Origin of the sequence: Bacillus mojavensis, assembly GCF_012648005.1 — a bacterium.
GTDB lineage: Bacteria > Bacillota > Bacilli > Bacillales > Bacillaceae > Bacillus > Bacillus mojavensis.
Genome location: NZ_CP051464.1, coordinates 2373722 through 2489064 on the forward strand (window position 1 = coordinate 2373722; position 115343 = coordinate 2489064).

Below are 115343 nucleotides of genomic sequence, written 5' to 3' on the forward strand. Positions count from 1 at the left end.
TCGGACTGTCAATGTGTGAGAGTTTTGGATATTCATGTCGAATACGTCCCTAAAAAAAGGAATCCCACTTCGAATGTTATAAGGAAATGAGTGTTGGTCCATAGGCTTCTCACAATCTCCTTTCCTTCCATTGGCTCGGTGATCCTATTAAACCATTACACATAAAGGAAGAAAAGAAAGATTTCTCGACAAAAACTCGTTTTTTTCGCGAATTCCTTTAGAATCCACTTGTTTTATGGTATAAAAAAGAAGGATAAAAAAAGAATAGAAGGTGATGAAACGTGGAAATTGCTATTATTGCGTTGTTTATCGTCAGTATAGCGCTAATTGCATTCTCATATTCTCAACGAGATCCGATGAAAGATGTCGAGCAGGAGCTTGAAACATTGCAGCTTTCTGCTATGCAGGAAATTTATAAGCTCAAAAAGAAAATGACGGTGCTTGAGGAAGAATTACTTGAAACAAACCTTGTGATCCGCAAAGCAAAGAACAGCGGCATCAATCAAAAGATCGCCAAGCAAATACTTTCTAAATATAATAATGGCATGTCAGCTGAAGCAATTGCTAAAGCTGAGCATGTATCAGTAGAAGACGTGAATACGATTATAAAAGATAATGAGAAGGTGCTCGTATGACAAAACGAGGCATTCAGGCATTTGCCGGCGGTATCATATTAGCGACAGCCGTTCTCGCAAGTGTTTTTTATCTGACAGATGAAGATCAAGCAGCTGCTGTAAAAGAACAAAAAACAGTAACCGAGCAAGACGTAAACAATTATCTCGATTCTAAAAAAATGGTTTCTGTTAACCGTGATGAATATCAAAAGCTTCTCGACTCAAAAGAGAAATCTCTGAGCGATGACAGCAGCTCAGACTCGAAAACAGGCAAAGTAAAAACGTACAAGCTTATCATTAAAGACGGCATGAGCACCGCAGATGTATCAGCTATTCTTGAAAAAGAAGGCATTATTGCTTCAGCTGAAGACTTTAATGACTACGTGATAGACGCGGGGTATCACAAGGAGATCCGTGCCGGTGAATTTAAAGTAAAATCAGATATGAGCTTCAAAAAAATCGTTAAAACATTAACACGATAAAAAAACAGGCTATGTTAACAGCCTGTTTTTTTTATCCGAATTTCCCTGTAATATAATCGAGTGTTCTTTGATCTCTCGGCTGAGAGAACATTTTATTTGTATTGTCGCATTCAACAAGCTCACCCATGTAGAAAAATGCAGTTTGATCAGAAACCCTCGCTGCCTGCTGCATGTTGTGCGTCACGATAACGATGGTGTATTTATTTTTCAGCTGAAGAATGAGCTCTTCAATTTTTCTCGTCGAAATTGGATCTAACGCAGATGTCGGCTCATCCATCAGCAAAATATCAGGGTTTGTCGCAAGAGCCCTGGCGATACAGAGACGCTGCTGCTGACCGCCTGATAATGAGAGTGCAGATGAATGCAAACGATCCTTCACCTCACCCCACAGCGCCACGTCTTTTAATGACTTTTCTACAATGTCTTGCAGCTTCTTTTTATTTTTGACGCCGTGGACTCTCGGTCCGTAAGCGACATTATCAAAAATTGATTGCGGAAACGGGTTTCCTTTCTGAAATACCATGCCGATGTTTTTTCTCAAATCTACGATATCGACTTTATCTTTTAAAATGTTGCTGCCATTATAATTCAGCTCACCTGCAAGCTTTACATTCGGCGTCATTTGAATCATTAAATTCAATGTTTTAATAAATGTTGATTTGCCGCATCCTGACGGCCCGATAATCGCCGTAACTTCGTTTTGATTAATGCTCAAATTGATATTTTTTAAGGCATGGTTTTCTCCATACCATAAATTCATTCCGTTGACTTGATAAACTTCCTGTTTCTTTACAGCTTCGGTAGCAATACTCATTGCCGCCCTCCTATCCGAATTTCCCGTTAATGTAATCCTCTGTTTTTTGCTTCTTCGGACTTGTAAAAATTTGTTCGGTCTGTCCGTATTCAACGATTTCGCCGTTTAAAAAGAAAGCCGTCCGGTCAGACACCCGCAGAGCCTGCTGCATATTATGAGTGACAATGATAATTGAGTATTCGCTTTTCAATTCCGTAATCAATTCTTCTATTTTCGCATTTGAAATTGGATCAAGCGCTGAAGCAGGTTCATCAAGAAGAAGAACGGCCGGCTTCATTGCAAGCGTTCTGGCAATACATAAACGCTGCTGCTGACCGCCTGATAACGAAAGCGCGGATGAATGCAAACGGTCCTTTACTTCATCCCAGAGCGCCGCTTTTGTTAAGCTTTCTTCCACGATGTCGTCTAGCACTGCTTTGTTCCGCTCACCGGCATATTTTAATGCATGCGTGATATTATGGTAGATCGATTTCGGAAATGGATTCGGCTTTTGGAAGACCATGCCGATTTCTCTTCTTAAGCTGACAACGTTTATATTGCTTCCCAGTATATTTAATCCTTCATACAAAATTTCACCATCGCTTCTTGCAGAAGGAATTAAGTCATTCATTCGGTTAATATTTCTTAAAAAAGTAGATTTGCCGCATCCTGACGGCCCGATCAAAGCGGTTACCGCATTTTTTTCAATCTCCATATTCACATCACGAACAGCCTGTTTGTTTCCGTAGAAAATAGACAGATCCTTCACCTCGAGCACATTTTGCTGCTGAGGTATCATTCCCACTCTCTCAGGCTTTTCTTTTACCATTTGTTCAGACATTGTTTTCGCCTCTTTCCGGTCTAATTTGCCGTAAGCTTTTTATAGATTATTGTTCCAAGCCATCTCGCTGCGAGATTGAAGACAAGAACTGAAATCACCAGCACTGCAGAACCGCCGTTGGCAATCGCTTCAGCATCCGGAATCATCCCTTGCGTATTTACGTTCCAAATGTGGACCGCAAGTGTTTCAGCGGGTCTGAAAATATTAAGCGGCGATGTTTCAGAAAACGGATTCCACTCTGCAAAATTGAGGCGCGGCGTTGTAAGTCCTGCTGTAAATAATAAAGCCGCTGCTTCTCCGAACACCCTCCCTGACGCTAAAATGGCACCTGTGATGATGGAAGGGATTGCGCTTGGTATTAATACGGTTTTTACGGTATGCCAGCGAGAAACACCTAGAGCGAGCGATGCTTCCTTCAAATCTGTAGGGACTGAACGGACCGCGTCTTCTGTCACACGTACCATAACTGGAAGGTTAAATACTGTTAATGCCAGCGCCCCGCCTATGATCGTATATCCCCAGCCTGTCAGGTTAACAAACATCAGTAATCCGAACATTCCAATGACAATGGACGGAAGAGATGAAAGGACCTCAATACATGTTCTGATAAAATCTGTCACTTTGTTGTTAGGCGCGTATTCCGCCATGAACACGCCGCCGCCCACTCCGAGCGGGATGGTAATCAGCATCGTGATAAACAAAATATAGAAGGAGTTAAACAGCTGGTCTCGTATTCCGCCTCCTGCGGCGATGGCGCTGGATTTTGTCGTAATAAAGTCTAAGCTGAGCTGAGAAACACCGTTAATAATAATATAGGAAAACAAACCGACTAGAATCGCGGCGATAATGGCTGCGCATAAACCGAACATTCCAGTCGCCAGTTTATTAGTTAATTTGCGGTTCATTACACTTTCCTCCTAGATGACAAGTAGCGAATAAGCAGGATGAACAAGAATGACATCACCAGCAACACAAGTCCCATTGACCACAGCGTATTATTTTCAACGCTTCCGTATGTGGTATGGCCCATATTCAGCGTAATAATGGTTGTCAATGTTCCTGCGGTGTCAAGCAGACTTTCAGGCAAAACTCTTGTATTTCCAATCACCATTTGAACAGCCAGAGCTTCACCAAACGCACGCGCCATACCTAGGACAACGGCAGTCATTAATGTCGGAAAAGCTGCAGGGATGAGTACTTTTCTAATGGTCTGCCATCTTGTCGCACCGAGAGCGTAAGAACCTTCTCTTAAGCTTTTCGGAAGTGATGCCATCGCATCAGCTGAGATAGATGTGATCGTCGGCAGAATCATAATGGAAAGCACAATCGTTCCCGCCAATAAACTGTGTCCTGTTCCGCTCGTTTTGAACTGAGCAATAAAAGGCACCAATACTGTAAGACCTATGAATCCATAAACAACAGATGGGATGCCGACCAATAATTCGATCACCGGCTGCAGCACTTTCTTTCCCCAATTCGGCGCAATTTCCGTCATAAAGATCGCACCTGCTATACCGAGTGGGGCAGCAATGAGAGCGGAGAGAATCGTTACTGCAAATGAGCCAAAGATAAATGGCAGCACTCCGTATTTCGGATCAGAATCTGTAGGGTTCCAATTCAGACTGGTTAAGAATTCAATTGGGCTTACACCATTTACTAGAAAAGATTGCAGCCCCTTAATACCGAGGAAAATGGTGATTGCCACAGATGCCGCTATCATTATAAGCGCGCAGGCTGTCACGATCATTCTTCCCCGAATTTCATCCAATTGCCGGTTTTGCCTTGAGCTGATTAAACGTTCGCTCACAGACATATTTTCTCTATTGTTTATCATCGTTTTACACTCCTATGAATGTGTTAAGAGGAGAAACGGAAGTCTCCGCACTCCTCTTTTTATTTAGATCAGCTTTGCTTCCCTTTGGCATCGCGAGTCACTTTCATGTCAGTAACCGGAATGTACCCTTGGTCAGTTACAATACTTTTTTGAATGTCTTCACTTTTTAGATAATCAAGAAATTCTTTCGCTAGATCTTTCGCTTCGCCTTTTGTATAAGAATGCTGATAAGCCCAGATCGGATACTCGCCAGTTGTAACGTTTTTCGCTTCTGGCTTCACTCCGTCAATGGATAAAGCTGTTACTTTGTCATCTGTTAAATATGAGAATGCAAGATATCCAATCGCTCCCGGAGTGTCAGCAATGATTTTTTTCACAGTGTTGGAAGAATCCTCAGTAATGCCTTCTGCCGGTTCTTCTCCGTCAAGCGCGTATTTTACAAATGTCGCACGTGTACCTGAAGAATCAGGACGGTTTACAAGCGTAATTTTTTGGTCCTTGCCGCCAAGCTCTTTCCAGTTTTTGATTTTGCCAGTGAAGATTTTTTTCAATTCATCTTTTGAGATATCTTTTACACCTGTATCAGGGTTTACAGCCGCTGCCATACCGACTACTGCAACTTGATGATCGACAAGCGCTTTTGCGTCGATGCCTTCTTTTTCTTCAGCAAAAACATCTGAATTTCCGATTTGCACAGCCCCTTCAGAGACCTGAGAAAGCCCTGTTCCAGAACCCCCTGCTTGTACCTGTATATCAGCATCAGGGTTTTCTTCCATAAATTTTTCTGCAGCTGCAAGTACTAATGGCTGCATGGCCGATGAACCAGAAATGGTTAAAGAACCTGATGCCTTTTCTTCTCCTTTTGCAGAGCCGCTATTTGATTTTTCACTATCTCCTGCGTTTCCGCATGCAGCTGCAACCATCATAAAAGCAGCCATTAGAAGCATAAGCACCAATTTGTTTTTTTTCATTTCCTGAATTCCCCCTGCGTATAATGTGTAATTTGTCCTACACGTTTAGAGTAAAGGTTCTATGTAAAATAGGTTTAAATCGAATGTTAAGGTTTTGTAAATCCGTGCATTTTTTTGTATAAAAAAACGCCCACATGATGTGGACGTTTCTGTTTAGTTAGCAGAAGACGAGGTGTTTTCTGCTTTTTCTTCAATTTTGTCTTTATTCTTTTGCTGAGTATCTTCTTTGTCCTGCTTCGATTTCAGCTCAAAATATTTATCCAATACTTCTCTGCCGATTTCGTTGGTAATGGTATATTTAGCGCTGTAATCTACATAAGCCCAAGGAACTACAACAGAGATGGCAACCTCAGGGTTATCAGCAGGCGCATAAGCAACAAGTGTCGTATTATAAGTACCTTCACCTGTTTTTGATTTATTTGGTCCGTCATAGAACGATTGCGCTGTTCCTGTTTTAGCAGCAGGCTTATAAGATGCTGAAGCAAATTGACTTGCCGCCGTTCCTTTAGTGGCGACTCGTCTAAACCCGGCTTGAACTTCTTTAATGTACTCGCCTTTCATATCAACTTTATTCAGCACTTCAGGCTGAACAGATTGTACAACTGCCCCGATTCCTTTTTCAGCGTCAGGTTCCCTTACTTCTTTTACAAGCTGAGGTTTCAAGCGGTATCCACCATTTGCGATTGTTGATACATATTGTGCCAGTTCGAGCGGTGTATACGTATCATATTGGCCGATAGCGTAATCTAGCAAGAATCCCGTCAATCTGCTTGTTCCTTTATAGCCTGTCATTTCATTTGGAAGGTCAATCCCAGTTTTGACACCAAGTCCAAATTGACTGAAATAATTCCGGAATGTATCAAAAGCCGTCGTATCAATTGGTAAAGCTTGATGCGGTTTATATTCACCTTTTCCAAGTGCGATTGCAGTTTTAAACATGAATACGTTTGAAGACTGCTCTAAGGCTCTTTGAATATTAACAGGTCCTAAAGTAGTCCACGATTTTTTGCCGTTTTTATCCTGACCAATATATAATGGTTCATCCTGAAAGACTGTATTCAGATTGATGGCACCAGTTTGAAGACCTGTCAGTACAGTTGCGCCTTTGACAGCTGACCCCATAGCATAAGATGACGTCATATTTCCCAGTGCGTAATCGTCAATTTTATATTTTCCATTTTCTGTTTTAATCTGCTTACCCGCCATCGTCAGCACTTCACCGTTTCTCGGGTCCATCATGACGACAAATGCCCGGTCTAACAATTCAGTACTTGGTCTTGCTTTAGCAGATTTGAGATTTTTTTCGATAATTTTTTCAACTGATTTTTGCAGGTCAATGTCAATCGTAAGCACGAGATCTTTACCGGCTTTCCCTTCAGAAACGGTCTTCGTTCCCGTTACATTGCCGTTTGAATCTGTGATATTTTCCACCTTAGCTTTTTGGCCCTGCAAAAGGCTTTCGTATTGATATTCCAGATAACTTTTTCCAACCCTGTCGTTTCTACTGTAGCCAAGCGATAAATAATGGTCGAGCAGATTTGACGGTAATCCTTCATCAGAGCTGGAAACACTTCCGAGCACTGAGCGAAGAAGATTTTTGTACGGATATTCACGTTCCCAGTCTGACGTGACATCAACACCCGGCAGTTCATCTAAATGTTCACTCACAACTGCCATTTCTTTCGCTGATACATCTTCATTTTTGATGTATTGCGGTGTTAACGCATATCCGGAGTCCATCTGTCTTTTAATGGCGAGAATCTGCATGTCTTTATCAGTCAATTCATTCAGCTGCTTATCGGTAATCCGTTTCAGCTGGAGCTGATATAAATCATCATCTGATAATTTTTTATTTTCTACCTGCTGTCTTTCCTTAGAAGTAATCAGCTTTTTCGCTTCTTTTGGTCTTGTCAAAATCCAATAATCTTTTTTATCCCGTTCTGTTACTTTTTTTGTATCGACTTTAATCATATCCGCCAGCTTCTTTGCGATTTTCAAACGCTGTTCTTGCGTTGTAGATTTAGATCTCGTGTATGTAATCGCATTTAAAGCCTTATTTGTCACAATGGCATTGAAATTTCGATCATAGATTTTCCCGCGCGGCACCGCCGAGCTGACTTCACTTTGTTCCTGCTGATTGGCTTGATTTTTGTAATCATCGCCTTGAACGATCTGCTTAATGCCAAGCTCCACAATAATCCAGGTGAAAATGACAAAAGCGGCCAAAAATAAAATATTCAGCCGGATCGGAAGCGACTTCTTTTTCTCTTTATGATTTTGCTTTTTTTGTTTATTTCTCCTCATAACATCACCTTTTCTATTTACAGAAAGAAAAGACACTCAAGTAAGAGTGCCATTTTTCATTTTAAAGGTTTTTTCGACTTTTTTCTACAGATAACCCCTTTTTGCCAAAAAATTATCTTTGGCCCTTTAAAAGGTTCGGTTCAGTCACCCGGCCCTGGCCGTCTTCTTCCATAGTTTCATTTTCCTCATCTTTCTCTTTAAAACGAATATCCTTGACAAAGTAATAAATCAGCGGATGTCCGATGCCCAAGATGGCAAGCGACAATGGTATACCTATATCTTCTTTTAAAAGGGCCACGATAAGGAGAAAGCATAAAATCGAAACAATTCTGCCGGCGTTTAGAAAAAGTTCTCTCAGCACGATATATTCAATTCTCGCTTTTCTGGCATGCCTGGCCCGGCCTATGACATCATATGTAAGCGATACATAAGGCACGAGCAAAAGAGGATAGCCGATCGCTATAAACACACCGTACGTCAATAATGTCGTAAAACTCATATGAAAGAGTATTAAAAACAGCGCACCATACAGAATAAGGCCGCCAAGCAAAATTGATTTTTTACGGGCCTTTTTCTTGATCAGCCTTGATGCAAAATAATAGGCAAAAAAGGAAACAGCTGAGTTGACGAGACCAAAGGTTCCGAGAGCCAGTTCGCTGTTTGTCTCAATAAACACAAAAACACTGATTAGAAAGACGAAAATCCCTTCTCTCAAGCCCTGAAAAAAATGCGCATTTGTAATCCGCCGCCAATTCATATTCGTGTGGCGTTCTCCAAATACCTTACTCAGCATAAAATGGCCCTTTGATTCTCTCCGTTTTAGGAAGAAGCTCATCACGACAGCCAGTGCAAATAAACTGAGGGAGAGACTGAAAATGACAGTGTAACCCGTATTATTTTCAAGTCTTGAGATGACAAATCCTGCAACAATCGGACCAATCATTCCTGCGGATGAGGACAGGATGCCCATAAAGCCGTTGAAAAAATCCCGCGTATCAGGCTCTGTTATTTCAAAGGTGAGCACATTAAACGCGAGCCAGTAAAATCCATAGCCTACTCCGAGCACCGCTCCGATGAGAACAAGACGTGATGCAGCCGTTTCCCCAGCCAGCAGCACACTTAAATAAAATGCTGCTAAAAAAATCACTCCGAATCTGAGAATGAAAACCCTGTCTATTTTTTTGGCTAACCGGCCAGCTAAATAAAATGTTATCGGCTGCATCGTCACAATCGATAAGTTGTATATCGCCAAGTCAATAAATTTTCCTGACTGCTTCCAGAGATACACATTCACAAATGTATTGGACAGCGCAATTCCTAACGAGTAAAGACCGCCAACGGTCAGCAGAAGGAGTAATCCTTTATTTACATCTACATCGCCAATTACCTTTTTTAGTTTGCTCATTACTGACTCCCCTTTACTACCCCTTAGTCTGTCTCACTGAAACGGAGATATGTAAAGAGAAGACATAAAAAAACAAGGCCCTTTTATGAGGACCTTGTTTTGCGTTATTATTTTGCTTCGCTGTAAAGACGAGCAACTTCGTCCCAGTTTACCACATTCCAGAAAGCTGAAATGTAATCAGGACGGCGGTTTTGGTAGTTCAGGTAGTAAGCATGCTCCCAAACATCAAGACCTAGGATAGGCGTTTTGCCTTCAGAAAGCGGAGAATCTTGGTTTGGCGTGCTTGTGATTTCAAGTTTGCCGTTGTTTACAACAAGCCATGCCCAGCCTGAACCGAAACGTCCAGCTGCTGCTGCAGCGAATTGTTCTTTGAATTTGTCAAAGCTTCCAAATACACTGTTGATCTCTTCAGCAAGCTCGCCAGTTGGCTCGCCACCGCCGTTTGGAGATAAAAGTGTCCAGAATAATTTGTGGTTCGCATGTCCGCCGCCATTGTTGCGGACTGCTGTGCGGATGTTTTCAGGAACAGAATCTAAATCTGCAACAAGCTCTTCAACTGATTTGTTTGCAAGAGCAGTGTTTCCTTCAACCGCTTTGTTTAAATTTGTAACGTATGTGTTATGGTGCTTCGTATGGTGAATATTCATAGTTTCCTTGTCGATATGCGGTTCTAAAGCATCGTACGCATAAGGTAGTTCTGGAAGTTCGTAAGCCATGATAATTCCTCCTTAATATATATGTACTGAAATGCCGCTTTACAGCGAGCCTTTCTTCATTCAATGTAACAAAAGAACGCCATGTAATCAATGAAAAAGCTCACAATTTGGCTATTTCAGCAGACATATTTCACTTTAACCGTTACTTTGTCACCTTAAACCTCCTGAATGGCATCTTTAAAGAACAGTCCATAAAAAATATCCGATCATTAGAAGCTGAATAATTCCCTTTGCAATGACACCCGTTAAAAAGCCGATCAATGAGCCTAGCCCAATTTTAAACGCTGATTTTACATCTTTTTGATGTACGATAAGCTCTGCACAAACAGCCCCGATAAACGGCCCTAGTATGATTCCTGCAACCGGAATCACAAATGGTCCGATTAACAAACCGATCGTACTTCCCCAAATAGCAGCTTTGCTTCCGCCGAACCTTTTTACACCAAGCAGGTTGGAAACATAATCTGCAGCGAATAATACTGCGGCGAATACAGCTTCAACCAGCCAGAACATATAGGAATACGGACTGAAAGAAAACAAAAATCCGTATAATACAAAACCGGCTACAATAAATACAACACTTGGAATAACAGGGTACACAAGCCCGATAAAAGCAATGATAAATAGTGCCGCGATCAACAGCCAATACAAAATATCCATAGTATCCATCCTCCTCAATATGCTTACATCTCTGATCTTACACTTCTGCCAATGCAGGTCTTCCTTGTATTCAAACGCAGGCAGCGATACAATAAGCAACATATATTGTATAGCTAGGAAGTGAAGACAGTGAATGTATTTCAGCTTTTCATCAAAAGTACATACTCTCCACGGGATATTGCAAAAACAAGATTTCAAGGAATCGGAAAAGCGATTCTTTATGTATTTTTGCTCTCTGTCCTTTTTGCGATCCCCACTGCTTATTATGTAAGCTCAGGGACCGTCCAATCTATGAACGGCTTTAAATCCGTTTTAAACAAAGATTTCCCTGATTTCACAATTTCAAACGGCAAACTTCAAACAGATGAAAAAAAAGCCACAGAATCAAAGGCAAACGGCTTTGTCATCGTGTTTGATCCGACGGATGCATATGGCACAGAACAAATCGAAGCAAAGCAAAACGCAATAGGTATACTTCAGGATAAGTTTGTTTTGGCCATTGACGGACAGGCCCAAGAGATGGCTTACTCAATGATGCCGTCAGATTTAACAAAAAAAGATATCACTGCAGGGTTAAACCAAAATAAAGCGATGATTGTGACTGTTCTTTCAGTACTCATTTTTCTCGTGACAGCGGCGGGAAAATTTATTGAGGTATCTTTCTTGGCGCTTATCGGGCTAATCATAAAGAACGCTCAGCAAAAGCAGCTGTCCTACCAGCAGCTATGGAAGCTTTCTGCTTACTCCATCACCCTTTCAACGATATTTTTTACGATTATGCGTGCGTTAGAAACAACGGTGCCAAGTGAATTTTTAGTCAACTGGTTTGTTAACTTTGTCATCCTGTTTCTCGTTTTAAAAGAGCTCCCGTCCAAAAAAGCTGCTGCTTAATTCGGAGACTGCCTTTGCAGTCTCTTTTCTTTTGTCATGAATGATAACGGACAAGCATACAATGTTATCAAAATGTTGTATGCGGGAGGCAAAGTCAATGAAACGTCTCACTTTTGTATTCGGCATTCTCTTTATCCTTTTTATCCTTTTTTATGATCTTAAAATTGGAACGATCCCTGTTCAAAACCTCCCTGTTTATAAAGCATCGGCAAAAACAACTATGCAGGAAACAGCATATAAAACGGTAACGGTAAAACCGGGTGACACGGTCATGTCAATTGTCGGGTCTGCAAGTTCCCCTGACGATATTGTAAAGGATTTTGAAACGCTTAATCCAAATGTAAAAGCCAATACGATTCAAGCAGGAACAGCATACAAATTCCCGGTCTACCCATAATTAACGTTAATTTCTTGTCAGTTCGGCGAATACACTGTTACAATATAATTTGTAAAATACATTGACATACACCATACTAGGTTTATTCTAGAAGCGGCAACTACAATTAAGGAGCGATTGACAAGTGAGTGAAATCACCCATCGTACAAAAACGCGTCCCGTTAAAGTGGGACCTTTAACAATAGGCGGTAACAATGAAGTCGTTATCCAAAGCATGACAACAACCAAAACACATGATGTAGAAGCAACGGTTGCGGAAATTAACCGGCTGGCTGAAGCCGGATGCCAAATCGTGCGGGTGGCTTGTCCGGATGAACGGGCGGCAAACGCCATTGCGGATATTAAAAAACGGATTTCCATTCCGCTCGTCGTTGACATTCATTTTGATTATAAACTTGCGTTAAAAGCCATTGAAGGCGGCGCAGATAAAATACGAATCAACCCAGGCAACATCGGGCGCCGTGAAAAAGTCGAAGCGGTCGTTAAAGCGGCAAAAGAAAAAGGGATTCCGATCCGAATCGGTGTAAACGCAGGTTCATTGGAAAAACGGATTTTAGAAAAATACGGATATCCGACAGCAGACGGCATGGTAGAAAGTGCTCTTCATCACATTAAGATTCTTGAAGATCTTGATTTTCACGATATTATCGTCAGCATGAAGGCTTCTGACGTAAACCTTGCCATCGAAGCTTATGAAAAAGCGTCAAAAGCATTTGATTACCCGCTTCACCTCGGCATCACCGAGTCAGGTACGCTGTTTGCCGGTACAGTAAAAAGCGCAGCAGGACTTGGCGCGATTTTAAGCAAGGGCATCGGTAACACCCTGCGTATCTCATTAAGTGCAGACCCAGTAGAAGAGGTTAAAGTAGCGAGAGAGCTATTGAAATCCTTTGGTTTGGCCTCTAACGCTGCAACACTCATCTCATGCCCGACTTGCGGCCGTATCGAGATTGATTTGATCAGCATCGCCAACGAGGTGGAAGAATATATTTCTAAAGTGAAAGCGCCGATTAAAGTCGCCGTTCTCGGATGTGCGGTAAACGGCCCGGGTGAAGCGAGAGAAGCTGATATCGGCATTGCTGGAGCACGCGGCGAAGGCCTTCTGTTCCGAAAAGGAAAAATTGTCCGTAAGGTTCCAGAAGAAACAATGGTTGAAGAACTGAAAAAAGAAATCGACATACTTGCTGAAGAACACTACGCAAAGCTTGAGGCTGAAAAAGCGAAATTAAATGAAGAAACACAAAAAGCTTGACGGGAACCCGTCAAGCTTTTTTGTATTAGAAAAATGGAATAATAAATATTCCAAGCACTAATGAGACAACACCAATCCCCATAGCCCATGCGCCCAGGCTTTGGGCTCCTCTTCTTCTTGCGATATAGCCGACAATAATACCGGCAGCTCCCAACAAAACAGGAAGAACAAACAATGAAATAATGGACAAGGCTAAAGCGATATACCCTATTCCCCGTCCTTCATTGACATTGCTGCCGCTGCGGTCATTCCCTTGGTCATCGCTTCGGTCAGAAGCACGGAAAGGCTCTGCAATTTCAGCAGCTGTTTCCTCAAAAAAACCATCATTGTCGCGGGTAATATTTGTTCCTTCAGAACCATGATCTACATAGTAACTGTTGTTATCACGTTTTTCGTAATCGTTTGCCACCTTCAATTCCCCCTTCTGTTTTATAAAGGAGCTTTTATAGTTTGATCCATTTTTCCCGATTCATGTTTGCTAAACTTTTCTGGTAATGCTAATTGTTTATGTTACACTTGAAAGGATGAAACTGAAGGAGTGTGGGCATGTTACGTTTAGGAATAGATATTGACGGCACAATCACGGCTCAGGATACATTCGTCCCTTATTTAAACCGCTCGTTTAATCTTTCCATTTCATTAAACGATATGACGGATTATGATTTAACAAAACTGTTACGTATTACACAGGACGAATTTTGGGATTGGATGAATCAAAATGAAGCGACGATATATAAAGAAGCACTTCTTGCGCAGCATGCAAAACAGTCCCTTGACCTCCTCAAAGAGGAGCACCGGCTGATTTATATTACGGCGAGAAGGACTCATTTAAGCGATATTACGTACGAATGGTTTGACAGACAAAACATCCATTATGACCACATAGAGCTTGTGGGCGGGCATCATAAAGTCGAAGCGGTCAAAAAACATGACATCGACTTGTTTTTTGAGGATCATCATGGAAACGCAATGATGATTGCAAAAGAAGCTGGTATACCGGTGATTTTATTCAATTCGCCTTATAACCAGCTTCCGATTGATTCAAACATCATTAGAGTTAACAACTGGCTCGAAGCGGTTCAATGGATAAATGAAAATAAACATTCTTTCATACGTGTGAAAAATTAAAAAAGGAGCCTGATTAGGCTCCTTTTTCTCTATCCTTTCACTCTCATGCAGAGGGTTGATCTTGCTTTTCCTGTTCACAGCTTGGGCATGTCCCGTAAATCTCAAATTTATGCCCGCTGATTTGATAGCCATCTAAGTCATCATAGAGCTTATCCATCGGACAAGACTCAATCTCCTTTGTTTTGCCGCAAGCCAGGCAAATAAAATGATGGTGATGATGAGTAAATGAGCATTTAAATCGGAACAGCTTTTCACCGGAAAGTTCAGTCGTTTCCAAAATACCTAGCTCTTCATACAAAGATAGGTTTCTGTAAATCGTATCAAAGCTTAACCCGGGATAATCATCATTTAGTGCAGAAAGTACATTTTTAGCGGTCAGATACCTGTCCGAATCAGCAAAAAGCTGAAGCATATCTTCCCGTTTGCTTGTATATTTATATCCGTTTTCTTTCAGTAAGTTCAGCGCTTCTTGTACGTTCATGAAGGGCCCCCCTTTTCGCTTTGCTTAAGAACGAACGTATCTTAAATATCAAAAAGAAAATGGCAGCTGTCTGACCAGCAAGCCATTTTCTTAACTACTGATAAAATTATACCCATAAAATGAATAAAAGTAAATGAAAGCCTAGTGGATTGCGGTTTTGAATTTGCCGCCCCTTGTTTCATGAGTATTCATAATTGTAATAAAGGCATTATCATCGACTTCAAACACAATGGATTTGAGCTTAGTCACTTCCAGCCTTGTGACAACTGCATAAATCACATCTTTTTCCTCGTCTGTATAGCCGCCTTTTCCCTTCAGCTTCGTTGTTCCGCGTCCGAGACGGTGTAATATTGCGTCGGAAATCTCATCATACTGGTCCGAGACAATAATCACAGCTTTTGTTTCATCAAGCCCTTGGATGACCGCATCAATGGTTTTCATGGCAATGTAGTAAGTCATGAAAGAATACATAGCTTGCTCAGGACCGAACACAAAACCGGCCCAAATAAAGATAAATACATTGATAAGCATCACAAATTCACCAACTGAAAACGGCAATTTTTTCGTTAACAGTATACCGAGAATTTCTGTGCCGTCCATTGAACCTCCGTTACGAATCACCAGACCCACGCCAAAGCCGAGCAATAGACCTCCGAATACTGTAGCCAGAATAGGCTGTGTCGTAATGGCTTCTACGTGGTGAAGCGAGGATTCGATTAAGGCAAGGCCGACGATCCCGATAACAGTAGAAACGAGGAAGGTCTTACCGATATATTTATATCCGAAGATCATAAAAGGAATGTTTAAGATGACAACAAAAACAGCGAAATTCAGAAAGGGGTTTGACATAAAGAGGTGGTCTAAAATAAGTGATACACCGATAATGCCGCCATCAATAAAATCATTGGGGACTAAAAATAATTCAATACTCACCGCCGCAGACGCAGCTCCGATCAGAATCATGATGACCCTGAATATAAAGTGGATAAATGATTCTCTTTTGTGTTGTTTTGTTGGGGTCATAAAATCTCCTTTCCTGCAATAACTATTTTAAATAGACTATGACTCTATTTTACCATGAAATGCTGACACATTTTATTGATTTGCCCATACATTATGTCTGAGAGGTGGAATGTTCGATGATATTATTTCAAAGAATTATTTTGCAGAGGCTCAATCAAGCCACTGCTGAAGATTTATTGAAGTACTCCAAGCAATACGGAATCAGTTTGACAAAACCGCAAGCAATTGAAGTAGCAAACCTGTTATACGGGAAAAATGTGAATATTTTTAATGAGCAGGAACGTACACGGCTGCTGAAACAAGTAGAATCCATTACTTCAAAAGAAACAGCCCAAACCGTTCATGAACTTTTCAAGCAATTCTCAAGCTGAAAAAAAGCGGGGGATTCAATCCCCCGCTTTTTTATTGCTGTAAAATCTTTTCGAGTAATGTGTTGTCAAATTGCTTTTCTTTCAGCATTTGAATCTCAAAACGGTACGGCGGTTTTTTGTTCTTTTTATCTTCACCGACATACGGCGTTTCAAGGATTTTCGGAATGTCTTTTAACTGCTCATGATGAACGACATATTGCAATGCGTCAAATCCGATTTCCCCGAAGCCAATATTTTCATGACGGTCTTTTCTCGCGCCTTTAATATTTTTGCTGTCATTGATATGGAGCACTTTGATTCTGTCAATACCAACAATTTTATCGAACTCATTCAGCACTCCGTCAAAATCTTCGACAATATTGTAGCCGGCATCATGTGTATGGCATGTGTCAAAGCATACAGACAAATGCTCATTGTGTGTAACGCCATCAATAATTTGCGCAAGCTCTTCAAAACTTCTGCCGCATTCAGACCCTTTGCCTGCCATTGTTTCTAATGCAATCTGCACATTTTGATTCGGATCAATGACTTCATTTAAGCCTTCAATAATTTTCTTAATGCCTTCTTCGGCTCCCGCGCCAACATGAGCACCCGGGTGAAGGACGATTTGCTTTGCGCCGATAGCAGCTGTCCGCTCAATTTCAGAGCGGAGAAAATCAACACCAAGCTCAAAAGTAGCCGGATTGACCGTATTGCCAATATTAATAATATAAGGCGCGTGTACGATAATCTCGTCGATGCCGTTTTCCTGCATGTGAGCGCGGCCGGCTTCTATATTTAAGTCTTCAATTTTTTTTCGGCGCGTATTTTGCGGCGCGCCTGTATAAATCATAAACGTGTTCGCCCCGTAAGAGACTGCTTCCTGACTCGCAGCCAGAAGCATATGTTTTCCGCTCATAGAGACGTGTGAACCTATTCTCAACAACCGGTTCCCCTACTTTCTTTTTTTAGATTGATTTCTTCGCTGTTTTTTCTTAATTTTCTCCATCTCGTAGCTCATTTTCTTTTTATATCCGGGCTTAACCTTCTTCGGCTTTTTCACGAGACGATGGGCGATTTCATCTGCTTCGTTCGGCGTCTTTTTACGCTTTTGGCGGCGCTGGCGGTCATCGCCTTTTTTCCATTCGCCTTTTTCAATCTCCAGGTAATCAAACTCAATGCCCATTTTCTCAAGCTTCACCAATGCATCCTCATCAGAAAGCTCATAAATTGTCATGGCCTGTCCTGAAGAACCCGCGCGCGCTGTTCTGCCCACACGGTGAACATAAAAATCAAGATCATCCGGCAGCTCATAGTTGATGACATGGCTGACACCTTTAATATCAATGCCTCTTGCGGCGAGGTCAGTTGCAATTACATAAGTGAATTCCAAATCATTAATCTGCTTCATGACTTTTTTACGCTCACGAGGCGTTAAGCCGCCGTGCAGAAGTCCGATTTTCATCCCTTTGTCCATTAAATATTTGGCGATATGGTCGGCATTGTTTTTCGTATTAGCAAACACAATGCCTAAGTAAGGGGTCAGATTAGACATGATATTGAAAAGAAGCTTGTCCTTATCACGATGCTTTGAAGGAATAAGAATATGCTCAATCTTCGCAGCAGTAACCTGTTTAGGCTCCACATGGGCGTATTTCGGGTTTTCCATATATTTTTTCAAAAACGGTTTCAGCTTTTCCGGAATCGTTGCAGAGAACACAAGCATCTGCAGATCCTCTGGCATACGTGAACCAATGTAATCAACGTCTGCAAGGAAGCCCATATCCAGCATTAAATCCGCTTCATCAATAACAAGAGACTCAGCTTTATGAACACTTAATGCCTGTTCTTTGATTAAATCTGCAATCCGTCCCGGCGTTCCGACAACTAGATGCGGCTGCGTTTTCAGTTTATCAATGGCTTTCTGCTTATCTGTGCCTCCGATAAAACATTTGGAACGGATCGAATCACCTTCAGCACCCTGAGTGATTTTCAGCGCTTCCTGATGAATCTGGTTGGCAAGCTCGCGCGTCGGAGCCGTAATAACCACCTGAACGACATCCTTAGCAGGATCAATTTTATTTAACAAAGGAAGTAAGTAAGCGTGAGTCTTTCCGGTTCCAGTCTGAGACTGCCCGATGACGCTTTCTTTTTTTAATACAGCAGGAATCAGCCTTTTTTGAATATCAGTCGGTTCATAAAAACCAAGGCGATGTACTGCATCTATAATAAACGGTTTCAATTCATACACATCAAATTTAGTTTCTTTCATTTTTCCCAGCTCCTTAAAGCGGCACATTATGTGTCCATCATCACATTATACCCGATTTCCCTTAAAAACACCACGTTTGGAAGGCGTTTGTTTTATTCAGATAAGGAAAGCAAATACCGAAACCCATGCATATTGTAATAGCAGAGAGAGCTGAAAGGAGGTACAAGTATGTTTTCACAGCAGCAGCCAATGAGAAACTATCCGCAGCCCGGTCCGCCCCGCCCTATGCAAAACCAGCGCATGATGGGAAGAACAGCGCCTGAAATGCGAAGACCTTCATTTGGTCCGCCTCAGCAAAGTTTCCAGCAATCAGGGCAGCAATTTCTTCCACAGCCAAACGCCGGAGCAAGAAATGGGGCGGGCACAGGCTTAAAAGGGATGCTGTCCAAATTTTTACCCGGCACAGGAGGCACAGGGGCGCCCGGAGCAGCCGCAGGCGGAGGAGCAGGTCTGCAGGGCATTCAAAATCTCGCCAATCCGGCATCGTTATCCAGTATGCTCGGCAATGTGCAAAAAGTGCTCGGCATGGCGCAGCAAGTCACCCCTATGATTCAGCAGTACGGACCCTTAGTCCGCAACCTGCCGGCAATGATAAAGCTTTACAGTCAATTAAGCAAAAACGATGATACAGAGGGCACTGAAGAAGAAACGAAGACAGAATCAGAAGATAATACAGAAACAGAAAAGAAAGCTGCGTCAAACGAATCTGGTGAAAAAGAAAAATCAAAAGCAAGCAGACCATCATCTGCAAAAAAAACAGCAGCACCGGACTTAAAGGAACAAAAATCAAAAACATCTGTCTCACAGAAAAAGGAAACGCCCTCTCCTTCCTCGAAAAAAACATCCGGCAGTTCTAAGCCGAGATTATATATTTAACATTCTTTGATATCTGGAGTGAGATTGGCTATAATGGAGATCAGAAGATTGCAAGATTAGAGCCGTTTGATTACGGCTTTTTATATTGCCTTTACTCACTTCTGTATTGGAGGACAACCGAAAATGGACGTAATTAAAATTTCGCCGCGCGGTTATTGCTATGGTGTTGTTGACGCTATGGTAATCGCTAAAAACGCGGCACTGGATAAAAGCTTGCCAAGACCCATTTATATACTCGGGATGATTGTTCATAATAAACACGTCACTGATGCGTTTGAGGAAGATGGCATTTATACATTGGACGGCGCTAATCGACTGGACATCCTGAAGCAGGTTGAAAAAGGAACTGTCATTTTCACAGCGCACGGCGTTTCTCCCGAGGTTAGAAGAATCGCTGAAGAAAAAGGATTAGTCGCTATAGACGCTACATGTCCGGATGTTACGAAAACCCACAACTTAATCTTAGAAATGAAAGAAAAAGGATACCACGTGATCTATGTCGGCAAAAAAGGCCATCCGGAGCCGGAAGGAGCGGTTGGCGTAGCGCCTGATATCGTTCACTTGGTTGAAACACCGGAAGATGTCAAAAATCTCGATATCCAAGCTGAAAAATTGATCGTAACAAACCAAACGACAATGTCTCAATGGGATGTTCACGATATTATGGAGCTCGTGAAGGAAAAATATCCTCACGTTGAATATCACCAAGAGATTTGCCTGGCTACTCAGGTGCGGCAGGAGGCTGTATCGGAGCAGGCGAAAAAAGCGGACCTAACGATCGTTGTCGGCGACCCAAAAAGCAATAATTCAAACCGGCTCGCCCAAGTGTCTGAGGAAATAGCCGGGACAAAAGCGTACCGAATCGGCGATCTCAGCGAATTAAAACTGGAATGGCTTAAAGGCGTAAATACCGTCGCCGTTACTGCCGGAGCTTCAACACCGACGCCGATCACCAAAGAAGTGATTCGCTTTTTAGAACAGTTCGATCATGAAGACCCATCAACTTGGACAATCGAACACAATGTTCCGCTCAAAAAAATCCTTCCAAAAGTGAAAGCAAAAAACTGAGGCCCTCACAGCCTCAGTTTTTTTATAGAAAAGTAAATGGATTTGTATCCGTTTCGGAAATAAAGATATTGACGTCTGCTTTTTTATCCTTACACATTGACGTCAGTTTTTTTACGACGCCTTCTTTCATGATTTTTTCAGCGTAATGGCCTGGATCAATAACATTCAGACCAAGCATCATCGCATCATGGGCAACATGGAAATATAGATCGCCCGTGACGTAAACATCTGCGCCTTTCCGTTTTGCCTGATGGATATACTTGTTCCCGTCTCCTCCGAGAACAGCTACTTTCTTCACCATGCTGTCAGCCTGTCCCACCATTCTGACGCCGTTCACTTGAAGCTTGTCTTTTACAAACAAAGCAAATTCCTGAAGCGTCATTTCATTTTTAAGTGTTCCGACACGGCCTAGCCCTTTTTCGGCTGGTGACTGCTCGACAGGATAAATATCATAAGCGACTTCTTCATACGGATGGCTTTTTATCATTGCGTTTATAACGGCTTTTTCTATGCTTTGAGGAAACACAGTCTCCAGTCTGACTTCATGTACGAGCTCAAGCTCTCCAACCTCTCCGATAAAAGGCTGTGCGCCGTCCAATGGCTTAAAGCTGCCAATGCCCTCAGATGAAAACGCACAATGGCTGTACTCACCGATATGGCCTGCCCCCGCATTTCCCAGAGCGCCTCTGACCTGTTCTTCATATTCTTTCGGCACGTATACGACGAGTTTTTTGAGAGGGTCAGTATAAGTAGGCACCAATACTTCAGTTCCACTCAGCTCCAAGGCCTCAGCAAGCAAATCGTTTACACCCCCGTCCGCAACATCTAGGTTAGTATGAGCCGCATACACGGCGATGTCATGCTTCAAACACTTTTCAATCAGCCTTCCGCCGGGCTGATCAGTTGAAATATGCTTTAGCGGCCGGAATATAGGAGGATGGTGTGCAATGATTAAATCAACATCCTTTTCAATCGCTTCATCGACGACGCTTTCCAATACATCCAGCGTAACCATCACATTTTTAACTGGTTTATTTAAACTGCCGATTTGCAGACCGATTTTATCACCCTCAACTGCATAGGCTTTTGGAGAAAATTGTTCAAACAGCTGAATGACTTGCTGTCCGTTTACCGTTTTAGCCATGATCGATAACCTCCTTTAATAGCTCCATTCGATCGGTTAGTTCGTTCAATTTCTTTTTGTTATCTTCAGATGTCGCAGCACGGCTGATCTGTTCATATATGTTTTGAGTATGCTGGAGCTCTTGTGTCCATTTTTTCAAAAATACAGCATTCTTTTCTTTTGCCAAAAATGGGCCTACGAGCATTCCTGCCGGCAAAGAAATTCCTGCATAAGCTGCATCTCTGTCTCCCGTTTCGGCGACAAGCACCTCATAGCACTTCCCGTCCTCCTCAAGAATCACTTCATCAATAAGTGCGTACCCTTCTTTATACAGCCATTCTCTAATATGAACGGCATGAATATTCGGCTGTAAAATAAGCCGTTCTTTACCTGTCAGTTTTTCTTTGCCTGCTTCTAAAATATGAGCGATCAGTGACCCGCCCATTCCGGCAATTGTTATGGCGTCAGCCTCACCTTTCTGAAGCACTTCAAGGCCGTCTCCTTGTCTTACCGTTATGTGTGCGCTTAAACCCGATTTGTCGACCTGCCGTTTGGCAGACAAGAATGGACCGTCTGTTATTTCTCCAGCAATAGCTTTGCTCGCTTTATGATTCAGCACCGCATAACAAGGAAGGTAAGCATGGTCAGAACCAATATCCGCTACTACCGCTCCATCCGGTATGTACTCCGCTACTGTTTGTAATCGTTTTGATAATTTTAATTCGTTCACTTGTCATCACAACTTTTCTCAATCATTTTTTCCTTTTCTATCATATAAAAAATCAGCCCGGAATCCAAGCTGAGCGAATGATTTTCAGTTTATTTCTTTGCAGGAACAAAAACAGTATGGAATAGGACAAAAATAAAAGGCTGTCGAGAACATCTCGGCGGCCTGAGAACGTATAAGGAGAAAGATACATCCTTTATTTAATTTTAGACACCCATTCTGCCATGTCATCAAGCTTATCAGCCGGAACAAGACCGGAAGGCATTCCATTACCGCCCTTTTCAATCTTTGTTTTGATTTCAGCGACATCCTTCTTATCCCCTACACCTTTTAAACTCGGACCAGAAACTCCTTCATAATTTTCCCCATGACAGGTAATACAATTTGCCTTGTAAATGTCTTCCGGTGAAGCGTTTGCATCATCTTTTTCAGCAGACTTGCTTTCTCCTCCGCTCGCAATCTCGCGAGAGTCATCAAGCCCCTTTACTGATAAAAAGAAAGTCAGACCAATACCTAAAACAGCGATCAGTAAAAATGGAATAAGCGGATTCCATTTCATTTCCCTTCCCCCTTTATGATCCTTCCCCCTATGTAAACACTTCTAATTCTAACTTATTTTTACAAAAAGTAAATGGATTGGCATACAAAAGTTTTTTATTCACACTTTATACAAAATTAAATCAAAACATGCCTATTTCTCTAACATTCCTTTTATTCTATTGTATAATGTATTGTATACGCTTACAATAGAAAATATGGATTGGTATATTGAAATTTTTCATCGCAATGTTCATTTGCAAATGACATCATTTTTCAGTAAAATAAAGACATATTATCCATATATCTTTTTAAAAAAGAAGAACGGATCTGCAAGACCCGTTCCATCTTATTCTAGAAAATCTTTCAAACGTTTACTTCTGCTAGGATGTCTTAGTTTCCGCAGCGCTTTCGCTTCGATTTGTCGAATACGCTCTCTCGTAACTCCAAATACCTTGCCGACCTCTTCCAATGTTCTTGTACGTCCGTCATCAAGACCGAATCGAAGCCGCAATACATTTTCTTCACGATCTGTTAACGTATCAAGCACGTCTTCAAGCTGCTCTTTCAATAGCTCGTATGCCGCATGATCTGAAGGTGAAGTAGCCTCTTGATCTTCGATGAAATCACCAAGATGGGAATCATCCTCTTCACCGATCGGTGTTTCAAGAGACACTGGCTCTTGTGCTATTTTTAAGATTTCACGTACTTTTTCAGGTGTTAGATCCATGTCTTCCGCAATTTCTTCAGGTGTTGGCTCTCTGCCTAAGTCTTGCAATAGCTGACGCTGTACGCGGATTAATTTATTAATGGTTTCAACCATATGAACGGGGATCCGGATCGTTCTCGCCTGATCGGCAATGGCGCGTGTAATCGCCTGTCTGATCCACCACGTAGCATACGTACTGAATTTATAACCCTTACGATAATCAAATTTCTCAACGGCTTTCATCAGACCCATGTTACCTTCTTGAATCAGATCAAGGAACAGCATTCCGCGTCCGACGTACCGTTTGGCGATGCTGACAACAAGCCGCAGGTTCGCTTCGGCCAATCTGCGTTTGGATTCTTCATCACCTTCTTCAATTTTTTGCGCATAGGCGATTTCTTCCTTTGCAGAAAGAAGGTTAACCCGGCCGATTTCCTTTAAATACATACGTACTGGGTCGTTGATTTTGACACCAGGCGGTACACTTAGGTCATTAAGGTCAAATTCTTCTTCGGCTTTGGCAAGCTGCTGAATATTAGGATCTTCTGTTTCTTCATTCTCACTAATTAATTCAACACCTTGTTCACCTAAAAATTCATAATACTCATCCATTTGGTCTGACTCAATCTCAAAGCTGGACATACGCTCAGCAATTTCTTCATATGTCAAAACGCCACGTTTTTTACCAGACTCAGTTAATTGTTCTTTCACTTGGTCGAATGTTAATTCTGTTTCGTGGGTTTGTTTATCAGCCATTATGGATCCCTCCTTCCAAAGCTTGCAACGAATTCTAAAAGCGGTATGATTCTTATTCGGTCCATTCAGGCGTTTTCTATGTGAACTGCCTTTAACAATGTGCGAATAATGAAATGACAATTCATGATGAGGTCAAGCGATCTATTTGCTCCTCCGCAAGGAATCATTGCCAATAAAAGCTCCTCATCAGTTGTCCCTGTTATTTTAAAGATCGGTTCAATGTAACGATTTCTTGAGCCAGAGATGCGGCTCTCAAAAAATCTTTTTGCCTTTCGGCTTCGGCTCTTTCCGCCTCTTTTTCTTTTATCATTGACCATTTTCTGTGATTCAACACTTTTTTCACATAATCTGATAACTCGGCCTCGCTGAGTTCTTGATTAATCTGAAGCATTAAAATATCAGACAATACCTGGCTTATATGATCATCCGTCACCCTGGCCATAAGATGCTGAGGCGTCAGCTCGGCACCCTCTTCATATAAAGCGTACAGATAGGCGGCCAAAGCGCGGTGTTCATCAATATTAAATTCAAACCCGACCCGGTCAATGACTTTTTTTATGACGCCCCTGTCACGAAGCATATGCGCCAGTAAAAGCCTTTCTGCATTTTCATACGCCGGGCGCAGCCGTTTTTGCCTTGCCTTAGTTGTCAAATGCGCTCTTCTTGTTTTCGTTTCACCGCTGCTGTCAGTAGGTTTGTTTTGCCTGCCGAATACAGTCAGCTGCTCAGTTAATGACTCCTGGGAAATCGAAAATTCGGAAGCAAGCTGTTTCACGTAGACTTCCTGTTCAAGTGATCCTGACAGCGCGCTGATTTCTTTAAGCACTTCTTTAATGTAGGCTAATCGATCGCCTTCATCGGACAGGTTCTTTCCTTTCCGGAAATATTGCATTTTAAACGCCATCACCGTAACGCTTGCATCGACAATGTCGTTTTTGAATTTTTCTCCGCCGTACTGTTTAATGTAATCGTCAGGGTCCAATCCGTCAGGGATCATAGCGACTCTGACTTTACAATCTTTTTTCTGAAGAAGCTCTGCAGCTTTCAAGGTGGCTTCATATCCGGCTTTATCAGAGTCATAGCAAAGAATGATCTCCTCCACGTTTCTTCTCAGAATCTTTACATGATCATCTGTCAGAGACGTACCCATCGTCGCTACACTCTCTTTTACGCCTGAGTTTACCGCTGATATGACATCGGCGAATCCCTCGAATAAGACAGCTCTTTCCTGCTTTCTGATATGAAGGCGGGCCTTGTGAAAATGATAAAGCAGCTTGCTTTTATGAAAAAGCGGCGTTTCCGGGCTGTTCATATATTTTGGCTGCTGGCTGCCAAGCGCTCGGCCTGAGAAAGCCACAACAGCTCCATGATGGTCATGGATCGGAAACATGATCCGGTTTCTGAAACGGTCAAAATATCCGCTTCCGTCTTCGCGTCTAATGAGCAGCCCCGCTTTTTCCATTTGAGTTTCACTGAAGCCTCTCTTGGCGAGAAATTTCGTTATGAAGTCCCAAGAATCAAGTGCATAGCCAATCTGAAATTCATCAATCAGCTCTTTCGTAAACCCTCTTGCAAGCAAATAATCCAGCGCATCCTGGCCTTCTTTTGTATTTATTAACAAATGATGGTAAAATTTCTTCAGAAGCTCATGAGCCTCCGCCATTTTTTGTTCTCCGGTGGATTCTGGCCGGACTGCGGTGTGAACCGTTATATCATCTGGAAAATCAATGTGGTATTTGTCCGCAAGGTGGGAAACCGATTCAGCAAACGAATAACCCTCCATCTGCCTCAAAAAGGAGAAGACATTGCCACCCGCTCCGCAGCCGAAGCAATGAAAAATCTGTTTGTCTGGCGATACGGAAAACGAAGGTGTGCTTTCTCCATGAAAAGGACAGAGTCCAAAGTAGTTTCGGCCTTGCTTCTTTAATTGAACATAATCACCTATGACTTCAACGATATCTGCCGACTTTTGCACCTTGTCTACAATTTCATCTGGTATCCGATTTCCCATCTTATAACACTCCGTCGTACATTATTCGATGTTTTAGTGCAAAATCCCTTCATCGTTCGACAGGATTTTTTGCAGCAGCGTAACAAATCGTTCTCGATCTTCATGATTCAATTTTTTAGGCCCTTTGGCATAAATGCCTTTTCTCCTTTGTTTGCCGGAAACATGACGGCCTTCAAGGGCAAAATCAATCGTATCTTCCTTGTAAAGACGTCCTCTCTCCGACATGACAGTGACGTTCCTGTTCAGAAGCAGGGACGCTAAACCAATATCCTGCGTCACCACGACATCTCCCGGTTTTACATGATTTGCGATATATAAATCAGCAGCTTCTTTATGAGGATCAACATACTTCCATTTTTCTTCCTGACTTCTGGAAAGCTGGTAATGTTCAAATGAAGCGACAAAAAGAACTTGAACTTCATAATCGGATGCTGTTTGTAAAATTTCGTCTTTTACTGGACAAGCATCAGCATCGACAAAAATCGTCTTTTCTTTTTCATTAAGAAGAGTAATTCTCCATCCCTCCATTAAACTCCTGCATAAAAGCAAGCAAAATCGCACACCCTGCAAAAATGCGGGTGTATTTGAATTTGTCGAAAAATTTCCGGGAGAAATTCTTGACATCTTACCCATAATAGTTTATTCGTATCACACGAACCTTAAACCTAAAATTAATCATTTTATCACAATTTTTTATTATAATACAAACTTCACAAAGATGCTATTGTTTTTCATTATTCCCTTTTGGCAAAGTCAAAAACCCAGGATAGAGCGTCCTGAGTTACATGTTTTTCGTTTTGAGATGATGGATAATATTTGCTGTTTCTTCTACTGCTTTATTTGAAACATCTACAACTTGGCAGCCGATTCGATCCACGATCTTTTCGAAATATTCCAGTTCCTCTTTAATTCTGTTGATATTTGCATAAATGGCCTTGTCATTGAGGCCAAGTGATTTTAACCGTTCTTTTCTGATATGATTCAGTTTATCCGGACTGATCTTCAGGCCGATGCATTTTTTCGGGTCAACATTAAAGAGCTCTTCCGGCGGGTCAACCTCCGGAACAATCGGGACATTGGCAACCTTCAGCCGCTTGTGGGCAAGATATTGAGATAACGGTGTTTTAGAGGTTCTCGATACACCGATCAAAACGATATCAGCTTTTAAAATGCCTCGTGGGTCACGCCCATCATCGTATTTAACAGCAAACTCAATGGCTTCGACCTTTTTGAAATAATCTTCATCAAGCTGGCGGACCCGTCCCGGTTCATACTTCGCCGTTAAACCGTAGGCTGTTTCCATTTTATCAATTAACGGGCCGATAATATCATAATATAAGACATTTGCTTTTTCCGCTTCGGCAATCAAATATTCTCTTATTTCCGGCACCACAAGTGTAAAACAGATAATGCCTCCATCTGCTTTTGCAAGCGAAATCACTTCATTGATAGTGCCAATGTCTTCAACATAAGGAATTCTTCTTACATGTGTATCGTCTGCTGATCCGTTAAATTGGCTTAATGCAGCTTTGACTACCAATTCAGCCGTTTCACCGACGGAATCCGATACGACATAGATGATGCGGTTATTCATATTATCCCCCCGTTAGTCTGCGCTCTTATAGGATTTCATTTTCTGATAAACTGACAAGTATTTTGGTCATATTCGTTTTCGTCACTCTGCCGATCACTTCATATCCTTTATCGGTATCTTTGATGACAGGCAGCGCATCGATTTGTTTTTCAATTAAGTGCTTTGCAATGTCCATCACATAATCCTCGCGTCTGCACACTGTAATATTCGGCATTCTAGTCATAATAATGTGCACAGGGACAGAAGTAAGCTCCTGCTGGCCGATGCTGGCTCGTAGTAAATCCTTTCGTGAAAGCACTCCGACTAAAACAGCATCACGGTCCACTACAAACAGAGTACCTACATCTTCTAAAAACATGGTGCAAATCGCATCATATACAGAAACGTTTTCGTGAATAACGACGGGGATAGATTGAAAGTCTTTCACCTGAAGCTTTTTCAGTTTATCTGCCAGCAGCTGCGTACCGGTTTTTCCAGTATAGAAATAACCGACTCTCGGGCGCGCCTCAAGGAAACCTGACATGGTGAGTATGGCTAAATCAGGACGCAGTGTTGCTCTCGTTAAATTCAGCTGTTCGGCAATATGCTCCCCTGTAATCGGTCCGTTTTCTTTTACAATCTGCAAAATATGTTCTTGCCGTTTATTTAGTTCGATCGTACTCACCACCTTTTCACTTCATATCTATGTAAAGAGAATAATAAACCATATTATAACGTAAATGCTCTGTAATCAAACAAAAAAACGTTCAAATGGGGAAAAGACGATTACCGATCACACAGCAACCGCCTTTTCTCTCTTTATTTTACAATAAGGGCATTCATATTAGCAAAGGACTTGATCTGATCCGCCAAGTTTACCATTTGCGCTAATCGGTTTGCCTTTAATGCCTCGTTATCAGCAATAACCATCGTATGGTCGAAATAAGCATCGATCGGTTCCTTCAAGGCTGCTAGTGAAGAAAGTGCCGCCTCATAATCTTTTTTGCTGAAACTTTCCTGCAGATTTTGTTTAGCAGTTTGATAAGCTTCGTACAGCTTCGCTTCGTATTCATTTTCGAACAATTCAGGCTGAATATCTCCGCGAACTCCTTTTTTGCTGATAGAGATCACTCGGCCTAAAGCTTCAGCTGTTTCTTTAAAGCCCGAGGCACCCAGTTTTTGTTCCAGCACTTGCGCTTTGTGGAGCGCTGAATACGGCTCAAGCTCAGAGCTTTCCAGCACGGCATCTATTACATCATGTCTGATCTGCTCCGCATTTAAGACGTATTTTAGACGCTGAGTGAAGAAATCTAACAGTTCGGTTTCTTTTTCCGTTTGTACGAAAGTCAACAGCTCTTCAAACGAAATGCCCCAGTTCCGGTCCAGCAGAATCGCAACAATACCGCTCGCTTGGCGGCGCAAGCCGTAAGGATCCTGTGAACCAGTCGGAATGACGCCAATAGAGAAGAAGGATGCGATTGTATCTAGCTTATCCGCCATTGCCACGACTGCCCCAGTGAAAGTGGAAGGTGTTTCTCCGCCTGCGGATCTAGGCATATAGTGTTCGTTGACAGCCGCAGCTACAGCATCATGTTCGCCAAGCATTCTCGCATACTTTTCACCCATAATTCCTTGAAGCTCAGGGAATTCATATATCATATGTGTCACAAGGTCGAACTTAGAAATTTCAGCAGCACGTTTCACGTGTTTTAATGTATCTTCATCAGCTTGAAGACGGACAGCAAGCTTCTCTGCGATCGCTGTTACTCTTCTTACCTTATCAGCGAGAGAGCCAAGCTCTTCATGGAACACAATGTTTTCAAGCTTCTTCACATTTTCATCAATGTTCAGCTTCTGATCTTCCTTGTAGAAGAAGGAAGCATCGGATAAACGTGCACGCAGCACTTTCTCATTGCCTCGCGCGACATTTTCAATCGCGTGGCTGTTTCCGTTACGGACTGTGATAAAGTAAGGAAGCAAATCTCCGTTCTTGTCTTTAACAGGGAAATAGCGCTGATGCTCTTTCATTGTCGTTACAAGCACTTCCTCAGGAATGGACAGGAACTCAGATTCAAATGAACCGTAAAGAGCCGTCGGATACTCTACTAAATGATTGACTTCATCAAGGAGGTCCTCGTCAACCGGAATACTCCATTTGTTTTCTTCGGCCATTGCTTCCAGCTGCGATTGAATCATGTGTTTGCGAACATTTGGATCAGCAATCACATGCTGCTCTTTCAGCTGTTCTTCATAACTTGAAGGCGATTCAATAGACACTTCATGACCCAGGAAACGGTGCCCCTGTGTCGTCCGACCTGACTCAACATTTGTGATTGCAAACGGAATGACATCCTGGCCAAATAAAGCGACAATCCATTTAATCGGACGGATATAACGCAGATCTTCATTTCCCCATCTCATGTTTTTCGGGAAATGAAGGCTTGTAATTAAGCTGTTCAGTTCAGGCAGAAGTGTTTTGGTTTCTTGGCCTGCTTGGAATTTTTGCACAAAAACATATTCTGTGCCTTTTATTTCTTTCATGTACAAGTCTTCCATGCTGGCACCTTGCCCTTTTGAAAACCCAATCGCCGCTTTTGTCCAGTTGCCGTCAGCATCAAGGGCGATTTTTTTTGCAGGCCCTTTTGCTTCTTCTTTTATATCATCCTGCTTTTCTGCTACACCCTTTACGAAAACAGCAAGGCGTCTCGGTGTATTAAAAAGCTTCACTTCACCGTGTGCGATATTTTTTTCTGCAAGCCAGCCTGTCAGCTTTTCGCCAAGCTGAACCATGCTTTCATTCAAAAAGCGCGCCGGCATTTCCTCTAATCCGATCTCTAAAAGTAAATCCTGTTTACTCATGAGAAGAACCCTCCCCTTTAAGCATTGGGAACCCTAGTTTTTCTCGTTCCTCATAATAGGTTTTTGCGACTTTCCTTGCTAAATTCCGCACTCTTCCGATATAGCCTGTCCGCTCTGTAACAGAGATTGCCCCTTTGGCATCAAGAAGGTTGAATGTGTGCGAGCATTTAAGCACGTAGTCATATGCAGGATGCACAAGACCGTTATCCATTTGCTTGATCGCTTCTTTTTCATACGTGCTGAATAATTGGAACAGCATATCAACATCAGATGTTTCAAATGTATAAACGGAATGCTCGTACTCAGCCATCATGAATAAATCTTTCACGGTAAACCCTGACGTCCACTCAAGATCAAATACATTTTCTTTATCTTGAATATAAGATGCCAGACGCTCAATTCCGTATGTAATCTCAACGGAAACAGGCTTACACTCGAGTCCTCCAACCTGCTGGAAATACGTGAATTGTGTAATTTCCATTCCGTCAAGCCATACTTCCCAGCCAAGACCCGCACAGCCTAAAGACGGATTTTCCCAGTTGTCTTCAACGAAACGGATGTCATGCTCAAGCGGATCAATTCCGAGAGCGCGCAAAGAGTCTAAATACAGCTCTTGAATGTTATCAGGTGACGGTTTAATGATGACCTGAAATTGATGATGCTGATAAAGTCTGTTCGGGTTTTCTCCATATCGGCCGTCAGCTGGGCGTCTTGACGGCTCAACGTAAGCCACTTTCCACGGCTCAGGACCGATACTGCGCAAAAATGTATACGGGCTCATCGTGCCGGCCCCTTTTTCTACATCGTATGCCTGCATGAGCACACAGCCTTCATTGGACCAATGCTTCTGCAGGGTTAGAATCATGTCTTGAATATTCATTTCAAGCACCTCCACTTTTCTTTCATAAAATTGCTGCGGCAGCAACCAAAAAACTCCCGTCTCTATGCTTGCCAGCCGCAAACATAGGGACGAGAGTTCTCCCGCGGTTCCACCCTAGTTGCTGAGAACCAAATCCCAGCCTCTTTTTTAAAATTGCTCAAGAATGCCTTTCGTTGCGTGCTCATCCTTAGCTTACACCGTCCTAAGGTCGCTTTTATGAGGTATACGCAAGTACTTCTTTCTCTCACTGCAACATATTTTATAATAAATGATCATATAAAAAGATGGGCCAGATGTCAACTTTTGTTTTCACCCATAAGATGTTTCATGCTCTCCATTTGATCTAAAAAGCGCTTCGATTTCAGATAAACTCCTGAATATTCTTCGTAGTACAAGTCAATAACTTGCTTTACTTCATCTTTCGTTTCCTGCTTTAAGGACACATTGCCAATCCTTGAAAGATCAAAGTAATAAAACAATCTCAATAGCCTTGCCGTTTGCGGTTTAATCGGCACCTTGTAAGGGTCTTTGTCAAAGCAGCGGTGGCAAATAAAACCGTTATCGCGAACAGAAAAATGGAATGTCCCATCCTGGCTTTTACAATGCACACAGTGATTAAGCTCAGGATACAGTCCCATCACAGCAAGCATCTTCATTTGAACAATGAAGGTGATAACATCCGGGTCAGTTCCTTCATCAAGCTGTTTAAAGGATTCTAAAATAAATTCAAACAAATAGGGATTTGGTTTTTTTTCTTCTGTGCCTTTGTCAACAAGCTCGGCAATAAAAGCTGCATATGCAGTTAAAAACAAATCCTCTCTGATGCCTCTCATGCTGAGAATCATTTCACCCTGCTGAAGGGTTCCGAGGCCTGTTGTTTTCTGCATTAAGAATGAACCATACAAAAAGGGCTGGCTGACTGCTGATAAACGGCTGTTCGGTTTTTTGGCTCCTCTGGCCATAACACCTATTTTTCCGTACTCTCTTGTCAGTAAAGTAACTATTTTATTCGTCTCTCCGTAATCATTGGTACGAAGAACGATTCCTTCACATTTTGTCAGCATTTCCGCACCTTCCTAAAACAGGAGCGGTCAAGAGGTCTATAAAATTGGAAAATCAAATCGGGCTAGCTCATCTTCTAGTTCTTCGGGTCTTTCCATGTTCTCTTTTTCCAGTTCTTTAAAAAGAAGATACGTATCAACATTTCCTGTTTGAGAAAATACGTTCCAGGTAAAATTCAACACAAGAAACCCACCTTTCTGTAGTTAAACTAGCTTACCTAAACTCCAAATTCTTACCTTTATCTTGACCAGATGTCCTCCATTTCATGTTAAACAAAATTTGCTAAGTTATCCCTGTTCATGTGAGATAATGACACAGCAAGAGATTAATATTCATCCTCTTTAAAGCCGAAGTCGCGAAGCTGGGACATTTTGTTACGCCAGTCTTTCTGCACTTTTACCCATAATTCAAGATAGACGCGAGAACCTAAGAGGGCCTCAATATCCGCTCTCGCTCTTTTTCCGACTTCTTTCAGCAGGCTGCCTTTTTTACCGATGACAATGCCTTTTTGAGAGTCACGTTCGACTACAATTGTTGCCGCCACGTGCACGGATCCGTTGTCCTGTCCTTTAATCGATTCGATGCTTACCGCAATGCTGTGCGGGATTTCTTCCCTTGTCAGATGCAGCACCTTTTCCCTGATCAACTCAGAAATAATAAAGCGCTCCGGATGATCGGTCACCTGATCACTTGGATAAAACTGAGGTCCTTCAGGCAAATAAGCTTCAATCTGCGCCAGCAAAGTTTCAATATTATTTCCCTCTAATGCAGAGATCGGAACAATTTCCTTAAAAGGATATCGCCCGCGGTATTCGTCAATTAACAGAAGCAATTGATCAGGATGGATTTTGTCAATTTTGTTTACGATTAAGAAAACAGGTGTCGAGGTATTCTGCAATTTCTCAATAATGAACTCGTCGCCCTTGCCGTAACCTTCCTCAGCATTGATCATAAATAAGATCAAATCGACTTCTTTCAATGTATTTTGCGCCACTTTCATCATAAAGTCCCCAAGCTTATGCTTAGGCTTATGAATTCCTGGTGTGTCAATAAAAATTGTTTGTGATGTGCCTGTCGTTAAAACCCCTTGCACCTTATTTCTCGTTGTTTGGGGTTTATCACTCATGATGGCGATTTTTTGGCCGATCACTCTGTTCAAAAAAGTAGACTTACCTACATTTGGTCTTCCGATAATGGATACAAATCCTGATTTAAAGCTTTCGTTCGTCATGTAAATCCTCCGATGAAAATGCGCCTGGCAATAATTCTTCTGCAGTCATTTCTTTTATTTGTCCTTGTAAATTGGTCAGCACGACAACAACGTCCTTTGTGCAGAGCTCAGAAATCACCTGTCTGCAGGCTCCGCACGGTGATACTGGTCCCGGGGTGTCAGCAGCTACTGCCAGCATCTGAAACTCAGTATCGCCTTCAGAAACAGCTTTAAACAAAGCGGTACGCTCAGCGCAGTTGCACATGCTGTATGCCGCATTCTCTATATTGCAGCCTCTGTACACTTTTCCATCTTTGGTAAGAAGAGCGGCTCCTACTTTAAACTTGGAATACGGTGCATATGCCATGTCACGCGCTTTTAAAGCTTCTGTTATCAATTCCTGTCTGTTCATGTGTACATGTTCCTCTCTTACCTATAATGGTACCGCTATCACTTTATATTTTACATAATAGCGCTCCTTTTTTCACGCCCATTTCTAAAAATGTAAAATAAATGTAAGAATTTTCAGCCATTACAGCTTTGGCAAAAAAATAAGTAAACCAATAATACACGAAATCACGGCAAAAACGCAAACAGCCCCGGCAGCAGCGTCCTTAGCCGCCTTCGCAAGCGGGTGATGTTTATCTGTTACTAAATCAACCGTGTGTTCAATAGCTGTATTTAAAAGCTCTAGCGAAAGCATTCCGCCGATCAAAAGAAAAATAATAGCCCACTCTGTCAAGCTGAGATTAATGAGAAAACCGCAAATGATAACGGCGCAGGCAGCCGCGGCATGAAATTGAAAATTCCGCTCCGTCCGCGCCGTTTTCCATATGCCCCGTCCTGCGTGCACGAAGCTCATTAGGAATCGCTTCAGCTCATTTCTATGATCTCTTGAGTCCATAGGCGTCCAGCAAATCCTTTTGCTTAGTAAACATCTCCTCTTCTTCCTCTTTCGTCATATGGTCATATCCTAAAAGATGCAGGAATCCATGTACCGCTAGAAAGCCAAGCTCTCTCTTGAAAGAATGGTTATATTCTTCAGCCTGCTCTCTTGTACGATCTGCACTGATGATAATGTCACCTAAAACCGGCGGCATTTCAGCACCGACAATTTCAACTTCATCTTCTCCCTCTTCTTCAAGAGCAAATGAAATGACGTCTGTCGGCGTATCCTTTCCCCGATACTCTTTATTGATCTGCTGAATGTCTTCATTGGTAACGATCGTGACAGAAACCTCAGCCTGATCCTGAACTCCTTCGCGCTCAGCGGCAAATTGAAGCAGATTTTCTACTTCTTTAAGCATCTCTTCAGAGACACTTCCGGTTTCATCTACGATATCAATCAGTAAACTCATCTATTTCACCTTCTTAGTAGCCTCCGGATATTCAATCCGGGAGTGGAAAATTCCTTTTAATGTTGCACAAAGCGTTTTTGCGATTGTATCAAGCTCTTTAAATGTCAAATCGCATTCACTAAACTGTCCGTCCTGAAGCTTATCGGATATAATGCCCCGGACAAGCTTTTCAATTCGTTCAGGATTTGGATTATGCATCGATCTGACAGCCGCTTCGACACTGTCTGCCACTGAGATAATCGCGGCTTCTTTTGACTGCGGCTTCGGCCCCGGGTAACGGAATTCTTCCTCTGTAATCTGATCGCCTTTTTCCTTCGCTTTATAATAAAAGAATTTCAAAAGAGAAGTCCCGTGGTGCTGCTCAGCAATATCCACAAGCTCCTTTGGAAATTTATAGTTCCTCAGCATATTCGCCCCGTCAGTGGTATGCGAAATAATAATATTTTTACTGAGCTGCGGAGAAAGCTTATCATGCGGATTGTCAATATTCATTTGATTTTCAATAAAATACTGCGGCCGCTTTGTTTTTCCAAGGTCGTGGTAATACGCACCCACTCTTGCAAGCAAGCCATTTGCCCCTACCGCCTCGCAGGCGGCCTCTGACAAATTAGCGACCATGACGCTGTGGTGATATGTACCTGGTGTTTCTGTCAGTATTTTTCGAAGCAGCGGATGGTTAGGGTTGGACAGCTCAATCAGCCTCATTGTGGACAAAATGCCGAAACCTGTCTCAAAAAACGGCATAAGCCCGATAATTAATACAGAGGAAGCAAAGCCCGACACAACTCCCATCAGCATGAGCGTCCCGATTTCCAGACCTGACAGCGCGGTGTTTTGAATCAATAATAGAGATAGAACCACAATCATATTGATAAACGCCACAAAAAGTCCGGTCTGCAAAATTTTTGATCTGCCATTGTGTTTTCCTAAAAACAAAACACCAGAAATACCGCTGATCAAATAATAAATACCAATGACATAATTAAATGTTCCTGTCACACCTTGATTAAACATCATACTTCCGCAAATCGCAAGAATGATACTTCCTAAAATGGCGATTCGCTCATTCATCAGTAGCTTAATTAAGATCGCGCCGGCCGCAATGGGGACAAGATAGCCAATATTGTTATATTCCATCTTTTGAAATAAACTGACAACCTCCATAATAACAAGTAAAAGCGTTGTAATAATGGAGAATAATAAGATCGACTTTTGTTTGAATTTCAGATTTTGATTCTGTTTTTCGAAATAGTAAACAAGTGTAGCTATGAAAAGCCCAATCATAATCAATAGACCGCTGATCGGCTTGAACAAATTGGAGTTATTTAATAATCCGGTCAGCTCGAGTTTTCTATATACTTCCCGATCAATGAGGTCATTTTCTTCCACGAGCACCTGCCCCTGTTTGATCTGAACCTGCTGAACATTGTCTGACGCTTCCTGGCGCTTTGCCTCTGTTGCTTTCGGATCGAAAACGTAATTCGGAATGATGGCGTAACGCCCGATTTCCGTGGCTGCTCCCAAATATTTGGACGGAATAGAATTACTCTTCAGTTCTTTTTCCACTTTATCTTTTGCTTCAGATAATTTATCCGACGGGATTTCACTGCTCATCACTGAGTTTACTGCTGTTATGACAGTATCTCTGACAAATGAAAAATCTTCATGGTCCGCCTTCAGCAAAGTCTTGATGGCTTCCTCTGATATAGAATCATTCACATCTGACGTCAGCTTATTCTTCACCGACTTAATCATTGATTTTTCTGATGGTGAACTGCTGTCTTCTTCTGCTGAGTTTTTCACTTCACTAATACTGTCAAATATCGATGACACAAGATCAATTCGATTGTCTGTATAATCCTTCTTTAAGGTATATTGATCTTCGACCGCATCCTCAGCAGCTTGCTTTTTTTCCTCTGTCGCTTTTTGATCTTCCACGGTTGCCGGGGCATAAATGGTCTTGTCGCTGACTGAAAACAGGTCTAAATCAAGCGATTCCGGCTTCACATGTACAAAAAGCAATGCGAACATAATCGCAGCCAGCAGAAGATACAGCAGTACATGCATGGAGCGTGCATTTTTAAAGCCGCGCCACTTTGTTGAGCCGCTTTTGGTCTTCCCCTTCTTTTTCAACACAAGAACCTCCTCTAGAAAATCAAGCTGATAAGCAAAAATGACCCGATAACGCGCGATCGGGTCATTCAGGATTAATTTTGCTTATCGTATGCTTCAATAATTTTCGCAACAAGCGGATGTCTGACCACGTCTGTCTGGTCCAGTTCAATCACAGAAATGCCGTCGATTTCTTTCAGCATCTCTCTCGCTACTGCAAGTCCCGATTTGACGCCTTTCGGCAGATCAATTTGGCTAACGTCACCTGTAATGATCATTTTAGAGCCAAAACCCAGTCTCGTCAAAAACATTTTCATTTGGGCAGGCGTAGTGTTCTGTGCTTCATCAAGTATAACATAGGCATCATCAAGCGTCCGGCCTCTCATATAAGCGAGCGGAGCGATTTCAATAACTCCTCTTTCCAGCAGACGTTCTGTATGATCTGTTCCAAGCACATCATGAAGAGCGTCATACAGCGGGCGCAAATAAGGATCTACTTTCTCTTTCAGGTCACCTGGTAAAAAACCGAGGCTTTCACCGGCTTCTACGGCAGGTCTTGTTAAAATGATTTTTTTAATATGTCCGTTTTTCAATGCGTGGACTGCTTTTACGACAGCAAGATACGTTTTTCCGGTTCCAGCCGGGCCAATACCGAATACAAGATCATTTCGTTTCATGGCTGCTACGTATTCCCGCTGTCCCATGGTTTTCACACGGATCGATTTGCCTTTTGCGTTTTTTGTAATTTCTTCTTCATACATGCTTTCAAAATATTCAAGCTCATTCTTTTTTGCCATCTTGATGGCGTAAATCACATCACGTTCAGAGATCTCTATCCCCTTGCGAATTAATGCGAGAAGTGATCCCAGCAGCCTGTCGGCAATCTGAAACGATTCTTCACCGCCTGAAATATAAATCGTTTCGCCTCGCGTAATGATATTTACATCCAGATCTTTCTCCATCAGTGCCAAAAAAGAATCTTGATTCCCGAACAGTGAAAGCGCCTCGTCCGGGCTTTTCAATTTTTGATTAATCGCAAGTAAATGTTCTGTCATTCTTCAGTCTCCCTGACAATAGGTGTGGTTTGAACGATATCTTCTATAACTTGGTAGAGAATAATCAACTTTACTTTACCATTCTCGACTGTCTGGTGCAAAACTTTTTCACTTTTCACCTCGCCGTCCTCGCCTATTTTATTCTCTACATCCTGTTTACCCATTTTGATTCCTTCTTGAACTGCTTCTTCTTCCGTATATTTTCGCAAAGCCTCTTCACTTTCTCTCGTTTGCTCTTTGATATAAGAAACAGGGAGCTCCAAACCGAGAAAATGAAGCGAATGCTTCTCTTGTTCTGTTTTTGGATGTTTTAATTCCTCTTTTTTAAACGTCATTCCCCAGATCGGGAAAGCCCATGAGCCAAAAGAAAGCTTGTGCTTTGTCCTTACTTTGCCCGTATAGACGTTAAATAATGTTTCAAGTGGCACTGTTACTTCAGATCTGTACCAGGTCTCACCGTAAATTTCAGCTTTAGAGGCGACTTCCTGCTGCTCATCTTCGCTTCCGATTAAGCCGGAGACAAGCATTTGTCCCTTTTCCACATGATCATGAATTGCGGCCATGGGCTGTCCTTTCTGCACAAACATTCTTGTAATGGTTGCTTTCTTTTTGGCGACAATGTGGCGCGGACTGGCATACTTTTCTTTTTCCGGCTCATTTTTCTCCACAACTTTCATACGGATGGTCGTGCCTTTCAAATCGACTCCGACCCAAGTGATATTGTCTATTCCGTTGGTTAACGATTTTTGTATTTTTTCGGGAGACTGCATTAAAAACTGCAATCGCCCTTTTTGGACGCCTATTCCCTTCAGATGCTGCATCATTTGGTGCTCCGTTTCAGGCTTTGCGCCAGTCACTTCAATTTTCCACACCATATTGGAGAGCAAAAATAAAAGGATAAAAAAAAGCGCAAAACCAATGGTAAATCCTAAATTCAGCTTGGATTTCAGCAATAAGAACGGGAATCCTTTTCGATTGATAAAACGGGCTTTACAGTCAAATTCTCTCCTAACACGCCGAAAGGCATGTACATCCTGAAGCTGTATATATAACAAGACGGCTTCTTTCTTTTTTTTCAGATGAAAGATCGGAATCCCTCTTCTTGTGCATTCATTAAGGAGCCGTTCAATGCCTCGTCCCGTCACTTCAAGCTGGACCTTACCCTCAAAAAAAGACAGCCATTTATTTTTCACAACATTTCCCCCTCGGCTTTATGACTCAACATATCGAACGACATCAATCGTACCCTCCAAAAGTATTTCTTCCGGAAGAATCGCTTTGATCACAAAGTTTTCTCCTGATATGATGCACTGGCCCTGCTTCAGCATCAGCCTCACTTCATTCTCACTGAACAGCAGAAGGCCTCTGTGGTTTTCTATGTAGATATGAAGTCTGCCGACCATTGTTATCCGCGGCAGATCCATCATAACGTCCGGGGGAATTTCCAATGCTCTTGTCAGCCAAGCTTTTAAACGATTCTTTCTATGCCCCATACAAAAAGAACCCCCTTTCATCTCATATGTATGATTTGAAAGAGGGTTCTAACACTTAATTTTTGCGGGCTGCACGCATTGTGTGATGAGGTTTTTTTGCCCTTGGCGGACCGAATACTTCGCCTAAGACAATGCCTTGCACCACAGTGTCTTTATTGACCTGTAGCAGTTTTTGCTTGGTGTACACCGCTTTATTTTTGGCGGCAGTAAGATCCCGCTCAAGCCCTTTCAGGTTTCTTTCTGTTTCCTTTCGTCTTTCTTCAGCTTCTTGTCTCATCTGTTCCAAGCGGTTTGGAATAGGAGCAGGCGTTTCTTTAGCTGATTGTTTATTTTGAACAGAAGCAGGTTTCATGGTCTGCGGCTTTTTTCTTTTTTGATTTTGATTGTTTTTTTCTTCTTCTTTTTTCACTTTGCCGAAAATTGTGGAAATAATTCCGATAATCACTGCAATAACAAGCGGATTCGTCAGTATATCTTCCATCAATATTCTCCCTTCTGCATAGAGAGATTATGATTTGCGGTCTTCATCCGATTGGTCTTTCGTTAATTTACCGAATGAATCACGCATATCTGTGTCTGCATCAATGTTTTTAATATTCATGTAGTCCATGACGCCGATATTTCCTTCGCGAAGCGCTTCGGCCATCGCAAGCGGCACTTCCGCTTCGGCTTCAACCACTTTAGCTCGCATTTCTTCTACACGTGCGCGCATTTCCTGTTCTTGAGCAACAGCCATTGCACGACGTTCTTCGGCTTTGGCCTGAGCAATATTTTTATCGGCCTCTGCCTGATCCGTCTGCAAGATCGCCCCGATGTTTTTACCAATGTCAACATCAGCAATATCAATCGAAAGAATTTCAAAGGCTGTGCCTGAATCCAGGCCTTTACCGAGAACTGTTTGAGAAATCATATCAGGGTTCTCCAGCACTTTTTTGTGGTTTTCGGATGAACCGATTGTAGAGACGATCCCTTCGCCTACACGGGCTACAATCGTTTCCTCACCAGCACCCCCGACGAGGCGGTCAATATTGGCTCTTACTGTAATTCTCGCTTTCGCCTTCACTTCAATTCCGTCCATGGCAACACCCGCAATAAATGGTGTTTCAATGACCTTCGGATTAACGCTCATTTGCACGGCTTCCAATACATCACGGCCGGCAAGGTCGATGGCAGCACAGCGTTCAAATGTAAGCTCAATATTGGCGCGCTGAGCTGCAATAAGTGCGTTAACGACTCTATCTACATTCCCTCCGGCAAGATAGTGGCTTTCAAGCTGGTTTGTTCCAACGTCGAGTCCCGCTTTATGCGCTTTAATTAACGGATTAACTACCCGGTTCGGTATGACGCGGCGAAGCCTCATCCCTACTAAAGTGAAAATGCTGATTTTAACTCCGGCTGCTAAAGCTGAAATCCAGAGCATAACTGGTACAAATGTAAAAAATACAGCTAAAACAATGATCCCTACTACAACAATAGCCAGTATCATTAATGTTGATGGGTCCATGCTACTTCTCCTCGTTTCTGTTTAAATTTCTCTCACGACAATGCGCGAGCCTTCCACTTTGATTACTTTTACTTTTTTATCTTTCGCTGTAAATGATCCTTCTGATACCACATCAAGACGTTCGTCATCAATAATGACGGTTCCCGCGGGACGCAACGGCGTAAAGGTCACGCCCTCCTTGCCGATTAAGTCCGTGCGCGTTTGATTTGATACATAACCGCTCTCTGTATTTGTAGAATCATTTAATATAAGTTTCTTAAAGAATTTCATACGCTTTCCCAACACCCTTGTCAGTAAAATGAAAGCTGTAATGGAAACAGCTGAGGCGATCAAGAGAGAAACCGCCATGACTGTGAAGCTTCCCGCGGCCAAAAATAAGCTCGCAACAATTGCTCCCAAGCCAAGTAAACCAATAATTCCTCCGGGGAGGAATATCTCCATCAGGATCAGAATCACCCCTGCTATAAAGAGGAGAACCGTTTCATATCCGGCAAGACCCGCTGCAAGATGTCCGTAAAAAAACAGGATCAAAGCAATAAATCCGGCTGTTCCAGGCAGACCGACACCTGGAGAAAAAAGCTCAACAGTAAGGCCTAAGAAGGCAATTGTCAATAAAATAGGAACAACAATCGGACTGGTCAGCCACCTCACTGCCTTCTCTGCAAAGCTTTCCTCGGTATAGCTGATATGTGCATTTTCGTATCCAAGCTTCTTCACAAGCGCGGAAAGATTGTTAACGGTTCCTTCCGAATAGCCTACGTCAACAGCTTTTTCTGCATTCAGCGTAAGCAGATCTCCCTTCGGCGCGCCCGCTTCTTTTGCATCTACATCAGGGTCTGCCATGGCACGCGCATATTTTGGATCACGGTTGTTTTTTGCTGCGGCATCTTCCAGCTCCGCAAGCCAAAATGATTCAGCTTTTTTGTCAGCAGCATTACCTTTACCGTCAATGATCGCCGCGGCTCCCATTTTTCCTCCTGGTGCCATATAAATGGCGTCAGCCTGTAACGCGATATATGCACCAGCAGACAATGCCCGTTTGTTTACATAAGCAGTTATCGGGATATCCGTTTCGTTGATCGTGTCCGCTATATCAATAGCTGATTTCACCAGTCCTCCCGGCGTGTTAATATCAAGAATAATATGGTTTGCATGCGCAGCCTCTGCATCTTGTAGCGAACGCGACAAAAAGGAGGCGAGACCCTGTTCGACATTTTTTTCAACGGGAATGACGTAGACGGTTTGTTTTTCTGCTTTTGTGTGCAGCTGAACTCCTAATAATGATAGTAGAAATATGCTCAAAAGAGCCGCTCGGAATCCTTTTGTTTGAAGCAAGGGCGATGTATCCCTCCTTCCTCGTATAGTAAGTGCCTTCTCTTCATACGTAACAAATGTATCAAAGGTTTCATTTTTTTATGTATAAAAAAAAGACATCTCTCTTAGAAAGATGTCCTTTTCTTCGCCATTTAAGACAGTTGACTGCTAACAAGTTTATTAATTAAACTTCCGTCAGCTTTACCTTTTACTTTAGGCATAATTGCCCCCATCACTTTGCCCATGTCCGCTTTTGAGCTCGCACCGACCTCAGCGATGGTTTCATTTACGATTGTACGCAGCTCTTCTTCTGATAGCTGCTGTGGTAAATAAACTTCTAAAATGTCCAGCTCTTTTTGAACTTTATCTACTAAATCTAAACGATTAGCGTTTGAAAATTCCTGGAGGGAGTCTTTACGTTGCTTAAGTTCACGAGAAAGGACAGTGAGTTCCTCATCCTCGGTCAAACTGTCTTTCTTAAGCTTAATTGCTTCATTTTGAAGTGAAGCCTTAACCATTCGAACGACAGTCAGTTTGTCTTTCTCACGGCTTTTCATATATAGCTTCATATCTTGGTTAAGTCGCTCAAGAAGACTCATAAATCCACCCTCTTTTAGAATTTGCGTTTTCTAGCAGCTTCAGACTTTTTCTTGCGCTTTACGCTAGGTTTTTCATAAAATTCACGCTTTCTTGCTTCTTGCAAAGTACCTGTCTTTGATACACTGCGTTTGAAGCGACGAAGAGCATCTTCAAGCGATTCGTTTTTTCTAACGACCGTTTTTGACATTCTCTTTCCCTCCCTCCGAATACACCAATCGACTACCTTTAAGTTACACATATAAACATGTACTTTGACATTATAATATAAGCCTTCAGTCAGGTCAACTAAGTGCGTTCACTTTTCCGTCATGAGCGGGACTGCCTGTCTATATAATGATAGAAAGGGGTTGGTGAATAAAATGTTGCTTCTGATTAGTTTTACTGCTCTTATCTTATTCTTTCTCGCAGGGATGAACATGCTTCGGAAAGGTTTAATTTCGCTGACGTATTCAAAAATTGAAGAGCAGCTGCTGATTTTTACGGATCATCCGTTAAAGGCATTTCTTATCAGTATTGTTTTTACAGGATTTCTCCAAAGCAGCTCCGCCTTTATGGTAATTGTCATCGGATTTGTGAGTGCGGGCGCCCTTTCTTTCAAACGGACAATACCGATGATTCTTGGAACAAATATCGGGTCTACATTTACAACCGAATTTCTTGCAATCAAAATGGATGTGTTGATTTGGATTCTTTTGATTGTCGGTTTGCTGTTTTTTCTGACTGGCAGGTATCCGTTCAAACAGCTGGGGACAAGCTTCCTCGGACTGGGGATTATCTTTTTTTGCATCACAGGCTTCAGCCGCCTTGCAGAACCGCTTACTCAGCTGAAAACAGGAGCAGGCATTCTTCATCATGTGAACGACTCAAACTGGTCTGCTTTGTTTATCGGCATGGTGTTAACTGCTATCATCCACTCAAGTTCTGTCTGCATCGGCATTTTGATGAGCTTTATGAATGAAGGCGTTATCGGACTGACACAGGCAATGAGCGTTGTGCTTGGGTCAAACATCGGGACATGCATTACAGCTGTCATGGCTGCTGTATCCGGCGGATATGCGGCAAAACAGACAGCGTGCGCCCATGTTTTGTTTAACATAATCGGCGTAGCAATTGTATTCCCGTTTTTGGCGGCAGCGACCGGCTTTGTTGAACAGCTCTCGGCTGACCCTGCCCAAAGAATCGCCCATTTCAGTCTGCTATTTAATATTGTATCAGCTCTCTTATTTTTGCCGCTTACCAACTTGTTTTACAGCCTTATCAAATGGCTTATCCCAGTTAAAAACTGAACATAAAAAACCGGCACATTTAAATGCACCGGTTTTTTCAGGTTAAGAAGACATACGCATTTGTTCTGTTATGTCATCCTCAACAACACGGACAAACTGTCCTTCGTTGTATGGATAGCCTGCTTTTAGTATTTTTACTTTCACGATTTTGCCGATCATGTCTTCCGTGCCCTTGAAAACAACTTTCATGTAGTTGTCTGTGTAGCCGACATACATGTTTTCTTCATCTGATTCTTTAAATGCTTCCTCAGGGATAATTTCAAGGACTTCATTTTCATAATCAGAGGCATATTCCTTCGCAAGCTGGTCAGAAAGTGCAATCAAGCGGTGTACACGTTCATTTTTGACGTTTTCATCCACCTGGTCTTCCATCCGCGCAGCTGGCGTTCCCGTACGTTTGCTGTAAGGAAACACATGAAGTTCAGAGAATCTGTTTTCTTTAATAAAGTTATAGGTTTCCATAAACTCTTCTTCTGTTTCGCCAGGGAAGCCAACAATGACATCGGAGGTTACGGCTAAGCCCGGAAGTGCTTTCTTCAGTTTATTTAAACGGTCAGCGAAAAATTCCATCGTATATTTGCGTCTCATCCGTTTAAGCACTGTGTTTGACCCGGATTGAATCGGAATGTGCAAATGGCGCACAATCTTATCTGAACGGTCTAAAACTTCAATCACTTCGTCTGTGATCTGGCTTGCCTCGATGGACGAAATTCTGATCCGTTTCACGCCTTGAACACGGGCGTCAAGTTCTCTCAAAAGCTTGGCAAAGTTGTAATCTTTCATATCTTCACCGTAGCCGCCTGTATGAATACCAGTAAGTACGATTTCTTTATAACCCGCATCAACAAGCTGCTGTGCTTGTTTAATGACTTCCTCCGGGTCACGTGAACGGAGAAGTCCGCGCGCCCACGGAATGATACAGAACGTGCAGAAGTTATTGCAGCCTTCCTGTATTTTTAATGACGCTCTTGTCCGGTCTGTGAAAGCAGGTACATCAAGCTCTTCATATACTCTAGCTTTCATAATGTTGCTGACGCCATTGATCGGCTGACGCTCTTCACGATATTGATCGATGTAGCCGAGCATTTTTTCACGATCCTGAGTTCCGACTACAATGTCAACGCCCGGGATTGCCATAATCTCCGCTGGCGAGGTTTGCGCATAACAGCCTGTGACGCAGATGACGCCGTCAGGATTTTGACGAATGGCGCGTCTGATCACTTGGCGGCTTTTTTTATCTCCCGTATTTGTTACTGTACATGTATTAATGACATATACGTCAGCTGTTTGTTCAAAGTCTCTTCTTTTATAGCCCGCATCTTTGAAAAGCTGCCAGATTGCTTCTGTTTCATAATGATTGACTTTGCAGCCAAGCGTATGGAACGCAACAGTTGCCATTATTGATCACCTCTTAATAACTCTGTATGATAAGAAATCGCGCTCAGCGCGTATAGCGGAGCGGTTTCTGTTCTTAAAATTCTCGGTCCGAGGCCGCACGGAACAGCGTTTTTCGCCGTGAGCCGCTCAACCTCCGCTTCTGTTAAACCGCCTTCGGGACCGAATACGATCAAAAGGGATGATCCTTTCGGAAGGCTGCTTACAACTGCGCTGAACGAGCTTGTTTCTCCTTGCTTCGATGACTCTTCGTATGCAACGACACATTTATCGAAATTCTGCACCTTGTCAAGAAGCTGCTGAAAGGAATGGATATCCAGCACTTGCGGCACTTCGTTTCGGTACGATTGCTCCGCCGCTTCCTTCGCAATTTTTGTCCATCTTTCCCGCTTTTTCTTCGCTTTCTTGTCATCCAGCTTGACAACAGAACGTGCGGCTTGCAGAGGAATAAAGGCATGAGCTCCCAGCTCAGTCCCCTTTTGGATAATCCATTCCAGTTTATCCCCTTTCGGGAGGCCGCTTGCAATATAAACCTTTATCGGAAGCTCTCTGTTTTCATTCGTCCATTCTATCATAAGACAGGACACTTTTTCTTTGGAAACAGATTGAAGTTCACATTTTGCTTCGAAGCCGTCCTGAGAGCAGCAGATAATTTGGTCTCCCTCGTTCATTCTCATGACATTGACAATATGATGAACATCTTCTCCGGTAATTGAAATAGCCGGCGCTTCCTCCATTTGCTGCTTCGTGAGCTCGATAAAATATCGTTGCATACGCTGTGACACCTACTAACTGTTATTTTTTCGCAATAATGCTGACCCAATCTTCCATTGAGAGGATTTCCACAATGGTAAAACCAGCCTGTTCCAATGCTTCTTTTACCTCTTGCTTTTTTTGGCCGATAATTCCTGAAGTAATAAAGTGCCCGCCGTCTTTCAGCAGATGATATGCCTGTGAAGTAAAACGAAGGATAACTTCAGCCAAAATGTTGGCAACGATCACATCATGTTCTCCTGAAATCCCGTCTAACAAATTATTTTGTTTGACTTGAGCTATATCGCTAACCTTGTTTAACTTCAAATTGAGACGTGCGCTTTCTACAGCAACTGGATCAAGATCATAGGCATGAACCGATTCAGCCTCAAGCATTGCAGCCGCAATACTTAAAATTCCGGAGCCTGTGCCTACATCAATCACCTTATCACCCTTTTGCACAAAGCGTTCAAGCGCCTGAATACAAAGTACGGTTGTCGGGTGTGTGCCTGTTCCGAAGGCCATTCCCGGGTCCATTTCAATAATCAGCTCATCCGTGTGTACCGGCGTATATTCCTCCCACGTTGGTACAATCGTAAACTTTTCAGAAATTTTCACAGGATGGTAATACTTTTTCCAGGCAGTCGCCCATTCCTCTTCGTTCACTTCGGAAATGGTGATATGGTTTCTGCCCAAATCAATATCATAAAGAAGCAGATTATTAATTGTTTCTTTAATGCCATCTACCGTTTCTCCAAGAAAGCTGTTGACCGGCAGATACGCTTTGACAATGACACCCTCGTTCGGATAATCATTGGGGTCGAGCTGGTAGATTTCCCCGTATACATTCTCACGTTCTTTAATTAAATCAAGCGGGTCCTCTATCACAACCCCACTCGCACCAGCTTCATGCAAAATATTTGAGATAGGTTCGACCGCTTCATGTGTTGTGTGAATGCTTAATTCGGACCATTTCAAAACTACCAACTCCTCATCCAATAATTAATCGCCTTTAAACGCGCGTTTTACCTTATCAAAGAAACTCATTTCCTGTTCATCAGGCAGGTTTCCGCTGACTTCGGCAAATTCACGGATAATATCTTTTTGTTTATCTGTCAAGTTTGTCGGCGTGACAACGCGGACGACGATATGCTGGTCACCCTGTCCATAGCCTCTGACATTTTGAACGCCTTTGCCTCTTAATCTGAACTTTGTTCCTGTTTGTGTACCGGCAGGAATTTTCAATTTCACTTTCCCGTGAAGCGTCGGAACTTCCACTTCATCTCCAAGAGCGGCTTGAGCAAACGTTAACGGCATTTCACAGTAAATATCATCTCCGTCGCGCTCAAAGAATTCGTGGGCGCGCACGTGGAATACGACAAATAAATCCCCTGCAGGGCCGCCGTTTACGCCTGGTTCACCCTGTCCTGAGAGACGCAGCTGCTGCCCGTCATCTACACCGGCAGGAATTGTGACGTTGATTTTTTTGCGTTTTTTGATTTTTCCTTTGCCGCCGCAATCCGCACATTTGTTTTTAATGATTTTACCCGTACCTTCGCAGTGGTGGCACACTCGTCTGTTGACAACTTTTCCAAACGGCGTGTTTTGCTCCACATTTAGCTGGCCGGAGCCTCCGCAGTGCGAGCACGTTTCCGGTTTTGTACCAGGTTTTGCCCCTGAGCCTTTACATGTATCGCACGTTTCCTCACGCGGAATTTCGATGGTCGTTTCTTTTCCGAAAACGGCGTCCTCAAATGACAGAGTCATCGTATATTGCAAATCCGCCCCTTGACGCGGTGCATTTGGATCTCTTCGTCTAGTGCCGCCGCCGAAAATACTTGAGAAAATATCATCGAAGCCAAAACCGCCGAAGTCGCCGCCGCCAAAACCGCCGCCGCCGAAGCCTTGGTTAGGATCAGTATGGCCAAATTGGTCGTAATGAGACCGTTTTTGATCATCAGACAGCGTTTCGTATGCTTCTTTGACTTCTTTAAACTTTTCATCTGATCCGGCTTCTTTGTTAATGTCAGGATGATATTTTTTCGACAGCTTTCGATAAGCCTTTTTTATTTCATCCTTTGAAGCGCTCTTACTTACACCCAGCACTTCATAGTAATCACGCTTACTCATCTACTTCACTCTCCCGAATTTCTCACATAAATTAGATTGTATCATTTTGAATTATGATTTTTCAATTCCTTTTATCCCGGGCAAGAAAAAAAGTCAAAGCCAAGAGATGCCTGACTTTGACTTTCTAACCATTGAATCAGATTATGAAATGTGTTCTTTTTGTCAGTCCCAGAAGCGGGACTGACTCTAAAAAGAACTTATTTTTTGTTTTGATCGTCGTTTACTTCTTCGTATTCAGCGTCGACAACGTTGTCATCCGCTTTGCCTTCAGCGTTTTCTCCGCCTTGAGCTTGCTGTGCCTTAGCAGCTTCTTCATAAAGCTTCATAGAAAGCTCTTGAACGATTGTTTGAAGCTCATCTTTTTTCGCTTTGATCTCTTCAAATTCGTTTTTCTCAATTGCTGCTTTTAAAGCGTCTTTGGCATCGTTGGCTTTTTTCACTTGTTCTTCGTCCACTTTGCCTTCTAGATCTTTTAATGTTTTCTCAGTTTGGAAAACAAGCTGATCTGCTTCGTTGCGGACTTCGATTTCTTCTTTTTTCTTCGCATCAGCGTCAGCATTTTCTTCCGCCTCTTTTACCATGCGTTCGATCTCATCATCAGAAAGACCTGAAGAAGATTTGATTGTGATATTTTGTTCTTTTCCTGTGCCTAAGTCTTTTGCTCTTACGTTTACGATACCGTTTTTGTCAATATCGAAGGAAACTTCGATTTGAGGCACGCCGCGCGGTGCTGGCGGGATATCAGTAAGCTGGAAGCGGCCGAGTGTTTTGTTGTCGGCAGACATTGGGCGCTCACCTTGAAGAACATGGATATCAACAGCTGTTTGGTTATCAGCAGCAGTTGAGAACACTTGTGATTTGCTTGTCGGAATTGTTGTGTTGCGGTCGATCAGTTTTGTGAATACGCCGCCCATTGTTTCAATACCGAGAGAAAGCGGTGTAACGTCAAGAAGAACTACGTCTTTTACATCACCAGTGATAACGCCGCCCTGAATTGCAGCACCAAGCGCTACAACTTCATCCGGGTTTACGCCTTTATGTGCTTCTTTTCCAGTTTCTTTTTTGATTGCTTCTTGTACGGCAGGGATACGAGTTGATCCGCCGACAAGGATGACTTTGTCGATTTCGCTTGCAGAAAGTCCTGCATCTTGAAGCGCTTGACGGACAGGGCCCATTGTACGCTCTACTAAATGAGAAGAAAGCTCTTCGAATTTAGCGCGAGTTAATGTCAGTTCAAGGTGAAGCGGTCCTGCTTCTCCAGCTGTGATAAACGGTAAAGAAATTTGCGTAGAAGATACGCCGGAAAGATCTTTTTTCGCTTTTTCAGCTGCGTCTTTCAAACGCTGTAGCGCCATTTTATCTTTAGAGAGATCAATGCCGTTTTCTTTTTTGAATTCAGATACAAGGTGATCGATGATGACTTGGTCAAAATCGTCCCCGCCTAGACGATTGTCGCCGGCAGTTGAACGAACTTCAAACACACCGTCGCCCAGCTCAAGGATGGAAACGTCGAATGTACCGCCGCCAAGGTCGTATACTAGGATTGTTTGATCTTCATCTGTTTTATCAAGTCCGTATGCAAGCGCTGCTGCAGTCGGCTCGTTGATGATACGTTCTACTTCAAGACCTGCGATTTTACCAGCGTCTTTTGTCGCTTGACGCTCAGCATCGTTAAAGTATGCAGGAACTGTGATAACTGCTTTTGATACTGTTTCGCCAAGATAGCTTTCAGCGTATGATTTAAGGTGTTGAAGGATGATAGCAGACACTTCTTGAGGAGTGTAATCTTTTCCTTCAATTTCAACTTTATAATCTGTACCCATATGGCGTTTAACAGACATAATTGTGTTAGGGTTTGTAATAGATTGGCGTTTAGCCACTTCCCCTACTTGGCGTTCGCCATTTTTGAACGCAACAACAGATGGAGTTGTGCGGTTCCCTTCAGCGTTAGCAATGACTTTAGGCTCGCCGCCTTCAAGCACTGCCACACATGAGTTTGTTGTACCTAAGTCGATTCCGATAACTTTACTCACTTGAATAACCTCCTGCTATGTAATTATTGATTCACTTTTACCATGGAAGGGCGAATGACGCGATCCTTCAGCTTGTAGCCTTTTTGCATTTCCTCAACGACAATGTTGGAGCCGTAGTTTTCATCCTCAGCCTGCATAACGGCTTGGTGAAGGTTCGGATCAAATTCCTGTCCTACAGCTTCGATTGCTTCTACACCTTCTTTTTTCAAGGCTTCAACGAGCTGGCGGTGGACCATTTCCATTCCTTGGAGCAAACTTTTCGTCTGTTCATTGTCGGCTTCAACATGAAGCGCTCTTTCAAAGCTGTCAAGAGCCGGCAGCAATTCAGTAACGATGTTTTGAGAACGGTATTTCTGGGACGCTTCCATTTCTAAACGGCTGCGTCGTTTATAGTTTTCAAAGTCTGCTTGAACACGCAAAAGTTTGTTTTCCTTTTCCTCAAGCAAACCTTGCAATTCGTTAATTTGATTTTGAAGAAGTTCGCTTTCGTTTGTTTCTTCCTGCTGTTCTTCAGCGGCAGCTTGTTCTTCGATTACTTCTTGTTCTTCTGTTTCGTTTTGTTCCGCGGTTTGTTTTTCTTCTGACATTGTGTTCACCTCCCTCAAAAGTGTAAGGAGAAGGGCGGGTGATGCCCTTCGATAAAATTTGCCAATTTTCCCTTATTCATCATACAAACTTGTTAATGCTTTTGACAAGTCTGAAGTCACATGCTGAAGCAGACTGACGACCCTTGAATAATTCATGCGGGTTGGTCCAATGATCGCAATTGAGCCTATTTGCTTCTTATCTACTGAATATGAGGCAGTAATCAGGCTGCAGTTTTCCATCTCTTCATAGTCGTTTTCTTTTCCGATCTTAATCGAAATGCCCGTATCTGAAGATTGGACAAGCTTCAACACGTCCTGCTCCTTTTCAATCAGAGAAAGCAACGACCGCACTCTCCCGATATCATGGAACTCCGGCTGGTTCAGCATATTGATTTTCCCGCCGAAAAACAATTTTTCAACGTGACTTGTCGAATGAAATGTTGAACGCAGCGCTTCAAGTATGTTGTCGTAGTTCTTAATGTGCTGCCTTAAGTACATGACAACTTCTTTAAAAATGCGTTCATTCAGTTCATCCATCGGAACACCGGTTAAACGGTCGTTCAGTATATTTACCAGCTTTTCAATATCAGACAGATCCATTTTGGTTGGAAAATTAATCGTTTTGTTTTCCACATGCCCCGTATTGGTAACGAGAATGGCTACCGCTTTATCGGGCTGAATCGGTATGATTTGAATCTGTTTAAGATAATTCTCGCTCAGGGTCGGCCCGAGCACGATAGACGTATAATTCGTAAGATCGGACAAGATTTGTGCTGATTTTTGAACTGTCTTTTCCAGCTCGAATATTTTTTCTTTGAAGATCGAGTGGATTTGGTCTAGGTCGGTTTTTGTCAGTTTGACGGGTGACAGCAAATGATCAACATAGTACCGGTACCCTTTTTCCGACGGAACACGTCCTGAGGAAGAGTGGGTTTTCTCAATGAAGCCCAGTTCTTCCAAGTCAGCCATCTCGTTTCTTATTGTTGCAGAGCTAAATGTGATTTCATCTTTTTTCGAAAGAGTTCTTGATCCGACGGGCTGCGCCGATTTAATAAAATCGTTGATTATGACCTGAAGGATCAGCAGCTGACGATTGGTTAACATCATCATCACCTCTGTTAGCACTCTCAACAAGCGAGTGCTAAATCTATAACAAAAGTATCAAACCACAAGAAAAATGTCAATTATAACTCACCCAAAAAAGCGCCAAAAACTTCATTACCCAATAATTTTCCCTGATGAGTCAAACAAACGGCAGACTCCGTATTGATAATCAGTCCCTTTTCAGAAAGCTCTTTTAAAATGCCGGGAAAAAGTTTATCAAGAGAACGGCCGTATTTCTCCGCAAAACGTTTTTTGCTGACTCCGGATGTTTTTCTTAACCCTAAAAACATCTCTTCTTCAATTTGTTCTTCCATCGTCACTTCATGTGTATCCCGATAAGGAAAACCTTTTTCAGCTATCAGATCAATGTAATGTTTAACAGGTCCGACGTTTACTGTTCGAATTCCGCCGATATACCCGTGGGCTCCTGCTCCGAAGCCGAAATATTCCTCGTTGCTCCAGTACGTCAGGTTGTGCTTAGATTCCATGCCTTGTTTCGCAAAATTGCTGATTTCATATTGGTGTATACCGGCCTTTTCCATCCGGCTCATCACCGTTTCGTACATTTCGGCTTCCTGTTCCTGCGCCGGCAGATGAAGCCGCCCTTTTTGCATCAAATTATAAAATACCGTTTTCGGTTCTACAATGAGAGAGTAAACGGAATAATGCTCTGCGTTCAGGGATAAAGCAGTTTTTAAAGAGTGGTCAAGGTGTTTAAGCGTTTGTCCAGGAAGACCGAACATCAAATCGAGACTGATATTTTCAAAACCAATTTCCCTTGCACGTTCAAAAGAGGCAAATACGTCTTTTTGTTTATGCACCCGTCCGATTTTTTCTAGAAGGTCGTCTTCAAATGTTTGCACACCGAAGCTTAAACGATTAACGCCCGCTTCCTTGAGTATTTTCAGTTTTTCTGCCGATAGGTCGTCCGGGTTCGCTTCAACAGCGAACTCTATTAAGGCGCCTGAAGGCTTCAGCACACGGCTGACCATGTCCATTAATTTTTCGAGCTGGTCTTCAGAGAGGGATGTCGGCGTGCCTCCTCCGATAAAAATCGTATGCAGATCAGGCTGCCCCGTTTTTTCTATCGTATTTATCATTTCCTTCTCGAGTGCGTTTAAATACTCGCCGACAGGCTGGCTTTGAATAAAATATTTATTGAAATCGCAGTAGTGGCAAATATGCTCACAAAATGGAATATGGATATAAGCTGATTTCAATGTATTCACCTTCTTTAAAGAAAGAAGCCGCAGTACAGGACTGCGGCGGCTTCTATTATTTTTTCGGATTGTCGTCCATTTTCAGGACCGCCATAAATGCTTCTTGCGGCACTTCAACTGAGCCGACCTGCTTCATTCGGCGTTTTCCTTCTTTTTGTTTTTCAAGAAGCTTCCGTTTCCGCGAGATGTCTCCGCCGTAACATTTAGCCAATACGTTTTTACGCATCGCTTTAATGGTAGAGCGGGCCACGATTTTCTGGCCGATCGCCGCTTGAATCGGTACTTCAAAGTGCTGGCGCGGAATGAGCTCTTTCAGTTTTTCTACAATTACTTTTCCGCGTTCGTACGCGTAATCGCGATGCACGATAAATGAAAGGGCGTCGATTTTTTCTCCGTTCAGCATAATGTCCATCTTGACAAGTTTAGACGGTTTGTAGCCGATCAGTTCGTAATCAAAGGAAGCGTAGCCTTTTGTGCTTGATTTCAGCTGATCAAAAAACTCATAGACGATTTCCGCTAACGGCATGTCATAGACAATGCTGACGCGATTTGCATCTAAATATTGCATGTCGATAAAATTGCCGCGTTTCCCTTGACAAAGCTCCATCACCGCACCGACATAATCGTTCGGCACCATCATAGTCGCTTTAACATACGGCTCCTCGATCCTTTCGATCTTTTGTGGGTCAGGCATGTTGGACGGGTTGTCGACAACAACCTTTTCCCCGTCTGTCATATACACATCATATATAACACTCGGCGCTGTAGTGATCAGGTCAATTTTAAACTCCCGCTCAATCCGCTCCTGAATGATTTCCATGTGAAGCATACCTAAAAATCCGCAGCGGAAACCGAATCCGAGCGCTTGGGATGTCTCTGCTTCATATTGAAGCGATGAGTCATTCAGCTCAAGCTTTTCAAGAGCTTCCCTTAAATCGTTGTATTTGGCCGTATCGATCGGATATAAACCGCAGTACACCATCGGGTTCAGCTTGCGATATCCAGGCAATGCTTCGGCAGCTTGATTGGCCGCGCTTGTGATCGTGTCACCGACGCGTGTGTCACCGACATTTTTGATCGCAGCAGTTAAAAAGCCTACATCGCCGACCGTCAGTTCATCTGTCGGAGTTGCTTTCGGCGTGAACACACCGACTTCTGTCACTTCAAACTCTTTGCCGGTTGCCATCATTTTGATTTTTTGCCCCGGCTTTACCGTTCCTTCAACGACTCTGATATAAGCCACGACACCGCGGTAAGCGTCATAAAGCGAGTCAAAAATCAGCGCTTTAAGCGGCGCCTCTGGATCTCCGGTCGGAGCAGGCACCTTTTCCACGATCTGCTCTAAAATCTCCTCAATCCCGATCCCGGCTTTTGCTGAAGCGAGCACGGCTTCCGATGCGTCAAGGCCGATGACGTCCTCCACCTCTTGGCGAACACGTTCCGGCTCTGCGCTTGGCAGATCAATTTTATTAATGACTGGAAGAATTTCAAGGTCATTATCAAGCGCCAGGTAAACGTTCGCAAGCGTCTGCGCTTCAATTCCTTGCGCCGCGTCCACGACAAGTATCGCTCCTTCGCAGGCAGCAAGGCTTCGGGATACTTCATATGTGAAATCGACGTGTCCCGGTGTGTCAATCAGGTGGAAAATATATTCCTCTCCGTCTTTTGCTTTGTATTTAAGCTGAACAGAGTTTAATTTAATGGTAATGCCCCGTTCGCGTTCAAGATCCATAGAATCAAGCAATTGTTCTTTCATTTCTCGTTGAGTGATTGCCGACGTTTTTTCTAAAATACGATCCGCTAAGGTCGATTTTCCGTGGTCAATATGGGCGATGATGGAGAAATTCCGAATTCTCGACTGCCTCTCTAAACGCTTTTCTTTATCTGTCACAATCTATCACTCCTACTATTAAACGCAAAATACACTAGCTTAGATTATATCAATAGGATTGTAAAGATTCAATGTAAAACAAGAAAGAGAAAAGTTCCCTCTCATACTGGGGCTGCTTTTCTCTTTCAAGCACTTATTTTCTCATATCCCGTATCCATTCATACATCGATTGAGCTGTGTTGGTCACTGTGTCAGATAGCGTTTTTCCTGCTTTAGAGAAAAGGTTAAACGTTTCCACCTGTTCAAGCTCTTTTTGTTTCTCTTCTATATCTTTCGAGGTTACTGTTTCCCCTAAAACGGTCGCTTCTTTCTCATTATTTTCTCCGTCTGTGAGCGTAAACGCGCCTTTCAGTGAAGGATCATGATAGCCTTTCATGCTCAGCATGCCGTTATTTGCCTGCTGCATGCCGAACAGGACGCCTATAAACATCATCGTCACAAGAAGCAAGCATTTGCCAAGATATGCAATCAACTCGACCACCTATTTCTTATTGTTTTTTCGTCTCGCCGCTTTCGGCGTTAACTTTTTCAGCATCCCAGTACATTTCGCTGAATACGTCAGCAGTTGCGTTAGCCGCCCGCTGTAGCTCTTCGAGATTGTTATCCACTCCGCCGAATTCAAGCAAAAGCGCTCTGTCGTTTAAGTCTTGGTTGTAAACGCCGTTATCTCCTGGTGAGCCTTTAGAAAAGACCCCTGTGCTGAGTCCCGGGTATTTTTTCTCCATCAGCTTGTGAAGCTCGCTTGCAATTTTGTAGTTTTCTTCGAAATTCTTGCTTTTTTTGCCGACCACAAATGCGACCCGGGCATAGCTTTTCCCTTTAATGGTTGCCGTCGTATTTTTCTTGCGCCTGGAGTCTCTATGGATGTCAATGATGTATTGCAGATTTTTGTTTGAAGCAAGGGCTTCTTGTACGACCGGCCTTGATTCATCGTAGGATCTGGCATAATTCAACCCTTTTTTGCTCAGTTTTGCCTGTATATCCGTTTTATTAACTGTGGCTCCGATACCTTGAGATTCAAGCGCTTTCCCGAACATGTCTCCCACGAGGGTGACGTTTGCTTTAGAATGACGCGCCATATCGGGATCGGTCTCACCTTTTAATAGCGGGAGATAAGATTCCGTATTATGCGTGTGATAGATAAAGACAACCTTCTTGTCGCCGGTTGTTTGTTTTGGCGGGTCTTTTTGCGTATTGTCTGTTTGCGTCTGCTGTTTTTCAATCTCCGCCAAATTCGCTTCTCTTTCTTCCTGCATCACCTTTGAAGGCGGCGGGGATTCCGACGGCATGTTTGTATAATCGGTGCCTTGTCCCGCTAAAAGAATTTCTGTGTCAAATTGCGCAAACCCAGGCAGCTCGCGTCCAAGAAAACTTCGCGGATCCTCGAGATTAATACTTGTCGCCAGCTTTAAAGAAAGACGTGATAGATGAAATGAGCTGTCGGTTTGAGAAAGGTCCGAAGCGAAATAATGGTTTTCCATCCGCAGCAAGTGTGCAAATACGTCACCCGGCAGTTCGTCGGCAATCCCGTAAAAAGAGTCAGACGATGGCCTGAGTTCCGGCCGGAGAGACGTCAGCACACCGGATAAAACAAAAATCACTAATAGGCTTGCGATAAATAGAAAGATCCCCTTTATCGCTTTCCCGCCATTCACCGCAACAACAATTTGTCTGTTTCTGCGTTTATTTCTCATTGAATCCCTCCAGCGCTTGTCTAGTAATTACTCTATGAACAAGCTAGAGGAAGTAGAACCGTTTAGTGATTATAGGAGCCTTTGTTTTCCTGAGACACCTTTTCATGAAGCGCTGTATTTAATCCGTTTGCCAGCACATTTGCCATATCGTCAATAAATGAATCGACTTCCTTCGGCGTGACCATCAAATTATGGCCCAGAGGTGCCAACACCTCATGAATGAGCTGCCGCTTTTCGTTGTCTTCAAGAGTCCCCACTATGCCGAGAAACGATTGACGCTGTTTTGGGTCGGGAAGGTCCTCTTCAGTAAGCACTTTCTTTTTCCCAAACGTCATCCCCGCCGGAACAAGCGATCTCGACGGACTGTTATCTCTCATTTCTCTGCCAAAATGCTTTAATATGTAATCAACCGTGTCGCTGGCAATTGTTACCGCGTCAACGACCGTCGGTACACCAATTGCAATGACAGGTACGCCTAGGGTGTCCTTGCTCAAGTCTTTACGTTTATTTCCGACGCCTGATCCCGGGTGTATTCCTGTATCTGATATTTGAATGGTTGTGTTGACCCTTTCTACCGCCCGCGCCGCAAGTGCATCAATGGCAATCACGAAATCGGGTTTCGACTGCTCGATGACCCCTTTAATAATATCGCTTGTTTCGATGCCTGTAATTCCCATGACACCAGGAGCAAATGCGCTGACAGGCCTGTAGCCCTCCTGCACATTTTCAGGCTGGAGTTTAAATAAATGTCTTGTCACTAATAGATTTTCTACAGCCATCGGACCGAGCGCATCAGGTGTCACGTTCCAGTTGCCGAGGCCGACAATTAAACAGCTCGCATCCTTTGAGATCTTAAGGCTTTCCAGAAAGGCTGAGAATTCTTCCGCAAATACAGCAGAAACTTTCTCTTGCATTTCCGAATCATTTTCTCTGATCCCCTGGGCCTCAATCGTTAAATAACGTCCTTCTCTTTTTCCGGAAAGCTCTGCGCCTTCCTTCGTGATATCAACAGTGCGGATTTTTATTCCGCCATGATCGCGTTCTTTTTCAATAAAACCTTTTATCTCTTTTGCAGGCACAGCCTGACGATTAGCCATGGCTTCCTTCGTTTCAACCGCTAAATCCGTACGTATCAAATACTGATTTACATCCAGCTCACTCTTTTTCATACAGGGCCTCCTTCGAATATTCACTATCCATATTGTTTCCATTTATAAAATGAATCATGCTTAAAAGCATTCCTTCAATGAAAAATACTTTACATTTATATTGCAATCTAAAGGTGTGTTTGATAGAATACAATTTGTTCTATTGTGAAGAAGATTTAACCTTAAGACACTGTGCTACAGGTTGTATCTTAGGAGGTGAAACACATGCCAAACATTAAATCAGCGATTAAACGTACAAAAACTAATAACGAACGCCGCGCTCATAACGCGACAATCAAATCTGCTATGCGTACTGCAATCAAACAAGTTGAAGCTTCTGTTGCAAACAACGAAGCTGACAAAGCGAAAACTGCTCTTACTGAAGCAGCTAAACGTATTGATAAAGCAGTGAAAACAGGTCTTGTACACAAAAATGCCGCAGCTCGATACAAATCAAGACTAGCGAAAAAAGTGAACGGACTTTCTGCATAAAACAAAAACGATCCTCATAATTGAGGATCGTTTTTTTCATTTCTTTTTAACAGCTGCAAGAGAAAAAGCTCTAGTAAAAGCTGCTTGTCCTTTTTCCCGGTTTTCATCTCATAGTCCATCACGGCAAGCTGTTCAATAATAGACCGGAGCTCAGCTTCTGAAAAAAGCCTCGCTTGATCCATCGCCAGCTTTACCCGGAATGGATGCACCTTTAAGTTAGAAGCAATCTGTTTTTGGCCGTACCCTTGTTCCGCGAAATATTTCGTCTGCAGGATCAGCCGGAACTGGTTCGATATGAGAGCCATAATTTTGATCGGCTCTTCATTTTGTTTGAGCAAATCATAAAAAATTTGCAGACTCTCAGTCCGTTTTCGGTTGACGATTTTATTAATCAGTTCAAAGATATTTTGTTCCAGACTTCTCGCCACAAGCGTCTTTACATCATCCAGCGTGATTTCTTCACGGTCTCCAATAAACGTGCAGAGTTTCTGAATCTCCTGAAAAAGTGATGACAGATGCCCGTTTACAAGCAAAACCAAATGCTCTGCCGCCTCGGTGCTGATTGTTTTCTGCTCGGTTCTCGCCAGATTGATCGTAAAGTCTGTCGTTTCCTTCGCGTTTAATTCCTTTGCCTCCATCATGAACGCCTGCTTTTTTAGCGCTTTGGTCAGTTTTTTCCGCTCATCCAGTTTTTCATAAGGCGCAAGCAGAACAAAGACCGTGTATGGCGCCGGTGATTGTATATACGATTCAAGCGCGCTGATGTTGTGCTCAACTTTTTCTTTCTTTTTTTCACCCGTTAAAAAATATGGATTTTTCACAATGACAAGGCGCCGCTCCCCCATAAACGGGAACGTTTCAGCGTCGGCAATCGCCTGATCCAGCGGGTCTTCCTCCAAATCAAAAACAGACAGGTTGAAATCTTTCGTCTCTTGATCAATCACCGTCTGTCTGATCCTGCTGACGGTTTCTTGGAGCAGATACGTCTCTTTTCCGTATAAACAATAAACCGGATGGACATCGCCTTTTTTCAGGCTTTTCCACACATCAAATACCATTGTTGTACGACTTCCTCTCTTTCATCATCCTCTTCTATCCTAAATTGAGTTTGCAAAATAGTAAAGAGGAAGCCTGACAGCGGCTTCCCCATTTATATTAAACGCCTGTTCGCAAGCCCCCGGGACAGCTTGTAAAAAGGCGATAATCACCAGAACAGAAAACGTTACCTTAGCTTCTAGATTTTTCAAATCGATTCCATTATACTTAAATCAGTCAGGGGGGATGAAATTGAATGATTTTGAAAAAAACGTTCAAAGCAAACGAAATGATGCTGTAGATTCAGCGGTTGGTTTTGTTGTGTCCTTCGGATTTTTCGCCTTATTGTTTGTCATGGCAACGGTTATTCACCTGGTTGGTTCATAACACGACTGCCCGGGCTGCTGATTTCTCGGCAGTCTTTTTTAATTCTCCTTTGTCATATCTGATGTATCATATGGAGGATAGACAGAAAAGGTTCCTGATCCGTTTTTGTACGTGTATTGGATCGTGCCGCTTTGATCAGTGCGCAGCACACGGATGGATCGGCTCTTTAACAATTGAAGAACTTCTTGATGCGGATGATGGTACCTATTGTTTTCTCCCGCTGAGATGATCGCCGTTTTCGGCTGAAGCTGTTTGATGAATTCTTCACCGGTAGAGCCCTTGCTTCCATGATGCCCCACCTTTAACACATCCGCTCTTATATTTGGGAAGATATTGATAATCTCCTGTTCCCCCTCTTTTTCCAGATCACCCGTCAGGAGCCAGCTGAGACTGCCTGTATTCATCCATAGAACGAGAGAAGAATTATTTTTACTTGCCGGATCAGGCGTTTCCGGTGACAGCACATGAAACTGCAAGTCCTTTATTTGCAATACATCACCCCGCTTCACCTCTTCAATTGCCACCCCCTCTTGTCTGGCAGTCCGTAGCACTTTCTCATCATGAGGTTCAGAAACAAAGCCTTTCGGAATGATGAGACGCTTTACTTTATGATGCTTCAGCAAAACCTCTGCCTCTCCGATATGATCTTGATCTGCGTGCGTCAGTATCAGCGCATCAAGCTGCTTGATGCCCTTTGCCGTTAAAAAAGGGATCAGCACCTTTTCCCCCAGTGAAAAAGGATGCTGTTTTTCCCGCCAAGGCTCTGACGAATAAGACAAAGTGCCTCCTGTATCAATTAAAACACGGCCTTTCTGATAGGGTGCACTGACAAACATACTGTCACCTTGTCCGATATCAATCATATCTACTTCTCCATCGGAACTAACATAAGGGAAAATAAAGAGCAGGGTAAGCGTTGCACAAAAAAGGCCTGTGGATACGGTCAGCCGGAGATATGAGCGTTTCTCGATACTCATAAGCAATATGATGACAGTGAGCGTGAATAAGAGAAGAAGTGCGGGTGCAGGACCTGAGATGATGATTGTGAATATTTCTATATCTGCGATTTTAGTGATCAGTCTGTTGGTCCAGGTCATCATTACATCAAACCAATAGAACAGAAATTGACCGACGGATGCTGAAAAAAATAATAGAATCACTCCTATAATAGCAGCCGGTAAAATACAGAATGTATAAAAAGGCACCAACACCATATTCATCGGAATGCTCATAATAGAAAACTGCTGAAAATGATACAGAAGAATGGGTAGTGAGCCTAGCTGGGCAATAACAGATACCATCGTCAGCTGTCCCAGACCCGTTTTGCTATGCTGAAAAATAGATGATGAGAGAATTAAAGAAAAACTGACCGCAAATGAAAGCTGAAATCCAGCTTCAAAAAGGTAGTAGGGATTAAAAAGCAAGAGGAGGATATACGAAAGACAGATTACCCCTGCAGAATTCACTCGCTGCTGAAAAAGGCTTCCCGCTAAGTAGATGCCCGACATCAGAGCGGCCCGGAGAACAGAAGGCGCTGCGCCTGTCAAAATAACATAGATCGGCAGAAACAAAAGTAGTAGGATTGACGCATTTTCTCTTGTTATACCCAGACGGATCATTGCGTAAAATAGGCCAGCTGTCAAAATTCCGACATGGAGGCCTGAGATGGCTAATAGATGGACAACACCTAGATTTTGGTAAGCGTTAAGCACATCGTCATCCAAATAAGACCTCTCACCTACAGTAAGCGCCTGTACGATTCCTGCTGAATCTGACGGAAGCTTGGTGTTCGTGAATGATACGATGTATTTTCTCAAACTGAGAAGCTTATACCGGACACCTGAAGACTCACTGCAAATTCTAATAGATGTGACAGAATAGCTCCAATGAATATGCTGCCGGTAAAGATACTGGTGATAATCAAATGTTCCCGGCACTGTTGCTTGTTTGGGCTTCTCCAACTTACCAGTCAATTCGCATGCCATACCCGGCTCTAGATGTGACAGTTTGTCTTTCTCAGCTAAAGACTGAATCCGATAAGAGGCAGCCCATTTTTCGTCATCAGGCGTCTTGATCAGCAAAGACATCCGATCTCCGTCAATTTTAGGAATACTATGAACGACCGCCTTGAAGTGATAGCTGCCCTGCTTGTACGAAGAAGTATTTTGAAAATCTGTAATCTTAAACAGGGCAAAATTGAGCACAAAAGAGAATAAACATACAAAAATGAGTGGAGCTTGTCTTGTTTTGACTGACACAATAAGAAGAAAGAGGAAGAAGAGAAAGACAGCGGAGAAATAAGAGGCGGCAGCAATTCCAGCCGTTGCTGAAGCTGCCGCCAAAGGCAATAGTAGACGCGAATGTCGCATCAATCACACATAACTCGTAAAAAGTTTATTAGCCTGTTCATGTATTTTCTTCAAATCTTCCTCTGCGAGACCGGCATCCGCTAATTTCTCTAAAAGTCCCGCTACAAATGAAAGCTTTTCTCTGTTTTTCAGATCAACGATCATCTCATCAAGTTCAACCTGTTCAACCGTAACGCCAGACTGCTCAAATAGCTCCTGGGCATACGGATGTGTTTTATAATCCTCAGCGTAATATACTGTTTTGATACCGGCTTGAATGATAGACTTACAGCACTGAATACACGGATAGTGCGTAACATATATCTCCGCTCCATCTGTCGGCACTCCAAATTTAGAGCATTGAAGAATCGCATTCATTTCCGCGTGAATCGTTCTCGCGCAATGATCGTCTATCATTAAGCATCCTTCGTCCGCGCAATGTACGCCGCCTGCGATTGATCCGTTATATCCTCCTGCAATCATACGTTTATCTCTGACAATGGTAGCGCCGACAGACAATCTCGGGCAGGTGCTGCGCAGTGCCAGTAAATGGCTTTGCGCCATAAAATATTGATTCCATGAAATTCGTTCCACGTTGTTCCCTCCAAATGTTGTGTTGCCTGTTCTTTAGTTTACCTATCATCATACATGACCGTCAATTCACTTTACTGTAATGGAAGACTTTATTTTTTCAAATGATTTTTCGCCAATTCCCGAAACCTTTGTGATATCTTCAATTGCCTGAAAACGCCCGTTCTCTTCCCGATATGCAATAATCGCTTCGGCTTTTGAAGGCCCTACTCCTGAAATGTTTTGTAAATCCTCTAATGTTGCTGTATTGATATTGACCAAGGCCTCTTTCCCCGTACTGCTTTGTACAGCGCCTCCGGCCGCTTGCTGCGGCTCCTCTTCTCCCTCACTCGGTATATACACCACTGTACCGTCCTGCAAAAGTTCCGCCAAATTCACTTGCGTTTCATCTGCTTTTTCGCCGATGCCGCCTGCTTTCTCAATAGCCTGTGACACTCTGTCCCCTGCATGCATTTCATAAACGCCGGGATGCTTAACAGCACCTTTTATGTCAATTACAATATTTTCTTCCGCTTTGTCTTTTGTCACTTCCTGCTTAACCTCAGCATTATCCTTTTCACTAGATATCACTTGTTTTACAGGCTCTTTGTTATGCCCGATGAAAAAAAAGAGACAAAGAACCGCAATGAGAACAGCAGCAAAGGCCACTGACATGATGATCATTTTATGTTGATTCAACCAATTCAACTGGCATGCGCCCCGCTTTCGTCATATTTTGTTTCTTTATCACATATGGTTTAGAGGATAATAGCTCAAAGGAGGGGAAATCATTGAAGATTGGCTTTATCGGCACTGGAAATATGGGTACGATCCTTATAGAATCATTTATTGAATCACAAGCAGCCGATCCCTCAAACATCACAATCACAAACCGCACAATTGAAAAAGCGTTGAAGATAAAAAACCGCTACAACAGCTTAAACGTAACAGAGAGCCTTGAAAAGCTTGTTGCAGAAAATGAGATGATTTTCATCTGTGTAAAGCCGCTAGATATATATCCATTATTGTCAAGGGCAGTTCCTTATCTAAGAAAGGATCACATTCTCATTTCCATTACAAGCCCGCTTCAGACTGATCAGCTGGAACAGTATGTGCCATGTCAGGTGGCACGAGTAATCCCGAGTATTACAAACCGGGCGCTTGCTGGCGTTTCTCTCGTCACCTTCGGCAAAAGCTGCGGGGAGGCGGCAAAAACAAAAATCAACGAGCTGATGAAGCACATTTCGAATCCGCTGCAAATTGAAAGTGACGTCACAAGAGTAGCGTCAGATATCGTAAGCTGCGGACCCGCTTTTATGAGCTATCTGGTTCAGCGGTTTATAGATGCAGCCGTTACGGAAACGTCAGTGTCTAAACAGGACGCTATTCACATGTGTAAAGAGATGCTTGTCGGGCTGGGAAAACTGTTAGAAACCGAATTGTATACCCTTCCTGCATTACAGGAAAAGGTTTGCGTAAAGGGCGGTGTGACAGGAGAAGGCATTAAAGCCCTCGAAAGCGGTGTACAGGATATGTTTCATCGTGTGTTTCAAAATACGCATTTGAAGTATGAAGAGGATATTTCCGCGGTGAAGAAGCAGTTTCATGTGTAAACGAATATGCCATAGTTTTTTGTTGTATGCAAAATGGTAAAAAAGCATTTTAAAAACCATCGTCTTAGTAAACGATGGTTTTTGATTTCTGTGCTTTAAAGAACAGGCGTTCAGAGTATGGTGACGGGGCTGAATCGGTAAAATCAGCGGTGACCTTATGAAGCTGAAAACCGCAGCCTGCCAGCATTTCTTCGTATTCATCCACTCGGAACGTTCTTTGCTCATGTGTCTCGTCAAAGCGGTCGTACGCCTCTCCGTTCCAAACAAAAAACGTCATATCATGAATGGCGGAAAGCTCTTCACTACCGGCAAAGCTTTGCCAAATATAGCTGATATCTTCGTCTTGATCAGCAAACGTGCTGCCAGGAAAAACCTCGGTTATTTTATACGGTGAATGAACATCAAACAGCAATATGCCGTCCGGCTTCAGCACCTGAAATACACTTTTAAAGGTATTCATCACGTCATTTTTCGTTTTTAAATAATTCAAGGAGTCACAGCAGATCGCAACCGCATCAAACTGGCCTTCAAAGCCGGTAATCTCTCTCATGTCCTGCTGAAGGAAAAGAATCGGCTGTTTAGCTGGTACTTTTTGCTGGGCGTATGAGAGCATTTCCTCACTGAGATCAATCCCAGTGACTTCAAAGCCTTTTTCGGCAAGCCGGATTGAAATTTCTCCGGTGCCGCATGCCAAATCGAGAATACGGCCTTTTTCCGGCAGAGATGCTTCAATCCACTCTGTCCATTTGTCGTAAGGTGCGTGAGACATTAACTCGTCATACACGCTTGCAAAGCCTTGGTAAATCATTGGTTCATTCCAAGTTCCAGGTCTGCGAGCGGAGCATCTCCCCACAGTTTTTCTAGGTTGTAATAGCTTCTTTCGTCCTTGTGAAACACATGGGCAATCACATCCCCAAGGTCAACTAATACCCATCTTGCCTCATCGAAGCCTTCCATCTTTTTGACTTCAATGCCGTTTTCTTCTGCCTGGTCCTTGATTTCACGCGCAATGGCCTGAACTTGTTTATCTGAATTACCGTGGCAGATCAGAAAATAATCAGCAACCAGAGAAATTCCTTCCATATCCAGTGCTAAAATATCCTCTGCCCGCTTATCGTCGCAAGCCGCAGCTGCAATATTTAAAATGGACTTTTGATTCATTCACAATTTCCTCCTGTTCATTTGCCAGACACAAGCCAGTTATAAGTTAAACATGTATCTGGAAAAACCTGTTGATTTTTTTTCATTAGAAAAATCATTGTATTTTTGATCGACTGAATCAACGCTTGATTCAAATCCGTTTCGGCTAGTTCGCGCACCTCATCAACACCGGGAAATTTACGGCCTGGTTCAATATAATCGGCAACGTAAATGACTTTTTCCAAAAGCGTCATGCCCGGACGCCCAGAGGTATGGTATCTGATCGCGTCAAGAACATCTTCGTCATGAATTCCCGCTTCCCTCTGGACTAGGTAAGCGCCGACCGGAGCATGCCACAGCTCCGGGTTGTGATCTAACAGATGCGCGGGCATGTTTTCTCTGGCAATAATTTGTTTCATTTCTTCTTTTGGACGGAATTTGGCGTAATCATGAAAGATAGCCGCCGTTTCTGCTTTTTTGGAGTCGGCGCCAAAGCGCTCCGCAAGTTCAATCGCCGTGTTCATTACGCCAATTGTATGGATATATCGATGCTCGGTCAATTGCTGCTTGACGCAGGCAAGTGCCTCCTCACGATTCATATAAACCATTCTCCTCTACATACTTCTTCACTTTATCAGGGATTAAGTAGTCAGTGGGCTTCTTGCTTTTAAACCGTTCCCTTATCATAGTCGATGATACCTCAAACTCCGGAACGTCTGCAAAGAGAAGCGGATAAGGGGTTTCAACATGAAAACCGGGGCGCTTTACTCCGATAAATTGAATAAGGTTCAGCAGCTCGTCCAGCTTATACCATTTCGGCAGGTATTCAATCATGTCAGCACCAATGATAAAGAATAGCTGATCCTTCGGATATCGCTGCTTTAGTAAAGAAACGGTATCAAAGGTATATGACGGCCCTTCTCTTTCCATTTCAGCCAGCTGCAGCTTAAAGGATGGATTAGACTGGATCGCAAGCTTCAACATTTCCACCCGATGAGTGCTGTCTGTATAGTCTTCATCCTGTTTATGCGGAGGTATTTGATTGGGCATAAACCAAATTTCGTCGAGCTCCGCCTGATACAGCACCTCATTCGCCATTAAAAGGTGACCGTTATGCGGAGGATCAAACGTGCCTCCGAAAATTCCGATTTTCTTCATTTCAACCACCTTAAGGAAGCTCGATTTGTTTATTTTCCTTTGATTCCTTAAATAAAACAATCGTATTGCCGATCGTCTGAACCAACTCTGCGTGGCTTCCTTTTACAAGAGCTTCCGCAACATCGTTTTTATCGTCTTCACAGTTTTGAAGAACGCTGATTTTAATCAGCTCTCTCGCTTCAAGCGCTTCAGAAATTTGTTTAATCATGTTGTCATTGACTCCGCCCTTTCCTACTTGAAAAATCGGGCTTAAATGGTGCGCTTTTGAACGCAAGAAACGTTTTTGTTTTCCTGTTAGCATTATTTTCCTCCTAATTTCCCTACTACAATAGATCTCATTTTTTCAACATCAGGTTCATGTCCTGTCCACAAGCGGAAAGACAATGCCGCCTGCTCAACAAACATGCCGACTCCATCCAGTGTTTTCAGACCTTTTTGCTTTGCTTCTTTTAATAGTGAAGTCTGAATCGGATTATACACGATATCGCAAACAACCGCACTGCTTTCAGCACGCTGCAGCGAAAGCGGAATATCTTCCACGTTTGGATACATGCCTACAGATGTTGTATGGATAATTACATCATACTGCTCAAGCCGTTCTTCTGCTTCTTTTATGCTTAACACTTCTACATTGCGGAACGAGGGAGCAGATTCTGTGAGCTGTTTGGCTTTTTCTATCGTTCGATTGCAAATATCAAACTTTTCCGGATTGTCGCGGACGATCGTCGTAAAAATCGCTCTCGCTGCCCCGCCCGCGCCGATCATTAAGAAAGACAGCTCGGAGATTGGTTTGTCCAAAATTCTCATTAAAGATTTCACAAAGCCTTCTCCGTCTGTATTATATCCGACAAGTTTGTCTCCTTCTCTTCTGACAGTGTTAACGGCACCAAGCACTTTTGCGCTCTCATCAATATGATCGAGATGATCCATGATGGAAACCTTGTGCGGAACAGTCACATTGATGCCTTGTAGGCCAAGAGCTCTTATTCCTTTTACCGCATCTTCAAGACTATCCTCTTCCACCTTAAATGCATGGTAGTGTCCGTCCAAGCCAAGATCCTTCAAAGCCGCGTTATGGATATCCGGCGACATGGAATGCGCAATCGGATTTCCGATAACCCCGTACAGCTTCTTCATACCCCTCTCCCCTTTTTGTTAAATTAATGAGCGCCGAACAAATACGTGAACGCCTTTTGGCGCATAAGCCGTTATCTTTTTATCCGCGTCATGCACCGTTACCCAGCCTAACCCAGAAAAAACGATATCTGTCTTTTGCTCTTTCATCGTAAACGTATGGGCAACCAGTTCTGGAAACTCATCCATATCATCTTTTCCCGGCGGTGTGAGCAATTCTCCTGCGTGCTTTTCATAAAGCGCGTCAGCATTTTCCAGTTTCGTTCTGTGAATCATTAATTCATTCGGCATATAGCAGACAAAGGCAGCTCTTTCACCTGAAACATAATCAAACCTTGCCAGTCCGCCGAAATACAGCGTTTGCTGATCGTTTAGCTGAAATGTGCGCGGCTTCAGTTCCTTTTTGGGCGAAAGTACTTTTAAATCCTTTTTGTTTACATAGTGCGCCATTTGATGGTGATTGATGATTCCAGGTGTATCATAAAGCGCTGAGCCGTCATCTAACGGAATTTCAATCGCATCAAGAGTTGTGCCCGGGAATTGCGATGTTGTGATGATGTTGTCTTCACCGGACACTTCTTTGATAATCCTGTTAATGAACGTTGATTTCCCTACATTGGTACAGCCGACAACGTAAACATCCTTGCCGTTACGGTAATGTTCAATCGCATCAATGACTTCTCTGATTCCCTGGCCGCGTCCCGCACTGACCAAAAATACGTCAATCGGTTTTAAGCCAAGCTCTTTCGCCTCGCGCTTCATCCACTGGATCAGCCGTTCTCTTTTGAGCGATTTAGGCAGAATATCCGCCTTGTTTCCGACTAACAATATAGGATTTCCTCCGACTAAGCGCTGCAATCCATTAATCCAGCTGCCGTTAAAATCGAAAATATCAACAATTTTAACGACGAGAGAATCGGTTTCTCCAATTCCATGAAGGATGTTTAAAAAGTCATCATCCGTTAAGGAAACGTCTTGTATTTCATTGTAGTTTTTCAGTCTGAAGCAGCGCTGGCAAATCACACTTTCTTTAGAAAGCGAAGCCGGCGGCGCGTATCCCAGACCGTTTTTGTCCTCGGTTTGGATTGAAACTCCGCAGCCGATACAAACAACCTTTTCCATTCTTATTCCTCCCACTGAATGTGCCCTTTTCGTTTGAGAGCACTCAGTATTCTGCGTTCGACCTGGCGGTTAAAACGCGTAATAAAGCCGTCTGAGGAAGCGACAGGCACGACTAGGATCGTATGGTAGCCGTTACGGTTCCCGCCGAGTACATCAGTCAGCAGCTGATCTCCGATGACAACACAGTCCTCTTTTTTCAGCTCCATATTGCGCACTGCTCTATTAAAGGCTTTGCCCATCGGTTTTCTTGCTTTATAGATGAATGGTATACCGAGCGGTTCCGAGAAAAGTTTTACTCTTCGCTCATTATTATTAGAGACAATCGTCACTTTAATGCCGTGCTCTTTCATTTCTTCAAACCACTCGATCAATCGCGGCGTCGCGTTTGGTCTGTCCCATTCAACAAGCGTATTGTCCAGATCAGTGATAATTCCTTTTACATTTCGTTCTTTTAATTTTTCAGGTGTAATATGAAAAATATTTTTTACAAACTCGTCAGGTAAAAAAAACTTTTTTAACAAAACCCGCACCCTTCCCTTTTCTTTCTCTTAAAATTAATGTCGAAAAAAATCGAACTTGCGCTTAAAGAAAAACTGAGCAAAAAAATTTCGACAAAAATTGGGTTTCTTCACCAGGTGTGGATAAATTTACACACACTATCCACTCTTATTACATCACTCTTTAGACAAATTATAAACATGATACTCACAAGTTATCCACTTTTTGGTGTGGATAACAGAACGATTGTTCTTATATGCAATTCATGGTAGATTAAAGATAATCTTCAGCCTTCAGATGAACGCAACCTATAAATGTATGTCACAAAGTCATGAATGATTCCAACTATGAAGGAGGTGTCTCTCCCATTAATTGGGTTCCTAGCATGAGAAAATTGTCTGATGAACTATTAATAGAATCCTATTTCAAAGCCACCGAAATGAATTTAAACCGCGACTTTATCGAGTTAATCGAAAACGAAATAAAAAGAAGATCGCTCGGACATATTATTTCCGTATCTTCTTAATAGGAATTTGTCTATATTTTCCGGGCGTATTTCCTTTTTTTACTCAGATGACTGATATTATATCACTTCAGTTACGCGCTTTACTACTGTTTTCAGCAAAAAACACCCCTAAAAAGAGGTGTTTTCAGGGCTGGATTTCATGTGAACCAATACACTCCGCCCACAATCAGGAGAACAACAATCAAAACAACGATAAAAGCGTATCCGTATGCTCTGCTTGCTCCATATGGCCAGCCGCCGAATGGATACGTGTATAAATACCCGCTGTACATGTGAAGCGCGCCTCCTTAAAAATGTTTCTATAACAGCCTATGTAGGAGAAATAAAACGGCTTAGGCCTTTGTCCAGATCAGCGCTTCAGGACCTGCCCATCTTGTATCCCTTCATAAACAACCCTTGCCCCTTTTGGTGTCATATGATTGCCTGAAGGATCTATCAAGCCGGATTGGATAAGCGCTTCATCAGTAGCTTCTCCACCGTCTGCTTCTATAAAGTGTTTCCAGTTGTCTACGAGAGGCACATTCATATGTTTCGCGACATCTCTTGTAATATCATTGTATGAGTTATGCCACTTTCTCGCCCCGCCTTTTGATTCAAAAGCAGCCGCTTTATACCTGGAATAGTAAAAGAGGTGATGCTTTCCGTTTCCTTCAATAATAGGAATACACGTCATTAAAACAGGCTTGATGCCGTGTTTTCTGCTTTCTTTTATAAAGTAAACCAGATTCTCTCTGAAACGCAGCTTTGACACTCTCGGCTTTCCTTCAGCCAGAATCGCGGCGTCATTAGTGCCAAACATAATAAAAAGATGCTTAGGTTTTTGATCGAGTACATCTGTTTGAAACCGTAAACGGGCATCTTCTGTCGTTTGTCCTCCAATTCCTGCATTGAGGATATCAAGATTCCCGCGTTCAGCCGTTTTTAATATATTGACCCACTGCTGCGCTTTTGGATAGTCACGATAATCCCAATTAGAGCCGCGTGTATTGCTGTCACCAAATGCTACCACGTCTTCGTATCCCCTTCCGCATCCTGCTGTAACGAACAGCACTAGGAAAAGGATGAACATATACTTCATCTTTACACCCCCAAAAGCTTCACCTTTATGTTATACCTCTGCTCTGTTTCATTCAACGCAGAGTTTTTTCGTTATAGCGTTCTCTCTATTGTTAACGTGTCCCTCTCGACTAAAATCATTCTGTTTCCATTAAGGGGTGATATATCTATTTCAGTTCCCGTCTTTTCCTGCGAAAAAACACTTCAGAGAGTTGATTGCAATAACCTGCTTCCGCCAGAGGAAACAGGCTACTGATTACCTCTGCATTTATTTTAATTTCGCTTTAAGCTTGGCCTTTGTTTTCGGTCCGTAGATACCATCAGCTTTTAATCCATTCATCAGCTGAAAACGTTTCACGGCATTTGCTGTTTTCGGTCCATAAATGCCGTCAATACCGTTATTCTTCGCACCTTTATCGGGGTAAAAATGAAGTGCTGCTAAAGCCTTTTGCAGCTGAAGAACTTTTGTGCCTTTTCTATAAGGCGCAGTAAGTTTTATTACTCCTGAAGGCAGAGGATAAGATTTGGGTGATTCTTTAGATGGCGTATCAGAGGAAGAAATTCCGTTTTTGAATGCACTCCATTGATTTAAGAGTTTGCGGGGACATTCTTTTCCGGACCATTTTTTGTGGGGAACAACACGATCCAGCGAAATATTGTGATCCTTCATCAATTTTTTGATCAGCCACTGCGCATTAGCTACTGCTTTGTCAAAATCGCCGTCTGCATTTTCGCAGATTTCAATCCCGATTGATTTGCGATTCCCTGTTCCATCGGTGCCGTCGCCAGCATGCCACCCGTTTTCAGTAAGAGGCAGATGCTGATAGATGTCTGAATCGTCTACTGTAAAATGCCAGCTGACAGATGTACTTGGGTTTTTTACATAATCAGCGTGCATTTTTGCATCGGCACCTTTGGCGGTATTTGCTGTATTGTGCACCGTAATGTAGGCAGGTGTCATCGCATAGCCGGGACGGTTATCGTTTGATTTTGGTATAAAATCCTTTTTTATCGCTACCATTTCTATCCCTCCCTACTATTAAAGAATGCAGCAACGAGTGAAATGGACAGCCTATTTTACTAGCTAAAAAAGAATTGTATTTCCCCCCACTCGTATGACAGTTGAACCTCCGAAATGGTACAAGTTATACTAACGTAGATGCCGGAGATTCTGCCTCCTGACATCGCCACAAGTGTTGGGAGTGGATAATTGATATGTTAAAAAAGACTTTAGGTATAATCTTGATCATCGCCGTTATTGCAGTCGGGTTTTATCAGAAAGAGGCTTGGCTTGATGCTATAAAAGCAGGCGGCTTGATCTCCGTTTTATGTAGTATGCTTCTGATTGCAGCCGACGTCTTTTTCCCGATTGTGCCGTTTGCAATTATTGCAGCTTTAAATGGCGCTGTGTTCGGAATTGCAAATGGAGTTTGGATTACACTGGCCGGTTCAATGCTCGGTACGATATTGCTATTTTTTCTCGCGAGGTACAGCTTTCGTGATTGGGCTAGGAAAAAAATAAAAGCTTACCCTGCTATAAAAGGATACGAGGCTTCCTTCGATAAAAATGCGTTTACCGCTGTTTTATTGGGAAGACTTATCCCTGTTATTCCTTCTCTTGTCATGAATGTTGTATGCGGACTAAGCAGTGTTCGGTGGCATGTTTTTTTCTTCGCCTCTTTAATAGGAAAAATCCCAAATATTTTAGTTGTTACGATTGCCGGCGCCAATTTCTCCAGCAACAAATTACTATCCTTCAGTATTTACGGGGCCTACGTTCTGATCCTGATGTTGGTTATATATAAAAAGTTTCCTCATCTCGTGAAAGTGTCAAAAAAATAAGGGCGGCCCGCTTTGCCCCCCTTACTTTTTTTCTGTTGCATGTCCTCCAAATTCATTACGGAGCGCAGCAACGACCTTTCCTGTAAACGTATCGTCTGTTAACGAACGGTATCTCATCAAGAGCGACATCGCGATCACCGGGGTGGCTGTCTGCAAATCTAGTGCCGTTTCCACTGTCCATTTCCCTTCCCCTGAGGAATGCATGACGCCTTTGATCTGTTCCAGCTTCGCGTCTTTAGAAAAAGCTCGCTCAGTCAGCCCCATAAGCCACGACCTTATGACAGATCCATGATTCCATACCCTTGCAACTTTCTCGTAGTCAAACTCAAACGGGCTTTTTTCCAGCACTTCAAATCCTTCGCCAATAGCAGCCATCATTCCGTACTCAATGCCATTATGAATCATTTTCAAAAAGTGCCCGCTGCCCGCTTCTCCAGCATATAAATATCCATTTTCAACAGCAGTATCCCGAAACAGCGGCTCCGCAATCTCCCATGCTTCCGGATCTCCCCCCACCATAAAACAGGCTCCGTGCCGTGCACCTTCCATTCCGCCCGACGTTCCCGCATCGAGATAATAGATACCCGCTTCTTTCAGTTGATTATAGCGACGAATCGATTCTTTATAATGAGAATTTCCGGCTTCGATGATAATATCACCTGTGCTTAATAAAGGTGTCACATCACGCAAAACAGTATCGACCACGCCATGGGGCACCATAACCCATAGTATTCGCGGCATGTCTAATGAAGAAATCAACTCTTTTATACTCGTTGTCCCCTCAGCCCCATAAGATATCAGTTCATCAACAGCGGCTTGGTTCACGTCATAACCGATTGCTTGATGATTGCGGTCGATCAATTGCTTTCCTATGTTGATGCCCATTTTCCCTAAGCCGATCAATCCTATTTTCATGTGAGTTCCTCCTGGTTGTCTAAACTCTAAAGCCCTTACTCTTTATGTTCCCTGTGAACTGCTTTGTGATACGTCCTGTTTTCTCAAACAAAAAAACAAAAGCGGTCCGTGATCAACCAGAGTGATTTCTTTTCCCGTGTCATATCGTTTCTGTATGATCTTTATCAGAAAGAGGGTGTGATAATCATTTGGCGCCTTCATGAATTACAGCAGAAATCGTGGAAACATCCTTGATTTCCTCTCTATTTAAGTTAAAATATGGGAAGAGAATTCAATTTATTTCTAGCTAAGAAGGTGACAACTTGCAGGATCAAACACAAACAATCATTGGAATTAAAAAAACCGCGAAATGTTTATTATACGTTACACTTGCAATGATCGGTCTTCTCATTGGTTATTTCTTTCATCAGCTTGCGAAATGGGCATTATCCCTGCCGTGGATTCCATTAGAAGGCCCTCTTCGGCTTGTTGCCTCTTTTCACGGATCACCGGTGAAGTTTATCACCGCGCTGCTTGGCCTGATTGCCGGTATATGGTTCGCTCATTCAATCATCAAAATGCTATTAACTGTACACATTACAGACGACTCCGTGAAATTAATGAAAGGCAAGCATGTTCAAACGATCAACTCGGAAGACATTGCTCTGGTATTTATTGATCATAAACGGCTTGTCCTCTTAGGAACAGACGGATATGAACTGGCACGTGAAGAAATAGATGAAAAACCTAAAATCATTGAGCAGGCCTTTAAAAAACACCATTACATATGGTCGGCAGAAGGTGACCCGTTTAAAGATAAATTTCGACGATGGGTACCTGAATCACCCGATCTCTCTCCAAGCGCTCATGCTATATTGAAAGCTCGTCAGAAAGCACTGAAAAAAGAGGAAACAGACGACATTGAAGATTTCCGTCTTGAACTTGCAAAGATCGGGATCGTTGTACGTGAAGAAGGAACACGCCAGTATTGGCGAGAAGCAGAAACGTATCCTCCTCAGGAGAATCAGCCTAGCGGCAACATAGGATCATAGCAAAAGAGGCTCAGTATTGAGCCTCTTCTTTTATTACTGAACAATAAACAACACTTTGGTGCCATCTGGATAACCGCTCATTTGATTTCCTACCCATGAACCGGCGCCGCGATTATCCGAGGGCGTTACATAGCGGACATCGGCTCCGGCGCCTCCTTCTTCACAAACTGCCATCGGCCATTCATCTCGATCAAAACCAGGCTTCGTCGGAATTCCTTTTAATGATTCCTCCCGCCTTTTGTCCGCTCCATCACGATCAATTGTACATATATCAGAATGTCCTTCGGCAATCGCATCTCTTATATGATCCCCGGTTTCCGGATAACGAGACAACGGAAAATATAAAACTTTGTCATATAAAGCAGCCCCCTTGACCTGTTGCGGAGCTGTCATATCCTTTCCCAATAAACAAAGAAAAACTGTTGCCGCCAGAAGAAGCATTGCCATCCATCTTTTCATCCTCATCCCCCCATACAGTTTCGTTCATTTAAATGTATGGGGGCAGCGTAAAGATTATTTTAAAAAACAAAACCTAAGCTCCCCATTGAGAAATTTCCCGGTACAGACACAGACAGCCTACCGATCACATACATTGACATATAGGCTTTTGCCTACATAATCATGTGGAGGTGACGATGGTGACAGGTGTTTTCGCAGCGCTCGGTTTTGTAGTTAAAGAGCTTGTCTTTTTAGTATCTTACGTGAAAAACAATGCCTTTCCACAACCGCTCTCAAGCAGCGACGAAAAAAAATACTTAGAGCTCATGGCTAAAGGGGATGAACATGCCAGAAACATGCTGATTGAGCATAATCTTCGCTTGGTCGCCCATATTGTAAAAAAGTTTGAAAATACAGGTGAAGACGCAGAGGACTTAATCTCCATCGGAACAATCGGGCTGATCAAAGGGATTGAAAGCTATTCCGCCGGAAAAGGGACAAAACTGGCGACGTATGCTGCGCGATGTATTGAAAATGAAATCCTCATGCATTTGCGAGCATTAAAAAAAACAAAAAAAGACGTGTCCCTTCATGATCCGATCGGGCAGGATAAAGAAGGGAATGAAATAAGCCTGATCGATGTTCTGAAATCAGAAAATGAAGACGTGATTGATACAATCCAGCTCAATATGGAGCTTGAAAAAGTGAAGCAATACATTGACATTTTAGATGACCGTGAAAAGGAAGTAATTGTCGGGCGGTTTGGGCTTGATTTGAAGAAGGAAAAAACGCAGCGTGAGATTGCCAAAGAACTCGGTATTTCGCGTAGCTATGTATCGCGGATTGAAAAGCGGGCGCTGATGAAGATGTTTCATGAGTTCTATCGGGCGGAGAAGGAAAAGCGGAAGAAAGCGAAGGGGAAATAATGCAGAAGAAGCCGGATCTAATATTCCGGCTTTCTCTCATTCATTGCTTCTTTTAAAACTTTCGAAACTAATGGAGACAGAATATACGATAGAGGTATGAAAATGCTTCCAGCTAACCGCTTGTCTCACTCTCTCAACTCGTCAGCACTGATAAGCTCAATGATCATTTCCGTAAAGACGATCAGGACCGTAGCAGATGACTTGACTTATAAGTCCTTCGCTTGCATCCTCTCTCAAGCGATTCAAAGCCGGACGTTCTAAAAGCTCCCCGGAAAATCCTTCATCAGCATACTTCAGCACATCCTTAGTCCCTGCTTTCTTTATGCAGGCCTCGATCTGGCTGTCGATGCTCGATCCCTTGTTCCTCGGTCGATACCCTTACATATATTGCTATCATCCTGGATCTCCTTCCTATAACGTTTTATTAAATAATGATAGTAATCGTTAATGCATTTGTCAGCTTGCGGTCCCTCGATGATGGTTACCTTCATAAAATGCATCACCCCTTGGGTAATGCTATGTAATAACTGTTTGTCCTAATGAGGTGATTTTCTATAGGTATGGTAAAAATAATGCTAGTTTGAAACTCTCGGTGTTTGCTTTTACAACAATAAACCCACTAGGCACTCAATAAAGTGGAAGCTTATCATCGATTACAAAATCCTGTTATTTCAAGCATTTGAATTCATTCATTTCACTCATTTATATCATTTTATATTCATTTTGGACACAAAATGGGCACTGTTTTTAGGCAATAAACAACCACTGAATAATTGTTGTAGTATGCACATGTCACTGGTGTCTGAAATAGTCATTTGAAAATAAATACTACCAAGTTAGTATATCGACATTCACTTGAGACATGTCGGTTAGAGTAAACCAAAATTAATACTTAATGCCCCTACATACTTTCTTCTTTGTTCCGTTTCCTTTTATTAAGGACTTTCAAAAATCAAGTTAAATTGCAAAAAGACTTGATTTGTTCCATGTATTTATTTAGTTGCTGTAGGTAAACTATACATATACTAAAAAAAGGAGTTTTACACATGAATATTCAACAAATTCGTAATGCCACACTTGTAGTCGAATATGCAGGCAAAAAGTTTTTAATAGATCCCATGTTAGCTGAGAAGGGTGCTTACCCTCCATTCCCAAATGCGCCAAGACAAGATCAAAACAACCCTTTGGTTGAATTGCCAACATCTATTGAAAATATTATTAAAGATATTGATGCTGTTATTGTTACTCATTTACATTACGACCATTGGGATGAGGCTGCTAAAGAGTTGTTGCCAAAAGATATCAAGTTGTTCTCCCAAAATGAAGAAGATGCAACAGAAATACGAAATGCCGGATTCAAAAATGTAGAGGTTTTAACAAAAGATACAGTCTTTGAAGGCATTCAATTGATTAAAACAAAAGGCGAACACGGAAGAGGAGAAATTTTAAAACTTGCAGGTCTTGTTTGCGGTGTTGTCTTCAAACACCAAAGCGAGAAAACATTATATGTAGCCGGAGATACAGTATGGTATGAAGCCGTTCAGGAAGAAATTGATACACATCAACCAGAAATTATTGTCGTAAATGGCGGAGATAATCAATTCTACGAAGGCGGTTCTCTCATCATGGGTAAAGAAGATATCTATGAAACATATAAAGCTGCTCAAAATGCAAAAATTATCGTGAGCCACATGGAAGCTGTCAACCATTGGGGATTATCAAAAGAAGAATTAAAATCCTTTATTAATGAAAAAGGAATCGCTTCTGATGTTTTAGTGCCTGAAGATGGCGAATCAAATTCATTTTAATCTAACACATGAACTGAAGTTTTAACTAAGGAAGGGCGCGTTCATTATGTCCGTTGAAAACAATAAAGAATTAGTGCGTCGTTACTTTGAAACGATTGAACAAGAAAAATACGATGACTTAAAAGACTTTTGCCATAAAGACTTTGTATTCTATCCACAATTAGATAAACCGTATCCAGGTGTAGAGGGTTTAATTGAATCAGAAAAGAAAAACTTTGATGCTTTCCCAGGTTTCAAAATGCCAATTAAAGCAATGGTAGCTGAAGGCGACCTTGTTGCAGTATATTTTATATTTGAAGGCAGGCATACAGGTATTCCATTTGCTGGAGTTTCTGCAACGGGAAAAACCGTTAAATTCTCTCTTATGATGTTGTTACGTATTGCTGACGGTAAAATTATTGAGCATAGATCTCATGTAGATGTGCATGATATTCTCCGTCAGCTAAACAGTGATGCCTAAAGCTTTAAAAGCTTGAAGTGTGTCTAGTTTTGATTTATCAATATATGTTAGAAGACCCTTCTTTTGAGGGTCTTCTTTCATCTAAAACGATCTCAATAAGTTCAAATTTCTCGGAGTTCAATAAAGCAAAGGAAAAAATCCAAAAATTACTTAAGGAAGTGTTTATTTTGAAATCAAATGTTAATATCGTTTGGAAGAGTGGTTTAAAAGGGAACGGATTTCTTGAAACAGAGTTTCTAGATACAAAGATTGCTATTCCTGCTGAATTTGGCGGAAGTGGAAATGGAGCCTCTCCAAAAGAGATTCTTGTAGCATCTGCAGCAGCTTGTTATACCTCAGTTCTTGTATCAATGATTGAATCAAGGTATCTTCCTGTTGTGGATTTGACTGTAAATTCTGAAGGAATTAATTCTGATGATGAATTTAAAATCATCCACTATCCTCATATTGTTTTATCCGGAAAAGCAACAGAAAAACAAATTCAAGCAGCCAATAGAATACTTTCACTTGCAGATAAAGGATGCACTGTAGGAAACTTATTAAAAAAAGCTGGTATCAAGATTGAGATACAAGGAAATATTTCTTCTACTAACTAGTTTGAAGTGATAACTAAAAGGCAAAAAACATTTTGATGAAAAGTAATACTATTTTTTTATTTTGTTTTTAGATCAAGCAATTGCTTGGTCTCTTTTCTATCCAGCCTGTTTTATGTATTCTCTTCTTTTCTACATATTATTATGACACCATTAATCCCTCATTCAAAATACTCACATCCTTAGCGTCTTAACATAAAAAAGAAAGGCCAACGTTTGAAACTGTCTGTTGGTCTTTCTTTTTATCTCACCCTTAAGAAAGTCAATCTATTTTCATAGAATATCTAACCAAATTTTAACGGTAGTCACTAAAATCAAAAGAGCTAAAATCCATTGCAGAAACTTAGTCTCTACCTTTTGTCCAACTATTGCACCTATATGAGATGCAATTAAACTAGCAATAATAAGAACCAGGGCTGGTACAAAAAGTACCTGACCTGTGATCACCTTTCCAACTGTTGCTCCAATAGATGAAAGAAGTGTAATCGCAAGAGATGAAGCGACGGTGATTCTTACAGGAATATTTAAAATCGATAACATAATGGGGACTAGGATAAAGGCGCCGCCAGCTCCTAAAATACCTGATACGCCACCAATGATAAAAGCTAGGGACGACGCCAACCATTTATTAAATATCACTTCTTTGCCGTCTCTATGTGCTTGTCCTTTTTTAGGTATAAACATTAGAATAACAGCTATAATAGCCAGAATTCCGTATATAAAGTTAATTCCTTTTTCAGATATGAGATGAGAAAAATAACTCCCCAAAACACTCCCTATAAGAATACTGCTTCCCATGTAGATGATTAAATTTTTATTTAAAAACCCACTCTTACGATAAGCCCAAACACCGCCAAGTGTTGCAAAGAAAACTTGAATAGCACCTATTCCTGAAACTTCATGGGCAGTTAACGACATCACACCCACTAAGGGAGGAATGTACAATAACATTGGATAATTAATAACAGATCCTCCAATACCAATCATTCCAGAAATAAAGGAACCAATAAACCCTATGATGAACAGAGTTATTATAAAGGCAATATCCATTCGGATTTCCTCCTTTTTCAAAGGAAAAGGGTATCTTTTTTATTCGATACCCTTTCACAGTGATTAGCCTTTTTTAATCCAGAATTTCAGTACATCGCCTTCTTCAACATGTTCTAGAAGTTCATGACCACCTGACTTAGACCAAGCCGCAAGGTCACTTTTGAATCCTTTATCTGTTGCATGTACTTCTAAAATTTGGCCCAATTCTAACTCATTCATAGCTTTCTTTGTTCTCACAATTGGCATTGGGCATGCTAGTCCTGTTGCATCTAATACTTTATCTGACTTCATGTTCGTCTCTCCTCTGTTTTCGTAATATCATCTTGTGTTATCGAATTGCACAACGATTTGGCCCAATCTCCATTTCACGCTGTTTTTCTTCATCTGGGTTGATTTTTCCCATATTTGTTTCTCGAATCTCTTGATATGCATTGGGTTGTGGAGGCAGACTGTCTGTCACTAGGTGTCTAAATTCTGTTTCATCCTCAATGTTCAAACCATGGTTCTCGCTAAATAATGCACTTAGTTTTTTACCCACACTACCATCCTCATTTAGCTCATCAATGATCATAAAGTGTGCCGGTAATACAATTAAATCCTTTGATAACGCTTTGTAACGGCTATAAAGAGTTTTTCTTAAATCTCCTACCCAATCTTCTGCCATACCGGCTAAGTCTGGTCTGCCGATTGAATCAATAAACAAGATATCACCTGAAAGAAGATACTGATCATCGACAATGAAAGAAGTGGAGCCAATGGTATGCCCGGGAGAATAAATCGGTTGAATTCTAATCTTTGTATTTCCAATGATAATATCATTTCCTTCTTCCAACGGCTGATAATCGAATACCACTTCTTCAGCATCTTTAGGCGGTAACCAGTAGGTTGCTTTTGTTTTTTCAGCAATGACTCTGCCGCCTGAAATATGGTCTGCGTGAAGATGTGTATCAAATACGTGAGTAATCCTCGCACCCTTCTCCTTCGCAAAATCTATAAAGATATCTACCATACGTGTCGCATCAATAATCGCTGCTTCACCATTGGAAATGACCATGTATGACAGGCAGCCTTTACCGATTCGAACAAACTGATACATCTCACCGCCATCTTTTAAATCCCCGATTTTTACCGGCTCTAAATGTTCGCTCCATGCTTTCATCCCACCCTTAAGATAGGATACAGAAAGACCTGCTTCAGAAAGCATTTCGGATACCATGACGGATGAACCTTCTTTTGCGCAAACGACTAGCACTTCTTTATCAGAAGGAATTTTCTCCAAGATATCTTCTACGCCATCTAAAAGATCAAAATACGGTACATTTAAATGGTCAAAATCATGCCCTTCAATCTTCCAATCGCTAAAATCATTTTCATTACGTACATCTAGAATAAATAGAGGTTCTTTGTTAAAGATTTTTTGTGTGACTTCTTTTGCGGTAAGTGCTTGCACGGTCATGTTTAATTCCCTCCTATATCAAAATCTTTTTAAGCAGGACTAAAATGTTAAAGATACATCCGCATCTTTTGCAAAATCTAAAAAGGTAACAGCCCCGCCTACTTCAATTCCTTCTACAAAATCATCTTTTGTTAAACCCATAACGTCCATCGTCATTTGACAACCAATAAATGTAACACCCATCTCTTGTGCCATTTCAATCAGTTCAGGAATAGACGGCACGTTTGCTTTCTTAAATCCTTCCGCAAAGTGTTCTTTTCCTTTCGGCATTTCTAATTCTTGATGTGCTTGCTTATGAATTAGATTTAATCCCTCGAATGTAAAGAAGATAGATACTTCTTGATCACTTGCTGCTGCGGCAGTCGCAATATTAAAAACTTTATAGGCATCAAATAGACCACCATTTGCCGCAATAATCGCTACTCTTGTACTCATTTGTTATCATCCTTTTCTTATTTATTCTGTTTTACCTGTCCAATCACGCATACCAGGGACAACATTAATCACCTTTTTAAAACCTTGTTTTTTCATCGTTTGGGCTGCCATTTCACTTCTTCTTCCAGAATGGCAAATGATATAAATTTCAGCATCTTTGTTTAACTCGTTAGAGCGCTTTTCCACCTCCCCAAGAGGGATATGCACAACTCCCGGGATATGAGCTTCTTCATACTCATCTAGCTCTCGGACATCTAAAATGTTAAGAGACTCCTCACTTTCAACTTTCTGTTTGAAAGCTTCTAGTGAAACCTCAGGAATAGAAGGTGTGCTTTCTGATGAATGTTCTCCTCCTTTACGAAGAAAATGATGAAGTATTTCTCCCTCTGATTCAGTACCTAGATATTCATGACCTGTGCTATTTGCCCATGCTTGCAAATCTGCCGTAGAGCCTTTATCTGTTGCTTCAATTTCTAGTATCTCACCAGCTTTTAAATCCTTCATTTTCTTCTTCGTTTTTACAATGGGCATTGGACACGTCAAACCTTTAGCGTCTAACACAATATTTGCCTTCACCATTTTTTCCTCCTTTTTAAATAGGGGTGGGGGTATATAAATATACAAAAAAATACTATCTAAGGTTTTATGACCATGTATTCATACCACCTTTAATATTTGTGATGTTTTTAAATCCTTGTTTTTTCAATACCTTGCTAGCCTTTAGACTTCTCATTCCACTTTGACAAATAATAAAAACTTCTTTATCTTTCGAAAGTTGATTGGTTTGACGAGGCAGGTTTGACAAGGGAATGTTTTTAAACCCTTGAATATGTCTTGTACGAAATTCATGAGGTGTTCGTACATCGATAAACTGTTTGCCTTTATTTTTCAGCTCTGACTTTAAATCAGCAGTTGTTATTTGTTTAACACCTTGCACTGGGAAAAAACGTCGAAATACAATCCAAAGTAAAAATAAAATAAGTAAGGTATTGATGATTACGCCACTATCCATTGTGTTTCACCTCCTTTATTTATTTAATTTACAATGGGTAACATTAGATAAATAAGTTGACACTGCCTTCTTCAGCATCTGCCAAATAAGCTGCTACACCAGCATAATCGATATCATCTAATAGTTCTTTTTCCTGTAAACCAAGAAGATCCATTGTCATCGTACAAGCTACAAGCTTTACACCCTGTTCTTGAGCCATCTCAATCAACTGAGGCAACGTAAGTGCATTATGCTTTTTCATCACATTTTTAATCATTTTCGGGCCCATACCTGCAAAGTTCATTCTAGATAAACCCATCTTATCAGCACCACGAGGCATCATGTTTCCAAACATTTTTTCAAGAAATCCTTTTTTTACTGGAATCAGTTCTTCTTTACGTAAAGCGTTTAAACCCCAAAAAGTATGGAAGATCGTCACTTCATGATCGTAGGCAGCAGCACCATTTGCAATAATATAAGCTGCCATTGCTTTGTCATAATCTCCACTAAATAAAACAATTGTTGTGTGTTTTGTTTGTTTTGTCATGTTTCTCCTCCTAACTAATTACCCCCAGGGGTATCTGGAATCCTAAAAATTTTTGAATGAAAGATATAAAATTACGCAATCAGTTAAATCTATATACCCATGGGGGTATGTTATTACACAAATAAAAATTCGTCAACCTTAAAGGATTATAGGTTGATGAATTTTTTATCGACTCTTTACCAATAAGTCGACTGCTTCTTTTACTAAATTTTGTGTATCTTCACCCTTTTTTAAATTTTCACGGACACAATGTTCAAGATTTGTGCTCACAATTAAACCCAATGCTCGGTCGATAGCATTACGTGAAGCTGCTAATTGGGTCACAACCTCTCTACAATCTTTTCCTTGCTCCATCATAGTCAATACACCTTTAATTTGTCCTTCTATCCGGCGTAAGCGATTTTTAATCTTTCGATCATACTCCATTTGGATGAAATCCTTTCTTTAATTTATTTGTACAACATGTTACCTACTCAAAACATTCAACATGAATACCTTTAAGCTTTAGGAAATGAATTAATTCAGTTCTACCCTATCATGAGCTATTATGTGTATTTTATCACGTTGTATCTTTGAATAAAAACATTTAGATACGCATATGGAAGAAATCAAGTCTTGTTGCAGTTTGACTTGATTTTTGAAAGTGTGTATCTTATATGTTTAACAGGTGTATGATATCCATTTGAATGGGAATATTATGTAATTTGAAAATACCTAGTGAATTCTTACCGCATTTAAAAGTGATTGGTATAGTATACCTAGGAAAGGATTTGATTTTATGTTGGATCACACTGATATAAAAATATTAGAAGAATTGTCCAAAAATAGTCGCATAACAATGAAAGAATTAGGAGAGAAAATTCATTTAACAGGACAAGCAGCTGCGTCGAGAGTTGCTAAATTAGAAGATACCGGGGTAATTGAAGGTTATACGATAAAAGTGAATCAAGCTAATTTAGGGTGTTCTATTCACGCCTTAATTAACATCTACACAAAAAGTACTTATCATCAGCCTTATCTTTCATTTATAAAAGAACAAGAGAAATTTGTTATCAATAACTATAAAATAAGTGGAGATGGCTGTTATCTTCTTGAATGTAGATTTCCATCTAATGAATTGTTAGATCAATTTCTGATGAGCTTAGACAACCATGTAAATTATAAATTGTCCATTGTTATTAACAAGTTGTAGCAAGTACCGTTAGCCAGTAATGCTGCCTCTAGTCTGCATTTTGTTCACTCAGGGCACAATTTCAGCAATCTTAAATGAAGAGGAATGGATTATTTCCCTTCCTCTTTATGCACCAACTCGATCTGCGGCAATTTTGAAACCACCATATGATGCCCTGTCTTCATCTACGATAATGAGCTAATCCCCAAAACCACTTAATTCTCCATCGAGAGATTTTCCATGAGAAACAAAAAGTTATTGCGGTCTCACCGGAAATTTATATTGTGGTGCCCTACTACCTTAATAAAAAACCCTCAATTAAGAGGGTTTAATCAGTTTTCATGTTTGATTTCGGTCAGAAAGTTGATGATATGCAATACCTTGCTCAACAGTAAAAGTAGTAACGAGACCTAAACTTAAAGTTACTGCAGTAAGAATAATGATTACGCCCTTTTTAAAATTCATACAGGCATTCTCCCCTCTGAATTTGTTTTTGCGTTTCAAGCATTTTTTGATGATAAACATATGATGTTTCAAATTCCTTTGATTTTGCAAAAACTTCAGCCGTATCAATTGCGATATCTTCCACATACGCCATAATTCTTATTTCTTTCTAAGTAATCAATCGTTTTTTTGATTCCCACTTGATCTACTGCATTAATATAAAGTGCTTCCAAATACTTTTGCAGGGACACAAAAAGTTTATCACCTTGGGATATCGCAGCGGATAAACCCTTTTTACTCATTTTTATTGCTTCACTTGTTTTCCCTTGCTTAAAAAGAAATTTAGCGTATGTAAACAGTGAATGTGGTAAATTGCTCAACTTAGCACTTTCTGATACCTTGGCAGCCTCATTTAAGAAATGATCTGCTTTATCATTTATTCCTAAATCTGCGTAATTCTTTCCGAGATTGTAGTAAGCCGAGCTAAGTAGCCTTTCATTGTGCTAATTGTTTGGACAACTCTAAGGCTTTTTCAAGGTGCGGCAAGCTTTTCTCGAAATGTTTAAAATCAACGTAATTTCCAGATATCACGAAATGACATTGTATTTTTTGCACTTTATAAAGTTCATATTGATTATAATGGAGAAATAACTGATGAAATATTACAGGCTGCTTTGGAGATTATAACGAAGCAATTAAAAGAAAGACGGAAATCAGATAAATAAACGCAGTTTGTTTATTATTATTTATTTCTGTTTATTATGTTTAATTCTGTTTACTAATAAGATTTAGATCCTCATTTATAAAGTGATTTTTGAATCCCTTACAAACCCTTACGTGGCAAGGGTTTTTGTTGTTTTTCTCATTTATATTTTCATTTATGTTTCTTTTACATTTTCATATATAAAAAAGAGCGTTTGTTGTGAAAAAAACTGCTAAGTATCGAATTGGAAAAAGAGGGCTTCTTGTTAAAAAACTTGCAAGGTTGTAAATGAAAAAAATACGGTTTTCTCGTCAACGCCAACGCTTTCTGCGACCTCTACAAAAGTCTTAGACATGGATTGCTCTTGGATGGATTTTAAAAGCCTTTTGGTCATCTACGTTTTTCATCAATGGATATTAAGCGTTCCCAGATTCACGACACTTGTATCGTCTGCGGTTCAATTGTAAGCCCACTCGCTTTAAACGAACGGGCAAATCAATAATTGGTTTCTTTCTTGAACTGTGTTTGTACAACTTGTCAAAACCACATTCAGGACAACGTTCAGGTGGATCGACTGCTTCAACTTTAAACATCATATCTGTGTTATTTTCTTGTGGTGATTCAATTGGTATTAGATCTGAAATACATAGTAGGCCTCTCATGTTTTTATCCTTTAAACAGAGGGTAGGAAATATCCCTGCTTCGTTACTGTATAGGAACTAATATTTCACACAAATGATTATCAATCATTTGTGAAGTATATCTTTCTATAATTGGTTGTTCTCTTATTGATAGATTATTTCTTTCTATCTCAGTAAAAATACTGCCCCAAAATTCACTGACTGCCTCTTTTATATGGTCAAGCAAGAAAACAGCGTATTTCCCACCAGAAAATTCACCAACATGAGCTGGTTTTTCCACATTAAAATCTTTATTTATAACAACGCAAACATCATAACGACATTCCTCTTTAGGAGTAATCTCTGGGTTATCTTGTGGTATGCCTAAAATTGTAGAATTATCAAATACACCATTCGATTTTGCCCACTTTTTAAAATTCTCCATTAATTCTTTGTTTTGCTTTTCACCATACTCCCCAACATTTCGGAAGTAAGCAATCCTTGATTCAGGTAATTCTTCAATAGTTACTTTCATATTTTAATCCTCCTTTCTTAGATAAGGTAATTCGATTTAAATTGTTTTTCAAGTTATTTTAAAAATATTCTGATTATTACGCAGTTTAATTAATCCATTATTCCACTTTACTATATTTTAAGCACATCTGTTAAATAAAAGTAAGCTACATAAACTTAACTCAATGATTTATACAGTCATTAGGCGTAAAAATGCGACTTACTGTCGGGAAGCTGGTACAGGAACCCAGTGACTAACCGCTACCCGTTTTTTCCCCGTATGTGTATCATAGATATGACGCTCTATTTTTCCAATATTGCCGCCGTACACATGAATTCCTACACACGGATCATTGGAGGCACACTCCACTTTGTGAAGGTCTTGGTCAGTGGAGCAACAGACGACAACCTCCCCTTGCAGAATATAACGGTCATTACATGCTATCAGTTCCTCATGCTTATTAGAAGGCGATGCATACTGTATTTCGTGTTCCGTTCCTTGAACTACTCCAATTACGCCCCACGTTCCATGATCATGGACAGGAGTGGATTGCCCAACATCCCAAACCGCAACCGCGATAGAAAAACTCTCATCGTCAGCAATATACAACGGATACAGAGCGTATTTTGGGTTCGGTTGCCGATACTGTGAAGGGAGAATATTATCGGCCTGTAACAGATGTCTCATCCTCTCCGCAATCTTGCCAGTCAAAACCTCTTCAGTCCCGCCGTCATGAACAATTCGATCCACATCCTTAATAAAAGACTCAATTTCAGGATTTTTCATTAACAAACACCACCTAAACTAAATTTTATATACCCTACCCCTGTATTGTATATGAATTTCATGCTGAGTTTCAAGGATAAATTCCCTTCCTTATCCAATTCAAGGTAATAGATATTATTCGAAAAAGTACTTTTGTTAAATGCGTATATAAGGATGTGCTTCTGGTCTTCAACAATTAAGATAGGAGATTGATTATTAAGATTCTGTTTAAACACTTTTCATTATCAATTATTGTCATTAATTACTTAGCAGCTCTTCAATAAACACCACACTTATCTTAGATGCATTTTCCTATGAAAAAAGTCTTAGTTTCCCCTATAATATTTAATAAATCCAATTTTTCGATTGTCGTCTTTAAGGAGGTTTTCATCTTGAGGTATACAAACAGTCATTTAGAGGATGGATTGAAAACTTATACAGGAAGATTGATATTACAGAGCCTGAACAAATTAATTTTGAACGGATTGCCGAGGCTTTAGATATCAGGCTTTAAACCTGTTACAAGCTTCGCGCTTAAACACAGTGGAATTTATAATACATGCTTGGACAGCCGAAAAAGCCGAGTTGAACAATGGTATGATTTCGCTCATGAATTTTGCCATATATATAGACATGAAGGCGATAAAAAAACAATGCCTGCAACTTGGACTGATTATTTAGAGTGGCAGTCCAATTATTTTACATATCACTTTTGCATTCCAACTTTCATGTTGCGTAATATTAATCTTTCGTACATACAATCACATGCAATTGAAAATGGGCTTGGCTTTTTAGTTTGAACATATATTACAGGAAGCTGACCCAACATTTATTTAATCAATCAGTGACGAAAAATCTGTGCACCCCCCTTTTGAATAAGGAAAAACTAGTTACTGATTAGCAACTAGTTTTTATCTTAAAAGATTTAAATGTTTGGTTTCACCATATCTTCTGGCTTAACCATTTCATCAAATTGTTCTTCCGTTAATAGTTCGAGTTGGACAGCAGCCTCTTTTAACGTTAAGCCTTCTTTATGAGCAAACTTAGCAATTTTTGCAGCTTTTTCATATCCGATATAAGGATTCAATGCTGTGACAAGCATCAAAGATCCGGAAAGATTTTCTTTAATGGTTTTCGTATTAGGTTCAATACCAACCGCACAATGATCATGAAAGGATTTTATTCCATCACCCAGTAACTGCACGGATTGAAGGAAGTTATAGATAATAACTGGCTTAAATACATTTAGTTCAAAGTTGCCCTGACTTGAAGCAAAACCAATAGTTGCGTCATTCCCCATAATTTGAGCCGCAATCATGGTAAGGGCTTCACATTGAGTAGGGTTAACTTTGCCGGGCATAATGGAGCTGCCAGGCTCATTTTCCGGGATTGAAATTTCCCCGATACCACAGCGAGGACCGCTTGCAAGCCATCTAACATCGTTCGCAATTTTCATTAAGTCAGCAGCTAATGCCTTCATAGCACCATGTACATACGTTATTTCATCATGACTGGTTAAGGCATGAAACTTATTCGGTGAACTTTTAAACTGTTGGCCTGTAAACTTCGAGATTTCCTCTGAGACAACTTCTCCAAACTGTGGATGTGCATTAATGCCTGTCCCTACTGCCGTACCCCCGATAGCAAGTTCACGCATTTTTTCAGTTGCTTCCAATATCATTTCTTTCGAACGATCAATCATATACACCCAACCGCTAATTTCTTGTCCAAGGGTTAAAGGTGTAGCATCTTGAAGATGTGTACGACCTATTTTTACAATGTCATTGAATTTTTTTGTTTTTTCATCTAATGTGTTCCGAAGTTGATCAAGTGCAGGAACTAATTGTTCATAGATGGCTAATACACCTGCAACATGCATCGCTGTTGGGAAAGTGTCATTCGAACTTTGACTGCGGTTGACATCATCATTTGGATGTATGGTTTGTATAGAGCCTTTTTCTTTTAATAAAGCTGTTGCAAGGTTTGCTATCACTTCGTTAACATTCATATTGCTTTGTGTACCGCTTCCCGTCTGCCAAACAACGAGTGGAAAATTGTCATCATATTTGCCTTCAAGAATCTCATCACAAACTGCTGTAATAACCTTTGTTTTTTCACTATCCAAATTACCTAGACGATTATTAGCAATAGCTGTACTGCGCTTCAATATAGCAAAAGCTTTAACAATACGGATAGGCATTTTTTCAGAACCTATCTTGAAGTTCTCTTTACTACGTTGTGTTTGCGCTCCCCAAAACTTATCAGCAGGCACCTTTATTTCTCCAAAAGTATCTTTTTCAATTCGATAGTTCATTAAAATAATCCTCCTTCTGATTACACAATTAGTTTATAATTCATATAAAAATTCATATATTTTTTCGATAAATTGATCATAACACTAATAAATTATGATGTATAATGCATAATAAATATGATTTTAATTCTTTTATGTAATGATTTATAAAAAGGTGGATGTTTTAATGGAATGGGAACAATTAGAGTACTTTCAAACTCTTGCTCGTATACAGCATGTAACTAAAGCTGCTGAAACGTTATCAATAACACAGCCAGCACTTTCTCGGTCTATTGTTAGATTAGAAAATTACTTAGGGGTTCCGCTTTTTGATAGACAAGGCCGGTCCATTACATTAAATAAATATGGGGGAAGATTCCTCAAGAGGGTCGATTCCATCATGAAAGAATTTACTGAAGGAAGGGAAGAAATTCAATCCCTTTTACAACCAGATCAAGGTGAAGTGTCTTTAGGCTTTTTACACACACTGGGTACAACCATCGTTCCAAATTTAATTGGAGCATTTAAAGATCAATACCCAAATGTTCATTTCCAACTAAACCAGTCTCACTCTAATCAGCTTTTAGATAAACTAAAATCAGGTGAACTAGATCTCTGCCTACTTGCTTCTTTTCCAGTCGAATCAAATATAATGTGGAAACCCTTATGGAAGGAGGAGCTCTTTTTATTCTTGCCCAAACATCATGTGTTAGCTACTCGTCAGGAGATTACCTTAAACGACATTGCTCATGAGCCTTTTGTTTTAATGAAAGAAGGTTTTGCTCTTCGAGTAACCATAGATCATATATTTGAACAGGTTAATATTACCCCAAACATTGTATTTGAAGGCGAAGAAGCTGCTACAATCGCAGGTTTTGTTGCAGCAGGTCTGGGCGTTTCAATTCTTCCTGATTTTAAAGGCTTAGACCAAACAAATATCGCAAAGGTTCGCATTAGTTGGCCAAGGTTCGAGCGCACAGTTGGTATTTCCTGGATTGAAGGGAAGTATCTATCACCTGTCGCTGAAAACTTCAAGCAATATATCATCAATCAGTTTCCTCAAATAGATTCGATATAGTATTAAGTTACTGTTGTTGAGGCCAAGTCATGGTGCTCCTAGATGGATTTAATAGCTCTAAAAAAAACACAAAGAAGATACCAAAATGGCTTTTTGGTATCTCTTTATTAGTTCGTTGCCCTCAATAAAGTGGAAGTATATTGTCAGTTACAGAAGCTTTCAAGCATCTGAAGTTATCCAATACATACTCATTGCATCATTTTATATCTATTTTGGGCACAAAATGGGCACGATTTTTTCCTTCCTTTAGTCCCTAACTTGATCTCCAACTATTATGAAACCAACATTTGAAGCTCTGTCTGTATCTACAAAGTGAGTAAATATTTAAGATGCTATTTAATCCATACTGCCAATGAAAAGTTCAGTCATTGCAAGTTATTTACTTATTTGTTTTCACCCACCATTAAGATTTAGCCAGACGTTCAAGCAGCATCATCCCTAGTTAATGCTATGTAATAACTGATTATCCTAATGAGGAGATTTTCCGGGAGTATGAAAAAACCGATAGTTTAAAAACCATGAATTTTATATAACCAGTAGGCCCTCAACATAGTAAATCCATATCATTAGTTATGAAAGCTTGTTTTCATTACACTCTTTATACTCATTTGCCATTAATTCTATACGTTTATATCAATTATGGTTAAAAAATGGTGAGCAAAAAACACCCTCTAGTGTTTGAACTCGCCAAATAGTCCGAGTTATAAGTAAATGTTTCAACTATTGAAAAGTGAATTCCACTAAATATTCCGAAGACCCTAATATTTAATTAAAGTCTTGCATTAACGTATCAACCACTTCTTTTACAGTTCTGATTTCTTTAATTGGCGTAATTCCAGTACCTATAGAAATATAGCCATCGTCTGTATTGCCTTCTAGCATGCCGATACGCATTCCAATTGATCCACGCATCATTTTTGCTATTTCTTCACGACTAACACCTTGTTTATCCATTTCTACTAGTTTATTCGCAAATTTAGTAGGTAAAGAACGATAGTATGCTGGTAAAGTACGGAACATTAGTAAATCTTCTGCTGTAGCATCTACAATCATTTGTTTCACGTTTTCTGCTGCTGGATTTTCTTTTGTTGGAATAAAGACACTACCAGCAAACACACCTTCAGCGCCTAAAGCAAATGCAGCACGCACTCCTCTAACATCTCCAATACCACCAGCTGCCATTACAGGGGTATTTATAGCATCTACAATCATTGGAACAATCGAAAATGTTCCAATAACTCGTTCAGGAACCGTACCACCTTCATCAAATCCAGTCGCTACATAAACATCTATTCCAAATTCTTCTGCAGCTTTTGCATTTTCAATAGTAGGAGTAAGTGGTCTATAAACAATTTTAATATCGTTTTCTTTTAATGGTTTAAAGATTCTTTCATCCAGTATATCGTTCACAAGAACCACAGGAACTTTCTCGTCAATAATCGTTTCTAAAATTGGCCATGTGTAAGCTAAATCACGATTTACGATTACAGGTACTCCAAATGGCTTATTCGTTAATGATTTTGTTTTTTGTATTTCAGTTCTCATTCTTTCCGCACTTATTTCGGGTGAACGAGTTATCTCAATCTGACCGGCATTTGGACCTAGAAATCCTAATCCACCAGCATTGCTTACCGCCGCAACAAATTCGGCATTAGTAACCCAAGACATCGGGCCCTGTATAATCGGCTTTTCTATATTTAATATTTTGCATATTCTATTATTCATTATTGAATCCTCCTGCTCAGATTATTTTCAACCTTCAGTTGGTTTAAAGAAATATTTAGTTTGCTAAATAATTTCAGTTTGGCTTACTTATTAGTACAATATTTTGGGTAGAGTATCTTCCAGGTTACTGAATATTTGTTTAGGGTGCTAAATATATATTTGAGAGAAAACTTAGGATAAGTTTTTCTCCATACGCTTTATTAAATCCCTTAATATTAAGCGTTCTTCGGCTGAAATTGACTGTAGTAATTTTTCTTGATGTTCATTCCATTTCATTCTAACAGGTTCTTCTAAATCTTTGCCTTTGTCCGTTAGATAAATTCGCATAACCCTTGCATCTTCTTTATCACGTTTACGGTATATGAAACCATTCTGCTCTAGCGATTTAACCATATTTGTTACTGTAGGCGGTTCGCATTTTAAATGTTCACATAGCTGCATTTGTGTTATTCCATCACCCAACCACAAACGCGAGAGTAAATTATCTTGGCCGACATAAAGATTGAGTTCTCTAAGGCTTTCACTATAATTCCGACGCATTTGGGAAGAAACTTTATCCAAGGACATACGAATATCACAGTCCACACTAACCTTCAAAGATGAACCTCCTCTGCCGAAAAATATTTAGCGGGCTAAATATATCATGGTTGTGTTTTAGTTGTCAACGTTTCTACATTGATTGCTCTTCATCAGCTAACCTGCTCCGTTTGTGACATAAGAACGGTATATCTTTCTTTTAGAATTAAAACAATGCGATTGTTGAACAAAAAATATAAGGAGTGAAACATATTATTCATGTATAACATGTTTCACTCCTTATTTTATATGACTTTTTACAATTTAGGTCTTGATAAACAAAGAAACGAATAATGATAAGGCAAAAATTAAAAGATTTCAATATGGTTTTGTACCTTCATTAGTACAATTGATAATGTTAAAGACCGGTTAGTTGATAAGATCATTTCTATTGTTACCAATTCAATTCACCTCAATTAAAGAGCTAAGAAAGTAAATACTTACATTAGGAGCGTTTATTGTGAAGAGAACCATTGAGTTTTTTTTAAGTTTGACAGGGAGCCTATTGGGTGTTGTAGCATCCATCCTAGCTTTAGGTATCGCTTACCTTGATTTATTTTTTCATTTGATCAGATACTTTGAAATGACAAGCGACCTCCTTGTAGGGGCATGGGGATCTTTGATCTTTTCATGCGTTGGGTTTACCGCTTCAATTGTTGTCTTATTCAAACCAAGGTTGAGCAGTGTTTTACTTTTTATCTCAGGGATTGGAGGACTTATCTGTATTGATTGGTTCTACTTAATACCAGCAGTACTTATGATCATTTCTGGAATCATGGTATTTGTAAGGAAAGAAAAAACCGCTCCTAAGTCAGTTTAAATCTGAACACAAAAGAACCGCGACTGGCGGTTCTTTTAATTCCTATTTTAAATAAACTGCTTCATTATTATTGGACAATACCAAAATCAAAATCAATATCTTTCTTGTCTAAATCCCCCTTAAAATTTTTATCATAGATCATGGTTAAATGTACACTTTTATCTATCCACCAAGTTCCATCATCAGTATTCGTATCCCAAGTAACGTCTATATCTCTGTCAAAATTCTCAAAAAACACCAAATCCCCAACAGCTACTGTTTTTCCGTTGATCTTCTATTAGAACAACTTTCTTGTCAAATATACCTGTCCCGTGCTTTACGATTGTTACACTATAAGGCTTATTAGGACATTGCTCTTCAAGTATAACTTCAGGATTTAAAAATAAAACATAACAAATGAATAGAATTGGTACAATCATTAACCTTTTTAAAAATTTTTTATTGATATTTAACCCCTTCAACATAGCCCTCCCTTTTTAACAATCCATTTCATTTGAGATATATCCCCATCATTGAACGTATTTCTATGAAAAATGATTTTGAACCTCATAGAAACCCTTACATGACAGGGTTTTTGTTGTTTTTTCATTGTTTATCAAGACCTAAATCAAAAAAAGCCATAAAAAATAAGGAGTAATACATATTATACATGACTAATATGTATCACTCCTTTAGTTCTTGTTCAATAATCGTGCCCGATTGTGGAAGAACGTTATTGAACTAAAGCCCCCGATAGTTGGATGAGAAAAAGCAAAAGAACTTGCTATTTCTCAAATACATCCACCAAATTTTCAATGTTAGTTTGTTTTTCATACATACTCATAATAAAAGTAAAACCTTATTAAAACTTTACAAGACAAACTGAATCGACTATAGTCTAATTAGACTAAAATATTGATGTAAAGAAGTGAAAAATGAGATGATAAAGTCTTTTTTAATGTTGGGGCAGTCGAATATGGCGGGCCGTGGATTTTTGAATGAAGTAGACCCTATCTATAATGAAAAAATAAAAGTGCTGCGCAATGGACAGTGGCAGATGATGACTGAGCCGATTAATTACGACCGTCCGGTTTCCGGCGTTGGCCTGGCGGCATCTTTTGCAGATGCATGGTCGAAAGCTCATCCCGATGAAGAAATTGGCTTGATCCCTTGTGCGGAAGGTGGCAGTTCATTGAATGACTGGCATCCGGAAGGCGTCCTTTTTCAGCATGCTTTGTCCGAAGCCCGCTTCGCCCTCCGGTCCAGTCAAATTTGTGGAATCCTTTGGCACCAAGGTGAGAGTGACAGTTATCGTTCGCTACATGAAACGTATTACGAGAAATTAACTCTTATCATCGAGACGCTAAGAAACGAGTTGAAACTTGATGAGGTACCGTTGATTATTGGAGGGCTTGGTGACTTTCTTGGGAAGACCGGTTTTGGGCAGCACGCGACTGAGTTTCGACAGGTTAATGAACAATCGCTGCGTTTTGCTAATGAAAAAAAGAATTGTTATTTTGTTACTGCAGCGGGTTTGACTGCGAATCCTGATGGCATTCATTTAGACGCAGCTTCACAACGCAAATTCGGTTACCGCTATTTCGAGGCTTTTTCGAAAAAGTACCATATCCTGAAACCCCTTTCGGGAGAGGAGCAATCACTGAAAGTGAATGGTGACTATTCTAAAACAGAACAGATTTACCTTCATAGTATGGATTTGGCTTCGGGTAAAATCACGTACGCGGAATTTGAGGCGCGGATGGCGGAGGTGATGAAACCATAATTCCCTTACTTATCCTTGGCTTGCTTATCCAAAATCCCGGAGCACACGGCTATGAACTTCTGGCCTTAATGGAAAAACGTCATTACAAATACATTGTTAACTTCACGAAAGGTTCATTTTATTACAATCTGCAGCAGCTTGAAGAAAAGTGTTTTATTGAACAGATTCAGCAGAAACCCTCAACCAGCGGGCGTGAAATCCGTAACTTTAAAGTCACAGAATCAGGAAGGGCAGAATTCGAGAAATTAATGATCAAATACGGCACCAAATCGGAATATGTGAACCTGCAATTTTATGGGGCGTTACTCTTTGCCGATGAATTCGACAAAAATAAATTACTGGATCTGATCCAATCACAAATCGACCAGACTAAAACTCGAATCGAGCTCCTTGATGAATACCTGTCCATCACTCAAGAAATTCCCGGCACAATCAATTACTTTCGCCGTATGAACGAAAATTCCCGTTCACATCACTTGGTTAATTTAGAGTGGTTCGAAAAATTGAAAGCAGAAATAGAGTGAACGATTGCATCATAATAAATGCATTGTTAAATATATAAGAATATTAGTTACCTAAATATAAAACCTGTGTCGTAGATACCTAGTAACATCATTGATACAGGTTTTATACTCCTTCTTCAATTAAGCCAGCTAATAGAGTTGTCAACACTTGCCCCCCAACAAGAGCAAATGAATCTGCTGCGTGTTCTTCTTTTTCAATCCTTCGTATTACTAACCACGATTTACACCTTTTTAGTATTCAAGTAAGTCAACTGATTTTTCTCCTTCTTCCGCTAAACTGCTGCTTTAGTCGAATAAGAAAAAGTGATCTCCCTTAAGGAAGAATCACTTCCTCTAATTGAACAAGCAGTGAAGGTGAACATCGTTCTCGACATAAACTAAAATGTTTTATATACCTCTGCGTAAGCAACTTTCAATTGATCCCTAAGTTGCTTGTTATTATCTTCTAATTTCTTAATCTTACGTTTCAGTGGTCCATCATCAGTATTTGTATCCCAACCAAGTAACATCTATATCTCTGTCCACAAAAATGAGAAATGCCTGAAAATTACATATCGTCCAAAAAATTAAAAACTGAGCGGCAGTTCTTCAAGTGCTCTCATCAGAAAATTCCCTTTCCATTTAATTTGTTTCTTTTCGCCTTTTATCTGTATATTTGGACAGCGGCGTAATAAAGTGGAAATAGCAATCTTTGATTCTAAGCGGGCAAGCTGTGCACCAAGACAAAAGTGGCTGCCATGGCCAAAAGCAATATGGCGGTTGTTCTTTCTTTCTATATCAAATATGTCGGCATTTGGAAATATCTTTTCATCACGGTTTGCTGATGCTAAGGAAATGATGATCACATCTTTCCGTTTAATCTCCTGCCCATGCAGTTTAAACGGTTCAGCTGTCCAGCGAATAGTCGTTAACTCAACAGGGCTGTGGAACCGCAATGCTTCTTCTATCGCTGAATTCATCAAGTCCCGCTGCTGCCGAAGCTTTTCTAGTTGATCAACGTGACACATCAGAGCATATGTCATATTGGTGATTAAGTTTACGGTTGTTTCATGACCTGCAACGATAAGCAGCATAATCATCGAGTACAGTTCTTCTGTACTTAATTGTGTGCCTTCACTTTCCACTTGAATTAAGGCACTGATTAAATCTCCTGCCGGTTCGTTCCTTTTTTTACGAACTAAATATTCCAGATATTCAACAAATTCCCCTACCCTTTGGTCATTCTCCTGAAGTTTTTTAGGGGCATCTGAAAAATCAATAATTGCTTGCGACCAAACTCTGAATTTTTGACGATCTTCTAGGGGAATGCCCAACATTTCACTTATCACGATAATCGGCAAAGGAAACGCATAATCATCTACTAGATTTATGAATTTGTTGGGCTGTACTTTATCTAATAAAGAGTCTGCTATATGTTGGATTTTGTCTTCCAACTGCAAAATCATCCGATGAGTAAATGCCTTCTGAACAAGAGTTCGCAAGCGATTGTGATCGGGGGGATCTGAATTAAGCATATGCTTTGTTAAAGGTTCTTCATTCTTCAATAGAACAGGACGTGTTTCTTCTTTTGCAGTAATTACATTCTCATAGTTTTTCTTTAATTTTTCATTCTTTAATAAATGCACTGCATCATCATATCTTGTTAGGAGCCAGCCATCCCCCAGAGTTCCTAAAGCTAATGGGTAGAGAGGGTGTGATTCTCGCAATTCTTTGTAAATATCATACGCTTCATCTTTAAATGTCCTGGAAGACAATTGACTTTCCGTCAAAATAGTTACATTCTTTTTATGTTTTGAAGACATTCATTCAACCTCCATCTTCATTAAAGGTTATGATATCTCTAAATATAAAATCAGTACGATTTGTAAAGCTTTCTATTGATCTGAATGCCTTCATTTCATGAAGGCTTCGATCAATCAATCTCATCCATAATTAAAAAAATAGAAATACTTAAAACATTATCTACCACAAAAAAGATTCCTAATTATATGTTTTAAAAAGGTTTTCTTTTAAATCCCCAATTACAAATTTCATAATCAAATCGCCTGATACGGGATTCACTAAATTCTTCAAAGCCGTTCTCTTTGTAAAATGATCTGTTTAGATCAGTATTGGTGAATTCTGTTTGCTAAAAAACAGAAATGCTTATTAAAATATGCTTTTGTTAGTACTTTATGCATTTCAAAAATAAATGACGACCTTTTTTCTCCGCGTTTTATAGCTTTGCCACTTTGCTTCATTCATCAGCTCTTGCTTGCCGATAAAGAAACATTGATACACCTCCTTTCCCAATAAACATGTTTTGACTCATGAACACATGTTCATTATAATGGGAAGAAAATTTGAGTATCAATCTGCAATTTAGCTGTATATGTTCATTAATGAACACTACATGATGAATTGTATATTAACGGAGGACGCTATGGGGGACAGACGATCAATCAAGACAAAAAGTGCTATAAAACATGCCTTTTTAAAGTTGCTTCAGGAAAAAGAAATCAACAAAATAACTGTTTCCGATTTATCTAAAAAAGCCGATATAGGCCGAGGCACCTTTTATCTTCACTACAAAGATGTGTTTGACTTGTATGAGCAGATCGAAGACGAGATATTTGAACAGCTAGGAAGCTTTTATGATTCATCATTTCCAAGTGAGGATCCACTAAGCATGCTGACCTTTATAGAAAAAACTACAGAATACATATATCAAAACGTCGAAATTTTCACATTGTTAACAAAACCAAAAATGAATGTCCTTTCAACCAACAAACTGAAAGAGTTTTTTAAAAGGAAAGTAATTGAGGAATTGAGCATGATACGACAATCAGCAAATTCAATTACGGAAACTGAGAAATTCGAAACAACATTTATCGTTTCAGGTGTAGTAGGAATTATAGAGGAATGGATTAACAATGGGATGATAAAAACACCTACTTGTATCTCTAATATCATTCATCAATTGTTATTAAAATTTGAAGATTAATATGAAAAGAAGGAGACTTCTTGTAAATCCAATAGATTTTTCACGGAGAAGCCTGTTTTATTCCACATGCATATAACCTTATGAATTTGGTCTCCTGGGGGAAGAAGAATTGTTTGCTGAAATGCTCGAGTACCTGCGGATATGCTGGTGTACCGAATGTGCATGACCTGTTTCTTTCAACTGCTGTATAACATAAAACGTCCTCCTTTTTAAACACATAAAAAACGGACACCAAACAACGTATTCTGTAAGTTAAGTATCCGCAGGCTTTCCGTCTTTGACTCTGATTAGATAGAAAATAACCTCAATGTAATATGGTTCGCAAAACTATGAATATTATACAATTCAATTAATCACTTTTTATAAAAAAGCATATCTCTCCCAAATTCCTTTATCATTTTTTTCAATCAATTGAAAATTTATGATAAAAATACTTTTTTTTCTTGTCGGTTACGTTATAATACTTGAGTAACAGATAAAAGGGAGGAAAAAACATGAAGAAAGTTTTATTGACAATACTTACTTTCAGTCTACTTATTTCTATATTTGCTATTGATGGGGGTAATGAAGTCAAAGCAAAAGGAGTAGAAAGTGCGCATCTCCAAAAATCATCAATTAACGGCTTAAATAAAATTGTTGATAAAAATGGCAAAAAGCTTATAACTGAGGAAGAGTTATTAGAATTATTCAATTCAAGCGATTTTAATCCAAATTCCACGAACCAAGTAAGTTATTTCTATACTAATATTGATAACAAAACCACTATTCTAAAGTTAAATTTAGTTGTACATAACAACAAATTAACCTCAGTTTCTTTAACAGATACAGAAGAAAAATCATCATCAATTACAACAGCAGTAACCAATCAAGAAAAGGCCTCACCTCAGTTTCAAATCCTTAAAAAGCTGCCAAAACCTAAACCGAAGCCTAAACCGAAAAAACCTAAAATCACTAAAGATGTTCCTTATAAAAAGAATGGTGGCACGATTAAAAAAGATTTTATAAATGAACATGCGTATAAAAGACACAAGTATGACGCAAGTCGAAAATCTACAAGTAATAGAACTCAATATGGAAAAGATGTAGATGTTGCTGAACTGAGAAGATTAACAATGACACAGCCTGATCAAGCTTGGTCATCTCGTGATAAAGGCGGTCCATGGCGGACTTTCTATAGAAAGCAATTTAATAAAAATATCAGCACAAAAGATACCTCTACGACTCATCATCGTGTCATTATCAATACAGCTGACAGTAGTAAAAATACACAATTTCCGTTATCCTTTAAGAACTAATACATTTTTTGCAGGGAGCTAGCCATGATTGAAAAATACACAACTGAAGTTTCTTTAGACTTTTTTAATGGTGATGAAACAGATTTAAAGGATACAATTGAGGAGATTAGACTTTTTGCAAAGACATATGAGAACGATAAAGTAACCGTGCTAAGTGTTACTGAAAACGAATCTTCAAAGGGAAAAAACTATAAAGTTCTTTTACAGCACGAAAGAGATACAGATAATCCAGGACGTAAATATGAATATGATGAAGAAAAACTATTCGGTTTTTTTGAAGATGAAGAATAGTTATTCCCCCGTTAGCGCATACAAAGAACCCACATTTTAGTGGGTTTTTTCAAATCTATCTGATGATTAATCCGCGCAAAGCTGCCCTTTACAGTTTGGTTCACTGTTCTGCCATGCTCAGGAGCTTCTAAGACATGCGCAGTACCCCGTTTGAACATATATTACAGGAAGCTGACCCAGCATTTATTTAATCAATCAGTGAGAGAAAATCTATGCTCCCCCCTTTTGTAATTAATAATGAAATCCTCATCATGCATTTACGCGAAATGAAAAAATGATTTAAGATACCGTTCCTTTTGCAACATATGAGAATAGGGATGATTAAACCAATCAGTAAAAATCTCTTTCTGTAGAATTCTACACCCTTCCTTTAAAATACTTTATTTTTATAAATACGTATCGATAGAAGCCAAGAACAAACATATAAAATCATAACCGAAAACAGAATTAAGAAATAAACATTAAGATTTTGTAATGATAATAATATTCGAACACATTCTCTGATTATATCATTCAAATTTCGGAACAAAGTATTAACTAATACCATATAAATACCAAGTAAGATAAGTGAGCCTTTGAACAAATATTGGCTGTTAAACTGATAACTAAATGGAAAGATAAATGAAGCAGATACCATCACAAGGCATACGATAAACATTAGATCTATCCATGTTGTTAGTTCTCTATGAATGATCAAGTTTCCTATGAAAATTGTAAAAACTACAATCAAAGTAAAAATAAGTACCCCAATGTACTTTGAACTAACAATTTCCCTTCGTGTATAAGGCAATGAATTCAGCAGAGTATTTATTCGGGCTTTTTCATCCATTGAAAAAGCGTTCATTATTATGACAATACTAAATAAAAAACCTGACCAGATATATGATATATTTAACGTTAAATAAACAAATAAAGCAGGCAGTAATATCATAAGAGATTTCTTTTGTAAAATGATATCTTTTCTTATTAAGTGAAACACCTTACTTAGCCCCTTTCTTTGTATAGAACATCAGCTCTTCAATCGTTGGTTTTTCGATCAATACTAAATCACCAAACACATCTTCTACCCGTGCTTTATTGGCTGTTAATGCCTCAAAACCAGCATTAGATTTCCGAATGGAGATGAACTCCTGTTCTGTATCTCGATCTAATAGCTCCATGCCTCCTTTTACAATGGCGTACTCTTCTTGAATTTGATACGATTTCTTTGTGAAAATATGCTCGCCATTATGAATAAAAGTAATATAATCTGCAATACGGTCTAAATCTGTTGTTATATGAGTAGAAAAGAAGATCGTTTTCTTTCCATCTTGCATTATATTATGTAGTATATCTAGAAACTCCCTGCGAAATATTGGGTCTAACCCCGATGTAGGTTCATCCATAATAATTAACTCTGCATGATGTGATAAGGCTATTGATAAAGAAGCTTTCATCATCATTCCTTTAGAAAATGATTTAATCTTTTTATTTAACGGCAGTTCAAATTTTTCAACATAGTAATTAAATAGGCTATCATCCCAATTCATATAGCAGGGCCTTATCATCTTCTTCATTTCTGCAAATGTTAAGTGTGAGTAGAACATATTTTCATCAAAGACAAAGCCAATCCGTCGCTTAATCTCTTTTTCATGTTTTTTATGATCTAGCCCAAATATTGATATTGACCCGCTATCTGGTTGCAATAAGTTCATCATAAGTTTAATCGTTGTAGATTTTCCAACACCATTACCACCAATAAACCCAGTTATAAATCCTTTTTTAACTGTCATTGAAATATCTTTTAGTTGAAAATCACCAAATGATTTATACACATGTTTTAATTCAATAACATTTTCCACTATTCTTCCCCCCTATATAACAGTGTAAGTATGTCCTTTAATTCTGTAAGTGAGATGCCAATTTCTTTACTGTTTTGAATTGCCGTCAACAATTGCTCTTCAATTACCTTCATTTTTCTCTCTTTCATCATCTCACTATCCTGCTCCGATACAAAAGAACCTTTCCCAACAACCGAATATATGAATCCGTTCTTCTCCAGTTCCTCATAGGCACGTTTTGTTGTAATAACACTTATATCCAAATCCTTCGCTAACTGTCGCATTGAAGGTAAGGATTGCCCTGCATGTAATTCATTGGTCAAAATATGTTTTTTAATTTGAGTATAAATTTGCTCATAAATAGGTTCTTTTGAATGATTGGAAATGATAATTTGCATATAAAACCCCGCTGTCATATTGTATATATACTTTATATACAATATACCCAAATTAATATCTGAATACAACTCTTTTTTAATCCAATCCTTCGAGTTTATCGTTTGGTTAAGTGTAGAGCTGTAATGCTTCATCAGTTGAGAAGGTTTATTTCTTCACAATTTATAATTAAATTGCTAATTATGTATACACTCCAAATCAGAAAGAAACACATATTACATAAGAATTAGGATAAAATTTTTAATAATGTACAACATTAATGTAGTTCCCATGAGCAAAAGTTTTCTTTAAGGAGTGTAACAGCCTGAGATACAAACAAAAATAAGCCCCCTACCTAGAACATAATATCCAAGTAGAGGTGCATATAAAAATGAGCAGGTATATAATTGTGTGCCGACGTATTATCTCCAGGTTATTTCAAGAGAGACTCAAATCCCGATTTCGTTTTCGTTCCATAAATGCCGTCTATATCGGTATTGTTCGCTCCTTTATCTTGGTTGCCGCCAGTACTTTTTGAATTTGTGTTACCTTCCCCTCTCTCGTTGGGCCCTTCACTTTGAAAATGCCAGACGGCAGCGTATAAGACGTTTTTTTGCTGCTTGGGCTTAATGGTCTTTTTTCTTGGCCGCACTTGTTTGGCTTGAGCCTGATTTCCCGTCCGACGCCTTCCATTCTGCTTCTATAGCAGCCTTAACTCTGGCAAGATCCGATGTGGACAATACTTGCCTAACAATGATCTCTATTTCAATTTAGACTAAAGTATCATTTTAAATTTCATTTCAACTAGCATCCCTTTCAAAGGAACTCGACCCGCATATCATGTACTATCCTTTTTTACTGGAGGTGGACATATGGGATACTCAAATGGTTGTGGTAGCTCCTTCGCATTAATCGTGGTGCTATTCATCTTACTAATCATTGTTGGAGCAGCTTTCTTCGGAGGCTATCCAGAAGGGGTTCCTATTTAACCGATATGCAGGAGTACCACCCTGTTCTGTTTGACGCCATAAGAAACTTTTATGGCGTTTAAATTTGTTTTTTAGACAAAAAATTCATTTTTTCTTATTTAGACGTAAATCTATGTCGAAAACTATCGTTTGGCATATCTTATACTATCCTCACTAAAGGAGGTGGCAATATGTCTAATGGTTACGGTAGTTCCTTCGCGTTAATCGTGGTGTTATTCATCTTGTTAATCATTGTCGGAGCAGCTTTCTTTAGATATTAAGTTAAATCTAGACTAACTCCTCCGTAGCAGCACCTCCCTGTTCGGCTAAGCGCCATAAGAAATCTTTATGGCGTTTTGTAATGTGATTAACTCCTTATCCTGATGTTTCTGTACCAGGGAAATATAAATTACAAATCTGCATCTTTCTGAAACTCTATGAGCTTTTTTAAAACGTCCACAGTTTTACCTTACATCATTCATATTGATCCAGAGCCATTTTATACGCTCAGCTGAAGTTATATAGTGTAGCAATATAAAACAAAAAAAGTTACAAAGATCAATAATTCAATAAATAATCTTGTTTACGGCTATTACAGTTTGACCGCTTCGACTAGGATCATTGCCTGCAAATATGGCCCAGATAATAAATCACTACAATTGGTAAAGCTAAAGTTAAAGCATATTCTAAGCACACACCCCCTATGAACATGACTGCAGCACTTCAAGTGAAAATCTTAGCAGTAGATTAATTTGACTCAGTTTTTCCAACTCCTCAGTTTTCGGAGAGATCTTCTCCACTATCAAAAGATAGTAATATATGACAACTTTTCCCGTTCTGGTTATGTTAAGTCGGTTGCATCTTAATTATTCGAAGGATTACTTGTTACCCTTTTCGAAATCAATTACTTGTTTTTGTTGCGATTACTGCCCACTGCCGTTGGCAGAACATCAGGTTCCAAAACAATACCTATATTCTTACATTGACAAGGGTATGCTGCCTCCTTAAAATGAAAATGATTATCAACATCAATTAGGGGGAAATACAGATGCTTAGCGGGAAGATTCGTTTGAAAATTAAATTTACTTTCGTATCGATACTCATTTTTTCTATTTTATTAGCAGGATGTACAAATGCAGGACAAACAGAGAAGAAAGCTCCTCACAATATGGTCACAATTGCTTGGCCTAGAGATATAGGAGAAATAAACCCACATGTCTATAATCCTTCCCAATTGTTTACGCAGTCAATGGTGTACGAGCCTTTGGTCTCTTATGAAGCGGGAGGAAAGCTTAAACCGCATTTGGCTGAGTCTTGGGATATATCTCATGACGGCAAAGTGTATACGTTTCATTTGCGTAAGAATGTAACATTTTCTGATGGGACAACATTTAATGCAAAAATCGTGAAAAAGAATTTTGACTCCATTTTAAAACATCCTGAGTTACATAGCTGGTTAGGATTTATTACAAAAATAGCTCAAACAAAAGTGATCGATAATCATACATTTCAATTGACCCTGAATGAATCATATTATCCAACCATTCAGGAGCTTGCAGTTGTACGGCCTGTTCGGTTTTTAGGAGAGGCTGGGTTCCCTAAGGATGGCGATACATCAAAAGGTGTAGCAAAACCGGTCGGGACGGGCCCATGGGTATTGGAAGAGCATAAAACCGATGAATATGCGATTTTTAAACGCAATGAAAATTATTGGGGTGAAAAGCCTAAAGTCGAGAAAATCAAGGTGAAAGTCATCCCAGATGCAGAAACAAGAGTACTTGCATTTGAAAAAGGTGAACTGGACTTAATTTACGGTGAAGGCGTCATCAGTTTGGATGCATATAAGCAGCTGCAATCGACAGGTCAATATGAAACAAGCCTTTCCGAACCGGTGGCGACGAGACAGCTTGTCATGAATACAAAAAAAGAACAGCTTTCTGATGAACGTGTTCGCCAAGCCTTGCACTATGGTTTTAATAAAGACGCCATGGTGGAAGGCATTACCTCCGGATTAGAAGAAAAAGCAGATTATATTTTGCCGACAACCTTACCATACACGTCTGATATTGATGTAAAGCCAGTGAAATATGATGCGGAAAAAGCGGGAGCGTTATTAGATGCAGCAGGTTGGAAGCTTCCGAATGGCAAGACGGTGCGAGAGAAAGACGGAAAGCCTCTTGAATTTAGTTTAATGTATGATTCAGCGGAATCCATTCAAAAAGCAATGGCAGAAACGCTGCAAGCAGAGTGGGCAGCGATCGGGGTGAAGTTGAATCTTGAAGGAGTAGAATTGGCGACTCAGGTTAAACGGTTCAAAGCGAATGAATTTGATATGAACTTCTTTAGCAACTATGGCGCACCTTATGACCCGCATACATTTGTAAACATTGTCGCGTCAAAAGGATTTGGATTTAATGAAGCGATTTCGGCATATCCAAACAAGGATGAGCTATTGAAGCAGATGGAAAAAGTTCCTGAAACAACTGATAAAAAAGAGCGTCAACATCTTTACTCATCTATTTTAACATCCCTTCAAGATCAGGGAGCCATCGTTCCTATCTCTTATATAAAAAAGACAGCGATCTACCAAAAGAATATTACAGACTTTACTTTCCCTGCCAACCGTGATGAACATCCATTTACAGGTATTCGCATTAAGCAGTAGGAGGCTTTTATGGGCATCTATATATTGAAACGAATCATGTCCATCATACCAGTGTTTCTTTTAGCTACACTTTTGACAACTGGAATGATTCAACTCTCACCGGTTGACCCGGCTGAAGCGTATGTAGCCGCAGCGCATATCCAGCCAACCGATGACATCCTAGAGCAAAAAAGACATGAGTTTGGCTTAGATCAACCATTCTTTATTCAATATGTAAACTCTATTTTGAAGAAATGCCAATTCGATTTCGGCATTTCTTATGTTTCGAATAAGCCGGTTTGGGACGAGGTTACACTCCGAATGCCAGCAACGATCGAACTTGCGCTTGGTAGTTTATTGATCGCGGTGGTTGTCAGTGTTCCACTCGGCTTCCTTGCGGGAATGAAAAGAAATCGCGCAATTGATCATATCAGTCGCTTCATTTCCTTTTTCGGGGCATCCATTCCGACTTTTTGGTTAGGATATATGTTGGTTTTTTTCTTTTCAGTTCAATTAGATCTTTTTCCAGTAGAAGGAATTGGGACATGGCAGCACCTCGTACTGCCGTCATTGACGCTGGCGCTTCCTTTAATTGCAATGTATACAAGACTTTTGCGCGCCAGTGTTATAGAAAACCTGCAAGAACCATATGTACAATACGCAAAAATCAGAGGCTTGAAGAATAAAAGCATTATGGCTAAGCATGTATTGAAAATGGCCATTTCTCCGATGATTACAGGCCTAGGAATGAATCTTGGCAAACTTCTCACCGGAACCATTATTGTTGAAGTGGTTTTTTCTTGGCCTGGCTTTGGCCGTTATTTTATTGAGGCCATTTTCAATCGTGACATCCCTGTCATTCAATGCTATGTGTTCATAGCCGCCACATTTTTTATATTGAGTAGCTTAATCGTTGATCTCATTCAAATGTTTATTGATCCGCGCATTTCCAGGAAAGAAGGGCAGTATCGATGATCACAAGCATACGCATGATATGTAAAAGTCAAAAAGTGATAACAGCATGTATCATCATATTATCAATTCTATTTCTCATCGCTGTATTTGCCCCTTGGATTGCGCCGAATAACCCTGTTTCTGTTCATTTGGCATATAAGCTGCACCCTCCATCCTTGGAGTTCCCTTTAGGAACTGATCATTTAGGAAGATGCAACTTATCTCGCCTTTTGTACGGAACACGAATTTCTTTGGGATTTGCAGTGCTCATATTTATTTCCTCACTTGTGATCGGTCTCATCGTCGGTACGATTTCAGGATATAAAGGCGGATGGATTGATCATCTGTTAATGAGATGTTGTGATGGTGTGATGGCCTTTCCAAACTTAATTTTAGTTCTTGGTCTAGTGGGCATATTCGGACCTGGACTTCCTCAAGTCATTCTTGCCCTCATGCTTGTGCAATGGGTCTATTATGCGAGAATCTTTAGAGGAATGGTGCTTAGTCTGAAAGAGGAGAACTTTATAAAAGCCGCACAAATCAATGGGTCATCACAATGGAAGATTCTGAAAAAACATATCATACCTAATGTGCTCCCTCCCCTCGTTGTCATGGGTACATTGGAAATGGGCTGGGCCATTATGGACATATCCGCTATGTCGTTTCTTGGATTAGGCGTCCAGCCACCGGCTGCGGAATGGGGAGCGATGATTCATGAAGGTAAATCGTATATCCGAACGAACCCTGAGTTGATGATTTATCCAGGGATGATGATCATGATTGTGGTTGTAACGTTCAATTTATTGGGCGAGAGCTTATCAGAAAGATACGGAGTCAAACGTCGATGATAAAAAGGAATGAGGAAGTTGGGAACAGAACAATCACCGGTGCTGCAAGTTAGAGATTTGCATGTACAGGCCAAAACGCACAAAGGAGTTTCTACTCTTGTGCAAGACGTCAATTTCGAACTGAAGCGCGGTCAAGTCCTTGGCCTGATTGGTGAGAGCGGATGTGGAAAAACAGTAACAGGCATGTCCATTCTTCAGATGCTTGATCAGAAAACAACCAAGGTGAAAGGAAGCATTTCACTACTAGGCCGAGAATTAAACGGATTGGCAGATAAAGAAATGCGCAAAATACGCGGCAAAGAAATTGCCTATATTATGCAAAATCCGATGAACGCTTTTACCCCCGTTTTTACGATTGGTCATCAAATGATTGAAACGATTCGCTCTCATACGTCTTTTAACAAAAAGCAGGCAAAGGAGCTTGCAATCGAAGCGTTGCATAATGTGAGCTTATCCAATCCTATTAAACTTTTAAAATCTTACCCTTTTCAATTAAGTGGCGGAATGCTTCAACGGGTGATGATTGCAACCGCTGTATGCTTACATCCAAGCATTCTCATTGCGGATGAACCCACAACCGCATTAGACGTAAATAATCAGAAGGCCGTGCTGAAACATTTAGACGCCATGCGCTCTGAATGTGGAACGGCGATTTTGCTTATATCTCATGATCTGGGCGTCATTGCTGAAATGGCGGATGAAGTCGCTGTGATGCAGAAAGGAAGAATCGCAGAAAAAGCAGATGTGTTTCAGCTGTTTGATGCACCAAAGCATGAATATACAAAGAAGCTATTAGGGGCACGTTTGACATTGCCAATTGATGAACGTGCCATTGGGTCAATTTGACGAAAGAGCGGCATTTTAATGAGGTGAACAAGTGAGTTTATTACAAGTGAAAGAAGTCTCTCATCGTTATGCGGAGCGTTCATTATTCAAATGGAAATTTCAATCTAAACAAGTCCTATCCGATGTCAGCTTTTCGATTGAGAAGGGTACATGCTTAGGCTTGATTGGGCCAAGTGGAGCCGGTAAGAGTACATTGGGAAAAGTGTTGCTTGGTTTAGAACGGCCGCAATCAGGTCAAATCCTTTTTCAAGGCCATGATATGTATAGCGTAGATAAATCGATCCGGCGAAAAATCCGCCGTGACCTTCAAGCTGTCTTTCAAGATTCATACTCGTCCGTCAACCCGCGAATGACGGCGGAGCAGATTATTGCAGAACCATTAGAAAACTATGAAACCCTCACTGCGGCGGAACAAAGACGAACCATTATCGAGTTGTTGGAAAGAGTAGGCCTAAGTGAAAATGATTTAACAAAATATCCGCACCAATTCAGCGGCGGGCAATTGCAGCGGATCAATATCGCCAGAGCAATTTCGCTCAAACCGAAACTGATCGTTTTAGACGAATCAGTCAGCAGTCTGGACATGGTTACCCAAACGCTTATACTCGATTTGTTAAAAGAGCTCAAAGACGAGTTTGGGTTATCGTATTTTTTTATTACGCATGATTTGAAAGCCGCTTATCAATTGAGTGACACATTAGGTGTTCTAGATAACGGAAAATTAGTTGAGCTATACGAGTCCAAACTTCAGTTCTTTGCATCAGACCATCCAGCAGTAAAAGAAATGAGAAGCTCCATACTTGCCGAACACCCGCGCTTTCGTTCGATAGGAAGAGGAACGACGCTACAAGAAGAAAATCGCGTGTAGATATATAGCATTCCCGGTTACATCGTTTTTTCATGATATTTGCTTTAACGAGTACGGCATGTCTCTTGTTGTTCAAAGCATGGAGTGCTGTTATCAATAGAACGGTTGCACCGTTAACTGCTTTCAACTCACGGCTACACATGCCACATTTTAATCAATGTTCCTGCTTTAAATATGACATTGAAAAAGAACCGTTGGCTTTAAACCATTGGTTCTTTTTCTCTTACTGTTTTTGCTTTCGTTATTGTGTTCGCATAACATACACTCACAGAACTTTGAAATAATACCAGAGAAAATAAAGCCACTACCAAGTGCTTCTTCATCTTTAGTCATTTCATTTTTTCCTCATACTCTCCCCTACTCTTCACCCTATCTCCAAAAAGCTTTTACCCAACCGTTAATTTATTACGTATCTTAACTTTGTTAATGAGCCGTCAATCCCGTTGCGAAGAGAAAGAAACGGATAAAAACGAAAGAGGGCAAAAAAGCTGCTGACGAGGAGTCAGCAGCTAACACAGGAGGTATTGTATTGCATTAAACCTCCCTGAAGACTAATCAAATTTTCCACAGGAAAAAATGGACCTTTTGTGCAAAAGAAATACCCTACTTCATGGCCAGGTTACTTCTCAATTAATGCGCCATCATATCATGGGCAATATCGTGTCCGTCCATTTCTGACGGGTAGTAGGTAGGCCAGTTTTTCACTTCATCAAGTAAAGCTTCACGGTCCTCACCCCAATACAGATGGTAATGGCTAGCTTTAGTCGGGTAGATACTATGATCGCTAAACTGAATATACTGAGGAAGTCCTTCAGCTTTTTTAGCTAGTTTGAATATGTATCTTACCCCTCTATTGCCCGCATCATATGTTAGAATTTCGTACCCGTCATACGTATACTTACCTGAATATTCTTTTCCATTTTTGAAGAACGATACAGTATCTTTTTGGATTACAATACGGTCAACATCTGTTTTATACCCTTTTTTATAATACTCTTTATATTCTTCAGCTGTCTTGTCACCTTCATGTTTTGATTTATATGAAAATACTTCGTCCAGAGTGCCATCTTGCAGGTATGGATATACAGATTGCCAGTCTCCTTCCCAATCAGAAAGTGAACGATCCTTTACTTGGCTGTTTTTAAAATAGCCTTCATGAATTTTTTCTGTCTCTTCATCATGTGCATGACTATGACTATGGCTATGATCGTGATCATGATCATGAAATTCTGATGTTTGCTCTTGCGTGTTAGAAGAGTTTTCTTCACCTGCTGAGGATGATGTTGCTGTTTTATTAGACTCACCTTTAGATGAACCTGAAGTCTGACATCCTGCCAATATTAGTAATAAACCAATCATAAATATCCCTAATCTCTTTGCAAATAAAATTTTCATTACAACACTCCTTTTCCCAAACCGAAATAATTACGATTTGTATTATACAATTATCTTGGTCAAAAATCAAAGGGAAAATCTCGCTTGAATGTTGCCGGGAGCAGATGGCGATTTCATTAGAATCCTACTTCGTTAATCAGATATTCTTTTAAAATACGAAAATCTATGATAGTCCATGAGGAGAGATTTGTTGTGAAGTATACCTTTTTAGGAAGAACAGGATTGCGGGTCAGCCGTTTATGTTTAGGTGGGTCGATACAGATGAAAAGACCGCGTTCTGTATTATGGATGAAGCGCTCGATAGCGGCATTTCACAAATGCAGGTGCGGAAGACATAATAATAGCAAAAACCATACCAATATTGTTGGTATGGTTTCTCTTGAAGAGACTCTATTGTACGAATTATATAGCTAGTTGCATTTGTAACCGACAGGGCCGTCTGAGCCTGTGTAGACATATGTGTCAGAAACATATCCAATGTTCACGACACCACGTGAATCTTTCCACTGGATTTGATCCCAAATATTACTCGTTCCATACTTTCCGGTAACAGTCGTCCCATAAGCGTAACAATAGTAAGGAACACGTGAACCGCTAGGAATGGAAAGCATAATAGGATAGTTTGTACCTGGACCGCTGCGCATATTTACAGGCGCACCGCTGCTTGTTGAGACTGTAAAGTACTGAACGGCAAGTGCTTGACTGGAAAAAATGAATAATGATGCGATCATAACGGTTAACATACTCAGCTTTTTCAGTTTAGTCAATGTCATCCCTCTTTCTTCAATTTCTTCATTTTAGAAACGATAGAACATATGCTACCAGCTGCATTTAGGAACTACCGGGCCGTCTGATCCTGTATACATATATGTATCAGAGACAAATCCAGGAACGATCTCCCCGCTGGCAAGCGTCCGTTCTGTGTAGTTCCAAATATTACTCGTTCCATACTTTCCAGTTACAGTTGTACCGGTTTTGTAGCAGTAGATCGGGATGCGGGTTCCGCTCGGAATAGTCGTTACAATCCCCCAACTTGTACCTGGGCCGCTGCGCATATTTACGGGAGCACCGCTGCTTGTTGAGACAGTGTAATACTGAACTGCTTGTGCATGACTAGAAAAAATGAAGAATGACGCCATCATAACGGTTAATAAACTTGCCATTTTTAACTTTCTCAACTTATACTCCTCCTCATAATAAATGTCCTGCGTCTGGTTTTCTTACATTCAGTTCAGGAATGATTCGGCAGACCATCTTCGCTCCTTTCGTTTACATATATTGATCATATTACCATCACACAGGTATATGAGAAGTGCCATTATTACTGAATTTTCCGACAGAAGAGAGGATAAAATTCGGGAATATAGGGATGACAATGCAAGCAAAAATAATGCATGAAAGATATGTCACACACCAATTAAAAGCTTGACTACTCATCAAAATTTTTGATGATCCCTCGGTCAGTTTCAATCATAAGTGGTGCATCTATACTGTATTTATCCGAGAATATCCACCTTCTTCCGACAGGACCTAATAAAATATAGACTCCTTCTTTATACTCCCCCATGAAATGTAAATGGTTTTTTGAGAAAGGTTCATCATTTCTTTGCCGGATTCCCAACTTTAAAAGGTAGTCAAAACATTCTTTAACATGATTCGTAGATAAACCAATCTCGCTTATCCCTATTACATTGTCGGGCGTGAATTCTTTTGACCTCGTTTCCGGAGAGGTTTCTAATCGAGAAATAAACTCAACAATATTACCTGCTGGATCTTCAAAATATATCGATCTTGCCTTTGCATTTGCAAAATATACTTCATCATCACCATTTTCTTCAAGTAAATTAACCTTCTTTTTCAGCCATTCTTTAGCTTCTGCGAAAATATTCGAATGGATATTAAACGCAAAATGATAGTAATAGCGATTCACTTCGTCTTGATGCAAGGTTAAAATGCTTTCTCCCACTTGAAATGTGGCTAATGTATCAGTTAACGCCAGCCTTTTAAATTGAAGGATATCTTTATAAAAGCTTACAGTTTGATTAAAATGAGAAACAAATATTTCAAGATTTTTTATTTTCATTATTCACACCCCCTCTCTTAATATATCTAAAATGAGAAACAAATTCTTTCTACATTTAGCTTATTTAATCTACATCATTAGACTGAAAAATAAAGAACTACATAAATTTGTTTTTCATTATTATTCATTAGCTTTAAGGATGGATGAAATGAATCACCTTGGTTTTTTATTTCAAAAATCTGTAACAGCTGAAGTAAGGTCATCATCAATCTATGCCTAGGCATAGGCTTCAGGATTGTCATCTGATTCCTGAACTCGTCACCCGTGTCATGTCTAAAACTGGATAGGTATACCGTTTAGTATATAAGAACAGATATACTCACCTCACTACGCAATTGTTTTCAAAGTCTATCTATTGTGTTAGTGAGACCTTGCTGCGTCTTCAATATCTTCAAACACAATTTTCAGTGGAAAGGATCATAATATTATCACCCCTATAAAGAGCCTCCTATTTTATGACTTGTATAAACATAATAAAAAAACCGCTCTTAAAAAACGGTTTTAGAGTATAGGAAGGAACTGATTCTAAGATGAAATCGAAAGAGATTTATTCACTGCTTCTCGAGCATGGATTAAGGTTGTATCAAATATTGGCACTTTGAAATCTTCAGCTTTTACTAGTAATCCAATTTCAGTACATCCGAGAATTATTCCCTCCGCTCCTCTATTCATCAAATTATTTATGATGGTGTGATAAATGTTTTTCGATGACTGTTTAATTTCACCCAAACATAGTTCTTGATAGATAATATTATTTATTAATTCTCTTTCATTATCATTAGGCACAATAATATTAATGCCATGAGTCTCAATACGAGTTTTATAAAAATTTTGCTCCATTGTATATTTGGTACCTAGTAATCCTGCTGAACGAATATCTTGTCTGTTCATTTGATCAGCAGTTGCATCGGCAATATGTAAAATA

At 40.7% G+C, this 115343-nt stretch carries 129 protein-coding genes, 10 pseudogenes and 1 other annotated feature (2 of these 140 running past the window's edge); of the genes and pseudogenes, 39 read left to right on the forward strand and 100 right to left on the reverse strand.

Translation table 11 applies throughout. The annotated features are described in order from the left end of the window. Positions 1-102, reverse strand: the beginning of a protein-coding gene (locus HC660_RS12410) for a hypothetical protein (protein WP_244956460.1). 369 nt of this gene lie to the left of the window's left edge; only the first 102 of its 471 coding nucleotides appear in the window; its start codon is at positions 100-102; its stop codon lies off the left edge, out of view. A 179-nt stretch (positions 103-281) separates the two neighbouring features. Here HC660_RS12410 and HC660_RS12415 point away from each other — a divergent pair, with 179 nt between their 5' ends. Beyond that, positions 282-635: a hypothetical protein gene (locus tag HC660_RS12415; RefSeq protein ID WP_010334943.1), complete on the forward strand. Its 354-nt coding sequence runs from the start codon at positions 282-284 to the stop codon at positions 633-635. Further along, entirely contained in the window at positions 632-1096 is a 465-nt protein-coding gene (locus HC660_RS12420; protein ID WP_010334944.1) for an MltG/YceG/YrrL family protein, read from the forward strand. Before HC660_RS12415 ends, HC660_RS12420 begins: the two co-directional genes overlap by 4 nt. A gap of 31 nt (positions 1097-1127) precedes the next feature. Here the strand turns inward: HC660_RS12420 and pstB (HC660_RS12425) are convergent, their stop codons facing one another. The 9 genes from pstB (HC660_RS12425) to HC660_RS12465 form a co-directional block, all read right to left on the reverse strand. Next, a complete protein-coding gene (gene pstB / locus HC660_RS12425) occupies positions 1128-1910 on the reverse strand; it encodes a phosphate ABC transporter ATP-binding protein PstB (RefSeq protein WP_168748247.1) in 783 nt (260 codons plus the stop codon). A gap of 10 nt (positions 1911-1920) precedes the next feature. Beyond that, a complete protein-coding gene (gene pstB / locus HC660_RS12430) occupies positions 1921-2730 on the reverse strand; it encodes a phosphate ABC transporter ATP-binding protein PstB (protein ID WP_168748248.1) in 810 nt (269 codons plus the stop codon). Between the two features lie 20 nt (positions 2731-2750). Then, positions 2751-3635, reverse strand: coding sequence for a phosphate ABC transporter permease PstA (gene pstA / locus HC660_RS12435; RefSeq protein WP_168748249.1), 885 nt, complete (start codon positions 3633-3635; stop codon positions 2751-2753). Then, positions 3635-4564 carry a phosphate ABC transporter permease subunit PstC gene (gene pstC, locus HC660_RS12440; RefSeq protein WP_010334948.1) on the reverse strand — a complete coding sequence of 310 codons (930 nt, stop codon included), beginning with the start codon at positions 4562-4564 and terminating at the stop codon, positions 3635-3637. Before pstC ends, pstA begins: the two co-directional genes overlap by 1 nt. Before the next feature lie 68 nt (positions 4565-4632). Next, a complete protein-coding gene (locus tag HC660_RS12445; RefSeq protein ID WP_010334949.1) occupies positions 4633-5535 on the reverse strand; it encodes a phosphate ABC transporter substrate-binding protein in 903 nt (300 codons plus the stop codon). Positions 5536-5688: 153 nt separating this feature from the next. Beyond that, positions 5689-7839 (reverse strand): penicillin-binding protein 2A, encoded by a 2151-nt coding sequence (gene pbpA, locus HC660_RS12450; protein ID WP_168748250.1) that lies wholly within the window; start codon positions 7837-7839, stop codon positions 5689-5691. A gap of 112 nt (positions 7840-7951) precedes the next feature. Next, positions 7952-9244 carry an MFS transporter gene (locus HC660_RS12455; RefSeq protein WP_010334951.1) on the reverse strand — a complete coding sequence of 431 codons (1293 nt, stop codon included), beginning with the start codon at positions 9242-9244 and terminating at the stop codon, positions 7952-7954. A gap of 107 nt (positions 9245-9351) precedes the next feature. Beyond that, complete coding sequence (gene sodA / locus HC660_RS12460; protein ID WP_010334952.1) at positions 9352-9960, reverse strand: superoxide dismutase SodA; 609 nt, start codon at positions 9958-9960, stop codon at positions 9352-9354. Positions 9961-10137: 177 nt separating this feature from the next. After that, positions 10138-10620 (reverse strand): DUF456 domain-containing protein, encoded by a 483-nt coding sequence (locus HC660_RS12465; RefSeq protein WP_010334953.1) that lies wholly within the window; start codon positions 10618-10620, stop codon positions 10138-10140. A 129-nt stretch (positions 10621-10749) separates the two neighbouring features. On the opposite strand from HC660_RS12465, the gene HC660_RS12470 reads away from it, so the two are divergent. The 3 genes from HC660_RS12470 to ispG all read left to right on the forward strand — a co-directional run bounded on the left by HC660_RS12470 (position 10750) and on the right by ispG (position 13160). Further along, on the forward strand, positions 10750-11511 hold the full coding sequence (locus HC660_RS12470; protein WP_168748251.1) for a DUF1189 domain-containing protein: 762 nt from the start codon (positions 10750-10752) through the stop codon (positions 11509-11511). Between the two features lie 97 nt (positions 11512-11608). Next, positions 11609-11908 (forward strand): protein YqfZ, encoded by a 300-nt coding sequence (locus tag HC660_RS12475; RefSeq protein WP_168748252.1) that lies wholly within the window; start codon positions 11609-11611, stop codon positions 11906-11908. Between the two features lie 133 nt (positions 11909-12041). Continuing rightward, the gene (gene ispG, locus HC660_RS12480; protein WP_211090775.1) at positions 12042-13160 is read left to right on the forward strand and encodes a flavodoxin-dependent (E)-4-hydroxy-3-methylbut-2-enyl-diphosphate synthase; all 1119 of its coding nucleotides are present in this window, start codon (positions 12042-12044) and stop codon (positions 13158-13160) included. A gap of 25 nt (positions 13161-13185) precedes the next feature. On the opposite strand, the gene HC660_RS12485 is transcribed toward ispG, so the two are convergent. Further along, on the reverse strand, positions 13186-13575 hold the full coding sequence (locus tag HC660_RS12485; RefSeq protein WP_081720839.1) for a DUF308 domain-containing protein: 390 nt from the start codon (positions 13573-13575) through the stop codon (positions 13186-13188). Positions 13576-13706: 131 nt separating this feature from the next. Here HC660_RS12485 and HC660_RS12490 point away from each other — a divergent pair, with 131 nt between their 5' ends. Continuing rightward, the gene (locus tag HC660_RS12490) at positions 13707-14288 is read left to right on the forward strand and encodes a nucleotidase (protein ID WP_010334963.1); all 582 of its coding nucleotides are present in this window, start codon (positions 13707-13709) and stop codon (positions 14286-14288) included. Between the two features lie 43 nt (positions 14289-14331). On the opposite strand, the gene zur is transcribed toward HC660_RS12490, so the two are convergent. Continuing rightward, positions 14332-14769, reverse strand: a complete 438-nt coding sequence (gene zur, locus HC660_RS12495) for a zinc uptake transcriptional repressor Zur (protein WP_010334964.1) — start codon at positions 14767-14769, stop codon at positions 14332-14334. Positions 14770-14910: 141 nt separating this feature from the next. After that, on the reverse strand, positions 14911-15792 hold the full coding sequence (locus HC660_RS12500) for a YitT family protein (protein ID WP_168748254.1): 882 nt from the start codon (positions 15790-15792) through the stop codon (positions 14911-14913). A gap of 116 nt (positions 15793-15908) precedes the next feature. On the opposite strand from HC660_RS12500, the gene HC660_RS12505 reads away from it, so the two are divergent. Then, on the forward strand, positions 15909-16163 hold the full coding sequence (locus HC660_RS12505; RefSeq protein WP_168748255.1) for a DUF2624 domain-containing protein: 255 nt from the start codon (positions 15909-15911) through the stop codon (positions 16161-16163). 31 nt (positions 16164-16194) lie between these two features. Here HC660_RS12505 and HC660_RS12510 read toward each other — a convergent pair whose 3' ends face one another. Both HC660_RS12510 and cshB read right to left on the reverse strand, forming a co-directional pair. Further along, on the reverse strand, positions 16195-17088 hold the full coding sequence (locus tag HC660_RS12510; RefSeq protein ID WP_024122077.1) for a deoxyribonuclease IV: 894 nt from the start codon (positions 17086-17088) through the stop codon (positions 16195-16197). Positions 17089-17097: 9 nt separating this feature from the next. After that, a complete protein-coding gene (gene cshB / locus HC660_RS12515; protein ID WP_168748256.1) occupies positions 17098-18414 on the reverse strand; it encodes a DEAD-box ATP-dependent RNA helicase CshB in 1317 nt (438 codons plus the stop codon). Between the two features lie 168 nt (positions 18415-18582). On the opposite strand from cshB, the gene vrrA reads away from it, so the two are divergent. Together vrrA and HC660_RS12525 are read left to right on the forward strand one after the other, a co-directional pair. Beyond that, entirely contained in the window at positions 18583-19290 is a 708-nt protein-coding gene (vrrA, locus tag HC660_RS12520; RefSeq protein ID WP_168748257.1) for a VrrA/YqfQ family protein, read from the forward strand. 123 nt (positions 19291-19413) lie between these two features. Then, positions 19414-20358: a 4-hydroxy-3-methylbut-2-enyl diphosphate reductase gene (locus tag HC660_RS12525; protein ID WP_010334969.1), complete on the forward strand. Its 945-nt coding sequence runs from the start codon at positions 19414-19416 to the stop codon at positions 20356-20358. 22 nt (positions 20359-20380) lie between these two features. Here the strand turns inward: HC660_RS12525 and HC660_RS12530 are convergent, their stop codons facing one another. From HC660_RS12530 to rpsU, 25 genes are all read right to left on the reverse strand, one after another. Then, positions 20381-21502, reverse strand: a complete 1122-nt coding sequence (locus tag HC660_RS12530) for a Nif3-like dinuclear metal center hexameric protein (RefSeq protein WP_168748258.1) — start codon at positions 21500-21502, stop codon at positions 20381-20383. Further along, positions 21495-22163 carry a tRNA (adenine(22)-N(1))-methyltransferase TrmK gene (trmK, locus tag HC660_RS12535; RefSeq protein ID WP_244956503.1) on the reverse strand — a complete coding sequence of 223 codons (669 nt, stop codon included), beginning with the start codon at positions 22161-22163 and terminating at the stop codon, positions 21495-21497. The genes HC660_RS12530 and trmK overlap by 8 nt, the downstream gene beginning before the upstream one ends. Before the next feature lie 241 nt (positions 22164-22404). Then, entirely contained in the window at positions 22405-22767 is a 363-nt protein-coding gene (gene cccA / locus HC660_RS12540; RefSeq protein WP_010334972.1) for a cytochrome c550, read from the reverse strand. A gap of 327 nt (positions 22768-23094) precedes the next feature. Then, positions 23095-24210, reverse strand: a complete 1116-nt coding sequence (gene rpoD, locus HC660_RS12545) for an RNA polymerase sigma factor RpoD (RefSeq protein ID WP_003226225.1) — start codon at positions 24208-24210, stop codon at positions 23095-23097. A 199-nt stretch (positions 24211-24409) separates the two neighbouring features. Next, positions 24410-26221, reverse strand: coding sequence for a DNA primase (dnaG, locus tag HC660_RS12550; protein WP_168748260.1), 1812 nt, complete (start codon positions 26219-26221; stop codon positions 24410-24412). Positions 26222-26254: 33 nt separating this feature from the next. Then, on the reverse strand, positions 26255-26749 hold the full coding sequence (locus HC660_RS12555) for a YaiI/YqxD family protein (protein WP_168748261.1): 495 nt from the start codon (positions 26747-26749) through the stop codon (positions 26255-26257). A 253-nt stretch (positions 26750-27002) separates the two neighbouring features. Further along, the gene (locus tag HC660_RS12560) at positions 27003-27815 is read right to left on the reverse strand and encodes a pyruvate, water dikinase regulatory protein (RefSeq protein ID WP_003237056.1); all 813 of its coding nucleotides are present in this window, start codon (positions 27813-27815) and stop codon (positions 27003-27005) included. A gap of 25 nt (positions 27816-27840) precedes the next feature. Next, positions 27841-28479 (reverse strand): transcriptional regulator CcpN, encoded by a 639-nt coding sequence (ccpN, locus tag HC660_RS12565; RefSeq protein WP_024122084.1) that lies wholly within the window; start codon positions 28477-28479, stop codon positions 27841-27843. A gap of 134 nt (positions 28480-28613) precedes the next feature. Beyond that, positions 28614-30653 carry a glycine--tRNA ligase subunit beta gene (glyS, locus tag HC660_RS12570; RefSeq protein WP_168748262.1) on the reverse strand — a complete coding sequence of 680 codons (2040 nt, stop codon included), beginning with the start codon at positions 30651-30653 and terminating at the stop codon, positions 28614-28616. Further along, entirely contained in the window at positions 30646-31533 is an 888-nt protein-coding gene (gene glyQ, locus HC660_RS12575) for a glycine--tRNA ligase subunit alpha (protein ID WP_010334976.1), read from the reverse strand. The genes glyS and glyQ overlap by 8 nt, the downstream gene beginning before the upstream one ends. Positions 31534-31615: 82 nt before the next feature. After that, positions 31616-31790 (reverse strand) — a binding site (T-box leader). 39 nt (positions 31791-31829) lie between these two features. Next, positions 31830-32597: a DNA repair protein RecO gene (recO, locus tag HC660_RS12580; protein WP_168748263.1), complete on the reverse strand. Its 768-nt coding sequence runs from the start codon at positions 32595-32597 to the stop codon at positions 31830-31832. A gap of 36 nt (positions 32598-32633) precedes the next feature. Further along, entirely contained in the window at positions 32634-32777 is a 144-nt protein-coding gene (locus HC660_RS12585) for a YqzL family protein (protein WP_024122087.1), read from the reverse strand. 143 nt (positions 32778-32920) lie between these two features. Beyond that, positions 32921-33826, reverse strand: coding sequence for a GTPase Era (gene era / locus HC660_RS12590; RefSeq protein WP_010334979.1), 906 nt, complete (start codon positions 33824-33826; stop codon positions 32921-32923). Then, positions 33807-34217 carry a cytidine deaminase gene (locus HC660_RS12595; protein ID WP_010334980.1) on the reverse strand — a complete coding sequence of 137 codons (411 nt, stop codon included), beginning with the start codon at positions 34215-34217 and terminating at the stop codon, positions 33807-33809. The genes era and HC660_RS12595 overlap by 20 nt, the downstream gene beginning before the upstream one ends. 120 nt (positions 34218-34337) lie before the next feature. After that, positions 34338-34709, reverse strand: a complete 372-nt coding sequence (locus HC660_RS12600) for a diacylglycerol kinase family protein (RefSeq protein WP_026014745.1) — start codon at positions 34707-34709, stop codon at positions 34338-34340. Continuing rightward, positions 34690-35163 carry an rRNA maturation RNase YbeY gene (gene ybeY / locus HC660_RS12605; protein ID WP_010334982.1) on the reverse strand — a complete coding sequence of 158 codons (474 nt, stop codon included), beginning with the start codon at positions 35161-35163 and terminating at the stop codon, positions 34690-34692. Before ybeY ends, HC660_RS12600 begins: the two co-directional genes overlap by 20 nt. Further along, positions 35164-37299, reverse strand: a complete 2136-nt coding sequence (pgpH, locus tag HC660_RS12610) for a cyclic-di-AMP phosphodiesterase PgpH (protein WP_168748264.1) — start codon at positions 37297-37299, stop codon at positions 35164-35166. Between the two features lie 71 nt (positions 37300-37370). Then, on the reverse strand, positions 37371-38330 hold the full coding sequence (locus tag HC660_RS12615) for a PhoH family protein (protein WP_010334984.1): 960 nt from the start codon (positions 38328-38330) through the stop codon (positions 37371-37373). Next, complete coding sequence (yqfD, locus tag HC660_RS12620; RefSeq protein WP_168748265.1) at positions 38327-39523, reverse strand: sporulation protein YqfD; 1197 nt, start codon at positions 39521-39523, stop codon at positions 38327-38329. The genes HC660_RS12615 and yqfD overlap by 4 nt, the downstream gene beginning before the upstream one ends. A gap of 18 nt (positions 39524-39541) precedes the next feature. Beyond that, on the reverse strand, positions 39542-39823 hold the full coding sequence (yqfC, locus tag HC660_RS12625; RefSeq protein ID WP_010334985.1) for a sporulation protein YqfC: 282 nt from the start codon (positions 39821-39823) through the stop codon (positions 39542-39544). 55 nt (positions 39824-39878) lie between these two features. Then, a complete protein-coding gene (locus HC660_RS12630; protein ID WP_168748266.1) occupies positions 39879-40304 on the reverse strand; it encodes a YqfB family membrane protein in 426 nt (141 codons plus the stop codon). A 27-nt stretch (positions 40305-40331) separates the two neighbouring features. Next, complete coding sequence (gene floA, locus HC660_RS12635; RefSeq protein WP_010334987.1) at positions 40332-41327, reverse strand: flotillin-like protein FloA; 996 nt, start codon at positions 41325-41327, stop codon at positions 40332-40334. 21 nt (positions 41328-41348) lie between these two features. Then, positions 41349-42662 (reverse strand): NfeD family protein, encoded by a 1314-nt coding sequence (locus HC660_RS12640; RefSeq protein ID WP_168748267.1) that lies wholly within the window; start codon positions 42660-42662, stop codon positions 41349-41351. 131 nt (positions 42663-42793) lie between these two features. After that, positions 42794-43240 (reverse strand): GatB/YqeY domain-containing protein, encoded by a 447-nt coding sequence (locus tag HC660_RS12645; RefSeq protein WP_010334989.1) that lies wholly within the window; start codon positions 43238-43240, stop codon positions 42794-42796. A 14-nt stretch (positions 43241-43254) separates the two neighbouring features. Further along, positions 43255-43428 carry a 30S ribosomal protein S21 gene (gene rpsU / locus HC660_RS12650; RefSeq protein WP_003152957.1) on the reverse strand — a complete coding sequence of 58 codons (174 nt, stop codon included), beginning with the start codon at positions 43426-43428 and terminating at the stop codon, positions 43255-43257. Between the two features lie 172 nt (positions 43429-43600). Here rpsU and HC660_RS12655 point away from each other — a divergent pair, with 172 nt between their 5' ends. After that, a complete protein-coding gene (locus HC660_RS12655; RefSeq protein ID WP_168748268.1) occupies positions 43601-44527 on the forward strand; it encodes a Na/Pi symporter in 927 nt (308 codons plus the stop codon). Positions 44528-44569: 42 nt separating this feature from the next. Here the strand turns inward: HC660_RS12655 and mtaB are convergent, their stop codons facing one another. The 12 genes from mtaB to gpr form a co-directional block, all read right to left on the reverse strand. Further along, positions 44570-45925 (reverse strand): tRNA (N(6)-L-threonylcarbamoyladenosine(37)-C(2))-methylthiotransferase MtaB, encoded by a 1356-nt coding sequence (gene mtaB, locus HC660_RS12660; RefSeq protein WP_168748269.1) that lies wholly within the window; start codon positions 45923-45925, stop codon positions 44570-44572. Continuing rightward, a complete protein-coding gene (locus HC660_RS12665; RefSeq protein ID WP_010334992.1) occupies positions 45925-46695 on the reverse strand; it encodes a 16S rRNA (uracil(1498)-N(3))-methyltransferase in 771 nt (256 codons plus the stop codon). The genes mtaB and HC660_RS12665 overlap by 1 nt, the downstream gene beginning before the upstream one ends. 22 nt (positions 46696-46717) lie before the next feature. Next, positions 46718-47653: a 50S ribosomal protein L11 methyltransferase gene (gene prmA, locus HC660_RS12670; RefSeq protein ID WP_168748270.1), complete on the reverse strand. Its 936-nt coding sequence runs from the start codon at positions 47651-47653 to the stop codon at positions 46718-46720. Positions 47654-47677: 24 nt separating this feature from the next. After that, a complete protein-coding gene (gene dnaJ, locus HC660_RS12675) occupies positions 47678-48805 on the reverse strand; it encodes a molecular chaperone DnaJ (RefSeq protein WP_010334994.1) in 1128 nt (375 codons plus the stop codon). Between the two features lie 197 nt (positions 48806-49002). After that, positions 49003-50838, reverse strand: coding sequence for a molecular chaperone DnaK (gene dnaK / locus HC660_RS12680; protein ID WP_010334995.1), 1836 nt, complete (start codon positions 50836-50838; stop codon positions 49003-49005). 23 nt (positions 50839-50861) lie between these two features. Next, a complete protein-coding gene (grpE, locus tag HC660_RS12685) occupies positions 50862-51425 on the reverse strand; it encodes a nucleotide exchange factor GrpE (protein WP_010334996.1) in 564 nt (187 codons plus the stop codon). Positions 51426-51497: 72 nt separating this feature from the next. Further along, on the reverse strand, positions 51498-52529 hold the full coding sequence (gene hrcA / locus HC660_RS12690) for a heat-inducible transcriptional repressor HrcA (RefSeq protein WP_010334997.1): 1032 nt from the start codon (positions 52527-52529) through the stop codon (positions 51498-51500). A gap of 80 nt (positions 52530-52609) precedes the next feature. Beyond that, on the reverse strand, positions 52610-53749 hold the full coding sequence (gene hemW, locus HC660_RS12695; protein ID WP_168748271.1) for a radical SAM family heme chaperone HemW: 1140 nt from the start codon (positions 53747-53749) through the stop codon (positions 52610-52612). A gap of 55 nt (positions 53750-53804) precedes the next feature. Further along, the gene (lepA, locus tag HC660_RS12700; RefSeq protein WP_010334999.1) at positions 53805-55640 is read right to left on the reverse strand and encodes a translation elongation factor 4; all 1836 of its coding nucleotides are present in this window, start codon (positions 55638-55640) and stop codon (positions 53805-53807) included. Between the two features lie 133 nt (positions 55641-55773). After that, positions 55774-56112 carry a YqxA family protein gene (locus tag HC660_RS12705; protein ID WP_168748272.1) on the reverse strand — a complete coding sequence of 113 codons (339 nt, stop codon included), beginning with the start codon at positions 56110-56112 and terminating at the stop codon, positions 55774-55776. Positions 56113-56128: 16 nt separating this feature from the next. After that, positions 56129-57334, reverse strand: coding sequence for a spore autolysin SpoIIP (spoIIP, locus tag HC660_RS12710; protein WP_168748273.1), 1206 nt, complete (start codon positions 57332-57334; stop codon positions 56129-56131). A 62-nt stretch (positions 57335-57396) separates the two neighbouring features. Beyond that, positions 57397-58503: a GPR endopeptidase gene (gpr, locus tag HC660_RS12715; RefSeq protein WP_168748274.1), complete on the reverse strand. Its 1107-nt coding sequence runs from the start codon at positions 58501-58503 to the stop codon at positions 57397-57399. A gap of 204 nt (positions 58504-58707) precedes the next feature. Here gpr and rpsT point away from each other — a divergent pair, with 204 nt between their 5' ends. Then, entirely contained in the window at positions 58708-58974 is a 267-nt protein-coding gene (rpsT, locus tag HC660_RS12720; protein WP_010335003.1) for a 30S ribosomal protein S20, read from the forward strand. A gap of 14 nt (positions 58975-58988) precedes the next feature. Here rpsT and holA read toward each other — a convergent pair whose 3' ends face one another. Next, positions 58989-60032: a DNA polymerase III subunit delta gene (gene holA / locus HC660_RS12725; protein WP_168748275.1), complete on the reverse strand. Its 1044-nt coding sequence runs from the start codon at positions 60030-60032 to the stop codon at positions 58989-58991. 39 nt (positions 60033-60071) lie between these two features. Next, a complete protein-coding gene (locus tag HC660_RS12730) occupies positions 60072-60221 on the reverse strand; it encodes a hypothetical protein (protein WP_003229985.1) in 150 nt (49 codons plus the stop codon). A 40-nt stretch (positions 60222-60261) separates the two neighbouring features. On the opposite strand from HC660_RS12730, the gene HC660_RS12735 reads away from it, so the two are divergent. Further along, positions 60262-60396 (forward strand): YqzM family protein, encoded by a 135-nt coding sequence (locus HC660_RS12735; RefSeq protein WP_010335005.1) that lies wholly within the window; start codon positions 60262-60264, stop codon positions 60394-60396. Positions 60397-60434: 38 nt separating this feature from the next. Here the strand turns inward: HC660_RS12735 and HC660_RS12740 are convergent, their stop codons facing one another. The 3 genes from HC660_RS12740 to HC660_RS12750 all read right to left on the reverse strand — a co-directional run bounded on the left by HC660_RS12740 (position 60435) and on the right by HC660_RS12750 (position 64022). Further along, complete coding sequence (locus tag HC660_RS12740) at positions 60435-62765, reverse strand: DNA internalization-related competence protein ComEC/Rec2 (protein WP_168749469.1); 2331 nt, start codon at positions 62763-62765, stop codon at positions 60435-60437. Between the two features lie 3 nt (positions 62766-62768). Then, on the reverse strand, positions 62769-63338 hold the full coding sequence (locus tag HC660_RS12745; RefSeq protein ID WP_010335007.1) for a ComE operon protein 2: 570 nt from the start codon (positions 63336-63338) through the stop codon (positions 62769-62771). A 66-nt stretch (positions 63339-63404) separates the two neighbouring features. Continuing rightward, positions 63405-64022 carry a helix-hairpin-helix domain-containing protein gene (locus tag HC660_RS12750; RefSeq protein WP_010335008.1) on the reverse strand — a complete coding sequence of 206 codons (618 nt, stop codon included), beginning with the start codon at positions 64020-64022 and terminating at the stop codon, positions 63405-63407. Positions 64023-64105: 83 nt separating this feature from the next. Here HC660_RS12750 and comER point away from each other — a divergent pair, with 83 nt between their 5' ends. Then, entirely contained in the window at positions 64106-64927 is an 822-nt protein-coding gene (comER, locus tag HC660_RS12755) for a late competence protein ComER (RefSeq protein ID WP_168748276.1), read from the forward strand. Between the two features lie 64 nt (positions 64928-64991). On the opposite strand, the gene HC660_RS12760 is transcribed toward comER, so the two are convergent. The 8 genes from HC660_RS12760 to HC660_RS12795 are packed head-to-tail and all read right to left on the reverse strand — an operon-like array spanning position 64992 to position 70002. Beyond that, positions 64992-65735 carry a class I SAM-dependent DNA methyltransferase gene (locus HC660_RS12760; protein ID WP_168748277.1) on the reverse strand — a complete coding sequence of 248 codons (744 nt, stop codon included), beginning with the start codon at positions 65733-65735 and terminating at the stop codon, positions 64992-64994. Continuing rightward, on the reverse strand, positions 65732-66088 hold the full coding sequence (rsfS, locus tag HC660_RS12765) for a ribosome silencing factor (protein WP_168748278.1): 357 nt from the start codon (positions 66086-66088) through the stop codon (positions 65732-65734). The genes HC660_RS12760 and rsfS overlap by 4 nt, the downstream gene beginning before the upstream one ends. A 17-nt stretch (positions 66089-66105) precedes the next feature. Continuing rightward, on the reverse strand, positions 66106-66666 hold the full coding sequence (yqeK, locus tag HC660_RS12770; RefSeq protein WP_168748279.1) for a bis(5'-nucleosyl)-tetraphosphatase (symmetrical) YqeK: 561 nt from the start codon (positions 66664-66666) through the stop codon (positions 66106-66108). Continuing rightward, positions 66656-67225, reverse strand: coding sequence for a nicotinate-nucleotide adenylyltransferase (locus HC660_RS12775; protein ID WP_168748280.1), 570 nt, complete (start codon positions 67223-67225; stop codon positions 66656-66658). The genes yqeK and HC660_RS12775 overlap by 11 nt, the downstream gene beginning before the upstream one ends. Positions 67226-67235: 10 nt before the next feature. Beyond that, positions 67236-67526: a ribosome assembly RNA-binding protein YhbY gene (gene yhbY, locus HC660_RS12780; protein WP_168748281.1), complete on the reverse strand. Its 291-nt coding sequence runs from the start codon at positions 67524-67526 to the stop codon at positions 67236-67238. Further along, on the reverse strand, positions 67526-68362 hold the full coding sequence (aroE, locus tag HC660_RS12785) for a shikimate dehydrogenase (protein ID WP_168748282.1): 837 nt from the start codon (positions 68360-68362) through the stop codon (positions 67526-67528). The genes yhbY and aroE overlap by 1 nt, the downstream gene beginning before the upstream one ends. Positions 68363-68380: 18 nt before the next feature. After that, positions 68381-69481 (reverse strand): ribosome biogenesis GTPase YqeH, encoded by a 1101-nt coding sequence (gene yqeH, locus HC660_RS12790; RefSeq protein ID WP_010335017.1) that lies wholly within the window; start codon positions 69479-69481, stop codon positions 68381-68383. A gap of 2 nt (positions 69482-69483) precedes the next feature. After that, a complete protein-coding gene (locus tag HC660_RS12795; protein WP_003226126.1) occupies positions 69484-70002 on the reverse strand; it encodes a YqeG family HAD IIIA-type phosphatase in 519 nt (172 codons plus the stop codon). A gap of 362 nt (positions 70003-70364) precedes the next feature. Between HC660_RS12795 and sda the strand changes: the two genes are divergently transcribed. Continuing rightward, complete coding sequence (sda, locus tag HC660_RS12800) at positions 70365-70505, forward strand: sporulation histidine kinase inhibitor Sda (RefSeq protein ID WP_003226124.1); 141 nt, start codon at positions 70365-70367, stop codon at positions 70503-70505. Between the two features lie 137 nt (positions 70506-70642). Here sda and HC660_RS21235 read toward each other — a convergent pair whose 3' ends face one another. The 3 genes from HC660_RS21235 to HC660_RS12810 all read right to left on the reverse strand — a co-directional run bounded on the left by HC660_RS21235 (position 70643) and on the right by HC660_RS12810 (position 72582). Beyond that, entirely contained in the window at positions 70643-70777 is a 135-nt protein-coding gene (locus tag HC660_RS21235) for a hypothetical protein (RefSeq protein ID WP_010335019.1), read from the reverse strand. 77 nt (positions 70778-70854) lie between these two features. Continuing rightward, on the reverse strand, positions 70855-71583 hold the full coding sequence (locus tag HC660_RS12805; protein WP_010335020.1) for an SGNH/GDSL hydrolase family protein: 729 nt from the start codon (positions 71581-71583) through the stop codon (positions 70855-70857). A gap of 246 nt (positions 71584-71829) precedes the next feature. Continuing rightward, entirely contained in the window at positions 71830-72582 is a 753-nt protein-coding gene (locus tag HC660_RS12810) for a peptidoglycan recognition protein family protein (RefSeq protein WP_168748283.1), read from the reverse strand. 194 nt (positions 72583-72776) lie between these two features. On the opposite strand from HC660_RS12810, the gene HC660_RS12815 reads away from it, so the two are divergent. Beyond that, positions 72777-73403, forward strand: a complete 627-nt coding sequence (locus tag HC660_RS12815) for a TVP38/TMEM64 family protein (RefSeq protein ID WP_168748284.1) — start codon at positions 72777-72779, stop codon at positions 73401-73403. A 21-nt stretch (positions 73404-73424) separates the two neighbouring features. Here HC660_RS12815 and gnd read toward each other — a convergent pair whose 3' ends face one another. Continuing rightward, positions 73425-74318, reverse strand: a complete 894-nt coding sequence (gene gnd, locus HC660_RS12820) for a phosphogluconate dehydrogenase (NAD(+)-dependent, decarboxylating) (protein ID WP_168748285.1) — start codon at positions 74316-74318, stop codon at positions 73425-73427. Between the two features lie 302 nt (positions 74319-74620). On the opposite strand from gnd, the gene HC660_RS12825 reads away from it, so the two are divergent. Then, positions 74621-75349 carry a YqeB family protein gene (locus HC660_RS12825; protein WP_168748286.1) on the forward strand — a complete coding sequence of 243 codons (729 nt, stop codon included), beginning with the start codon at positions 74621-74623 and terminating at the stop codon, positions 75347-75349. 33 nt (positions 75350-75382) lie between these two features. On the opposite strand, the gene HC660_RS12830 is transcribed toward HC660_RS12825, so the two are convergent. Next, complete coding sequence (locus HC660_RS12830) at positions 75383-75808, reverse strand: sporulation-specific Dnase NucB (RefSeq protein ID WP_168748287.1); 426 nt, start codon at positions 75806-75808, stop codon at positions 75383-75385. Between the two features lie 176 nt (positions 75809-75984). Between HC660_RS12830 and sigK the strand changes: the two genes are divergently transcribed. After that, positions 75985-76713, forward strand: a complete 729-nt coding sequence (gene sigK, locus HC660_RS12835) for an RNA polymerase sporulation sigma factor SigK (protein ID WP_174754429.1) — start codon at positions 75985-75987, stop codon at positions 76711-76713. Positions 76714-76841: 128 nt separating this feature from the next. Here sigK and HC660_RS12840 read toward each other — a convergent pair. Continuing rightward, a pseudogene (locus tag HC660_RS12840) lies at positions 76842-77110 on the reverse strand (recombinase family protein); the annotation flags it as partial. 649 nt (positions 77111-77759) lie between these two features. Here HC660_RS12840 and HC660_RS12845 point away from each other — a divergent pair. Genes HC660_RS12845 through HC660_RS12855 form a run of 3 tightly spaced genes read left to right on the forward strand, consistent with a single transcriptional unit; the run spans position 77760 to position 79577 of the window. Further along, entirely contained in the window at positions 77760-78521 is a 762-nt protein-coding gene (locus HC660_RS12845; RefSeq protein WP_168748288.1) for an MBL fold metallo-hydrolase, read from the forward strand. Between the two features lie 46 nt (positions 78522-78567). Beyond that, positions 78568-78981 (forward strand): ester cyclase, encoded by a 414-nt coding sequence (locus HC660_RS12850; RefSeq protein WP_211090763.1) that lies wholly within the window; start codon positions 78568-78570, stop codon positions 78979-78981. A gap of 29 nt (positions 78982-79010) precedes the next feature. After that, positions 79011-79577, forward strand: coding sequence for an OsmC family protein (locus HC660_RS12855; protein WP_168748289.1), 567 nt, complete (start codon positions 79011-79013; stop codon positions 79575-79577). Between the two features lie 270 nt (positions 79578-79847). Here HC660_RS12855 and HC660_RS12860 read toward each other — a convergent pair whose 3' ends face one another. From HC660_RS12860 to HC660_RS12895, 8 genes and pseudogenes are all read right to left on the reverse strand, one after another. Continuing rightward, a complete protein-coding gene (locus HC660_RS12860; RefSeq protein ID WP_168748290.1) occupies positions 79848-80624 on the reverse strand; it encodes a sulfite exporter TauE/SafE family protein in 777 nt (258 codons plus the stop codon). A gap of 63 nt (positions 80625-80687) precedes the next feature. Continuing rightward, entirely contained in the window at positions 80688-80915 is a 228-nt protein-coding gene (locus HC660_RS12865; RefSeq protein WP_151175164.1) for a sulfurtransferase TusA family protein, read from the reverse strand. Between the two features lie 37 nt (positions 80916-80952). Next, positions 80953-82087 (reverse strand): annotated as a pseudogene (locus tag HC660_RS12870) (MBL fold metallo-hydrolase). Between the two features lie 32 nt (positions 82088-82119). Then, positions 82120-82515: a DsrE/DsrF/DrsH-like family protein gene (locus tag HC660_RS12875; protein ID WP_014114508.1), complete on the reverse strand. Its 396-nt coding sequence runs from the start codon at positions 82513-82515 to the stop codon at positions 82120-82122. Positions 82516-82536: 21 nt separating this feature from the next. Next, a complete protein-coding gene (locus HC660_RS12880; RefSeq protein ID WP_168748292.1) occupies positions 82537-83094 on the reverse strand; it encodes a sulfurtransferase TusA family protein in 558 nt (185 codons plus the stop codon). A 64-nt stretch (positions 83095-83158) separates the two neighbouring features. Next, positions 83159-83527, reverse strand: coding sequence for a rhodanese-like domain-containing protein (locus tag HC660_RS12885; RefSeq protein ID WP_168748293.1), 369 nt, complete (start codon positions 83525-83527; stop codon positions 83159-83161). A 43-nt stretch (positions 83528-83570) separates the two neighbouring features. Beyond that, a complete protein-coding gene (locus tag HC660_RS12890) occupies positions 83571-84053 on the reverse strand; it encodes a DsrE/DsrF/DrsH-like family protein (RefSeq protein WP_168748294.1) in 483 nt (160 codons plus the stop codon). Between the two features lie 165 nt (positions 84054-84218). Further along, positions 84219-84479 carry a metal-sensitive transcriptional regulator gene (locus tag HC660_RS12895; protein ID WP_168748295.1) on the reverse strand — a complete coding sequence of 87 codons (261 nt, stop codon included), beginning with the start codon at positions 84477-84479 and terminating at the stop codon, positions 84219-84221. 352 nt (positions 84480-84831) lie between these two features. Here HC660_RS12895 and HC660_RS12900 point away from each other — a divergent pair, with 352 nt between their 5' ends. Beyond that, positions 84832-85245, forward strand: a complete 414-nt coding sequence (locus HC660_RS12900; RefSeq protein WP_168748296.1) for an Lrp/AsnC family transcriptional regulator — start codon at positions 84832-84834, stop codon at positions 85243-85245. Between the two features lie 318 nt (positions 85246-85563). Here the strand turns inward: HC660_RS12900 and HC660_RS21240 are convergent, their stop codons facing one another. Both HC660_RS21240 and HC660_RS12905 read right to left on the reverse strand, forming a co-directional pair. Beyond that, positions 85564-85689, reverse strand: coding sequence for a hypothetical protein (locus tag HC660_RS21240; protein WP_280525857.1), 126 nt, complete (start codon positions 85687-85689; stop codon positions 85564-85566). Next, a pseudogene (locus HC660_RS12905) lies at positions 85679-86307 on the reverse strand (aspartate phosphatase); the annotation flags it as partial. The gene HC660_RS21240 and the pseudogene HC660_RS12905, both read right to left, overlap by 11 nt. On the opposite strand from HC660_RS12905, the pseudogene HC660_RS12910 reads away from it, so the two are divergent. Beyond that, positions 86307-86393: pseudogene (locus HC660_RS12910) on the forward strand (transcriptional regulator); the annotation flags it as partial. The pseudogenes HC660_RS12905 and HC660_RS12910 sit on opposite strands and share 1 nt — an antisense overlap. A 276-nt stretch (positions 86394-86669) precedes the next feature. On the opposite strand, the pseudogene HC660_RS12915 reads toward HC660_RS12910, so the two are convergent. The 3 genes and pseudogenes from HC660_RS12915 to HC660_RS12925 form a co-directional block, all read right to left on the reverse strand. After that, positions 86670-87033 (reverse strand): annotated as a pseudogene (locus HC660_RS12915) (transposase family protein); the annotation flags it as partial. Positions 87034-87076: 43 nt separating this feature from the next. Next, a complete protein-coding gene (locus tag HC660_RS12920) occupies positions 87077-87526 on the reverse strand; it encodes an AraC family transcriptional regulator (RefSeq protein ID WP_168748297.1) in 450 nt (149 codons plus the stop codon). A 198-nt stretch (positions 87527-87724) separates the two neighbouring features. Next, positions 87725-88291: a cysteine dioxygenase family protein gene (locus tag HC660_RS12925; protein ID WP_127696728.1), complete on the reverse strand. Its 567-nt coding sequence runs from the start codon at positions 88289-88291 to the stop codon at positions 87725-87727. Positions 88292-88662: 371 nt separating this feature from the next. Here HC660_RS12925 and HC660_RS12930 point away from each other — a divergent pair. Further along, positions 88663-89171 (forward strand): annotated as a pseudogene (locus HC660_RS12930) (ImmA/IrrE family metallo-endopeptidase). Between the two features lie 24 nt (positions 89172-89195). Here HC660_RS12930 and fumC read toward each other — a convergent pair. Then, a complete protein-coding gene (fumC, locus tag HC660_RS12935; RefSeq protein ID WP_168748298.1) occupies positions 89196-90584 on the reverse strand; it encodes a class II fumarate hydratase in 1389 nt (462 codons plus the stop codon). 166 nt (positions 90585-90750) lie between these two features. On the opposite strand from fumC, the gene HC660_RS12940 reads away from it, so the two are divergent. Continuing rightward, positions 90751-91641, forward strand: coding sequence for a LysR family transcriptional regulator (locus HC660_RS12940; RefSeq protein ID WP_168748299.1), 891 nt, complete (start codon positions 90751-90753; stop codon positions 91639-91641). A 765-nt stretch (positions 91642-92406) separates the two neighbouring features. Here the strand turns inward: HC660_RS12940 and HC660_RS12945 are convergent. Together HC660_RS12945 and HC660_RS12950 are read right to left on the reverse strand one after the other, a co-directional pair. Next, positions 92407-93366, reverse strand: coding sequence for an NAD(P)H-dependent flavin oxidoreductase (locus HC660_RS12945; protein WP_168748300.1), 960 nt, complete (start codon positions 93364-93366; stop codon positions 92407-92409). 171 nt (positions 93367-93537) lie between these two features. Further along, on the reverse strand, positions 93538-93963 hold the full coding sequence (locus tag HC660_RS12950) for a MarR family winged helix-turn-helix transcriptional regulator (protein WP_010335038.1): 426 nt from the start codon (positions 93961-93963) through the stop codon (positions 93538-93540). Positions 93964-94402: 439 nt separating this feature from the next. Between HC660_RS12950 and HC660_RS12955 the strand changes: the two genes are divergently transcribed. Beyond that, entirely contained in the window at positions 94403-94762 is a 360-nt protein-coding gene (locus tag HC660_RS12955; RefSeq protein WP_168748301.1) for a hypothetical protein, read from the forward strand. Positions 94763-94989: 227 nt separating this feature from the next. Here the strand turns inward: HC660_RS12955 and HC660_RS21100 are convergent, their stop codons facing one another. Next, a complete protein-coding gene (locus HC660_RS21100; RefSeq protein ID WP_244956461.1) occupies positions 94990-95223 on the reverse strand; it encodes a hypothetical protein in 234 nt (77 codons plus the stop codon). Between the two features lie 458 nt (positions 95224-95681). On the opposite strand from HC660_RS21100, the gene HC660_RS12965 reads away from it, so the two are divergent. Next, positions 95682-96524, forward strand: a complete 843-nt coding sequence (locus HC660_RS12965) for a sialate O-acetylesterase (protein ID WP_168749473.1) — start codon at positions 95682-95684, stop codon at positions 96522-96524. Further along, positions 96521-97048: a PadR family transcriptional regulator gene (locus HC660_RS12970; RefSeq protein WP_003237203.1), complete on the forward strand. Its 528-nt coding sequence runs from the start codon at positions 96521-96523 to the stop codon at positions 97046-97048. Before HC660_RS12965 ends, HC660_RS12970 begins: the two co-directional genes overlap by 4 nt. A gap of 377 nt (positions 97049-97425) precedes the next feature. Here the strand turns inward: HC660_RS12970 and HC660_RS21105 are convergent. Beyond that, a pseudogene (locus tag HC660_RS21105) lies at positions 97426-97518 on the reverse strand (DUF6262 family protein); the annotation flags it as partial. A 96-nt stretch (positions 97519-97614) separates the two neighbouring features. After that, positions 97615-98850, reverse strand: a complete 1236-nt coding sequence (locus HC660_RS12980) for a cytochrome P450 family protein (RefSeq protein WP_168748302.1) — start codon at positions 98848-98850, stop codon at positions 97615-97617. Positions 98851-99470: 620 nt separating this feature from the next. Between HC660_RS12980 and HC660_RS12985 the strand changes: the two genes are divergently transcribed. The 3 genes from HC660_RS12985 to HC660_RS12995 all read left to right on the forward strand — a co-directional run bounded on the left by HC660_RS12985 (position 99471) and on the right by HC660_RS12995 (position 101617). Next, complete coding sequence (locus tag HC660_RS12985) at positions 99471-100031, forward strand: TetR/AcrR family transcriptional regulator (RefSeq protein WP_095713391.1); 561 nt, start codon at positions 99471-99473, stop codon at positions 100029-100031. Positions 100032-100525: 494 nt separating this feature from the next. Next, positions 100526-101326 (forward strand): Hook-associated protein 2, encoded by an 801-nt coding sequence (locus HC660_RS12990; RefSeq protein ID WP_168748303.1) that lies wholly within the window; start codon positions 100526-100528, stop codon positions 101324-101326. A gap of 24 nt (positions 101327-101350) precedes the next feature. After that, complete coding sequence (locus tag HC660_RS12995) at positions 101351-101617, forward strand: hypothetical protein (RefSeq protein WP_168748304.1); 267 nt, start codon at positions 101351-101353, stop codon at positions 101615-101617. An 11-nt stretch (positions 101618-101628) separates the two neighbouring features. On the opposite strand, the pseudogene HC660_RS13000 reads toward HC660_RS12995, so the two are convergent. Next, a pseudogene (locus HC660_RS13000) lies at positions 101629-101766 on the reverse strand (XtrA/YqaO family protein); the annotation flags it as partial. On the opposite strand from HC660_RS13000, the pseudogene HC660_RS21280 reads away from it, so the two are divergent. Next, a pseudogene (locus tag HC660_RS21280) lies at positions 101756-101848 on the forward strand (ImmA/IrrE family metallo-endopeptidase); the annotation flags it as partial. The pseudogenes HC660_RS13000 and HC660_RS21280 sit on opposite strands and share 11 nt — an antisense overlap. A gap of 139 nt (positions 101849-101987) precedes the next feature. Here the strand turns inward: HC660_RS21280 and HC660_RS13005 are convergent. Genes HC660_RS13005 through HC660_RS13015 form a run of 3 tightly spaced genes read right to left on the reverse strand, consistent with a single transcriptional unit; the run spans position 101988 to position 103835 of the window. After that, positions 101988-102596: an ABC-2 transporter permease gene (locus tag HC660_RS13005; protein WP_168748306.1), complete on the reverse strand. Its 609-nt coding sequence runs from the start codon at positions 102594-102596 to the stop codon at positions 101988-101990. A 1-nt stretch (position 102597) separates the two neighbouring features. Beyond that, complete coding sequence (locus HC660_RS13010; protein ID WP_168748307.1) at positions 102598-103458, reverse strand: ABC transporter ATP-binding protein; 861 nt, start codon at positions 103456-103458, stop codon at positions 102598-102600. Beyond that, complete coding sequence (locus HC660_RS13015; RefSeq protein WP_168748308.1) at positions 103458-103835, reverse strand: GntR family transcriptional regulator; 378 nt, start codon at positions 103833-103835, stop codon at positions 103458-103460. The genes HC660_RS13010 and HC660_RS13015 overlap by 1 nt, the downstream gene beginning before the upstream one ends. 849 nt (positions 103836-104684) lie before the next feature. Here HC660_RS13015 and HC660_RS13020 point away from each other — a divergent pair. From HC660_RS13020 to nikE, 7 genes are all read left to right on the forward strand, one after another. After that, positions 104685-104801, forward strand: a complete 117-nt coding sequence (locus tag HC660_RS13020; RefSeq protein WP_010335054.1) for a YjcZ family sporulation protein — start codon at positions 104685-104687, stop codon at positions 104799-104801. Positions 104802-104947: 146 nt separating this feature from the next. After that, positions 104948-105061, forward strand: coding sequence for a YjcZ family sporulation protein (locus HC660_RS13025; RefSeq protein WP_411802355.1), 114 nt, complete (start codon positions 104948-104950; stop codon positions 105059-105061). 767 nt (positions 105062-105828) lie between these two features. Beyond that, on the forward strand, positions 105829-107445 hold the full coding sequence (gene nikA, locus HC660_RS13030; RefSeq protein ID WP_168748309.1) for a nickel ABC transporter substrate-binding protein: 1617 nt from the start codon (positions 105829-105831) through the stop codon (positions 107443-107445). Positions 107446-107454: 9 nt separating this feature from the next. Beyond that, a complete protein-coding gene (nikB, locus tag HC660_RS13035; protein WP_010335056.1) occupies positions 107455-108399 on the forward strand; it encodes a nickel ABC transporter permease subunit NikB in 945 nt (314 codons plus the stop codon). Beyond that, a complete protein-coding gene (nikC, locus tag HC660_RS13040) occupies positions 108396-109226 on the forward strand; it encodes a nickel ABC transporter permease subunit NikC (RefSeq protein ID WP_010335057.1) in 831 nt (276 codons plus the stop codon). The genes nikB and nikC overlap by 4 nt, the downstream gene beginning before the upstream one ends. Positions 109227-109244: 18 nt before the next feature. Then, complete coding sequence (gene nikD / locus HC660_RS13045) at positions 109245-110072, forward strand: nickel import ATP-binding protein NikD (protein WP_010335058.1); 828 nt, start codon at positions 109245-109247, stop codon at positions 110070-110072. Positions 110073-110103: 31 nt separating this feature from the next. Next, a complete protein-coding gene (gene nikE / locus HC660_RS13050; protein WP_168748310.1) occupies positions 110104-110940 on the forward strand; it encodes a nickel import ATP-binding protein NikE in 837 nt (278 codons plus the stop codon). 168 nt (positions 110941-111108) lie between these two features. On the opposite strand, the gene HC660_RS13055 is transcribed toward nikE, so the two are convergent. Both HC660_RS13055 and HC660_RS13060 read right to left on the reverse strand, forming a co-directional pair. Further along, positions 111109-111273, reverse strand: a complete 165-nt coding sequence (locus HC660_RS13055) for a hypothetical protein (protein WP_168748311.1) — start codon at positions 111271-111273, stop codon at positions 111109-111111. A 297-nt stretch (positions 111274-111570) separates the two neighbouring features. Beyond that, positions 111571-112335, reverse strand: a complete 765-nt coding sequence (locus HC660_RS13060) for a metal-binding protein ZinT (protein WP_168748312.1) — start codon at positions 112333-112335, stop codon at positions 111571-111573. Between the two features lie 192 nt (positions 112336-112527). On the opposite strand from HC660_RS13060, the pseudogene HC660_RS13065 reads away from it, so the two are divergent. Continuing rightward, positions 112528-112646 (forward strand): annotated as a pseudogene (locus HC660_RS13065) (aldo/keto reductase); the annotation flags it as partial. Between the two features lie 99 nt (positions 112647-112745). Here HC660_RS13065 and HC660_RS13070 read toward each other — a convergent pair. The 4 genes from HC660_RS13070 to HC660_RS13085 form a co-directional block, all read right to left on the reverse strand. Continuing rightward, entirely contained in the window at positions 112746-113102 is a 357-nt protein-coding gene (locus HC660_RS13070) for an SH3 domain-containing protein (protein ID WP_024122261.1), read from the reverse strand. A 51-nt stretch (positions 113103-113153) separates the two neighbouring features. Beyond that, positions 113154-113513 (reverse strand): SH3 domain-containing protein, encoded by a 360-nt coding sequence (locus HC660_RS13075; RefSeq protein WP_010335061.1) that lies wholly within the window; start codon positions 113511-113513, stop codon positions 113154-113156. A 251-nt stretch (positions 113514-113764) separates the two neighbouring features. Beyond that, entirely contained in the window at positions 113765-114418 is a 654-nt protein-coding gene (locus tag HC660_RS13080; RefSeq protein ID WP_168748313.1) for a toxoflavin lyase-like VOC family protein, read from the reverse strand. 525 nt (positions 114419-114943) lie between these two features. Next, positions 114944-115343: the 3' portion of an aspartate/glutamate racemase family protein gene (locus HC660_RS13085; RefSeq protein WP_095713405.1), read on the reverse strand. The gene runs 299 nt beyond the window's last position; only the last 400 of its 699 coding nucleotides appear in the window; its start codon lies off the right edge, out of view; the stop codon is at positions 114944-114946.

Bases quoted from the DNA above. Each gene is read 5' to 3' on its own strand.
- HC660_RS12420 (WP_010334944.1), top strand. From the start codon at position 632: ATGACAAAACGAGGCATTCAGGCATTTGCCGGCGGTATCATATTAGCG.
- pstB (WP_168748247.1), bottom strand. From the start codon at position 1,910: ATGAGTATTGCTACCGAAGCTGTAAAGAAACAGGAAGTTTATCAAGTC.
- pstB (WP_168748248.1), bottom strand. From the start codon at position 2,730: ATGTCTGAACAAATGGTAAAAGAAAAGCCTGAGAGAGTGGGAATGATA.
- pstA (WP_168748249.1), bottom strand. From the start codon at position 3,635: ATGAACCGCAAATTAACTAATAAACTGGCGACTGGAATGTTCGGTTTA.
- pstC (WP_010334948.1), bottom strand. From the start codon at position 4,564: ATGATAAACAATAGAGAAAATATGTCTGTGAGCGAACGTTTAATCAGC.
- HC660_RS12445 (WP_010334949.1), bottom strand. From the start codon at position 5,535: ATGAAAAAAAACAAATTGGTGCTTATGCTTCTAATGGCTGCTTTTATG.
- pbpA (WP_168748250.1), bottom strand. From the start codon at position 7,839: ATGAGGAGAAATAAACAAAAAAAGCAAAATCATAAAGAGAAAAAGAAG.
- HC660_RS12455 (WP_010334951.1), bottom strand. From the start codon at position 9,244: ATGAGCAAACTAAAAAAGGTAATTGGCGATGTAGATGTAAATAAAGGA.
- sodA (WP_010334952.1), bottom strand. From the start codon at position 9,960: ATGGCTTACGAACTTCCAGAACTACCTTATGCGTACGATGCTTTAGAA.
- HC660_RS12465 (WP_010334953.1), bottom strand. From the start codon at position 10,620: ATGGATATTTTGTATTGGCTGTTGATCGCGGCACTATTTATCATTGCT.
- HC660_RS12475 (WP_168748252.1), top strand. From the start codon at position 11,609: ATGAAACGTCTCACTTTTGTATTCGGCATTCTCTTTATCCTTTTTATC.
- HC660_RS12490 (WP_010334963.1), top strand. From the start codon at position 13,707: ATGTTACGTTTAGGAATAGATATTGACGGCACAATCACGGCTCAGGAT.
- zur (WP_010334964.1), bottom strand. From the start codon at position 14,769: ATGAACGTACAAGAAGCGCTGAACTTACTGAAAGAAAACGGATATAAA.
- HC660_RS12500 (WP_168748254.1), bottom strand. From the start codon at position 15,792: ATGACCCCAACAAAACAACACAAAAGAGAATCATTTATCCACTTTATA.
- HC660_RS12505 (WP_168748255.1), top strand. From the start codon at position 15,909: ATGATATTATTTCAAAGAATTATTTTGCAGAGGCTCAATCAAGCCACT.
- cshB (WP_168748256.1), bottom strand. From the start codon at position 18,414: ATGAAAGAAACTAAATTTGATGTGTATGAATTGAAACCGTTTATTATA.
- vrrA (WP_168748257.1), top strand. From the start codon at position 18,583: ATGTTTTCACAGCAGCAGCCAATGAGAAACTATCCGCAGCCCGGTCCG.
- HC660_RS12525 (WP_010334969.1), top strand. From the start codon at position 19,414: ATGGACGTAATTAAAATTTCGCCGCGCGGTTATTGCTATGGTGTTGTT.
- HC660_RS12530 (WP_168748258.1), bottom strand. From the start codon at position 21,502: ATGGCTAAAACGGTAAACGGACAGCAAGTCATTCAGCTGTTTGAACAA.
- cccA (WP_010334972.1), bottom strand. From the start codon at position 22,767: ATGAAATGGAATCCGCTTATTCCATTTTTACTGATCGCTGTTTTAGGT.
- rpoD (WP_003226225.1), bottom strand. From the start codon at position 24,210: ATGGCTGATAAACAAACCCACGAAACAGAATTAACATTCGACCAAGTG.
- dnaG (WP_168748260.1), bottom strand. From the start codon at position 26,221: ATGGGAAATCGGATACCAGATGAAATTGTAGACAAGGTGCAAAAGTCG.
- HC660_RS12555 (WP_168748261.1), bottom strand. From the start codon at position 26,749: ATGGAGGGATGGAGAATTACTCTTCTTAATGAAAAAGAAAAGACGATT.
- HC660_RS12560 (WP_003237056.1), bottom strand. From the start codon at position 27,815: ATGAATAACCGCATCATCTATGTCGTATCGGATTCCGTCGGTGAAACG.
- glyS (WP_168748262.1), bottom strand. From the start codon at position 30,653: ATGAGTAAACAGGATTTACTTTTAGAGATCGGATTAGAGGAAATGCCG.
- glyQ (WP_010334976.1), bottom strand. From the start codon at position 31,533: ATGAATATTCAAGACATGATTCTAACCCTGCAGAAGCATTGGTCCAAT.
- recO (WP_168748263.1), bottom strand. From the start codon at position 32,597: ATGCTGACAAAATGTGAAGGAATCGTTCTTCGTACCAATGATTACGGA.
- era (WP_010334979.1), bottom strand. From the start codon at position 33,826: ATGACGAACGAAAGCTTTAAATCAGGATTTGTATCCATTATCGGAAGA.
- HC660_RS12595 (WP_010334980.1), bottom strand. From the start codon at position 34,217: ATGAACAGACAGGAATTGATAACAGAAGCTTTAAAAGCGCGTGACATG.
- HC660_RS12600 (WP_026014745.1), bottom strand. From the start codon at position 34,709: ATGGACTCAAGAGATCATAGAAATGAGCTGAAGCGATTCCTAATGAGC.
- ybeY (WP_010334982.1), bottom strand. From the start codon at position 35,163: ATGAGTTTACTGATTGATATCGTAGATGAAACCGGAAGTGTCTCTGAA.
- HC660_RS12615 (WP_010334984.1), bottom strand. From the start codon at position 38,330: ATGACAGAACATTTACTTGCGATTAATCAAAAATTGAAAAGCCCGGAC.
- yqfC (WP_010334985.1), bottom strand. From the start codon at position 39,823: ATGGGGCATAGAAAGAATCGTTTAAAAGCTTGGCTGACAAGAGCATTG.
- HC660_RS12630 (WP_168748266.1), bottom strand. From the start codon at position 40,304: ATGGAAGATATACTGACGAATCCGCTTGTTATTGCAGTGATTATCGGA.
- floA (WP_010334987.1), bottom strand. From the start codon at position 41,327: ATGGACCCATCAACATTAATGATACTGGCTATTGTTGTAGTAGGGATC.
- HC660_RS12645 (WP_010334989.1), bottom strand. From the start codon at position 43,240: ATGAGTCTTCTTGAGCGACTTAACCAAGATATGAAGCTATATATGAAA.
- rpsU (WP_003152957.1), bottom strand. From the start codon at position 43,428: ATGTCAAAAACGGTCGTTAGAAAAAACGAATCGCTTGAAGATGCTCTT.
- HC660_RS12655 (WP_168748268.1), top strand. From the start codon at position 43,601: ATGTTGCTTCTGATTAGTTTTACTGCTCTTATCTTATTCTTTCTCGCA.
- mtaB (WP_168748269.1), bottom strand. From the start codon at position 45,925: ATGGCAACTGTTGCGTTCCATACGCTTGGCTGCAAAGTCAATCATTAT.
- HC660_RS12665 (WP_010334992.1), bottom strand. From the start codon at position 46,695: ATGCAACGATATTTTATCGAGCTCACGAAGCAGCAAATGGAGGAAGCG.
- dnaJ (WP_010334994.1), bottom strand. From the start codon at position 48,805: ATGAGTAAGCGTGATTACTATGAAGTGCTGGGTGTAAGTAAGAGCGCT.
- grpE (WP_010334996.1), bottom strand. From the start codon at position 51,425: ATGTCAGAAGAAAAACAAACCGCGGAACAAAACGAAACAGAAGAACAA.
- hrcA (WP_010334997.1), bottom strand. From the start codon at position 52,529: ATGTTAACCAATCGTCAGCTGCTGATCCTTCAGGTCATAATCAACGAT.
- spoIIP (WP_168748273.1), bottom strand. From the start codon at position 57,334: ATGAGAAATAAACGCAGAAACAGACAAATTGTTGTTGCGGTGAATGGC.
- gpr (WP_168748274.1), bottom strand. From the start codon at position 58,503: ATGAAAAAGAGTGAGCTGGATGTAAATCAGTATTTGATACGTACGGAT.
- rpsT (WP_010335003.1), top strand. From the start codon at position 58,708: ATGCCAAACATTAAATCAGCGATTAAACGTACAAAAACTAATAACGAA.
- holA (WP_168748275.1), bottom strand. From the start codon at position 60,032: ATGGTATTTGATGTGTGGAAAAGCCTGAAAAAAGGCGATGTCCATCCG.
- HC660_RS12740 (WP_168749469.1), bottom strand. From the start codon at position 62,765: ATGCGACATTCGCGTCTACTATTGCCTTTGGCGGCAGCTTCAGCAACG.
- HC660_RS12760 (WP_168748277.1), bottom strand. From the start codon at position 65,735: ATGATTTACCAAGGCTTTGCAAGCGTGTATGACGAGTTAATGTCTCAC.
- rsfS (WP_168748278.1), bottom strand. From the start codon at position 66,088: ATGAATCAAAAGTCCATTTTAAATATTGCAGCTGCGGCTTGCGACGAT.
- yqeK (WP_168748279.1), bottom strand. From the start codon at position 66,666: ATGAATCGTGAGGAGGCACTTGCCTGCGTCAAGCAGCAATTGACCGAG.
- HC660_RS12775 (WP_168748280.1), bottom strand. From the start codon at position 67,225: ATGAAGAAAATCGGAATTTTCGGAGGCACGTTTGATCCTCCGCATAAC.
- yhbY (WP_168748281.1), bottom strand. From the start codon at position 67,526: ATGCTAACAGGAAAACAAAAACGTTTCTTGCGTTCAAAAGCGCACCAT.
- aroE (WP_168748282.1), bottom strand. From the start codon at position 68,362: ATGAAGAAGCTGTACGGGGTTATCGGAAATCCGATTGCGCATTCCATG.
- yqeH (WP_010335017.1), bottom strand. From the start codon at position 69,481: ATGGAAAAGGTTGTTTGTATCGGCTGCGGAGTTTCAATCCAAACCGAG.
- sda (WP_003226124.1), top strand. From the start codon at position 70,365: ATGAGAAAATTGTCTGATGAACTATTAATAGAATCCTATTTCAAAGCC.
- HC660_RS21235 (WP_010335019.1), bottom strand. From the start codon at position 70,777: ATGTACAGCGGGTATTTATACACGTATCCATTCGGCGGCTGGCCATAT.
- HC660_RS12805 (WP_010335020.1), bottom strand. From the start codon at position 71,583: ATGAAGTATATGTTCATCCTTTTCCTAGTGCTGTTCGTTACAGCAGGA.
- HC660_RS12810 (WP_168748283.1), bottom strand. From the start codon at position 72,582: ATGGTAGCGATAAAAAAGGATTTTATACCAAAATCAAACGATAACCGT.
- HC660_RS12815 (WP_168748284.1), top strand. From the start codon at position 72,777: ATGTTAAAAAAGACTTTAGGTATAATCTTGATCATCGCCGTTATTGCA.
- gnd (WP_168748285.1), bottom strand. From the start codon at position 74,318: ATGAAAATAGGATTGATCGGCTTAGGGAAAATGGGCATCAACATAGGA.
- HC660_RS12830 (WP_168748287.1), bottom strand. From the start codon at position 75,808: ATGAAAAGATGGATGGCAATGCTTCTTCTGGCGGCAACAGTTTTTCTT.
- sigK (WP_174754429.1), top strand. From the start codon at position 75,985: ATGGTGACAGGTGTTTTCGCAGCGCTCGGTTTTGTAGTTAAAGAGCTT.
- HC660_RS12845 (WP_168748288.1), top strand. From the start codon at position 77,760: ATGAATATTCAACAAATTCGTAATGCCACACTTGTAGTCGAATATGCA.
- HC660_RS12850 (WP_211090763.1), top strand. From the start codon at position 78,568: ATGTCCGTTGAAAACAATAAAGAATTAGTGCGTCGTTACTTTGAAACG.
- HC660_RS12860 (WP_168748290.1), bottom strand. From the start codon at position 80,624: ATGGATATTGCCTTTATAATAACTCTGTTCATCATAGGGTTTATTGGT.
- HC660_RS12865 (WP_151175164.1), bottom strand. From the start codon at position 80,915: ATGAAGTCAGATAAAGTATTAGATGCAACAGGACTAGCATGCCCAATG.
- HC660_RS12875 (WP_014114508.1), bottom strand. From the start codon at position 82,515: ATGAGTACAAGAGTAGCGATTATTGCGGCAAATGGTGGTCTATTTGAT.
- HC660_RS12880 (WP_168748292.1), bottom strand. From the start codon at position 83,094: ATGGTGAAGGCAAATATTGTGTTAGACGCTAAAGGTTTGACGTGTCCA.
- HC660_RS12885 (WP_168748293.1), bottom strand. From the start codon at position 83,527: ATGGATAGTGGCGTAATCATCAATACCTTACTTATTTTATTTTTACTT.
- HC660_RS12890 (WP_168748294.1), bottom strand. From the start codon at position 84,053: ATGACAAAACAAACAAAACACACAACAATTGTTTTATTTAGTGGAGAT.
- HC660_RS12895 (WP_168748295.1), bottom strand. From the start codon at position 84,479: ATGGAGTATGATCGAAAGATTAAAAATCGCTTACGCCGGATAGAAGGA.
- HC660_RS12900 (WP_168748296.1), top strand. From the start codon at position 84,832: ATGTTGGATCACACTGATATAAAAATATTAGAAGAATTGTCCAAAAAT.
- HC660_RS21240 (WP_280525857.1), bottom strand. From the start codon at position 85,689: ATGAATTTTAAAAAGGGCGTAATCATTATTCTTACTGCAGTAACTTTA.
- HC660_RS12920 (WP_168748297.1), bottom strand. From the start codon at position 87,526: ATGAAAGTAACTATTGAAGAATTACCTGAATCAAGGATTGCTTACTTC.
- HC660_RS12925 (WP_127696728.1), bottom strand. From the start codon at position 88,291: ATGAAAAATCCTGAAATTGAGTCTTTTATTAAGGATGTGGATCGAATT.
- fumC (WP_168748298.1), bottom strand. From the start codon at position 90,584: ATGAACTATCGAATTGAAAAAGATACTTTTGGAGAAATAAAGGTGCCT.
- HC660_RS12940 (WP_168748299.1), top strand. From the start codon at position 90,751: ATGGAATGGGAACAATTAGAGTACTTTCAAACTCTTGCTCGTATACAG.
- HC660_RS12945 (WP_168748300.1), bottom strand. From the start codon at position 93,366: ATGAATAATAGAATATGCAAAATATTAAATATAGAAAAGCCGATTATA.
- HC660_RS12965 (WP_168749473.1), top strand. From the start codon at position 95,682: ATGATAAAGTCTTTTTTAATGTTGGGGCAGTCGAATATGGCGGGCCGT.
- HC660_RS12980 (WP_168748302.1), bottom strand. From the start codon at position 98,850: ATGTCTTCAAAACATAAAAAGAATGTAACTATTTTGACGGAAAGTCAA.
- HC660_RS12985 (WP_095713391.1), top strand. From the start codon at position 99,471: ATGGGGGACAGACGATCAATCAAGACAAAAAGTGCTATAAAACATGCC.
- HC660_RS12990 (WP_168748303.1), top strand. From the start codon at position 100,526: ATGAAGAAAGTTTTATTGACAATACTTACTTTCAGTCTACTTATTTCT.
- HC660_RS12995 (WP_168748304.1), top strand. From the start codon at position 101,351: ATGATTGAAAAATACACAACTGAAGTTTCTTTAGACTTTTTTAATGGT.
- HC660_RS13015 (WP_168748308.1), bottom strand. From the start codon at position 103,835: ATGCAAATTATCATTTCCAATCATTCAAAAGAACCTATTTATGAGCAA.
- HC660_RS13020 (WP_010335054.1), top strand. From the start codon at position 104,685: ATGGGATACTCAAATGGTTGTGGTAGCTCCTTCGCATTAATCGTGGTG.
- nikA (WP_168748309.1), top strand. From the start codon at position 105,829: ATGCTTAGCGGGAAGATTCGTTTGAAAATTAAATTTACTTTCGTATCG.
- nikB (WP_010335056.1), top strand. From the start codon at position 107,455: ATGGGCATCTATATATTGAAACGAATCATGTCCATCATACCAGTGTTT.
- nikC (WP_010335057.1), top strand. From the start codon at position 108,396: ATGATCACAAGCATACGCATGATATGTAAAAGTCAAAAAGTGATAACA.
- HC660_RS13055 (WP_168748311.1), bottom strand. From the start codon at position 111,273: ATGACTAAAGATGAAGAAGCACTTGGTAGTGGCTTTATTTTCTCTGGT.
- HC660_RS13060 (WP_168748312.1), bottom strand. From the start codon at position 112,335: ATGAAAATTTTATTTGCAAAGAGATTAGGGATATTTATGATTGGTTTA.
- HC660_RS13080 (WP_168748313.1), bottom strand. From the start codon at position 114,418: ATGAAAATAAAAAATCTTGAAATATTTGTTTCTCATTTTAATCAAACT.